At 52.6% G+C, this 114,090-nt stretch carries 110 protein-coding genes (2 of these 110 cut by a window edge); 51 read left to right on the top strand and 59 right to left on the bottom strand.

The genetic code is table 11. From position 1 onward, the window contains the following. The 4 genes from AAC599_RS13605 to AAC599_RS13590 all read left to right on the top strand — a co-directional run. Positions 1 to 824: the 3' portion of a deoxyguanosinetriphosphate triphosphohydrolase gene (locus AAC599_RS13605; RefSeq protein WP_340150948.1), read on the top strand. The gene continues 511 nt to the left of window position 1, outside the view; the window shows 824 of its 1,335 coding nt (coding positions 512-1,335); the start codon falls outside the window, past its left edge; the stop codon is at positions 822 to 824. A gap of 80 nt (positions 825 to 904) precedes the next feature. Further along, positions 905 to 2,017, top strand: coding sequence for a DUF2336 domain-containing protein (locus AAC599_RS13600; protein ID WP_340150947.1), 1,113 nt, complete (start codon positions 905 to 907; stop codon positions 2,015 to 2,017). Between the two features lie 45 nt (positions 2,018 to 2,062). Continuing rightward, positions 2,063 to 2,659, top strand: a complete 597-nt coding sequence (locus tag AAC599_RS13595) for a 2-hydroxychromene-2-carboxylate isomerase (RefSeq protein ID WP_340150946.1) — start codon at positions 2,063 to 2,065, stop codon at positions 2,657 to 2,659. Between the two features lie 18 nt (positions 2,660 to 2,677). Next, entirely contained in the window at positions 2,678 to 3,616 is a 939-nt protein-coding gene (locus AAC599_RS13590; protein WP_340150945.1) for an alpha/beta hydrolase, read from the top strand. A 54-nt stretch (positions 3,617 to 3,670) separates the two neighbouring features. Here AAC599_RS13590 and AAC599_RS13585 read toward each other — a convergent pair whose 3' ends face one another. Both AAC599_RS13585 and AAC599_RS13580 read right to left on the bottom strand, forming a co-directional pair. Next, a complete protein-coding gene (locus tag AAC599_RS13585; RefSeq protein ID WP_340150944.1) occupies positions 3,671 to 4,696 on the bottom strand; it encodes a Fe(3+) ABC transporter substrate-binding protein in 1,026 nt (341 codons plus the stop codon). Between the two features lie 202 nt (positions 4,697 to 4,898). Continuing rightward, complete coding sequence (locus AAC599_RS13580; protein ID WP_340150943.1) at positions 4,899 to 6,227, bottom strand: aspartate aminotransferase family protein; 1,329 nt, start codon at positions 6,225 to 6,227, stop codon at positions 4,899 to 4,901. Positions 6,228 to 6,387: 160 nt separating this feature from the next. Here AAC599_RS13580 and AAC599_RS13575 point away from each other — a divergent pair, with 160 nt between their 5' ends. Then, on the top strand, positions 6,388 to 6,936 hold the full coding sequence (locus AAC599_RS13575; RefSeq protein WP_340150942.1) for a cupin domain-containing protein: 549 nt from the start codon (positions 6,388 to 6,390) through the stop codon (positions 6,934 to 6,936). A 1-nt stretch (position 6,937) separates the two neighbouring features. Here the strand turns inward: AAC599_RS13575 and AAC599_RS13570 are convergent, their stop codons facing one another. Together AAC599_RS13570 and AAC599_RS13565 are read right to left on the bottom strand one after the other, a co-directional pair. Further along, positions 6,938 to 8,005 (bottom strand): quinone-dependent dihydroorotate dehydrogenase, encoded by a 1,068-nt coding sequence (locus AAC599_RS13570; RefSeq protein WP_340150941.1) that lies wholly within the window; start codon positions 8,003 to 8,005, stop codon positions 6,938 to 6,940. A 4-nt stretch (positions 8,006 to 8,009) separates the two neighbouring features. Continuing rightward, positions 8,010 to 8,351 carry a DUF952 domain-containing protein gene (locus AAC599_RS13565; protein ID WP_340150940.1) on the bottom strand — a complete coding sequence of 114 codons (342 nt, stop codon included), beginning with the start codon at positions 8,349 to 8,351 and terminating at the stop codon, positions 8,010 to 8,012. 164 nt (positions 8,352 to 8,515) lie between these two features. On the opposite strand from AAC599_RS13565, the gene AAC599_RS13560 reads away from it, so the two are divergent. After that, the gene (locus AAC599_RS13560; RefSeq protein WP_340150939.1) at positions 8,516 to 9,361 is read left to right on the top strand and encodes a branched-chain amino acid aminotransferase; all 846 of its coding nucleotides are present in this window, start codon (positions 8,516 to 8,518) and stop codon (positions 9,359 to 9,361) included. A 4-nt stretch (positions 9,362 to 9,365) separates the two neighbouring features. On the opposite strand, the gene AAC599_RS13555 is transcribed toward AAC599_RS13560, so the two are convergent. Continuing rightward, positions 9,366 to 10,967 carry a lysine--tRNA ligase gene (locus tag AAC599_RS13555; RefSeq protein WP_340150938.1) on the bottom strand — a complete coding sequence of 534 codons (1,602 nt, stop codon included), beginning with the start codon at positions 10,965 to 10,967 and terminating at the stop codon, positions 9,366 to 9,368. Between the two features lie 105 nt (positions 10,968 to 11,072). Here AAC599_RS13555 and AAC599_RS13550 point away from each other — a divergent pair, with 105 nt between their 5' ends. From AAC599_RS13550 to AAC599_RS13535, 4 genes are all read left to right on the top strand, one after another. Continuing rightward, entirely contained in the window at positions 11,073 to 13,856 is a 2,784-nt protein-coding gene (locus AAC599_RS13550) for an ATP-dependent DNA helicase (RefSeq protein WP_340150937.1), read from the top strand. Positions 13,857 to 13,907: 51 nt separating this feature from the next. Next, on the top strand, positions 13,908 to 14,318 hold the full coding sequence (locus tag AAC599_RS13545; RefSeq protein WP_293962393.1) for a tellurite resistance TerB family protein: 411 nt from the start codon (positions 13,908 to 13,910) through the stop codon (positions 14,316 to 14,318). Positions 14,319 to 14,390: 72 nt separating this feature from the next. Next, positions 14,391 to 14,936: an NAD(P)-binding domain-containing protein gene (locus AAC599_RS13540; RefSeq protein WP_340150936.1), complete on the top strand. Its 546-nt coding sequence runs from the start codon at positions 14,391 to 14,393 to the stop codon at positions 14,934 to 14,936. Between the two features lie 130 nt (positions 14,937 to 15,066). After that, positions 15,067 to 15,879 (top strand): sterol desaturase family protein, encoded by an 813-nt coding sequence (locus AAC599_RS13535; RefSeq protein ID WP_340150935.1) that lies wholly within the window; start codon positions 15,067 to 15,069, stop codon positions 15,877 to 15,879. Here AAC599_RS13535 and AAC599_RS13530 read toward each other — a convergent pair. Then, a complete protein-coding gene (locus tag AAC599_RS13530) occupies positions 15,876 to 16,832 on the bottom strand; it encodes a CHAD domain-containing protein (RefSeq protein ID WP_340150934.1) in 957 nt (318 codons plus the stop codon). The two genes, AAC599_RS13535 and AAC599_RS13530, sit on opposite strands and share 4 nt — an antisense overlap. A gap of 91 nt (positions 16,833 to 16,923) precedes the next feature. Here AAC599_RS13530 and AAC599_RS13525 point away from each other — a divergent pair, with 91 nt between their 5' ends. Then, positions 16,924 to 17,754 carry a MaoC family dehydratase N-terminal domain-containing protein gene (locus AAC599_RS13525; RefSeq protein ID WP_340150933.1) on the top strand — a complete coding sequence of 277 codons (831 nt, stop codon included), beginning with the start codon at positions 16,924 to 16,926 and terminating at the stop codon, positions 17,752 to 17,754. A gap of 58 nt (positions 17,755 to 17,812) precedes the next feature. On the opposite strand, the gene AAC599_RS13520 is transcribed toward AAC599_RS13525, so the two are convergent. Together AAC599_RS13520 and AAC599_RS13515 are read right to left on the bottom strand one after the other, a co-directional pair. Beyond that, positions 17,813 to 18,298, bottom strand: coding sequence for a copper chaperone PCu(A)C (locus tag AAC599_RS13520; RefSeq protein ID WP_340150932.1), 486 nt, complete (start codon positions 18,296 to 18,298; stop codon positions 17,813 to 17,815). 18 nt (positions 18,299 to 18,316) lie between these two features. Further along, a complete protein-coding gene (locus tag AAC599_RS13515) occupies positions 18,317 to 18,931 on the bottom strand; it encodes an SCO family protein (RefSeq protein WP_340150931.1) in 615 nt (204 codons plus the stop codon). Positions 18,932 to 19,139: 208 nt separating this feature from the next. Between AAC599_RS13515 and AAC599_RS13510 the strand changes: the two genes are divergently transcribed. Genes AAC599_RS13510 through AAC599_RS13495 form a run of 4 tightly spaced genes read left to right on the top strand, consistent with a single transcriptional unit; the run spans position 19,140 to position 22,932 of the window. Then, entirely contained in the window at positions 19,140 to 20,090 is a 951-nt protein-coding gene (locus AAC599_RS13510; RefSeq protein ID WP_340150930.1) for an ABC transporter permease, read from the top strand. 53 nt (positions 20,091 to 20,143) lie between these two features. Next, positions 20,144 to 20,938 carry an ABC transporter permease gene (locus AAC599_RS13505; RefSeq protein WP_340150929.1) on the top strand — a complete coding sequence of 265 codons (795 nt, stop codon included), beginning with the start codon at positions 20,144 to 20,146 and terminating at the stop codon, positions 20,936 to 20,938. After that, positions 20,939 to 21,934, top strand: a complete 996-nt coding sequence (locus tag AAC599_RS13500; RefSeq protein WP_340150928.1) for an ABC transporter ATP-binding protein — start codon at positions 20,939 to 20,941, stop codon at positions 21,932 to 21,934. Further along, on the top strand, positions 21,931 to 22,932 hold the full coding sequence (locus AAC599_RS13495) for an oligopeptide/dipeptide ABC transporter ATP-binding protein (RefSeq protein ID WP_340150927.1): 1,002 nt from the start codon (positions 21,931 to 21,933) through the stop codon (positions 22,930 to 22,932). The genes AAC599_RS13500 and AAC599_RS13495 overlap by 4 nt, the downstream gene beginning before the upstream one ends. Here the strand turns inward: AAC599_RS13495 and AAC599_RS13490 are convergent. After that, complete coding sequence (locus tag AAC599_RS13490) at positions 22,929 to 23,414, bottom strand: cupin domain-containing protein (RefSeq protein WP_340150926.1); 486 nt, start codon at positions 23,412 to 23,414, stop codon at positions 22,929 to 22,931. The genes AAC599_RS13495 and AAC599_RS13490 overlap by 4 nt on opposite strands. 28 nt (positions 23,415 to 23,442) lie before the next feature. Continuing rightward, on the bottom strand, positions 23,443 to 23,841 hold the full coding sequence (gene msrB / locus AAC599_RS13485; protein WP_340150925.1) for a peptide-methionine (R)-S-oxide reductase MsrB: 399 nt from the start codon (positions 23,839 to 23,841) through the stop codon (positions 23,443 to 23,445). Positions 23,842 to 23,987: 146 nt separating this feature from the next. Between msrB and AAC599_RS13480 the strand changes: the two genes are divergently transcribed. After that, entirely contained in the window at positions 23,988 to 24,368 is a 381-nt protein-coding gene (locus AAC599_RS13480; RefSeq protein ID WP_340150924.1) for a DUF2794 domain-containing protein, read from the top strand. A gap of 9 nt (positions 24,369 to 24,377) precedes the next feature. Here AAC599_RS13480 and AAC599_RS13475 read toward each other — a convergent pair whose 3' ends face one another. The 4 genes from AAC599_RS13475 to AAC599_RS13460 all read right to left on the bottom strand — a co-directional run bounded on the left by AAC599_RS13475 (position 24,378) and on the right by AAC599_RS13460 (position 28,531). Then, positions 24,378 to 24,884, bottom strand: coding sequence for an Mpo1-like protein (locus tag AAC599_RS13475; protein WP_340150923.1), 507 nt, complete (start codon positions 24,882 to 24,884; stop codon positions 24,378 to 24,380). Between the two features lie 15 nt (positions 24,885 to 24,899). Continuing rightward, on the bottom strand, positions 24,900 to 26,213 hold the full coding sequence (locus AAC599_RS13470; RefSeq protein WP_340150922.1) for a tetratricopeptide repeat protein: 1,314 nt from the start codon (positions 26,211 to 26,213) through the stop codon (positions 24,900 to 24,902). A 4-nt stretch (positions 26,214 to 26,217) separates the two neighbouring features. Then, positions 26,218 to 27,696, bottom strand: a complete 1,479-nt coding sequence (locus AAC599_RS13465) for a M81 family metallopeptidase (RefSeq protein ID WP_340150921.1) — start codon at positions 27,694 to 27,696, stop codon at positions 26,218 to 26,220. Positions 27,697 to 27,823: 127 nt separating this feature from the next. Then, positions 27,824 to 28,531, bottom strand: a complete 708-nt coding sequence (locus AAC599_RS13460; RefSeq protein ID WP_340150920.1) for a Bax inhibitor-1/YccA family protein — start codon at positions 28,529 to 28,531, stop codon at positions 27,824 to 27,826. 358 nt (positions 28,532 to 28,889) lie between these two features. Between AAC599_RS13460 and AAC599_RS13455 the strand changes: the two genes are divergently transcribed. Next, a complete protein-coding gene (locus tag AAC599_RS13455; protein ID WP_293962375.1) occupies positions 28,890 to 29,120 on the top strand; it encodes an EF-hand domain-containing protein in 231 nt (76 codons plus the stop codon). Between the two features lie 83 nt (positions 29,121 to 29,203). Here AAC599_RS13455 and AAC599_RS13450 read toward each other — a convergent pair whose 3' ends face one another. Beyond that, a complete protein-coding gene (locus AAC599_RS13450; RefSeq protein WP_340150919.1) occupies positions 29,204 to 31,750 on the bottom strand; it encodes an FtsX-like permease family protein in 2,547 nt (848 codons plus the stop codon). After that, on the bottom strand, positions 31,743 to 32,453 hold the full coding sequence (locus AAC599_RS13445; protein WP_340150918.1) for an ABC transporter ATP-binding protein: 711 nt from the start codon (positions 32,451 to 32,453) through the stop codon (positions 31,743 to 31,745). The genes AAC599_RS13450 and AAC599_RS13445 overlap by 8 nt, the downstream gene beginning before the upstream one ends. Positions 32,454 to 32,509: 56 nt before the next feature. Between AAC599_RS13445 and AAC599_RS13440 the strand changes: the two genes are divergently transcribed. Together AAC599_RS13440 and thpR are read left to right on the top strand one after the other, a co-directional pair. Then, positions 32,510 to 33,133 carry an arylesterase gene (locus tag AAC599_RS13440; RefSeq protein ID WP_340150917.1) on the top strand — a complete coding sequence of 208 codons (624 nt, stop codon included), beginning with the start codon at positions 32,510 to 32,512 and terminating at the stop codon, positions 33,131 to 33,133. A 30-nt stretch (positions 33,134 to 33,163) separates the two neighbouring features. Then, complete coding sequence (thpR, locus tag AAC599_RS13435) at positions 33,164 to 33,712, top strand: RNA 2',3'-cyclic phosphodiesterase (RefSeq protein WP_340150916.1); 549 nt, start codon at positions 33,164 to 33,166, stop codon at positions 33,710 to 33,712. On the opposite strand, the gene AAC599_RS13430 is transcribed toward thpR, so the two are convergent. Together AAC599_RS13430 and AAC599_RS13425 are read right to left on the bottom strand one after the other, a co-directional pair. Next, entirely contained in the window at positions 33,678 to 34,295 is a 618-nt protein-coding gene (locus AAC599_RS13430) for a class I SAM-dependent methyltransferase (protein ID WP_340150915.1), read from the bottom strand. The two genes, thpR and AAC599_RS13430, sit on opposite strands and share 35 nt — an antisense overlap. A 13-nt stretch (positions 34,296 to 34,308) precedes the next feature. After that, positions 34,309 to 35,196, bottom strand: coding sequence for a hypothetical protein (locus AAC599_RS13425; protein ID WP_340150914.1), 888 nt, complete (start codon positions 35,194 to 35,196; stop codon positions 34,309 to 34,311). Positions 35,197 to 35,280: 84 nt separating this feature from the next. On the opposite strand from AAC599_RS13425, the gene AAC599_RS13420 reads away from it, so the two are divergent. After that, on the top strand, positions 35,281 to 35,571 hold the full coding sequence (locus AAC599_RS13420; RefSeq protein WP_340150913.1) for a 4a-hydroxytetrahydrobiopterin dehydratase: 291 nt from the start codon (positions 35,281 to 35,283) through the stop codon (positions 35,569 to 35,571). Between the two features lie 2 nt (positions 35,572 to 35,573). On the opposite strand, the gene AAC599_RS13415 is transcribed toward AAC599_RS13420, so the two are convergent. Further along, a complete protein-coding gene (locus AAC599_RS13415; protein WP_340150912.1) occupies positions 35,574 to 36,335 on the bottom strand; it encodes a 3-hydroxyacyl-CoA dehydrogenase in 762 nt (253 codons plus the stop codon). A 122-nt stretch (positions 36,336 to 36,457) separates the two neighbouring features. Here AAC599_RS13415 and AAC599_RS13410 point away from each other — a divergent pair, with 122 nt between their 5' ends. From AAC599_RS13410 to AAC599_RS13400, 3 genes are all read left to right on the top strand, one after another. Then, complete coding sequence (locus tag AAC599_RS13410) at positions 36,458 to 36,838, top strand: YkvA family protein (RefSeq protein WP_340150911.1); 381 nt, start codon at positions 36,458 to 36,460, stop codon at positions 36,836 to 36,838. Positions 36,839 to 36,963: 125 nt separating this feature from the next. Further along, positions 36,964 to 37,671 (top strand): CoA transferase subunit A, encoded by a 708-nt coding sequence (locus AAC599_RS13405; protein ID WP_340150910.1) that lies wholly within the window; start codon positions 36,964 to 36,966, stop codon positions 37,669 to 37,671. A gap of 29 nt (positions 37,672 to 37,700) precedes the next feature. Beyond that, positions 37,701 to 38,345, top strand: coding sequence for a CoA transferase subunit B (locus tag AAC599_RS13400; RefSeq protein ID WP_340150909.1), 645 nt, complete (start codon positions 37,701 to 37,703; stop codon positions 38,343 to 38,345). Positions 38,346 to 38,451: 106 nt separating this feature from the next. Here AAC599_RS13400 and AAC599_RS13395 read toward each other — a convergent pair whose 3' ends face one another. From AAC599_RS13395 to AAC599_RS13380, 4 genes are all read right to left on the bottom strand, one after another. Next, complete coding sequence (locus tag AAC599_RS13395; RefSeq protein WP_340151012.1) at positions 38,452 to 39,351, bottom strand: DMT family transporter; 900 nt, start codon at positions 39,349 to 39,351, stop codon at positions 38,452 to 38,454. A 132-nt stretch (positions 39,352 to 39,483) separates the two neighbouring features. Next, entirely contained in the window at positions 39,484 to 40,719 is a 1,236-nt protein-coding gene (locus AAC599_RS13390) for a methyltransferase (RefSeq protein WP_340150908.1), read from the bottom strand. A 5-nt stretch (positions 40,720 to 40,724) separates the two neighbouring features. After that, positions 40,725 to 41,705: an NADPH:quinone oxidoreductase family protein gene (locus AAC599_RS13385; protein WP_340150907.1), complete on the bottom strand. Its 981-nt coding sequence runs from the start codon at positions 41,703 to 41,705 to the stop codon at positions 40,725 to 40,727. Between the two features lie 82 nt (positions 41,706 to 41,787). Then, positions 41,788 to 42,816 carry an asparaginase gene (locus tag AAC599_RS13380; protein ID WP_340150906.1) on the bottom strand — a complete coding sequence of 343 codons (1,029 nt, stop codon included), beginning with the start codon at positions 42,814 to 42,816 and terminating at the stop codon, positions 41,788 to 41,790. A 71-nt stretch (positions 42,817 to 42,887) separates the two neighbouring features. Here AAC599_RS13380 and AAC599_RS13375 point away from each other — a divergent pair, with 71 nt between their 5' ends. The 3 genes from AAC599_RS13375 to rlmN are packed head-to-tail and all read left to right on the top strand — an operon-like array spanning position 42,888 to position 45,260. Further along, positions 42,888 to 43,427, top strand: coding sequence for an RNA methyltransferase (locus tag AAC599_RS13375; protein ID WP_340150905.1), 540 nt, complete (start codon positions 42,888 to 42,890; stop codon positions 43,425 to 43,427). Between the two features lie 31 nt (positions 43,428 to 43,458). Beyond that, positions 43,459 to 44,049 carry an invasion associated locus B family protein gene (locus AAC599_RS13370; protein ID WP_340150904.1) on the top strand — a complete coding sequence of 197 codons (591 nt, stop codon included), beginning with the start codon at positions 43,459 to 43,461 and terminating at the stop codon, positions 44,047 to 44,049. A gap of 47 nt (positions 44,050 to 44,096) precedes the next feature. Beyond that, complete coding sequence (rlmN, locus tag AAC599_RS13365) at positions 44,097 to 45,260, top strand: 23S rRNA (adenine(2503)-C(2))-methyltransferase RlmN (RefSeq protein ID WP_340150903.1); 1,164 nt, start codon at positions 44,097 to 44,099, stop codon at positions 45,258 to 45,260. Here the strand turns inward: rlmN and AAC599_RS13360 are convergent. Together AAC599_RS13360 and AAC599_RS13355 are read right to left on the bottom strand one after the other, a co-directional pair. Further along, complete coding sequence (locus AAC599_RS13360; protein WP_340150902.1) at positions 45,255 to 45,725, bottom strand: GNAT family N-acetyltransferase; 471 nt, start codon at positions 45,723 to 45,725, stop codon at positions 45,255 to 45,257. The two genes, rlmN and AAC599_RS13360, sit on opposite strands and share 6 nt — an antisense overlap. Beyond that, entirely contained in the window at positions 45,726 to 46,898 is a 1,173-nt protein-coding gene (locus AAC599_RS13355) for a benzoate/H(+) symporter BenE family transporter (RefSeq protein WP_340150901.1), read from the bottom strand. It abuts the gene before it with no gap. Between the two features lie 97 nt (positions 46,899 to 46,995). On the opposite strand from AAC599_RS13355, the gene AAC599_RS13350 reads away from it, so the two are divergent. After that, positions 46,996 to 47,562: an XRE family transcriptional regulator gene (locus AAC599_RS13350; protein ID WP_340150900.1), complete on the top strand. Its 567-nt coding sequence runs from the start codon at positions 46,996 to 46,998 to the stop codon at positions 47,560 to 47,562. A gap of 99 nt (positions 47,563 to 47,661) precedes the next feature. Further along, positions 47,662 to 48,870: an argininosuccinate synthase gene (locus tag AAC599_RS13345; protein WP_340150899.1), complete on the top strand. Its 1,209-nt coding sequence runs from the start codon at positions 47,662 to 47,664 to the stop codon at positions 48,868 to 48,870. Here AAC599_RS13345 and AAC599_RS13340 read toward each other — a convergent pair whose 3' ends face one another. From AAC599_RS13340 to AAC599_RS13315, 6 genes are all read right to left on the bottom strand, one after another. Then, positions 48,871 to 49,188, bottom strand: coding sequence for a hypothetical protein (locus AAC599_RS13340; RefSeq protein WP_340150898.1), 318 nt, complete (start codon positions 49,186 to 49,188; stop codon positions 48,871 to 48,873). Positions 49,189 to 49,198: 10 nt separating this feature from the next. Beyond that, on the bottom strand, positions 49,199 to 50,083 hold the full coding sequence (folD, locus tag AAC599_RS13335) for a bifunctional methylenetetrahydrofolate dehydrogenase/methenyltetrahydrofolate cyclohydrolase FolD (RefSeq protein ID WP_340150897.1): 885 nt from the start codon (positions 50,081 to 50,083) through the stop codon (positions 49,199 to 49,201). A gap of 31 nt (positions 50,084 to 50,114) precedes the next feature. Next, on the bottom strand, positions 50,115 to 50,426 hold the full coding sequence (locus AAC599_RS13330; protein WP_340151011.1) for a DUF167 family protein: 312 nt from the start codon (positions 50,424 to 50,426) through the stop codon (positions 50,115 to 50,117). A 2-nt stretch (positions 50,427 to 50,428) separates the two neighbouring features. Beyond that, on the bottom strand, positions 50,429 to 50,716 hold the full coding sequence (locus AAC599_RS13325; RefSeq protein WP_340150896.1) for a YggT family protein: 288 nt from the start codon (positions 50,714 to 50,716) through the stop codon (positions 50,429 to 50,431). Between the two features lie 99 nt (positions 50,717 to 50,815). Continuing rightward, positions 50,816 to 51,463, bottom strand: coding sequence for a hypothetical protein (locus AAC599_RS13320; protein ID WP_340150895.1), 648 nt, complete (start codon positions 51,461 to 51,463; stop codon positions 50,816 to 50,818). A gap of 111 nt (positions 51,464 to 51,574) precedes the next feature. Continuing rightward, complete coding sequence (locus AAC599_RS13315; protein ID WP_340150894.1) at positions 51,575 to 52,435, bottom strand: crotonase/enoyl-CoA hydratase family protein; 861 nt, start codon at positions 52,433 to 52,435, stop codon at positions 51,575 to 51,577. A 127-nt stretch (positions 52,436 to 52,562) separates the two neighbouring features. Between AAC599_RS13315 and AAC599_RS13310 the strand changes: the two genes are divergently transcribed. Beyond that, positions 52,563 to 52,913: a DOPA 4,5-dioxygenase family protein gene (locus AAC599_RS13310; protein WP_340150893.1), complete on the top strand. Its 351-nt coding sequence runs from the start codon at positions 52,563 to 52,565 to the stop codon at positions 52,911 to 52,913. Positions 52,914 to 52,918: 5 nt separating this feature from the next. Here the strand turns inward: AAC599_RS13310 and AAC599_RS13305 are convergent, their stop codons facing one another. Both AAC599_RS13305 and AAC599_RS13300 read right to left on the bottom strand, forming a co-directional pair. Continuing rightward, positions 52,919 to 53,242: a GcrA family cell cycle regulator gene (locus AAC599_RS13305; RefSeq protein WP_340150892.1), complete on the bottom strand. Its 324-nt coding sequence runs from the start codon at positions 53,240 to 53,242 to the stop codon at positions 52,919 to 52,921. 131 nt (positions 53,243 to 53,373) lie between these two features. Beyond that, positions 53,374 to 54,630 carry a PQQ-dependent sugar dehydrogenase gene (locus tag AAC599_RS13300; protein WP_340150891.1) on the bottom strand — a complete coding sequence of 419 codons (1,257 nt, stop codon included), beginning with the start codon at positions 54,628 to 54,630 and terminating at the stop codon, positions 53,374 to 53,376. A gap of 106 nt (positions 54,631 to 54,736) precedes the next feature. Between AAC599_RS13300 and AAC599_RS13295 the strand changes: the two genes are divergently transcribed. Further along, a complete protein-coding gene (locus AAC599_RS13295; protein WP_340151010.1) occupies positions 54,737 to 55,483 on the top strand; it encodes a glutamine amidotransferase in 747 nt (248 codons plus the stop codon). Positions 55,484 to 55,486: 3 nt separating this feature from the next. Here AAC599_RS13295 and AAC599_RS13290 read toward each other — a convergent pair whose 3' ends face one another. From AAC599_RS13290 to AAC599_RS13280, 3 genes are all read right to left on the bottom strand, one after another. Next, entirely contained in the window at positions 55,487 to 56,677 is a 1,191-nt protein-coding gene (locus tag AAC599_RS13290) for a CoA transferase (RefSeq protein WP_340150890.1), read from the bottom strand. 166 nt (positions 56,678 to 56,843) lie between these two features. Next, positions 56,844 to 57,377, bottom strand: coding sequence for a peroxiredoxin-like family protein (locus AAC599_RS13285; RefSeq protein WP_340150889.1), 534 nt, complete (start codon positions 57,375 to 57,377; stop codon positions 56,844 to 56,846). Between the two features lie 121 nt (positions 57,378 to 57,498). Further along, positions 57,499 to 58,020, bottom strand: a complete 522-nt coding sequence (locus tag AAC599_RS13280; protein WP_340150888.1) for a molybdopterin-dependent oxidoreductase — start codon at positions 58,018 to 58,020, stop codon at positions 57,499 to 57,501. 166 nt (positions 58,021 to 58,186) lie between these two features. Between AAC599_RS13280 and AAC599_RS13275 the strand changes: the two genes are divergently transcribed. Then, entirely contained in the window at positions 58,187 to 59,143 is a 957-nt protein-coding gene (locus AAC599_RS13275) for a glycosyltransferase family 9 protein (protein WP_340150887.1), read from the top strand. A 12-nt stretch (positions 59,144 to 59,155) separates the two neighbouring features. On the opposite strand, the gene AAC599_RS13270 is transcribed toward AAC599_RS13275, so the two are convergent. Beyond that, positions 59,156 to 60,958, bottom strand: coding sequence for an ABC transporter transmembrane domain-containing protein (locus AAC599_RS13270; RefSeq protein ID WP_340150886.1), 1,803 nt, complete (start codon positions 60,956 to 60,958; stop codon positions 59,156 to 59,158). Between the two features lie 295 nt (positions 60,959 to 61,253). On the opposite strand from AAC599_RS13270, the gene AAC599_RS13265 reads away from it, so the two are divergent. From AAC599_RS13265 to AAC599_RS13255, 3 genes are read left to right on the top strand one after another with little or no spacing between them, the layout of a single operon-like run. Then, complete coding sequence (locus tag AAC599_RS13265; RefSeq protein WP_340150885.1) at positions 61,254 to 62,297, top strand: hypothetical protein; 1,044 nt, start codon at positions 61,254 to 61,256, stop codon at positions 62,295 to 62,297. 14 nt (positions 62,298 to 62,311) lie between these two features. After that, positions 62,312 to 63,541: an imelysin family protein gene (locus AAC599_RS13260; protein ID WP_340150884.1), complete on the top strand. Its 1,230-nt coding sequence runs from the start codon at positions 62,312 to 62,314 to the stop codon at positions 63,539 to 63,541. Positions 63,542 to 63,562: 21 nt separating this feature from the next. Then, positions 63,563 to 64,960: a di-heme oxidoredictase family protein gene (locus tag AAC599_RS13255; protein ID WP_340150883.1), complete on the top strand. Its 1,398-nt coding sequence runs from the start codon at positions 63,563 to 63,565 to the stop codon at positions 64,958 to 64,960. On the opposite strand, the gene AAC599_RS13250 is transcribed toward AAC599_RS13255, so the two are convergent. Next, complete coding sequence (locus AAC599_RS13250; protein WP_340150882.1) at positions 64,957 to 66,138, bottom strand: MFS transporter; 1,182 nt, start codon at positions 66,136 to 66,138, stop codon at positions 64,957 to 64,959. The two genes, AAC599_RS13255 and AAC599_RS13250, sit on opposite strands and share 4 nt — an antisense overlap. Before the next feature lie 240 nt (positions 66,139 to 66,378). On the opposite strand from AAC599_RS13250, the gene AAC599_RS13245 reads away from it, so the two are divergent. Beyond that, on the top strand, positions 66,379 to 66,861 hold the full coding sequence (locus AAC599_RS13245) for a MarR family transcriptional regulator (RefSeq protein ID WP_340150881.1): 483 nt from the start codon (positions 66,379 to 66,381) through the stop codon (positions 66,859 to 66,861). On the opposite strand, the gene AAC599_RS13240 is transcribed toward AAC599_RS13245, so the two are convergent. Further along, positions 66,858 to 67,742 (bottom strand): DMT family transporter, encoded by an 885-nt coding sequence (locus tag AAC599_RS13240; RefSeq protein ID WP_340150880.1) that lies wholly within the window; start codon positions 67,740 to 67,742, stop codon positions 66,858 to 66,860. The genes AAC599_RS13245 and AAC599_RS13240 overlap by 4 nt on opposite strands. Positions 67,743 to 67,927: 185 nt before the next feature. Between AAC599_RS13240 and AAC599_RS13235 the strand changes: the two genes are divergently transcribed. From AAC599_RS13235 to AAC599_RS13225, 3 genes are all read left to right on the top strand, one after another. Then, on the top strand, positions 67,928 to 68,920 hold the full coding sequence (locus AAC599_RS13235; RefSeq protein WP_340150879.1) for a metal-dependent hydrolase: 993 nt from the start codon (positions 67,928 to 67,930) through the stop codon (positions 68,918 to 68,920). Between the two features lie 230 nt (positions 68,921 to 69,150). Beyond that, positions 69,151 to 70,044, top strand: a complete 894-nt coding sequence (locus AAC599_RS13230) for a DMT family transporter (protein ID WP_340150878.1) — start codon at positions 69,151 to 69,153, stop codon at positions 70,042 to 70,044. A gap of 85 nt (positions 70,045 to 70,129) precedes the next feature. Beyond that, on the top strand, positions 70,130 to 71,374 hold the full coding sequence (locus tag AAC599_RS13225; protein WP_340150877.1) for a glycerophosphodiester phosphodiesterase family protein: 1,245 nt from the start codon (positions 70,130 to 70,132) through the stop codon (positions 71,372 to 71,374). Here the strand turns inward: AAC599_RS13225 and putA are convergent. From putA to AAC599_RS13190, 7 genes are all read right to left on the bottom strand, one after another. Then, positions 71,371 to 75,072 carry a bifunctional proline dehydrogenase/L-glutamate gamma-semialdehyde dehydrogenase PutA gene (putA, locus tag AAC599_RS13220; RefSeq protein ID WP_340150876.1) on the bottom strand — a complete coding sequence of 1,234 codons (3,702 nt, stop codon included), beginning with the start codon at positions 75,070 to 75,072 and terminating at the stop codon, positions 71,371 to 71,373. The genes AAC599_RS13225 and putA overlap by 4 nt on opposite strands. Positions 75,073 to 75,255: 183 nt before the next feature. Next, positions 75,256 to 76,803, bottom strand: a complete 1,548-nt coding sequence (locus AAC599_RS13215; RefSeq protein WP_340150875.1) for a carboxyl transferase domain-containing protein — start codon at positions 76,801 to 76,803, stop codon at positions 75,256 to 75,258. Between the two features lie 138 nt (positions 76,804 to 76,941). Next, positions 76,942 to 77,814 carry a pirin family protein gene (locus tag AAC599_RS13210; RefSeq protein WP_340150874.1) on the bottom strand — a complete coding sequence of 291 codons (873 nt, stop codon included), beginning with the start codon at positions 77,812 to 77,814 and terminating at the stop codon, positions 76,942 to 76,944. Between the two features lie 18 nt (positions 77,815 to 77,832). After that, positions 77,833 to 78,615, bottom strand: a complete 783-nt coding sequence (locus AAC599_RS13205) for a 3-hydroxybutyrate dehydrogenase (RefSeq protein ID WP_340150873.1) — start codon at positions 78,613 to 78,615, stop codon at positions 77,833 to 77,835. 61 nt (positions 78,616 to 78,676) lie between these two features. Next, positions 78,677 to 80,452, bottom strand: coding sequence for an SLC13 family permease (locus AAC599_RS13200; protein WP_340150872.1), 1,776 nt, complete (start codon positions 80,450 to 80,452; stop codon positions 78,677 to 78,679). A 39-nt stretch (positions 80,453 to 80,491) separates the two neighbouring features. Beyond that, a complete protein-coding gene (locus AAC599_RS13195) occupies positions 80,492 to 80,884 on the bottom strand; it encodes a nuclear transport factor 2 family protein (protein ID WP_340150871.1) in 393 nt (130 codons plus the stop codon). Next, positions 80,881 to 82,191, bottom strand: a complete 1,311-nt coding sequence (locus AAC599_RS13190) for a mechanosensitive ion channel domain-containing protein (RefSeq protein WP_340150870.1) — start codon at positions 82,189 to 82,191, stop codon at positions 80,881 to 80,883. The genes AAC599_RS13195 and AAC599_RS13190 overlap by 4 nt, the downstream gene beginning before the upstream one ends. Positions 82,192 to 82,358: 167 nt before the next feature. Here AAC599_RS13190 and AAC599_RS13185 point away from each other — a divergent pair, with 167 nt between their 5' ends. The 6 genes from AAC599_RS13185 to pgi all read left to right on the top strand — a co-directional run bounded on the left by AAC599_RS13185 (position 82,359) and on the right by pgi (position 92,790). Continuing rightward, positions 82,359 to 83,606: an MFS transporter gene (locus AAC599_RS13185; protein ID WP_340150869.1), complete on the top strand. Its 1,248-nt coding sequence runs from the start codon at positions 82,359 to 82,361 to the stop codon at positions 83,604 to 83,606. Positions 83,607 to 83,805: 199 nt separating this feature from the next. Then, complete coding sequence (locus tag AAC599_RS13180; protein ID WP_340150868.1) at positions 83,806 to 85,140, top strand: TolC family protein; 1,335 nt, start codon at positions 83,806 to 83,808, stop codon at positions 85,138 to 85,140. Further along, entirely contained in the window at positions 85,141 to 86,271 is a 1,131-nt protein-coding gene (locus tag AAC599_RS13175; protein WP_340150867.1) for an efflux RND transporter periplasmic adaptor subunit, read from the top strand. Positions 86,272 to 86,305: 34 nt separating this feature from the next. Continuing rightward, a complete protein-coding gene (locus tag AAC599_RS13170; protein ID WP_340150866.1) occupies positions 86,306 to 89,926 on the top strand; it encodes an efflux RND transporter permease subunit in 3,621 nt (1,206 codons plus the stop codon). A 187-nt stretch (positions 89,927 to 90,113) separates the two neighbouring features. Further along, on the top strand, positions 90,114 to 91,028 hold the full coding sequence (gene dctP, locus AAC599_RS13165; protein ID WP_340150865.1) for a TRAP transporter substrate-binding protein DctP: 915 nt from the start codon (positions 90,114 to 90,116) through the stop codon (positions 91,026 to 91,028). 130 nt (positions 91,029 to 91,158) lie between these two features. Continuing rightward, positions 91,159 to 92,790, top strand: a complete 1,632-nt coding sequence (gene pgi / locus AAC599_RS13160) for a glucose-6-phosphate isomerase (RefSeq protein ID WP_340150864.1) — start codon at positions 91,159 to 91,161, stop codon at positions 92,788 to 92,790. Here pgi and AAC599_RS13155 read toward each other — a convergent pair. From AAC599_RS13155 to AAC599_RS13130, 6 genes are all read right to left on the bottom strand, one after another. Further along, entirely contained in the window at positions 92,787 to 93,755 is a 969-nt protein-coding gene (locus AAC599_RS13155) for an ABC transporter ATP-binding protein (RefSeq protein ID WP_340150863.1), read from the bottom strand. The two genes, pgi and AAC599_RS13155, sit on opposite strands and share 4 nt — an antisense overlap. Next, positions 93,752 to 94,744, bottom strand: a complete 993-nt coding sequence (locus AAC599_RS13150; RefSeq protein ID WP_340150862.1) for an ABC transporter ATP-binding protein — start codon at positions 94,742 to 94,744, stop codon at positions 93,752 to 93,754. The genes AAC599_RS13155 and AAC599_RS13150 overlap by 4 nt, the downstream gene beginning before the upstream one ends. Beyond that, positions 94,744 to 95,625, bottom strand: a complete 882-nt coding sequence (locus tag AAC599_RS13145; protein WP_340150861.1) for an ABC transporter permease — start codon at positions 95,623 to 95,625, stop codon at positions 94,744 to 94,746. Before AAC599_RS13145 ends, AAC599_RS13150 begins: the two co-directional genes overlap by 1 nt. A gap of 1 nt (position 95,626) precedes the next feature. Continuing rightward, complete coding sequence (locus AAC599_RS13140) at positions 95,627 to 96,604, bottom strand: ABC transporter permease (protein ID WP_340150860.1); 978 nt, start codon at positions 96,602 to 96,604, stop codon at positions 95,627 to 95,629. A gap of 42 nt (positions 96,605 to 96,646) precedes the next feature. After that, a complete protein-coding gene (locus AAC599_RS13135) occupies positions 96,647 to 98,227 on the bottom strand; it encodes an ABC transporter substrate-binding protein (protein WP_340150859.1) in 1,581 nt (526 codons plus the stop codon). An 88-nt stretch (positions 98,228 to 98,315) separates the two neighbouring features. Continuing rightward, a complete protein-coding gene (locus AAC599_RS13130) occupies positions 98,316 to 99,287 on the bottom strand; it encodes a LysR substrate-binding domain-containing protein (protein WP_340150858.1) in 972 nt (323 codons plus the stop codon). A 149-nt stretch (positions 99,288 to 99,436) separates the two neighbouring features. Between AAC599_RS13130 and AAC599_RS13125 the strand changes: the two genes are divergently transcribed. The 4 genes from AAC599_RS13125 to AAC599_RS13110 all read left to right on the top strand — a co-directional run bounded on the left by AAC599_RS13125 (position 99,437) and on the right by AAC599_RS13110 (position 105,107). Beyond that, complete coding sequence (locus tag AAC599_RS13125) at positions 99,437 to 101,026, top strand: amidohydrolase (protein WP_340150857.1); 1,590 nt, start codon at positions 99,437 to 99,439, stop codon at positions 101,024 to 101,026. After that, positions 101,023 to 101,964, top strand: a complete 942-nt coding sequence (locus AAC599_RS13120) for a CobW family GTP-binding protein (protein WP_340150856.1) — start codon at positions 101,023 to 101,025, stop codon at positions 101,962 to 101,964. Before AAC599_RS13125 ends, AAC599_RS13120 begins: the two co-directional genes overlap by 4 nt. A 150-nt stretch (positions 101,965 to 102,114) precedes the next feature. Then, a complete protein-coding gene (locus AAC599_RS13115) occupies positions 102,115 to 104,433 on the top strand; it encodes a heavy metal translocating P-type ATPase (RefSeq protein WP_340150855.1) in 2,319 nt (772 codons plus the stop codon). An 89-nt stretch (positions 104,434 to 104,522) separates the two neighbouring features. Then, positions 104,523 to 105,107 (top strand): HdeD family acid-resistance protein, encoded by a 585-nt coding sequence (locus tag AAC599_RS13110; RefSeq protein ID WP_340150854.1) that lies wholly within the window; start codon positions 104,523 to 104,525, stop codon positions 105,105 to 105,107. On the opposite strand, the gene AAC599_RS13105 is transcribed toward AAC599_RS13110, so the two are convergent. Continuing rightward, positions 105,104 to 106,006, bottom strand: a complete 903-nt coding sequence (locus tag AAC599_RS13105; protein ID WP_340150853.1) for an HAD-IIA family hydrolase — start codon at positions 106,004 to 106,006, stop codon at positions 105,104 to 105,106. The genes AAC599_RS13110 and AAC599_RS13105 overlap by 4 nt on opposite strands. A 103-nt stretch (positions 106,007 to 106,109) precedes the next feature. Between AAC599_RS13105 and AAC599_RS13100 the strand changes: the two genes are divergently transcribed. Next, a complete protein-coding gene (locus tag AAC599_RS13100) occupies positions 106,110 to 106,844 on the top strand; it encodes an SDR family oxidoreductase (RefSeq protein WP_340150852.1) in 735 nt (244 codons plus the stop codon). Between the two features lie 32 nt (positions 106,845 to 106,876). After that, the gene (locus tag AAC599_RS13095) at positions 106,877 to 107,656 is read left to right on the top strand and encodes an SDR family oxidoreductase (RefSeq protein WP_340150851.1); all 780 of its coding nucleotides are present in this window, start codon (positions 106,877 to 106,879) and stop codon (positions 107,654 to 107,656) included. A 35-nt stretch (positions 107,657 to 107,691) separates the two neighbouring features. Here the strand turns inward: AAC599_RS13095 and AAC599_RS13090 are convergent, their stop codons facing one another. Genes AAC599_RS13090 through AAC599_RS13075 form a run of 4 tightly spaced genes read right to left on the bottom strand, consistent with a single transcriptional unit; the run spans position 107,692 to position 111,400 of the window. Beyond that, complete coding sequence (locus AAC599_RS13090) at positions 107,692 to 109,104, bottom strand: MFS transporter (protein WP_340150850.1); 1,413 nt, start codon at positions 109,102 to 109,104, stop codon at positions 107,692 to 107,694. Between the two features lie 27 nt (positions 109,105 to 109,131). Then, positions 109,132 to 109,593, bottom strand: a complete 462-nt coding sequence (locus AAC599_RS13085; RefSeq protein ID WP_340150849.1) for a MaoC family dehydratase N-terminal domain-containing protein — start codon at positions 109,591 to 109,593, stop codon at positions 109,132 to 109,134. Between the two features lie 49 nt (positions 109,594 to 109,642). Next, positions 109,643 to 110,887 (bottom strand): MFS transporter, encoded by a 1,245-nt coding sequence (locus AAC599_RS13080; RefSeq protein WP_340150848.1) that lies wholly within the window; start codon positions 110,885 to 110,887, stop codon positions 109,643 to 109,645. Between the two features lie 3 nt (positions 110,888 to 110,890). After that, positions 110,891 to 111,400 (bottom strand): nuclear transport factor 2 family protein, encoded by a 510-nt coding sequence (locus tag AAC599_RS13075; RefSeq protein ID WP_340150847.1) that lies wholly within the window; start codon positions 111,398 to 111,400, stop codon positions 110,891 to 110,893. Between the two features lie 93 nt (positions 111,401 to 111,493). Here AAC599_RS13075 and AAC599_RS13070 point away from each other — a divergent pair, with 93 nt between their 5' ends. Further along, on the top strand, positions 111,494 to 112,276 hold the full coding sequence (locus AAC599_RS13070) for an enoyl-CoA hydratase/isomerase family protein (protein ID WP_340150846.1): 783 nt from the start codon (positions 111,494 to 111,496) through the stop codon (positions 112,274 to 112,276). Positions 112,277 to 112,318: 42 nt separating this feature from the next. On the opposite strand, the gene AAC599_RS13065 is transcribed toward AAC599_RS13070, so the two are convergent. Continuing rightward, positions 112,319 to 113,296 (bottom strand): nitronate monooxygenase family protein, encoded by a 978-nt coding sequence (locus tag AAC599_RS13065; RefSeq protein ID WP_340150845.1) that lies wholly within the window; start codon positions 113,294 to 113,296, stop codon positions 112,319 to 112,321. A 153-nt stretch (positions 113,297 to 113,449) separates the two neighbouring features. After that, positions 113,450 to 114,090, bottom strand: the final stretch of a protein-coding gene (locus AAC599_RS13060) for an acyl-CoA dehydrogenase family protein (RefSeq protein WP_340150844.1). 1,030 nt of this gene lie beyond the right edge of the window; the window shows 641 of its 1,671 coding nt (coding positions 1,031-1,671); its start codon lies off the right edge, out of view; the stop codon is at positions 113,450 to 113,452.

The following is a 114,090-nucleotide window of genomic DNA, read 5'->3' as shown; positions in this document are numbered from 1 at the left end:
ATTCAGGGGGGCTTCGGCTGACGTATGCCACCCTCGGAACCTTCATGAAATATCCGCGAACTTCCATTGTAAAAGAACCCGCCCCCGGGGACAGCGGCGGCAAGAAATTTGGCGTCATGCAGTCCGAACTGGATGCCTTTCGGGAGATCGCGAACGAACTGGAACTCCTGCAGCGGGGGACAGATGAATATTGGAGCCGCCATCCCCTCACCTATCTGGTCGAGGCTGCCGATGACATCTGCTACAGCGTTGTCGATATTGAGGATGGATATAAGCTTGGTCGGCTCAACTACACGGAAACAGAAGATCTGATGATGCGCATCCTTGGCAGTCCGCCGAAACGCTATGCCGAAGTCGATGATCCGACAGAGAGAATTTCCTATCTCAGGGCAAAATGTATTGGCAGGCTCATCGGGGAAGTTTCCGATATTTTCAAGGACTGCGAAAGCGAAATTCTCGCCGGAAATTTCAAAGGTGATCTTCTGCATCACTCCCGCAGGGCAAAAATCTTCGATGAGATTTATGCCCTCTGCAAACGTGAAATATACCGCCATCCGGAGAGGATTCAGGCGGAACTGGGCGGCGCTGAAATCCTGAACACCCTTCTTGATGCATTTTACGAAGCCAATCTTGACTGGGAAAATTATCAAACCGATGGCGCGCCAATGAATCCCCGCTCCAGCGTTCTGATGACACTTTTTCCGGATGGGGACAAGCAGAAACGCAGCCGGTATGACTGGCTTCTTGGCATCACGGATTTCGTATCCGGCATGACCGATTCATTTGCGGTACGGCAGTTTCGTGAAATCCGGGGTATAGAATAGCTACATCAACAAAACGCCAGTAACTACCTGTTAACCTGAATATCCTAAAATTATATTTTTAGTTTCAGGCAATGAAAACGATGCTGGCTGAATCTTCCATTTATGGCGATCGTATCGCCGCGATGTTTGCAAAGATGCCAACGCCGAAACGGGTCAATGCTGCCCGTACGGCCGCTATGGAGTTTGCGGCGGAAAAGCTTGCAGACGAAGACCTGGAGCTGACGTCGGCGCTAATAGACTATTTTGTCGACGACATAGATAAGGCAGTCCGCCAGACAATTGCTGAAGCTGTGAAATCCTGTGAATTTCTGTCTCATGAGTCCGCCATGAAACTGGCCATGGATTTGGAAGAAATCTCGCTTCCCGTCGTAACATATTCCCCTGTCCTGACAGATGAGGACCTTTGGGAGATTCTGCAAACGGCCAGCAACAGCAAGCAAACGGCCATTGCCGGGCGCCCACACCTCGGAATTAAATCAACCGGCTGGATTGCTCAAGACGGATGCTATTCTGCGATCAAAGTTTGCCTAAAAAATGAAACGGCGATTATCGGCGAGACCGCTTATGATAATATCCTTGGTCGCTTTGGGGAAATTGATCCGATACAGAAATTGCTGGTGCAGCGCCCCTTTCTGCCGACAGAGTTTGTCACCCGGATGTTTGACATGATTTCTATGGAATATAAACAGATTCTCATGGACCGAAATCCGGTTTCGGAATCCACGTCTGTGCGCAAGATCATGAACGCCCGGGAAAAGGCCCTTTCGAAAACACTGGAAAGGCGCATGACGGATCATGAGCAGAAAAAGAAATGTATCGCGCTTGATCGCGAGGGCCGCCTGACGGCAACATTGATGCTGCGCGTGCTGATCGCAGGGAACCACTCCTTTTTTGCGGCGGCGCTCGGTCATACTTCCGGCATCTCAAAGAAGCGGGTTGTCTCGCTTACCTCCGGCCGTGGGTATCTCGGATTTCAACGCCTGTATGACCGGGCTGAACTGCCTCCCTATCTTTACACTGCCTTCCGGACCACCATGGAAGAGCACAGAAAGGCAGACCATTATCATCCGCGCGCCGATCTCGATAATTTTCGGCAACGCCTGATTGGCCGGGTTGCCGAGACATATGGGCTGGACCATGAGATATCTTTGGAAGATTTGATGGAAAAACTGCTTCCCAAGCGCCTTCATTGACCCTTAAACTTAAGGCAATCGAAAATAATAAAATGGGATTGCCTTTTGACAAAAACAATCGACTACTATTTAACCCTCATTTCTCCATGGGCCTTTCTCGGGCACGACCGCCTTGTGAAGATGGTCGCGGAGAATAACACCGAAATCAACATCATACCCGTAAACTATGGCAAGATTTTTGCTGCAACCGGCGGATTACCCCTTGGAAAGCGCAGCCCGCAGCGACAGGCATACCGTTTGATGGAAATTGCCCGCTGGCGCGAGGAATTGGGCATTCCTATCAAAACGCATCCTAAGTTCTTCCCGGCGTCCGATCAGATGGCCGCCCAGATGGTCACATCCGTTGTACAGGAGGGCGGAGATGCCATGGAACTTACAGGACTTTTTCAGCGTCTGGTCTGGGTCAACGACGGCAATATCGCTGATGAGAGAACTGCAATTGATGTCGCCAATCGCGCCGGATTTGATGGTGAGAAGCTGCTGAAAGACAGTCAGGTACCTGAAATTGCCGCGCTTTATGAACAGAATACCGCTCGCGCAATTGAACGCGGCGTATTTGGTGCCCCGACCTACATCATTGATGATGAATTGTTCTGGGGTCAGGACAGATTGTATTTTGTCGAAAAAGCCCTCAAGAAATAACGGATAGGGAGACAGGGAATGACGCTAGATCCACAAGCAAAATGGGTACTTGATATTGCCGAAGAGAAGGGCCTTCCTTCTCTCGATGAACTATCACCGGCAGAGGCCAAAGCCGCCTATGAGGAGCGCGCGCTTACGCTCACATACAAGAACGTGGATATCGGCAAAACGATTGATCTGGATATTCCCGGCCCGCTGGGGGACGTTCCCATCCGCATTTATCATCCGATTGGCATGACGGATACTCTCCCTGTTCTCGTTTATTATCATGGCGGGGGCTGGGTTGTCGGCAGCCGCAATACCCATGACAGCTTGTGTCGTCTTATTGCAAATTCCGGCCTTTTTGTCGTTGTCTCTGTTGATTATCGCATGGGGCCGGAACATCCCTTCCCTGCCGCCGTTCTCGATTCCGTTGCCGCCCTTAACTGGACGGCGGAGCATATTGGCGAATATAACGGCGATGCTGAGAATATAGCTGTTGGCGGGGACAGCGCCGGCGGAAATCTGTCAGCCGTCGTGTCTTTGATTGCCCGTGATGAAAAAACCTATTTACCGAAATTACAATGGCTTATCTATCCGGCCACGCAGATGAACATGTCTCATCCTTCCCATACAAAATACGCAGAAGGATACTTCCTGACCCGTCCCTTGATGAATTACTTTCAGGGGCACTATCTAAAAAACAAGGAAGACAGAAAGGACTGGCGTGCCTCCCCATTACTGGCTTCCAGCCTCGCGGGGCTCCCCCCTGCCCTTATCCAGACCGCCGGGTTTGATCCGCTGCAGGACGAGGCAATCGCCTACGCCAAACGAATGAACGAGGAAGGCAGCCAGGCCACCCATACCCATTACGAAGGGATGATCCATGGCTTCATCAATCTTGGCGGCGCCATTGACAAGGCAACGGACTGCGTGAATGAAGGCGTTGCCGCTCTTCGTGAAGCGTTTTCAAAATAAAAGACGCATAAAAAAGGGGCCCCAAGGCCCCTTTTCATTTCTTCGCAATAACGCTTACCGCCATCCGACACGGTCGAATATCATGACGGCTTCCGCCTGAGCATTCGCAACCTTGTCGAGGCCGATTTCATCCGCCTTGAACTCACCCCAGCTCGCAACGGTTTCATCCAGCTCAACGCCCGGCTTGACCGGGAATTCATAGTTTGAGGACGCATAGAATTCCTGCGCCTTGGTGTCGGACAGATATTCGATCAGTTTGATCGCAGCTTCCTTATTCTTCGCCGATTTGGTAACACCGGCGCCAGAGATGTTGAAATGCGCACCGCGCCCGTCCTGATTCGGCCAGAACAAAGCAACTTTTTTCGTTGCCTCTACCTGTTCCGGATCGTCTGAATTCATCATACCGCCGTAATAATAGGTATTCGCAATCGCGATATCACATTCACCGGCGGCAACCGCCTTGATCTGATCACGATCACCACCTTGTGGCTTGCGTGCCAGGTTATCCTTGATCCCTTGGGCCCATTTCTCCGCGGCTTCTGCCCCATCATGTGCGATGATCGACGCCAGCAGGGACTGGTTATAGGCATTGCTCGAAGAGCGTACGCATATACGTCCTTTCCATTTCGGATCGGCAAGATCTTCATAGGTCGAAAGCTCTGACGGCTCAACCCGCTCCTTTGAATAGAAAATCACACGACTGCGCGCGGAGAGACCATACCATTCCCCTTCCGGATCCCGGAAATGCGCTGGGATATTCTCTTCGAGCGTTTCAGACTGGATTGACTGAAGAACGCCCGCTTCCTTATGGGCGGCGATACGGCTGATATCAACCGTGAGAACCGCATCGGCCGGGCTGTTCGCGCCCTCGGATTTCAGCCGCTCCAGCATGCCGGATTTTGCAAAAACGACATTTACCGTGATTCCGGTATCTTTCTCGAAGTCGTCAAGTATGGGGCGGATGAGACTTTCCTGTCGTGAGGAATATAAATTGACCTCATCAGACAGTGCAGGAGTGGCTGTGGCGATTGTCGCGAATGCCACAACTGCCAGCGGCACAGATGAAAATGATAGGCGCATAATGGATCCTTAGTTAGAAATGCAAACGATTATCAATTTTAACAGGAGTTTTAAACTGGAAATCCTGCCTATGCAAGTCATTATCAATTTCATTTTTAACAATCGCCATATGCAAAAAAGCGGCGACCGTCGGGCCGCCGCTCACTATTTGCGCTACGTTCGAATAATATTCTTTTCGAAACAACTGCTCGATCAGAAGTGTTTAGGCTATTTCCTTCAATACACTCCGAATCGTGTCGAATATCTGGTCAATATGGCTCTTCTCGACAATCAGTGGCGGGGACAGAGCGATAATATCTCCTGTCGTCCGGATCATCACACCTTTCTCGTAACATTTAAGAAATGCGTCAAACGCCCGGGCTGTCGGCTTGCCGGGGATGGAATCAAGCTCAATCGCTCCGATAAGGCCCATATTTCGCAAGTCAATGACATGCGGCTCACCCTTTAATGAATGCAGGGCGTCTTCCCAGTAAGGGGCAATCTCATTCGCCCGCTCAAACAATCCCTCTTCCTTGTAGCAATCAAGGGTCGCAAGGGCCGCCGCCGCCGCGACAGGATGGCCGGAATAGGTATAGCCATGGAACAGCTCGATCATATTCTCGGGGCCATTCATAAAGGCATCATAAATTTCCTTGGAGCATACAACCCCGCCCATCGGTATGGTTCCGCTCGTCAGCCCTTTGGCCAGGGTCACAAGGTCAGGCTTCACGCCGAAGAAATCAGTCGCGAAGGCGCTGCCAAGGCGCCCAAATCCGGTAATAACCTCGTCAAAGATCAGCAGGATACCGTGTTTATCGCAAATCGCCCGGAGCCGTTCAAGATAGCCTTTTGGCGGCAGGATAACTCCAGTCGATCCTGCGACAGGTTCAACAATTACAGCGGCAATTGTGGAGGCATCGTGAAGCGCGACGATGCGCTCGAGCTCATCGGCAAGTTCCGCACCATGTTCCGGTTGGCCCCGGCTGTACGCATTTTTCTCAGGAAGATGGGTATGCGGTAAATGATCGACTCCCGTTAGCATTGTGCCAAACGTCCGCCGGTTGGCGACAATGCCCCCAACCGAGATGCCGCCGAAACCCGTACCATGGTATCCCCTCTCCCGCCCGATGAGACGGGTACGGGCGCTGTCTCCCCGCGCCCGGTGATAAGCCAGCGCAATTTTAAGGGCCGTATCGACGGATTCGGAACCGGAATTCGTGAAGAACATATGGTCCAGCCCGCTTGGAAACATGCCTGTGACCCTTGCCGCAAGCTCAAATATCTTTGGATGGCCCATCTGGAATGCGGGCGCATAGTCCATTTCCCCGATCTGTTTGCTAACCGCGTTCACGATGCGAGGCTCCCCATGCCCGGCGTTGCAACACCAAAGCCCCGCGGTTCCGTCCAGAATCTGCTTACCTTCCGCATTCTGGTAAAACATGCCCTTCGCACTGACGAGCATGCGCGGGCTCGACTTGAACTGGCGGTTCGCCGTGAACGGCATCCAAAAAGCGTCAAGATTGTTCGTGCTTGAAACGGCTGAATCGGGCATGACTAAAACTCCGGAGTTTGTTTTTCTTTACCTTATGTAGATCATTTATTTGCACAAGCAAAAATGATTCCCTTTGTTTTCTGAGGGGTTTTGACTATTTTTGTGATGTTGGTGTTTAGAAAATTAAACGACCATTCGAATCAAGCGAAAGGAAACGGGCATGGATTTTGATCTTGGCGCCAGACTGCGCGGTCTAAGGGAACAGCATGGATTATCCCAACGTGAGCTTGCCAAACGGGCGGGCGTCACAAACGGAACCATCTCGATGATAGAGCAGAACCGGACGAGCCCGGCGGTGGGTTCCCTGAAGAAGGTTCTGGATGGCTTTCCAATCGGTCTGGCCGACTTTTTCGCCAATGATTTTACCTCACGTCACAAGATATTTTATGATCACGAGGAACTAACCCAGATATCTGAGGGGAAGATATCCTATCGGCAGGTCGGTCGTGACCTGACGGGCAAAGCGCTACAGGTCTTGCACGAAATATATAAGCCGGGTGCAGATACGGGCCGAAATATGCTCTCCCATCAGGGGGAAGAAGCCGGGGTTATCGTAAAGGGCAAGCTGGAGGTTACAGTCGGCGCAGACAGGAAGATCCTCGGCGCCGGTGACGCTTATTACTTTGAAAGCCATAGGCCGCACCGATTCCGTGCCATCGGGGACGAAGAAACCATGGTTGTCACCGCCTGTACCCCGCCAAGCTTTTAAATCAGATCGGTGTATCGATGCCTATGGCATCAGTGATATTTTCAAATCCGTCCGCGCGCAACAACTCTGCAAGTCCGCGCGCGATGTCTGCCGCTACATAGGGGCCATGATAAACCATCGCTGAATAAAGCTGGATGAGGGAGGCGCCAGCCCTGATCCTCTCGTATGCGTCCGCCGCCGTTTCTATGCCCCCGACGCCAACAATCAATATTTTGCCTCCTGTTGCCTGATACATTTCCTTTAAAATGCCGAGGGAAATATGTTTAAGCGGGCGGCCGCTCAACCCACCGGCTTCTGCTTTTTGTGAATCGGTAAGAGAAGCCGGGCGTGTAATCGTTGTATTGCTGATGATAAGACCCTCTATTTCCATCGCCAGAACAGACACGGCAATATCCGCCTTATCATCGTCCGTCAGGTCGGGTGCGATTTTCAACAGAATGGGGAAATGCTCCACTCCCTCCTTTTTAAGGGTATTTCGCGCATCGCAGAGACGTCCAAGCAAATTATCGAGTTCCGCCTTGCCCTGCAAGGCCCGAAGCCCTGGTGTATTCGGCGACGAGATATTGACCGTAATATAGCTGGCAAGCGGTGCGAGCCGTTTCATGCCGCGAACATAATCGTCAATGCGGTCCCCGCTGTCCTTGTTTGCCCCGAGGTTGGCCCCAACAATCGCGTTGTCCGCATATGCCTTAAAGTTACGCTCGGCTTCATCCAGGCCCCTGTTGTTGAACCCAAGACGGTTGATGACAGCGGCATCCTCGGCAAGTCTGAACAGGCGCGGCTTTGGATTTCCGGGCTGCGCCCTCGGTGTGATGCTGCCCGCTTCAACAAATCCGAAACCAAGACCCGATATCGCGGGGATCACTTCCGCGTTCTTGTCATATCCCGCCGCCAGCCCGACAGGGTTTGGAAAGCGAATACCAAAATGCTCGGAGGCGAGAACTGGATCAAACTCATTGCTGATACGCGGCAATAGGCCATTCTTCAGGGTCCGGATGGAGAGATTATGCGCCTTTTCCGCCTCAAGTCGGAAAAGAATTGGCTTCGCTATGGAATAAAGGGACGGCATTTCTTTATTTCAGTTCCGGGAAAATATGAAGTTTGTCAGGGCCCAACGGCAAGCTCACCGCGCTCTCTACAAGCAGCGGGTCCAGCGGTCCATAAAGATGAGGAAATAATACACCACCGCGCGCCGGTTCCCATTTCAGCTTGCCCCCAAGAGCTTCGGACTCAACGGACAGAAGGAGCAAATTTTCAACACCCGCCCTGTGCTTCGCAGCACTCTCTACAACTGTTTCCGCGGTTGAAAAATGGATAAAACCGTCTGTCTTGTCATTCGCAGTGCCGTAATAGGCGCCTGCTTCCTGGGCCGCCTGCCACTCATCTACGTCGGCCATATGATAAATTATCGTCATAGGTCATGCCTCTTTATCGATATGCCGCATATCTACAGGATGCCCTGTTCTTTGGACAGAAAAATCAACTTAATTTGACTTCAAACAATTGACCAGCGCTTGCCTGTCCCAATATTTATCTGGTAGAGATTTCAGATGACAAATTAAGAAAGGAATATCCAGCTATGGCAGGTGTCTATTTTTACGACGGCAACTGGTATGATGAATGTCCGCATGTTATGGGACCAATGGATCATTCCTTCTGGATGGCTTCCACAGTTTTTGACGGCGCCCGCTCTTTTCGGGGAATGGCGCCGGACCTGGACAAGCATTGCGCCAGGCTGGCCCGATCCGCCCGAGCACTCGGGTATAACCCAACATTGGAGACGGGCGAGGTTTTCGAGCTGTGCAAGCAGGCGGTCAGAAAACTTCCCAAGGAATCCGAACTCTATATCAGGCCCATGTATTTCGCACGCGGAGGCTTCATCGATCCGGAGCCGGATAGCGCAGAGTTTATTCTGGCCGTCTATGATAGTCCGATGCCCGAAGCAACCGGCTTTTCTGCTCATTTTGCCAAAGAAAGACGTCCTGCACGGGATATGGCTCCGACGGATGCGAAAGCTTCCTGTCTCTATCCAAACTCCGGCCGGGCGATCGCCGCCGCGCGCCAGGCCGGATTTGACAATGCTATACTTATGGATGCGAACGACAATGTCGCGGAATTCGCAACATCCAACATCTGGACAGTGAAAGACGGTGTGGCCTTCACCCCCGCAGCAACAGGGTGTTTCCTGGCTGGTATTACCCGCGAGCGGGTAAAAATACTCGCCGAAGCCGCCGGCATCGAAGTCTGCGAAACCGCCATGACGAAAGAAGACATCATGAGCGCCGATGAAATTTTCAACAGCGGGAATTTTGGCAAGGTCATGCCTTTGACCCGAATTGAAGACCGGGAGCTGCAGCCGGGCCCGACGGCCACTAAGCTTCGCGAGATGTATATGGAGTTTTCCCGCGAGAGCCAGCTTTTCTAGGGCCTCAGGCGGCGGGTTGTTCCGCCGCCAGGTCTTCCCCCGCCAGCACCCGCTCGATCAGCCGGATGGTCTCATCAATTCCATACAGCGCAATAAAGGATCCCATGCGCGGACCTTGTGACTGCCCGAGCAGGGTTTCATACAACGCCTTGAACCAGTCCCTCAGGTTTTCAAAGTCATTCTCGTTACCCACCTTAAAAACCTGGTTCTGGATTTCCGTCGCATCCGCATCTTTCGGCAGTTCTTTTAGCAGCCCTACCAGTTGTTCCAGCGCCCGCCGTTCTTTGTCTGTCGGCAGCCGATACTGCTTCGAGGGTTTCACGAAATCGTGGTAATAGGAAATCGCATAGCCAACGAGCTTATCGAGTTCCGGGTTTGCCTCCGGTGTTGCGCCTTGCGCATAGCGCGTAATAAAGCCCCAGAGCACGGAGGGCTCATGCGCATTGACTACGGCCGCAAGATTAAGAAGGATACCAAACGTGATCGGCAGCCCCTCACTTGGCGGCTTCCCGCCGTGAATATGCCAAACCGGATTGGCATAACGCTGCTTGTCGTCCTGTTCCGGGAATTTGCCGAGGAAGGTAAAATACTCATCCACCGCCTTTGGAATGACATCGAAATGGAGTCGTTTTGCCTTCTTCGGATTTTGGTACATGTAGAGGGAAAGGCTCTCTGGTGACGCATATTTCAGCCACTCCTCGATCGTGATGCCATTTCCCTTGGATTTCGAGATTTTCTTTCCCTCCTGATCGAGGAAAAGCTCATAGTTGAATCCCTCCGGCGGCTGCTTTCCTAAAATCCGGACAATTTTGCTGGAAAGCGTAACGCTGTCGATCAGGTCCTTACCGGCCATCTCATAATCAACATCCAGCGCATGCCAGCGCATCGCCCAGTCAACCTTCCACTGCAATTTGCAATGCCCACCCGTGACGAGAACAGAGATTTCTTCATTTGTTTCCGGATCCCGATAGGTCACGGTCCCCTTCTCCTCGTCTCGCGAAATAATTGGCACCTGCAAAACAGCACCGGTGCGCGGACAAATGGGAAGGAAAGGAGAATAGGTCGCCTTCCTCTCCGGACCGAGTGTAGGCAGAATTACATTGATAATGGCGTCATAATGTTTGAGCACGAGCAGCAGGCTCTCATCAAACAGCCCGGACTTATAGCATTCCGTAGAGGAGCGGAACTCATAATCAAAACCAAACTGGTCCAGAAACGCCTGAAGACGGGCGTTGTTATGTTCCCCAAAACTGTTATGGGTCCCGAATGGGTCAGGAACCTGCGTCAGGGGTTTGTTCAGGTTGGCTTGTAACAGCTCCTGATTGGGAACATTGTCAGGAACCTTGCGAAGACCATCCATATCGTCGGAGAAGGCGATCAGGCGGGTCGGGATGTCACTCAGGATTTCAAAAGCATGGCGGACCATTGTTGTGCGCGCCACTTCCCCAAAAGTACCGATATGCGGCAGTCCGGATGGACCGTATCCGGTCTCGAACAGGACATACCCTTTTTCCGGCGCAGCTTTCGCATAGCGATCAACAAGCTTTTTTGCCTCGACAAATGCCCAGGAGTTGCTCGATAGTGCAATTTCTGCGTCGGACGACATCTTAACCCTCATTGGAAGAATGGATCGTTAGAAAGCGCGGAATGTAAGCGCACAAGGGGATTGCGTCAACGACCGCAAAGCGAATTTCACTCAGTTGAAGGAAAAATGAGCGAAAATCCGGACAAAACAGACACAAACAGAGAAATACGTCTTCCAGATGTTCAGGCTATTGTGCTTGGAGGCGATGGCGGATACCGTCTCTCGTCCGATGGTGAAATCACGAAATCAAGCCTAGAAGAGACTGCTGTCTATGTCGTTAATAACCCGCCACTACTTGTTCACCGGCTGAACATCGCCCGTCGTCTCGGTATTCATCCCTTCCCCGCCTTTGACTTGCTGGAACTCTATGCCTTCACCTATCCGGCGAGGCACTGCCTTCCCACTGTCAGGGGCGTGGCGCATGCTTTAGGACTGGCCGTCACATCGGATACCGAAGAGCAGACCTTGCTTCTGTTTGACGCCACATCTTCTATTTTAACTTATTTAACCGGTTTAAATGGAAAAGAAAGAAAATCTGCGGCTGCCGTTGCCATGACGATGGGTCAGGCCGGATGGAACTGGGCGCCTGCAGTGCTCGCCGCGCTTGGTCATCCGGAAGAACGCGATCGTTTTGGCGGGTTTGATGTCTGGCGCACTCTTGCTGAATGGCCGGATTTGGCACCGGAGCCACCGGCGGATGATATCGCGGTCAGTGAGATCGAAGCCCGGGAACGACTGAAGGACATGCTCGGCGACAACTCGGAATCGCGACCGCAGCAATCGGATTTCAGCGCCCTCACGTCCCATGCGTTTTTGCCCCGCGCACAGGTCGACGCACCGAATATTGTCCTCGCGGAAGCCGGGACCGGCACCGGGAAAACCCTTGGCTATATCGCCCCCGCCAGTGTCTGGGCGGAAAAGAATGGTGCTGCGGTCTGGATATCGACTTTTACCAAGAATCTGCAACGGCAAATCGACGACGAGTTAAACCGGCTTTATCCTGATCCGGCTGAAAAAGCGGAGAAGGCCGTCATCCGCAAGGGGCGCGAGAATTATCTGTGTCTGCTGAATTTTGAAGAAGCGCTGCAGGGCGGTGTTGCCGCAAAGCAGGACCAGATTGTTCTTGGCTTGGTCGCCAGATGGATTGAGGCAACCCGAGACGGGGATATGGTTGGTGGCGATTTCCCAAGTTGGCTGCTGGAACTTGAGGGACGTTCCCGCATCACCCGGCTGGCCGATCGCCGCGGGGAATGCATTTTCTCCGCCTGTCCGCACTACCGTAAATGTTTTATCGAAAAATCAGGCCGAAAAGCGAGAAAAGCCGATATCGTAATCGCCAATCATGCCCTCGTCATGATCAACGGTGCGACGCGCCCCGATGATCCCTATTTGCCGAAACGCTATGTTTTCGATGAAGGCCATCATTTGTTTGATGCGGCTGACAGCGCATTTGCCGCGCACCTTACCGGGTTGGAGACTGCGGAACTCAGGCGATGGATCGCGGGTAGCGATACCGGCCGCAAAAGCCGGATGCGGGGCCTGGAAAACCGTATCTCGGATTTGCTGGGAGATGATGAAGCCGGTCTTGACGCGCTTCAAAAAGCGATCCGCGCGGCACGCAAGCTACCGGGGGATGGCTGGCTTGCCAGGGTTAGGGAAGCAGCGCCGAGCGGCCCGATGGAGGAGTTCCTTACCCATATTCGTGAGCAGGTGTTTGCCCGTTGTGGCCAGCCCGACAGTGCCTATTCCGTCGAATGTACCCTTGGGGAGATTTCTTCTGAACTCAAGAATGCCGCAGAGAAGCTGGAAAAAGCACTTTCAGCGCTTGCTACTCCAATGGCGAAACTCGCCAAACTCTTGCTCTCCAAGCTCGATGAAGAGGCGGAAGAGCTTGATACGGCGACCCGGCATCGCATCGAAGCCGCCGTGCAAGGTATATCGCGACGGGTAAACCTCTCCATTACGCCCTGGCGCGCCATGCTAAAAAACATTACAGCCGAGACACCAGAAGGTTTTGTGGACTGGTTCGCGATCGAACGCATTGCCGGGAGAGAATTGGATCTTGGATATTACCGCAGCTATATCGACCCAACCGGTCCGTTCGCGGAGGCCATATTGAAGCCGGCCCATGGTGCGGTGATAACTTCGGCGACATTGCGTGACAGCTTTGAGGAAGAAGAAAGCTGGCAAGCCGCCGATATGCGAACCGGAACTCATCATCTGGTATTGCCCCCCAAACGTGCACATCTTGCCTCCCCTTTTGATTTTGCACGGCAAACACGGGTGATCGTTGTAACGGATGTGCGACGCGATCATATGAAAGAAGTTTCTGCAGCATATCGAGAATTGTTCCTGGCGAGCGGTGGTGGCGCGCTCGGGCTATTTACGGCGATATGGCGACTGCGCGCCGTGCATGAGAATATCAGAAAACCTCTGGCGGCAGCGGGGTATGACCTCTATGCACAACATCAGGATGCCCTCGATACATCTACCTTGGTTGATATATTCCGTGAGGAGGAAAACTCGATATTACTGGGCACGGATGCGGTGCGGGATGGAGTGGATGTACCGGGCCGCTCCCTCCGGCTGCTTGTTTTTGATCGCATTCCCTGGCCTCGCCCCGATATCAAGCACAAGGCCCGTAAAAAGGCCTTTGGCGGCGCAAAATATGACGACAAGCTGACCCGTCTGAAGCTCAAGCAGGCTTATGGCCGTTTGCTCAGGCGGGAAGATGACTTTGGTGTTTTCGTCATGCTTGACAGTATGCTGCCCTCGCGTCTTGCGTCCGCCTTTCCGCCGGAAGTCGAAATTCATCGTCTTGGCCTGAAAGACGCCATTTCCCTGACGCGCAACTTCATTGCGGAAAAGAACAGGCACTTAGAAAAAATATCATTGGATAATCGGGGTTGAACCTCATATCCTGAGGGTAATAGTTTAAATCAAGACCGGAGACACTGTCGTATGACGACCCTCAACCTGCATACCGCCCTAATTTCGACCATGGTTATTGTATCCGCGGCAGATCGCGAAATGACGGATCGGGAGCTATTCACCATTGGCGAGATTGTCCGTACCCTGCCCGTATTCGCCGACTATGAGGAAGATCATCTGCCGGACGATGCCGCGACTTGCGTTGACATGTTGAACGGTGATCAGAAACTGGATGAGATCATTCGGAAAATCCGGGCAGTTCTGCCTAAGAAAATATATGATACGGCCTACGCTTTGGCATGTGATGTTGCCGTTTCCGACGGACAGCTCAGCCAGGAAGAGCTACGCATGCTTGAAATGCTGCGTCACGGCCTCGACGTAGATCGTCTAACAGCTGCCGCGATTGAACGGGGTTCCGCCGTCCGCTACGCACGCCCCTGATCCAACAAATATTTGCCAAAACCCCTTCATCCGATAATAATCTCCTTTAACTAAAAAAGAGGGAGCTAATTTATGGGTAGTTTAACAGGGGTATCCGTTGGATTTTTGGGCTTGGGAGAAGTAGGGCGGCCCGTGCTGCGCCGTTTGAAGGCGTGTGGCGCAAGCGTGCATGCAACCAGCCGGTCCCCCGCTTTGCGTTACAAGATGGCCCGCGATGCCGTGGATTTATATAAAACACCCGGAGAAGTTAATGATCGTGTGAAGGACGGTATTATATTCCTGATGCTTTCCAAGCAGTCCCTCATCGATGCCTTTCTGAATGGCGAGGATGGCCTGCTTGCCAACCTGAGCCCGGGAGCTCTGGTTATCGATCTGGGTCAGACTTCGCCGGAGGCCACCCAGCGATATGCAGCACTGGTGGAAGAAAAAGGCGGTCACTGGATGGACGCACCCGCCTTGGGAAGTGAGCAGGATTCACTTGAAGGGCGCCTCAGCATCCGCGCAGGCGGTCGATCAGAGGATTTTGAACGTGCCCGGCCTCTACTGGAAGAAATCGCACGTGATATAAAACATGTGGGAGAAGTAGGGAGCGGGCAGGCAGCCGTGCCTACTTTATAAGGAAAAAAGAGATAGCCCGGCATTTGCCGGATCACCACGCTTCACATTTCCGCCATGTCGCTGAATATATTGGTTATTCACTCTCTCCCGCCTTATCTTGAGGGAAGGACCTGAAGAGTGTGGGACGAAGATGCTAGAGTATATCGCCAATCATGAGCCGACAATCCGTCTGAGCTTTTTTCTTGGAACGCTTGGTGTTGTGGGAATCTGGCAATCTTTTGCGCCTAAACGTCCGCCGAGCGTCTCAACCATATGGCGCTGGCTGAATAATTTTGGTGTCACGTTCTTCAACACCCTGCTGCTTCGGCTGCTGTTTCCGTTTCTTGCCGTCGGCCTTGCCGCCGTAGCCGCGGAAAATGGATGGGGCCTCCTCAACCTGATTGACCTGCCGATTGCGTTTTCCATCCTGATAGCCGTAATCATACAGGATCTGGTGATCTATTGGCAGCATGTGATCTTTCACCGCGTCGGCTTTCTCTGGCGGTTTCATAAGATGCATCACGCCGATATCGACTATGATGTTTCCACCGGGGCGCGGTTTCATCCGGTTGAGATAATTCTTTCCATGCTGCTTAAGCTGGGTGTTGTTGTGGTCCTAGGACCACCTGTCGTTGCGGTCATAATTTTCGAGATTCTTTTAAGCTCAATCGCCATGTTCAACCACGCCAACGCTGGCCTTCCCGCCAGCCTTGATAAAATCGCGCGAAAATTTATCGTCACACCGGATATGCACCGGGTTCATCACTCGGTTATCCGCAGTGAACATAACTGTAATTACGGATTTAATATGCCATGGTGGGACTATATTTTCCGCACCTATCAGGCCCAGCCATCGGCAGGACATGAAAAGATGACAATCGGGCTGGAGGAATATCAGGAGGACCGCAAACAAAGCATATTCTGGATGCTCGCGCTTCCCTTCAGGCGGAGTAAGAAGGCCTAGTTAGCCGATTTCAGGTCTTTCTTATCAAGCGTAAAGTCCTCATACTCTCGCCAAAGTAATAGAAATTCCTTCAGGTTATCTTCAACCTCTTCGCTGGCATCCTCATAAAGCCTGGCATTAAACCGGAGGGTATCGGAAAAATAGTCTGCACGGACGGACGCACTCAATCTTCCTAGTATGATCATGCCTTCCTTGACGTCATTTATAAGCCCAAGATAGTCCTGCATCTTCACCAGAAGAGCGAAACCCTCGTCTATCTTCTCCTGTCGAAAGAGCGCCGAGAAGAATCGCAAATGATAGCGGGAGCGCTTAATATATTTCCTAAGGTCATGAAGTTCGCTGGCGGAAAGAATTTCAACATCTGCCCCATGATTGAGGAGCTCAATATTTCCTTCCTCAATCGCGGACAGCGCAAAAGGAGCGATCGGAGCCGCCATGACCTTGCGCGCGGTCCTGCCAAGCTTTGACGACCAGTTTCCTTGCAGCCACTTATCGAATGATTTCGACAAACGCTCGAAATGCCCTCCGGATATTTCATGAATGATTATATCATATTCTTCCGCGCGGGTTTCCTCCCCAAGCCGCAACAACTCTTTCGAAACGGATTTAAAATCCTTTGTCTTGATATCCGGTCGAAGCGTTCCGTCCAGAAACACATCCATATTTCTGGCATCACCGAGAAGGTTTCCGAAATAACGGTATTCGCGATTGAAATTAACGCGCACCTCCTTGGGAATAATCGGCCGGAAGACATAAAGTGCAACGCGCATCCGGCGCACCCCGATACGTATCTGCATCAGGGCCAGCGGATCGCCCTCTTCCTTGAACTGCCGGAAGTTTTCTGTCAGATGATGGGCGCACTCCTGAAATATTGACTTTGCCGCCTCTCCAACATTCATACTTCCCTTAAGTTCAATATCGGAAAGTTTAAATACTTTAGATTTGGCTGGCATGATGCCTCTCTGTTGTGAAATATTGCCCGGCGCAATAATGCACATATGCTATTCAAATCGATACAGGAAAAGCAACAATGAGAAAAAACTTATGAAAAACCTGCAAGATTGGGTCGGCAATCAGATATCCGGCAAGGAAATCATTCATCAGCAATCACTGGACGGTTTCGCGGCACTAATGGATGAGCCGGGTCTGACATCTGATATCGTGCCGCCCGGAGGGCACTGGATGTATTTTTTACCAACAGACCGGCAATCTCGTATCGACAAGGACGGCCATGGTATGAAAGGCGACTTCCTGCCACCCGTTAAATTGCCACGGCGGATGTGGGCTGGTGGTCGGCTCACTTTCCATGCGCCGCTCCGGGCTGGGGATCTGGCAGAAAAAACCTCCACAATCAAAAGCGTAACCTCAAAAAGAGGAAGAACTGGAGAGCTCATCTTCGTGACCGTAGAGCATGAAGTCCGGAATGAGGCCGGACCATGTCTTACAGAAGAGCACGATATCGTCTATCGGGAAGCCGCAAGCGCCTCAAGCAGCATTAAGAAAGAACCACAGGCTGCACCAGAGGACGGCGATTGGGAGGTCTCAATTACGCCTGATCCGGTATTGCTGTTTCGTTATTCAGCGCTGACCTTTAATGGACATCGCATTCACTACGATCGGGATTACTGTCTCAATGAGGAAGGATATCCGGGCTTGGTGGTCCATGGCCCGCTCCTTGGGACATTTTTAATGCGGCTGGCGATCGAAAAGATGGCTGGACGCTCCCTCAAGAAATTCCACTTCCGGAATTTCAACCCGATTTTTGATACGACGCCCTTCACATTGAGTGGCAAGAAGGAAACCAAGGATCAATGTCAAGTTTGGGTAAGGGGCCCAAGCGGTGAGCTAGCCGTCAAGGCAACTGCCGATTTCTAAAAAGGAAAGGGGCTGCATTTGCAGCCCCTCCTGTTCGTTTGATACCAGCTAGCGCATGTCAGTCATGCTTATGCATGCCCATATTACCCGCATCTTTCACATGAACCGTCACGGTAATTTCACCGGCCCGCGCAAAATTCAGTGTCAGGGGAAATTCTGTTCCCTTAATGAGCGGTTTCTTCAGCCCCATCAGCATAACATGAAATCCGCCAGGCTTCAGCATGACGGTCTCATCCGGCTCGATCACCAGTTCTTCAACACGCATCATGCTCATAACGCCGTCCTTCATAACGCTGTCATGAATTTCAACCTTGTCAGCAACAGGGCTTGAGGCCGCGACAAGACGATCTGCCTCGCCTTCAGAGTTTTTCAATGTCAGGAAAGCTCCGCCCATCATGGCGTTCGCAGGCCGTTCGCGGGCCCAGGGTTCCGTAACTTCCATCCCGTTGACTTCGGTCGCATGGGACATAAACTTATCGGATTCCGCATTAAGGATCATCACGATGGCAAGCAGGACCAAAGGCAAAGCCTTTACGTATTTCATCACTTCTTCCTCACTAAACTATAATTCTTCGCGTACTTTCGCTGCAATTTCCTCTGCGGGAACGCCGAAGGAGAATACAGTAATCAGTTCGCCGTCTCTTCCCATCAAATAGGTAAAAGAAGTGTGGTCGACAAGGTAGTAATCCGGATCGCCGCCTTCCTGTTTCTGCCCATAAACACGGTACTTCTTCTTAACGTCTTCGATCTCTTCCTCACTGCCTGTAAGACCAACCAGAGACGGATGGAAAGCCGCAACAAAATCCCCCATCGCCTCCGGTGTATCCCGCTCAGGATCAACCGTGATAAAGAGGGAGACGACTTCACTCGCCTGCTCACCAAGCTCGTTCATCGCGACAGAGATAGTCTGCATTTCAGTCGGACAGACATCGGGACAATTGACAAAACCGAAAAAGATGAGAAGCAGTTTTCCCCTATAGTCCTCATCCGTCACACGCTCCCCTTTATGATTCACGAGCGAGAACGGGCCACCGATTTGTGGCGCCCCGACAAGAGTCGAAGACGACTGGCCCTTATTCTGACCAAGGCCCGGCAATCCCCCTGTAAACCAGAGGCCGATAACCATGGCGCTGACAATCAGGAAAAATGCGATCAGCAAAGGAAACAACTTGTTCATGTCGATTTATCCGTGTTCCTCTCTCGTCGGCAGTTCGGAATGATTGTCATGCTTAGTTCAGCAAAAACAGAATAACAAGGAGAATTACCCGGCTGCGGCATTCCACCGCATGGGAGATTGACCGTTTATTCATCTGCGGATACGCTATTTATCGGGCTAAATCATCTATCGCAAAACCAGTAACAACGGATAGGCACCACAGAAAAGTATGAGCGTTTTTATTGCGAAGCGAGTCCTGACCCTGATTGCGACCCTGATCGGCGCCTCCATGGTTATTTTTCTCGTGATGGAAATCCTGCCGGGAGATCCTGCCTTGGTGATTCTCGGCGTCGATGCGTCGGAGTCTGCTGTCCAGACACTCACGAAGGAGCTGGGTCTCGACCGACCTCCGCTCGAACGATACTTAAGCTGGATTGCCGGGCTGATGCAGGGCGAACTTGGCAACAGTTATGCTTACAAAGTCCCGGTTTGGGAGCTGGTTCAAGGCGCCCTCCTTATAACTCTGCCACTTGCCATAATGTCCATTATCCTGAGTATTGCTCTTGCGCTGGTTATCGGCCTTTATGCCGCGGCAAACCACAACAAAGCGGGCGATGTGACGCTCATGGGCATAAGTCAGCTTGGTATCTCCATCCCGAATTTCTGGCTTGCCATTTTGCTGATTATCCTCTTTGCCATCGAGCTTAGATGGCTGCCCGCAGGTGGCTTTCCCGGATGGGAAGAGGGTGTCCTGAAATGCCTTACGGCACTATTGTTGCCGTCATTGGCGCTGGCAACCGTGGTCGGCGCCATTCTCGCGCGAATTACCCGTTCCTCCGTGCTGGAGGTATTTCGTGAAGACTATGTCCGTACTGCCCGCGCAAAGGGCCTAAGCCAGCGGGCAACGCTCTGGCGGCATGTGTTGCGCAATGCCTTGATTCCTGTCTTGACCGTTACCGGCATTCAGTTTGCAGCTCTCCTGACAGGCACAGTCGTCGTGGAGAATGTATTTCATATCCCGGGGCTTGGATCGCTTGTGCTGAAGGCGATCAATAATCGCGACACAATTGTTGTTGAGAATGTTGTCCTGTTGCTGGCCACCATGGTCATCATGGTGAATTTCCTCGTCGACATTCTCTATGCTGTGATCGATCCGCGTCTGAAAGCGCATGATATATGAGTGATAAGCGATCCCTCTCCTTTTTAAATCGGTCTCGGAGGAGTCGCAGCTTCATGGTTGGTGGGACAATGACCCTGTTTCTGCTGATTTGTGCCGCCATTTCACTCTTCTGGACACCAGGGTCTGCCTACGACATCGTAATCGCGAACCGCTTCCTGCCGCCTTCCACCGATCATTGGCTGGGAACGGATCAGTTCGGCCGGGATATTGCGTCAATGCTGATGACCGGCACACAGAATTCGATTGTTGTTGCCGTCGTCGCGGTATCCATAGGACTTTTTATCGGCGTCAGTCTAGGCCTGCTTGCGGCGGCGCGCCGGGGCTGGACCGAAGAGATCATTATGCGGCTTTCGGATTTCTCTTTTGCCTTTCCGGCCATTCTTTCCGCGATCATGCTTACGGCGATCCTCGGCCCGGGCGGCGTAAACTCCATCCTTGCCATCGGGCTTTACAATATTCCGGTGTTTGCCCGCCTTACCCGCGGCTCGGCCAATGCCATCTGGACCCGGGAATATGTCATGGCCGCCCGAGCCTCCGGCAAGGGGCGCCTGCGCATCACGTTTGAACATATCCTGCCCAATATTCTTTCTATCATTATTGTTCAGGCGACCATCCTCTTCGCCATTGCCATACTTGCGGAAGCCGCCCTTTCCTATCTGGGTCTCGGAACGCAGCCACCGGAGCCTTCCTGGGGTCGAATGCTCAATGAAGCCCAAACCCTGATGTTCCTTGATCCGATGCAGGCGATTTATCCCGGCCTTGCCATTGCCATCGCTGTTTTTGGCCTCAATCTGCTAGGCGACGGCCTCCGGGACGTCCTTGATCCAAGACTATCGAGGAAACGTTGAATGACATTGCTTTCCGTAGAAGATCTGACTGTTACGCTGGCGACAAATGACGGGTCGGCCCGTGCCGTACGGGATTTGAGCTTTACGCTCGAAAAAGGGGAAACCCTCGGCATCGTGGGGGAAAGCGGCTGTGGAAAATCCATGGCGGCGCTCGCCTTGATGGGCCTGCTACCGTCTATGAGCGAAACAACCGGACGTATCAACCTCGACGGCAAGAACCTTCTTGAAAAAACGGAAGCCGAGATGTGCCGCATTCGCGGCAATCGAATGGCGATGATCTTTCAGGAACCCATGACGTCCCTCAATCCCGTACATACCATCGGACATCAGATCATGGAGCCCCTGCGTCTTCACAAAGGCTTATCCGATGATGACGCGCATAAAGAAACAATCCGCCTTTTAGACCGGGTCGGCATCCCAAATCCAAAATCCCGGGTAGACAACTATCCGCATCAGCTATCCGGCGGGCAGCGGCAGCGTGTCATGATCGCAATTGCGCTGTCCTGCAAACCCCACATCCTAATCGCAGACGAGCCAACGACCGCACTTGATGTGACAATCCAGGATCAGATACTGGACTTGATCCAGACTCTGGTGCGCGAAGATGGCATGGCCTTAATCCTCATCTCCCATGACCTTGGCGTCATTTCGGAGAATACGGGAAAAATTCTTGTGATGTACGGCGGCGCGGCGGTGGAAACAGGACGTACGGACAGGATTTTTGAAGAGCTGGTCCATCCCTATACTCAAGGACTGTTTGCCGCTATGCCAAGACTGGGCCGCGCCCGGACGAAACGTCTGGTGACCATTCCAGGCACTGTTCCCGACCTGATTTCCCTGCCCGCAGGATGTACCTTTACAGATCGCTGCCCCCTCGCCACGGAAATCTGCCGGAAAACGCCCCCGCCGGTTATCGAGGTAAAAGGACAGCATTTTGTTACCTGTCATCACGTGGAAGAAGCCCGTGCGCGAAAGACGGAGGAACTCTTTTCATGACAGAAGGAACTCTTCCAGTCCCGGTTCTTGAGGTGCGAGATCTCGTGCGGCACTATCGCCTGCCACGCGAGAGTCTTTTTGCCGAATCCGGCTATGTCTATGCGCTGAACGGCGTCAGTTTTGAAATCCAGAAAGGAAAAAGCTTTGGCATCGTCGGGGAAAGTGGATGCGGGAAATCAACACTCGCCCGCAACGTCATGGCGCTTGAGAATACGGATTCCGGATCGGTCAAAATACTGGGCAAAGAGGTCGTAGGCCTGAATTTCGACCAGCTTCGCCCGCATCGGCGGCATTTCCAGATGGTGTTTCAGGATCCATATGGCTCGCTTGATCCGCATCATACCGTCGGGCGAATTGTTGCGGAGCCGCTGGCCGCTCTCGGATCTATCTCGAAAGCCGAGAAACAGCGACGAGTGGCCGAGGTTCTGCAATCTGTCGGACTGAAAGAACATGATGTCGAGAAATATCCTCATGAATTCTCCGGCGGACAACGGCAACGAATAGCCATTGCCCGCGCTCTTATCACCCATCCGGAACTTATTGTTGCGGACGAGCCGGTGTCCGCCCTTGATGTCTCGGTGCAGGCACAGGTCCTCAATCTCCTGAAAGACCTGCAGGAGGAATTTGGCGTCACCTATATGTTCATCAGCCATGATCTTGCAGTCGTCGAGTACCTTTGTGACGAAGTCGCCGTCATGTATCTTGGGGAGATTGTCGAAAAAGGCCACACGGAAGATCTGTTTCGGACGCCGGCGCATCCCTATACGAAGATCCTGCTCGATGCCGTCCCGAAACCTGGAGCGGGTATCCGTCGGGACAGGATCAAACTCAAAGGCAATGTAACCGGACAGACGGAGCAGCGCGTTGGTTGTGCTTTTCAGGACCGATGTCCCATGGTCGAAGATGTCTGCCGGAAAACAAAGCCTCCGCTTGAGCCGGTGAGTGACGCCCATCTTGCCGCATGTCACTTCTCCGCCAGACTGCTTGAAAAGGCTTAGTACGGCTGGCCGTCCTTATGGGTAAACCGCCATTTTCCGTCCGGCCCGAGTGAGGCCTTCAAATCATCCTTCGGATAGCTTCCCTCGTCTCCCGGCGTACGGTCGCCTACCTCCAAGTAGACAACGTGATCCTTAGTCCGGTTAATCAGATGATGGGCTTCTCCCTTCGCTGGGAACCCTGAGCAAAATCCTGGTTCCAGAACAACCTCCGCTGTCTCGGTAATCAGGGTTGGCGATCCCTCAAGGATATAGATAAACTCATCCTGTCGGCTATGGCGATGCAACAGCGCGGACTCCCCGCCCGGAGAGAGACGGGTCAGGTTCACGCCGAAATTATTGAGACCGAATACATCGCCAAGCTGACGTTTTTCTCGGCCTTTCATACGGCTGAAAAAGGGTTCCGGATAGTTTGAGGACTTGCTCCGAGGGGCAACGTCAGCCGCCCGGACGGCAATCATGCCGGATTCGTTTTTCTCTGTCATGAAACAGACCTTCATATAATGGGATTGATCAGTCTTTCTTTTTAAAATCCAGTGCAGCGGAATTCAGGCAATAGCGCAATCCGGTGGGCTTCGGGCCGTCCGGAAAGACATGACCTAGGTGGCCATCACATTTATTGCAGACAACCTCGGTCCGACGCATGAAAAAGCTGCGATCCGTGACTTCCCCGATTTTCGCAGATTCAATCGGCTCCCAGAAACTCGGCCAACCGGTCCCGGAATCAAACTTTGTTTTTGATGAGAAGAGCGGCTCACCACAGCAGATGCAATGATAGACCCCACTCTCCTTATGATCATGATACTGGCCGGTGAAGGCTCTTTCTGTGCCTTTTTTCCGGGCGACGTGGTACTGTTCCTGTGTCAGCTGCGTCCGCCATTCCTCGTCCGACTTCTTAATCTTTTCACTCATGGTAATCCTTTCTGAAACTCGGCTTCTATTGAACCCGGCGCCCGCTATCCCAAATAGAAGATATGGCGTCGGACATCATTTCTCAATACTTGACGAAGTCGTCCGGTTGATTGAAAATAAGACACACGGGACAAATGGGAGTTAAAATGAGTGAGGTTGTAAGCTTCGACGATCACTATTTAACCCGATCTGCCAAGAAGGGGAGGTCGGGACCGCAACAACCAGACGTGTTCTTTAACCGCAACGAACTCAGCCAGATATTACAGGTATATGGACGCATGGTCGCCAAGGCGGAATGGCGCGATTATGCCATCGGAGAGACGAAAAACGCCTGTATCTTTGCCATTTTCCACCGGACCGCAGATCGCCCGCTTTTCAAGATTTACAAGGAACCACGCCTTGCCTCGAAACAGGGCGCCTATTCCGTGCTCAGCCAAAACGGCCGGATATTGAAGCGCGGAAAGTCATTGGCCCAGGTCCTTAAAGTCTTCGACCGCAAGCGGTTCCACACGGTCGATGCGGAATAATCTACAGCCCTATATCGGAATACCAAGCTTTCGGTAGATAAAGCTCATCAGCCAGGCCGGACCTATCAAAAGGAACTGAACATCCTTGAAGAAGGAAGGCTTCTTTCCCTCAATCTTATGGCCGATAAACTGGAATATCCAGGCAATGACAAAAGCGATGATAGCGAATTGCCAAAGAGAAAGCCCAGGTGCCGGAAGTGATTCATAGGCACTCACAAAGCCTATGCAGATTACAGCAAACAACACCATACCAATCGCCAGTGTCCAGGACAGAGCTGCGTAATATATCACCGTCAGAAAAAGGGCCATCGTTGCCCAATTGAGATAGGGAACTGAACTGAACGCTTCCGGAACCGGGATAGCCCAGAACAAGGCTACGATCGTCCACGCAATGATCGGAACCGCGACCCAGTGAATAAGCTTGTTTTGCCGGTTCTGATGGCTCGCTCCATACTCGCTCAGCAGCGCAAATATTTTCCTGTTGCTTCCTTTTTCTGCAATCTCCGGTCTTGCCATAACAATCCTCCCCGATCAGTTACGTTGCCGTGCCCTCGTCAGCAGCCGCGCATCCATGACGACATCATGCCGAAACGCCACCCGTGCCTCAAGATGCGGAAGTGCCGCATCATACTCCCCTGCATTCAATAAACTGGTAAGCCAGGCGAGCTCAAACAAGTCCCTTTGCGCATGGCTGCCACCTATTTCCTGAAACCGCGGACGTACCGTCGAAAGCAATCCCGCTGCCTCTTTATAATTCCCATCAGCTATCGCAATGAAGCCGCGAGTAGCCGGCAAAGCCACTTCCGCCCATGCTTTTCGCGTGACATCCGGGGCATCGGTCGCCATTTTTTCCATGCCTGTGGTCAATTTTTCCAGCGCTTCCTGATGATGCCCGCGCGCCAATGCATATCCATAATGCATGTCGAAAAAAGGCTGGTCATTGATGAGGTGTCTATTGGCGACATAGTCGCTTACATCCACCCAGCGATCCCCGACATCAACGCCAAGCTGCTCCAGACGCCAAAGCAACGAAATCGCATTCACCTGATCCAGACTGTAGGTTTTATCTACACCCCACACTCTCTCATCATAGATTTCAAGCGGCGTCCTGAAATCTTCCTGCTCCAGGAAAAACAGGGATTGATGCCACCAGTTATGAGTGAGCATGAAGCTATTGCGATCATCCCACTCATTGGACAGCCCCTGCATCCATTTGATCCCTTCATCATGCCGCCCCTGGGTGAGCATGACATGAGCAACCGCGTGATGCGCCCAGGGCTCTTTTCGCTTCATTTCTGTCGCCCAGCGGCCATCTTCCTCCGCGAGATCCAGCTGGCTCGTTTGTTCACGCCCAAAGGCCCGCATACCATAAGCATAGGCGCAATCCTTATGACGCTCGATCACCTGATCGGCGATCCAGAGCATGGTGTGATCATCACCGATATTGAAATAGGAGTTCTGGGCGAGTTTGGCGGCGAACAGGTCACCCGAGAAATCTGTCACTAACTGACGAAGTTTTACAAGCTGATCGCCTATCCTGTTGTTCAGCAGATCACCGACGGAGGCGACGAACAACCGCTCGCGTTCCGTTCCCTTATTCAAGCCAGTTTCAGCCTGCGCTTGGTATTTGCGGGCAATCTCAAGCCGATCCGGTGTTTCCAGCATAAGCCCCAGCAACGCCGCGTACCCTGCAGCAAGGGTGCATTCCGGATCGTTGTCTGCCGCCTCGAATATCGGGGCAAAATCTGTTCCGAAACCGATGTAGCTGTCCATAAAGCGGTTGATCGCATCAAGCGTCTGGTCGGACTGCGTACTCACCGGATTTCCGAACATATCTTCACGCATGACGTTATGCCTCATTCAAAAGATCAAGCGGATAAATCGGTCGGCGAACTTTTTCGTACTGCAAGAGATTATTATCGGATGTTGTCACGCCCTTACCATCGAGCGTCAGGGTCGCTTTGCCAATCGGCGCAAAGCCCGCACGATAATGAATCCGGCTTTTCAGAATAAGATAGCGTTTGTATTCCGGCTGGATCCCGACCGATGTGAAGACGCCCGTATCCCATGGCTCGTGATGGTTGGAGACAATGACAATCTCCATATTTCCGGTATCGAGAACCGCCGTCGGGCCCATAAACACCTTGACGCCGGTATACATGGGACCACGGACAATCCATTCACCGTTCGTCAGGGTCTTTACCGTCCCCGTCAGGGTGAGCGGCTCCCCCGCCTCGCCGATGGAGGGCATATCGGTCTTGCCCCCAAGCTTTAGCGTTATTTCATTGCCGATGCCGGCCTTTTGCATCTCCTGAACCGCAGCCGGGTCCCAGACGGCGGCAACGGCCACATCTTCAAGTCCCTGCCGCAGGACTTCCTCAATTACGGTCATTACATCCTGCGTCGCACCCGAACCGCAATTGTCGGCATGATCCAGCAAGAGGATCGGTCCGTCCGTCATGGTTTTGGCTTTTGCCACCTGCTCTTCAAGCGGGGTATGCCTGTAAACGAAATCCTCTTTCAATTCCCAGGCTCTGGCAAGAATACGATCCCGTATTTCATCCGCCTTTGCCTTATCACCATCCGTCACCACAATCACCGAGTTTCCCGCGTCCCGCATATCGGCGAGGGCAAACCCCCCGAAAGCGGTCGCTGCCAATACGCCGGGCTCCTTCTCGGCTTCCCGGCACATCCTGATGAGAGTAGCCATGGGCTCGTCATCCGTTCCCTGACACAAAGTCTGGCTTAACAGGTGTGTATTGCCCCAGGACATCACCGGATTTACTTTACCGGCCATGGAGTCCAGCAGAACCCGGCCAATCTGCGACCCTACCTCATACATATCCACATGCGGGTAAGTCTTATAGCCAATCAGGGCGGTACAGTTATTCATGATCTTGTCTGTAAGATTGCAATGCAGGTCGAGGGTAACCGCTATCGGCAGGTTCGGGTCAATCTCGCGTATCTTCTCAAGCAGTGTTCCCTCGCCATCGTCGGTATGCTCGGCCACCATTGCGCCATGCAGATCCAGCATCGCCGCATCGACACCGCTGCGCACAGCCTCCAGTATAGGTTCTGCCATGCGGCTATAGGCATCTTCCGTCACCGGGCCGGACGGCATGGCTTCCGCTGCAACGGGAGTGACAATTTCCGCTCCGGCTTCACGGGCCAGCGCGACATATGCCCCAAACGGCATCGCCGTTCCCTCATAGGCTTTTAGGGCGTCCTCACCCAGATAAGCCCCCCAGTCCTGAAATCTTTTCCAATCAGCAATGATGGGCGAAAATGTATTGGTTTCATGTTTCATCATCGCAATGAGAATGCGCATCGGACGATCCTTTTCCCGTTATTATCAAGGGTTGTTTGCAGGCAAACAAGTTTATCATCTTGATATGGGCGCACAACAAAAAACCCGGCACAAGGCCGGGTTTTCGTTTCACGGCTTTTTTACCGTCTTAATTTCTATTGCCGAGCAGGCTCAGCATAAACATGAACAGGTTTAGGAAGTTGAGGTACATGGAAACAGCGCCCATGATAGCACCCTTCTCCATCACTTCCTGACTGTGACCATGATAGTATTCTGACTTGATCCGCTGCGTATCGAAAGCTGTCAGGCCGGTGAAAATCAAGACACCGATCACGGAAACCACGAAATGCAGCATGGAAGAAGCAAGGAAGATATTCACCACAGACGCGATGATAATTCCGATCAACCCCATGAAAAGGAAGCTACCCATGCCCGTCAGATCACGTTTCGTCACATAGCCATAGAGGCTGGCTGCACCGAAAGTCGCGGACGTGATAAAGAAGACGCGGACAACACTCTCGGCGGTGTATACCTGAAAGATATAGGAAATGGAAACACCGAACGTTGCCACCATGATCCAGTAAAGAATTTTTGTCGTACTGGCACTTGTCCGCATCATCGCAAACAGCAGGCCGAGCGGCGCAAGCATTACAACCCATTGCAGGGGTGTACCAAACACCGCGTTATATAGCGCTGGCGTCGAAGCCGTCAGCGCTGCGGTAATACCGCTGAGCGCGAGGCCGGACGCCATATAGTTGTAGACCTTCAGCATATAGCTGCGCAGGCCTTCATCAAGAACGGCCTGATCATGTGCGCCGGTTCTTGCAGTATTAAAGTTTGAAAAGTCTGATGCCATCTATAGTTCCTCTGAAGGATTTTATTTCTAGATTGATATTGTAGTTTCTTCGTTATTTTTCAAGGGAAATCGACGTTAAAAAAAGATAACGAGAGTAAAATTCCCTGATAGCAAACAATAACAATAAAGCGGGCCGGTTAATAGCCGTTTAAATTCCATAAAAAGTGACGTGCATTATTTTGCCTCTGTTTTTCCTTCAACTGGTCTAATTCACGGCATTATGCCGCCACAATGAAAGACCAGATTAACTTCCAGAGCGACACGGAATGGTTCTGAAAATCGGTCCGGATGATCGTTCAAAGACAAGCATCGGAAATCCTTTGTTTGTCTGTCTAACAACTAAAATGGAGCTTTAATCATGAAAAAATTTCTTATTTCGACTGCTGCCGTTACAGTTCTTGCCGCAGCGCCGGCTTTGGCAGCTGCCCCTGACTTCCAGTCAATCGACACAGACGGCAATGGCGCAGTTTCGTTTGAAGAGCTCGTTGTTGTAATGCCTGACACAAGCAAGGACCAGTTCGCATCTGCGGATCTTGACCAGAACGGCGAACTGTCCAAGGAAGAATATGACGAAGCTGTGAAGGGATAACCTTCACAACGACGGCAGGATTACTCCTTCCCACAAAAGGCTCTCAGAGGATGCTTCGGCTCCCTCTGGGGGTCTTTTTATGCCTAGTCAGATCGGAGGGCAGGCGCAACTTTTTCCCCCAAGGCACGCCATGAGCCCAACAGGCCAAACAGCAAGGTTACCAGAACGCTTATCAGGATCGTTGCGATAATTGTAAACGGCAGGTTGATCCATTTGGCTTCCAGAATTTCCGTGATGATCATATAGGCGGCAGACCAGCCTGTCGCCGCCGCAATGACGGACGTCACCAAGCCGAGCAATGCATACTCGAGCAGGAACGTCACGAAAATATCCTTGCGGGTCGCCCCGAGTACTTTCAGGATCACCGCATCATAGACCCGCTTTCTGTGCCCTGCCGCAAACGCGCCCGCCAGCACAAGAACGCCGGTGACCAGTGTAATGGAAGAGATGGCAGAGACTGCGGACGACAACTGCTCCAGTATTCGGCTTACTGTCTGCAACGCCTCCTTCATCCGGATGACCGAGATATTGGCGAAATTATCCGTAACAGCCCGAAAGAGATTGTCTTCGGCCTCTCCATTAGCCCGTGCTGTGGCCAGATGAGAATGGGGGGCGCCCTGCAAGCTGTGATGATCGAACACCAGCACAAAGTTGATTGCCATAGTAGTCCAGTCGATTTCCCGGAAATTAGCAATCTTCGCCGTAATTTCCCGTCCCATGACATTGACAGTCAGTTCATCTCCGATCGCGAGGTTCATCCCTTCGGCAATCTCGCGGTCTATGCTGACCAGAGGTGGGCCGGTGTAATCTTCAGGCCACCAGCTTCCCTCAACGACCATGGCGCCATCGGGCGGGGTTGCGGAATAGGTGATGCCACGGTCCCCGCGAAGCGCCCATCGGGCCTCTGGTGCAACTTCCACTTTATCCGCCGGGACACCGGCAACATTCGTTATCCGACCTCGCATATTCGGAACCTGCGTAACATCGCTTACATTTTCAACTGCTTCCGCTGTAGTGATAAAATCATCAAGCTGGTTGGACTGAATATCGATAAAAAAGAACGCTGGCGCTTTTTCAGGCAGCTGTTCCTGCACCTGCCGAGTCAGGTTTCCTTCGATCAAGGCGACAGTAACGAATAATGTGAGCCCAAGCCCCATAGAGAGAATGACGCTGTTTGTGGCCGCTCCCGGCCGGTATAGATTAGCAACAGCAAGTCGCAATGACGGAATTTTCGGACGCGGCGTCTTTCGCGCGAGATACTGCACCCCATAGCCCACAAGGATAAGCACGGCAAATATTCCGATTATCGATCCGACGAACATGAAGGCAAACCAGATTTCCTCGCTGGTCAGAACCGCAAGCGCCACGAGAACGGAAAAGCAGAAACCGAGCGCCACCAGATAAACCGGTCGTGGCCGTCGATGTGATGACACCACATCCCGAAACAGGGCAGCGGCCGGTGTTTCGCGCGCCCGCGCCAGAGGCCATATTGTAAACAGGGTAGCTGTCAGAAGGCCGTAGGCTGTAGCCAGCAGCAACGGCCCGGCTTTAATGGTAATCTCCGGTGGGACCGGCAGACTACTCGCCAGAAACTGTGCGGCGAAAACCGATCCGCCAACGCCAATAGCAAGGCCGATAAGGGATCCTCCAATAGCGAGGAACAGCACCTGAAGATAATGAACCCTGAAAATAAAGCTACTGCTCGCACCCAGACATTTCAGCGTGGCAATCGTCTCGATCTTTCCATCCAGATAGGCGCGAACGGCATTTCCTACGCCCACACCGCCAACAACCAGCGCCGTAAGCCCGACCAATGTCAGGAAGAGTGCAACACGATCAACAAACCGTTTGATCCCCGGCGCACCGTTAGACGCGTCCCGTATCCGCCATCCGGCGTCCGGAAAGGCGGTTTTTGCATTCTCATAAAATTCTGGGACGGTAGTGGAAGGATTGAGGGCAATGCGGTAGTGATATCTGATCAGGCTGCCTGGCTGTATGAGGCCGGTTTCCTGAAGGGCGGCGGTGGAGACAATCGTCCGTGGACCCAGCGCCATACCCTGCGCCGCCTTGTCCGGTTCTGTCAGGATGATCCCGCGCACCTCTATGTTGATCTCGCCAAGGCGAATCTGGCTGCCAAGGGAGAGATCAAGCCGTTCACCCAGGCTTCGCTCTACCAAAGCGCCGTAAACACCATTCTTCTTTGCCAGCAATTCCGCTGTGGTTTCAGTTCCCGATTCAGGGGAAAGCGTCAGAGCGCCGAATAATGGATAGGCATCATCAATCGCCTTGAGTTCGGAAAGTGTCCGTTTACCGCCGTCGATGGCCCGGACCATGGCCCGTAAGGTTTGCACTTCGGCAACCCGTCCTTGCTCTCCTATCCAGCGCCGCTCATCTTCCTCCGCGGCTCGATGCGTCAGGCGGATATCAATATCTCCGCCCAAAATGACCTGACCATTTGCCTTCAGACCGGCAGTAATGGAGCTGGAAAGCGTTCCCACCCCTGCAATCGCCGCAACGCCAAGAATGAGGCAGGCGAGAAAAATGCGAAAGCCCTTCAAACTCCCGCGCAGGTCACGCCGGGCAAGTTTCATCGCAAGTGAAATTGATTCAGGATTTTTAGATTTACTCACCAGCCAGAGCCTCTTCCCGCGAGGTCGTCGCCGACACAACACGTCCGTCTTCAAGGCGTATCTGATGATTGCATTTCTGTGCCAGCGCATCATCATGGGTGATGAGGATCATCGTTGTTCCCTCCTGCTCATGCAGGCGAAACATCAGATCGATGATGATTTCCCCGGTTCTTCCGTCAAGATTTCCCGTGGGCTCATCCGCAAGCAGGATTTTAGGGTTGGTGGACAATGCTCGTGCGAGCGCGACACGCTGTTGCTCGCCGCCGGAAAGCTGTGCCGGATAGTGCGTCGCCCGATCCGCCAGTCCAACGGCCTTCAACCGGGCTTCAGCCAACGAGAAGGCCTCACTCTCGCCTGCAAGTTCTAAAGGAATGGCCACATTCTCAAGCGCCGTCATCGTCGGAATCAGGTGGAAGGACTGAAAAACAATTCCGATGTTTTCACGCCGGAACCGCGCCAACGCATCCTCCCCCATCTCTTCCAGCCTTTTACCAATGATACATACCGACCCTGATGTCGGAACCTCAAGACCCGCCATAATCGACATTAAAGTGGACTTGCCTGATCCGGACGGACCGACGATTCCAACCGTTTCCCCTTGCTGTACAGTCAAGTCTACACCACGTAGGATATTGACGGGGCCGGCATCCGACTTAAGTGTGAGATGTATATCTTGTAGGCTGATGATTGATTCTTGAGGCAAGGCGGTTCCTATGCAAAAAGCGTCTGGACGTAAGACTTGGATATGGCAGGTTTAGGATGAAATTCAATATTGTAGCGCTGTTTTTTGCGGCTTTTTGCCTTGTTTCCACAGCACAATCTGAAGAAACGCGGCGAATTGTTGCAATTGGGGACAGTTTGACGGCGGGCTATGGGCTCCCGACCGGAGAGGATTTCGTCACACAGCTTGAAATTGCCCTGCAGGCCGAGGGATATGATGTCGAGATCGAAAATGCGGGTGTCTCAGGCGACACGTCGGCGGGAGGTCTGCAACGACTGGACTGGGCGATCGGAAACGGAGCGGATTTCGTTATTCTGGAACTCGGCGCCAATGATGCACTAAGAGGAATCGACCCTGAGGAAACCCGCAAAAACCTGAGCCAAATTATCGAGGTTATACAGGAGAAAGGCATTCCCATCCTTCTCGCGGGAATGCGTGCGCCGCCCAGCATGGGGTCAGAATATACCGAAGCATTCGACGGGATATTTCCAGAACTTGCCAGCGAATATAAAACCGGTTATTACCCTTTTTTCCTGGAAGGCGTCGCAGCGGATCCGACATTGAACCAGGACGACTATATTCATCCAAACGCCGAGGGCGTGAAAGTTATTGTAAGCAACATGCTGCCATATGTGACGGCATTTATTGATAAAAAAGACTAATTTAACTTCGCTGCAAAAAAGGACAGTTTTATGCGTCTCTTTGTTGCCATCGATCTTCCTCCTGAAATCAAGGCAAGCATCGGATATCTGCGCGGAGGCATTCCGGATGCGCGGTGGATCGCAGCGGAGAATTTCCACGTCACACTTGCGTTCATCGGTGAGGTGCAGAGCCCGATGATGATGGATATTTCCCTGGCATTGGGACGGATCAGATATCCCGCGTTTGACCTTGATATCGAAGGTGTCGGTGTTTTTGGCAGCAACAAACGCCCGCGCATTCTCTGGGCCGGCGTGCGTCCCACATCGGCTATCAATCTGCTGCATCAGAAAATCGTTACGGCCATTGAATCGGTCGGCGCCCAGGTGGATGACCGCCGGTTCCGCCCGCATATCACACTCGCGCGCGTTCATAACTCACCTTATGAAAAAGTAAGACATTTCCTGACTGACCATGCCCTTTTCCGAACGAATACAATCGGTGTCGAGAGCTTCACGCTGTTCTCAAGTCACCTCGCCTCTTCCGGCGCAATATATCATGAAGAAGTCAGCTTTGACTTGCTGTCGCCGGTCCCGTCATAAACACATCATAGCGGGTTGATTTGCCGATTATCTGATGGGAGGGCGCCCTCAACCCTTCGAGGGATGAACCGCGGCGCGGCCATTTCAGGACAACGCGCTTTTTGGTCACAGAGAGAGCAATCTCAATCAACTCCAGACTGTCCGGATCCGATCCGACAAGTGCCCGAAGCTGCCTCATTTCATTTTTTACAAGCGCCGATTTATCCCGTGGCGGATGCATGGGATCAATCAACACAGTTTCCGGCTGCAACTTCGGCAGCAGCTTTCGAGCATCGCCTTTCACCAGAGTCATCCGCGCAATGATCTCTGCATGATCGTCACTCTCTTTCGCCGCCCGGCGCATTGCTGTGTCCAGAAGCCCCTGCACTGTCTCATTTCGCTCAATCATCGTCACGTTCGCACCGAGAGCGGCCAGAAGAAAGGCATCGCGTCCGAGACCTGCTGTTGCATCCACGATCGATGGTGTCACTCCGGAGCGGAAACCCAAGGCTTTTGGCAGAGACTGTCGCCTCCCCCCGCCAAAACGACGACGGTAATCCACCGCACCCGTTATAAAATCAATGTTAAGAGGGTTTTCCGTCATTTACAGAGCGTTCTCAAAAGCCAAGATTTTCCCGCCACCATGTCGGCAAAGCAAAAGCCGCCTTATGCAATTCCGTATTATAATGACGTCCCGTCCATGTTTCGACAGGCTTGGAATAGTCATGGCCGTCATAGCTATAGAGGAAGAAGCCGAACTCCGCCGCAGGATAAAGCTGCACGATAGAACGATATCCGGCGACATGAGGTAGCAGCTTCTCCCGCTGCATGATGGAAACCAGGTTCTGGTCTTTGTCACCGCACAGTTCCTGCAGAAAATAGGCCCGGTCTTTGCCAACAAAAATACTGTCGCTGTCCAGCACCACGCCGTCCGGCTTGATGCATTTCGCAAAATCTTCGCAAAAGCTCTGGGTGAACACACTGGAAGACGGACCAACCGGTTCACTGAGATCCAGGATAATCAAATCAAACATATCGCCCTTGCGTCGGGCGTCGCGCATGTACTGAGCGGCGTCGCCGATGATCAGTTCAACACGCGGGTCGGAGTAGTCGCCGTTGATCCCAAGATATTCTTTCGAGACTTCGATGACCCGTTCATCAATTTCGACCATGACCACACGGGTGACGAATTCATGTCGTAGGGCCTCACGCAAGATTCCGCCATCTCCGCCCCCGACAATCAGCACGTCCGCTTTTTCTCGCTTGCGCCCCAGCAGCGGCACATGCACCGCCATCTCGTGATACATGAATTCATCCGCATGGGAGGCCTGCACCAGGTCATCCAGAGTCAGGACACGTCCGAAAACATCATGTTCGAACACTTCAATTTTCTGGAACGGACTTTGCTCGGAATGCAGCAATTTCATGTCCAGTGCATGAGTGAAGGCGACTCCCTCGGTTTCCTCATGCCACCAGTTTCGGCTCAATTCACTCGTCTTTGTCATTGGGTTGATGCTCCCCTACTGGACATTCGCAGGTCATATAACGATAGTTATCTAGGGTCATAACCTTAGAGCGGGAGAATATCCATGACTGATAGATTAAGCGCGGAAGAAATTGTGTCTGCGTTGCGCAATCTCGACGGATGGGAAGCAATGCAGGAACGCGAAGCCATTCAGAAAACCTTCAAGTTCAAAAGTTTTAACAAGGCTTTCGCGTTTATGACCCGGGTGGCGCTTAAAGCCGAGAAAATGGATCACCACCCGGAATGGTTCAATGTCTATAACCGTGTCGATGTCACTCTTGCCACTCATGACGTCGATGGGTTGAGCCACAAGGATATCGAGCTTGCCGGCTTTATGAACAAAATTTCCGCTTAAGTCTATTTCGGAGCCATGCGAATGGCGCCATCGAGTCTGATAACCTCACCGTTCAGCATCTGATTCTCCACGATCTGCCGCGCAAGTGCGGCATACTCCTCGGGTTTACCCAGACGGCTCGGGAATGGCACGCTGGCGCCCAGCGCCGCCTGAACATCATCCGGAAGGCTTTTCAGGAGAGGAGTCTCGAACAAACCAGGCGCAATCGTCACGATCCGGACTCCAACGGATGCCAAATCCCGCGCAATCGGCAGCGTCATGCCGACAATCCCACCCTTGGAGGCAGAATAGGCCGCCTGTCCAATCTGACCGTCATAGGCCGCAACAGACGCCGTATTAATGCAGATGCCCCGCTCCCCGCTCTCCATAGGATCCATTTCCGCCATATCCGCCGCAGCACGGCGAATGCAGTTGAACGTTCCGACAAGATTAACTGCGATAACCTGCTCGAACTTGTCCAAAGGATGCATGCCTTTGCTGGAAACTGTCTTGGCTGCCGGGCCGATACCGGCGCAATTCACGAGAATGCGCGCCGGTCCATGTTCTGCACGTGCTTTCTCAAAAGCAGCCTCAACCGAACTATCATCGGCCACATTGGTTGTGCAGGCAATCCCTCCTATTTCGGCGGCCGCTTTTTCTGCAAGTTCCGTGTTCATGTCCAGAATGGCAACTTTGGCGCCTGCTGCAGCCAGCATTTTTGCTGTCGCGTTGCCGAGGCCGGACGCCCCGCCTGTTACGATGGCCGATTTACCCGAAATATCCATATTTTTATCTCCATTTCTTATGAGGACGAGTTTGATTTTCTGGCCTCTGCTTATACTGGTAATTGATAAATGTGAAGCGTCTCCTTCTTGCAATACTACCGGTGCAGATACATATTTGTGCTATGACGAAGGAAAATGACGAAGATATATCTGCCTTTGATGAGGCCAAGCTTCAAAGCGATAAGCATGTTGTCATGCGTGAGTTTGCACATAAGCTTCGAAAAAATATCGGCAGGATTCCTTTTTCAGAAGACGTAACCGCCAGCTTTTATTGCGCCGTCGATGGCAAAAGTCCGGCGTTCGTAAAAGCGGTCCTCTTTGGTGCCCTCGCCTATTTCATCATGCCCGCTGATGTCATTCCCGATTTCCTGGCCGGCGTCGGCTTTACCGACGATGCCAGTGTCCTCATGGCGGCAATGGGGACCGTCCAAAAATATATTAATGACGAACATCGGGAGAAAGCGCGCGCATTCCTGGAAAAAGAGCCGGTAGCGACCGATTAACCACCAGTGACCCTGCGTTTTCCACACTGCAGAATAGCTTTTTTAAATTTGTGCAGCACAGCAATTTATTGTTATAAAGCTGCGACAATCCCCGGAGCACGAGCTTACTGAATAAGGATTTTAGAATGAGCGACAGGAAAATATACGCAGACGCCAAGACCGCGTTGGAGGGAATATTAAAGGATGATATGACATTGATGTCAGGCGGATTCGGCCTTTGCGGCATTCCAGAAACGCTGATCGAAGCTGTAAAAGACTCCGGCGTAAAGGGCCTGACAGTGATTTCCAACAACGCGGGCGTCGATGGCATCGGCCTTGGAGTCCTTTTGGAAAGCAAGCAGATATCAACGATGGTCTCGTCTTATGTCGGGGAGAACAAAATGTTCGCCGAGCAATATCTGAACGGTGATCTGGAAGTCGTTTTCACTCCTCAGGGAACCTTGTCTGAACAGATCCGTGCTGGCGGCGCAGGCATCCCGGCCTTCTTCACCAAGACCGGCGTAGGGACCTTAGTCGCCGAAGGGAAAGAGGTTCGTAATTTCGATGGTGAGGACTATGTGATGGAGATGGGCCTGACCGCCGACGTCGCGCTTGTCCATGCCTATATGGCAGATAAGGAAGGTAACTTGGTCTTCCGTAAGACGGCGCGCAACTTCAACCCCATGATGGCGACGGCGGGCAAAATTACGGTCGTGGAAGTCGAGCATTTGGTTGAACCTGGCGAAATCGATCCGGATCATATCGTCGTACCGGGTGTCTATGTGCAACGTATCGTGCATGTGCCGAACCCTGTAAAACACATTGAACAACGCACAACCCGCCCCCGCAATTAATCCGCCTGACCGAGATAGAGGATAATAAAATGGCTTGGACCAGAGAACAGATGGCGCAACGCGCCGCACAGGAACTTGAAGACGGCTTCTACGTTAATCTCGGGATCGGTATCCCGACACTTGTCTCGAATTATATTCCTGAAGGAATGGAAATTCAGCTCCAGAGCGAGAATGGCATGCTTGGCATGGGCCCCTTTCCATACGAAGGCGAGGAAGATGCAGATCTGATTAACGCAGGCAAGCAGACCGTTACAGAATTACCGACGACGAGTTATTTCTCCAATGCAGACAGCTTTGCGATGATCCGCGGCGGACACATCAACCTCTCCATTCTTGGCGCCATGCAGGTTGCAGAAAATGCCGATCTTGCCAACTGGATGATCCCCGGCAAGATGGTCAAGGGTATGGGGGGCGCCATGGATCTTGTCGCTGGCGTCAAGAAAGTGATCGTCGTTATGGAGCATACGGCCAAGGGAACACCGAAGCTGCTTAAAACCTGTAATCTGCCCTTGACCGGGCAAGGTGTCGTCGACATGGTTATTACAGATATGGCTGTCTTCACGTTTGACAAACAAGGCGAAGAGACCACCATGAAGCTGATTGAATTGGCGGATGGTGTCACTCTGGAAGACGTGGAGGCAGCGACAGAGGCTGAATTTGTCGTCGCTTTATAGATGATGAGTTCGTCTAGCTTCACGGAAACGACCCATCGGAGACGATGGGCTTTTTCTTGCCGGTCACGGCTTCCTGCAGAACGATATAAAGATTGAGTCTTCGGCCTTATCTTGTGGGACCAGAGCGGGTTTCTGCAGCAGTCTGTGCTAAAATCTCTTTCTCCTTTTCACGGGCCTGCGCCGCGCTGACCCTTGATTCCCTGATGGCAATATAAATGGACGAGGCAAAAATGACGGCGGCACCGACATATGTCAGAAAGTCTGGTTCCTGCATGAAGAAAATAAATCCGATCAGTGCAGAAAAAATAAGGCGGAAGAAATCGAACGGCATAACCACGGACGCATCCGCGAGTGAGTAGGCTTTGGTAAATGCCAGATGCCCTATTGTTGCCAGGAAGCCAATGAACAGGATGATCAGTAGTTGTTCCACTGTCGGTGTCTCCCAGACGAAAAGCGCTGGAATAAGCGACATTGGCAAGATCAGAAGCTGGTTCAATGCAACCATTGCCGTCGTGCTCTCTGTTCGGGACAAGAGTTTTACCATGATCATTGAAGACGCCATGGTAATTGCGGAAAAAACCGCAGAATAGGCGCCAATACTGAGCTCCGTAAATCCGGGCCGCAATATAATCATCGCGCCGAGGAAGCCGACAACCATGGCCGTTCCACGGCGAATACCCACAATCTCTTTGAGGAAAATAATTGCCAGAATGGTGCCAAAGATAGGCGCAGTAAAATTCAGCGCCACGGCATCCGCGAGCGGCAAGACACTCACCGCATAGAACCAGCTCAGCATGGAGGCGAACCCAAATAGGCTGCGCAGACCAAATGCACCCATACGTTCCGTCTTGAGCGCGCCAAATCCAACCCGCGCAAACCACGGCAGAAAAAACATCAACCCGGCAACATTACGCAAAAACACGACTTGAAAAATCGGCATTCCGGTATCTGCCACATACCGAATTTCACCTGCCATAACCGACAGCACAAAACAGGCAAAGAGCATCAGGCCTACGGCCCTAAGCACTGGCGATTTTTGCAGTATGGTTTTGAACGGGAGTCGAAAAGCGGCCATTCTAATCAGAATAAATAGTTGGCCAATAAAGGCAAAGACTAATTCTGCAATACAGCCCTGCGTTCAAAATTTCAGCCAAAGTAGATTAAGTCCATACAGAAATTTATAAGTTGGGGCAAACTGGGCGCGAAATACAGGCCAATCCATGGAAAGGTCATTTTGAATATCGCGAAGGCTTTTTACGCCATTTATTTTTTGCACAAATTCGCCAGCCCTGTCCGGAACCGGAATAGAAACAGGCTCCTGATCAAAACGTGCCGTCAAGTAAGAATGAGCCGTCAGCGTACGGGCCAGTGCGTCCTGATTTCCGTCTTTCAGGAACGGAATCATTTCGGGTTCAAATTTTGCCAAACCCGGCGTACTGCCATCAGCTTTACGAACGTAGAAACTATGGGTCTTCATATTTCCGGCAAGGTTTTCGGCAAGCGCGGCCTGCGCGCCGGTTTCCAGCTTTCGCGCTTTCTTTCGCAAATCCTGATCTTTTAGGTACAGTGTCGGATCGTAACGTATCGGCATAATAAAACTGACAAGTTCCAAACCCGACGTTGCCAGCAGGTTCAGGATTTCCGGCACCAGATAACTCCGGTCCCGAGGATGCAACAGTAAATCGTAAAGTGCCGCGTCTTCCCCCAATTTGTGATCTCCGACAGCGGCGTTCTTATTCAGCCAGTTGCTCGGTGGGAGATCATTCAGGAGGCTTTTCGCATATTTGATCTGATTACTGACAGAATCCCCGGCGGTCAGGCTTTTAAGAGCATTCTGCACATGATAAACGCCCGTCCTGCCGAGGGTAGCATATAACAGCAACCCCATCCCGCCGTCATCAGCGAGGCATTCATTAAGCGCCGCAAGACCTGCTTCCGGCTCTTCAAGGTGGTGCAGGACACCGCAGCAGTCGATATAGTCGAAAAGTGGCAAGTCCATTTTCGGCAAGTCAAGGAGAGAGCCCGTCAGGAATGTAATGTTCTTGAGGCCTCGTGCCTTTGCTCGCGCTTCAGCTATTTTCCGGCTTGCCGCAGACAGATCAAGATATGTGACTTTACCCGCCTCTCCCCGATTAGCGAGATGCTGCGCCAGCATGATCGCGGCATCCCCAGTCCCGCCTCCGGCAACGAGCGCGTGAAAGGGCTTTGTAAAATCACGTCTGCCGGTGAAAAGAAAGTGATTGACTTCGTCCAGATGGCTCGGGCTGCCTTCGATCAGGCGTTTTGCCTCATCTTTCGGATCGCGGGGCGGATAGGGAAGCACTTCATACTGACGTTTGACGGCCTGGTCGCGCTTCCCCCTTCCTTTAGACACCAATACTATTCCTTGACGGTAATGATAATCTTGCCCGTTGATTTACGCGAGAGCAGCGCCTTCATTGCGTCCGCCCCCTGTTCAAGTGGAAAATGCATGGAGACATGCGGCTTGATCTTGCCTTCTTCCACCATATCCAGCATTGCCTGGAAATTAGCCCGGTTCTTTTCAGGCGTCCGCCGGGCAAAATCACCCCAGAACACACCGATGACCGAGCAGCCTTTCAGAAGCACCAGATTGGTCTTGAGCTCCGCAATCCGGCCGGACGCAAATCCGATAACCAGCAGGCGTCCATCCCAGTTTATGCACCGCATGGACTGATCAAACGCATCTCCCCCAACCGGATCATAGATGACGTCGGCGCCTTTTCCATCGGTAAGTTCCTTAACCCGGTCGCGAATGCTCTCTTTCGAGTAATTGATGACATGCTCCGCGCCATACTGCTTGACGATATCAATTTTTTCGTCGGATCCGACAGTTCCAATGACAGTCGCCCCCAGCGCCTTGCCAAGCTCGACCGCGTTGAGGCCGACACCGCCCGCAGCGCCGTGAACCAGCAACACTTCGCCCGGCTTCAGATTGCCGCGGTCAACCAGCGCATGATAGGTCGTACCGTAGGTGACGGGAAAACCCGCTGCCTGATCAAAAGGCATATTATCCGGGATTTTATAGGTGCTGTCTTCCGGCGCCAGAACATATTCCGCAAAACCACCGACACCATGGTTAGCCATGACACGGTCACCGACGGCAACATTGGTAACCCCCTTGCCAATTGCAGTTACGACGCCCGAAGACTCCATTCCCGGTGAAAAGGGAAAAGGCGGCTTGAACTGGTATTTCCCGGCGATCATCAGTGTATCGGGGAAGTTGAGCCCCACCGAATGCACCTCGATCTTGACCATACCCTCTTTAACTTCAGGTTCAGCTATATCCTCCATAACGAGAATATCCGGATCACCAAATTCCTTACAAACAAGTGCTTTCATGATTCTTCCCACATGTCATTTTTATTTTTGCAATGCACAAACTTACAACTGACGGGAAGCTAAGGTCAATCGAAGAGACAGCTCAATTATTCAAAACCACGTTGATGTCTCCAATCGCCATGTCATTCCTGTTCCGCAGGACCGGGCGTATATAGGGATCGACAGCCTGATGTATCGCGTCATCGAGAACGCCCAGATCCTCCAGTATCGCGCCAAGCGCCGCCTCCGCGGCGCGGGTTGTCCCATCAAGTGCCTTGATGGCAATGCCGATGCCTGCCTCGGGAAGTGCCGCGAGGTAAACCGCCTCTGCGCCGAATTTGGCGATTATCCTGCCCTTGGCCGCACCATCCAATGCCGTGCAGAGCCGATCGGATCCCGCAATCATTTCCGGATATTTTACGATGGCCTGCTGCAATCGCCGACATGCCGACGCACGATCCGCAGACATTTTAGAAGGATCAGCAAATCGGGCAAAAGCCAACGCCGCACTCTGCAAAGGAATGCCGATGGTCGGAATGGAACAACCATCAATACCAACAGGGGCGTCGCTGAGATCCAGATCCGTAAATTCCTCCAGCACCGCCACGATCCGCTTCTGAACCGGATGGTCGCGATTGATATATCCTTTCAACGGCTCCTTCAGATGTAATGCCGTTGATAAAAAGCCCGAATGCTTACCCGAACAGTTGTTATGGGCGGCCGTTGGTTCCTGCCCGGCGGCGGCAAGTGCCCGGGCAGCCGGATCATAGGTCGGCCATTGACGACCGCATTCGAGATCCGAGATATCAAGGCCGATACGACCTAGCCAGCCTTTAACGGCCTCTACATGGATTGGCTCGCCGGTATGGGAGGCGCAGGCGAGCGAAAGTTCCTTCTCGCTTACATTCAGGGCATCCGCCGCACCGCTTTCAATCAAGGGCAATGCCTGTAACGGCTTGATCGCGGAACGCAAATAAACCGGGCTGTCTACCTGGCCCCAGCTTTTTATCAGTTTCCCGCTGGAATCTGAAATAGCGGCGACAACCTGGTGTCGGCTTTCCACCATGTCACCACGGGACACATTTACCGTAAAAGGAGGTCTTGCGAATTTCTCGGAGGAATGCTTAATCATTTCATTCAGTCACATCGTGTTTTTGGGGAAATGACTTTTTAACAGGAAACAACCGAGGAGAATAGGAAGTTATGGGAATTTCCCGAGGATATTTTGGTATAGGCGTTGAAGGGATCAGCAAGCCGATGAACGCGGGTAACCTGTTTCGGACAGCCCATGCTTTCGGTGCAAGTTTCGTTTTCACCATCGGCGCAGACTATTCTGTCCGCAAAGCCCGCTCTGACACGTCCGTCGCTCCCAAAAACATCCCCTGGTATGATTACGAGAACCTCACTGAGATGCAGCTTCCCAAGGGATGCAAGGTAGTTGGAGTCGAATTGCTGGATGAAGCAACGGAACTGCCCAGCTTTTTTCATCCCGTTAGCGCCGCCTATGTCCTCGGCCGGGAACACGGCTCACTCTCTCCCGCGATGCAGGAAAAATGCGATTATTTCATCAAAATTCCGACAAATTTCTGTCTCAATGTTGCAACTGCTGGCGCAATTGTTATGTATGACAGAATTGTCACCCATGGACGGTTCGCCCAGCGACCAACCAGTGAGCTTGGCAAGCCCGAGCCTTTGAAAGCACACGTCCAGGGGGCACCCATCAAGCGGCGTGTAACCGAGTAACACGACGCAAACAGCAAGGCAGGGTTTGTTGATGATCGAGTATAAAGAAAATTTGAAGGCCGCAACTCTGGAAAAAATGGTTGCGGACCGGTATTCTCTCCTCATGCGCAGATTAACAAATACAATGTTCCTGATGGCGCTCAGCCTGATCTTCATGATTGGTACGGCGAGCGCGCAACAAACAGACCCCCGTGCACTCGGTACCTTCAATGACTGGCTCGCCTATAGCTGGAGCGAGAATGGTAACAAGGTCTGCTATATGCTGTCGCGTCCTTTGAAATCTACTCCGCAAGGGGTTAATCGCGGCGATATATATGTCATGGTCACCTATCGCCCAAAATCCAAATCCGCAGAAGAAGTCAGCCATGTTGCCGGCTATCCGTATAAGGATAAATCGACGGTCGATGCCTTGATTGGCAATAACAAATTCGTCCTTGCAACGAACAACGAAGTTGCCTGGGTTCCCGAAGGTGGCAGTGATGAGAAACTGATTGGCGCCATGCGTGCAGGATCGAAGATGATTATCAAAGGAACCTCCAGCCGCGGAACGCTTACCGTAGACACCTATTCCCTTCAGGGATTTACTGCGGCCTACCAACAGGTTAGAAAAAGCTGTACTTGACCGGCCCGACAAGAGTATAAGCCGCCTTTTAAATAAGTTTGGACGCTATGGCCCATTTGATTCCAGATGTAAATGCCGTTGACCGGCATTCTGAATTATTCGCCATCCGTATGAGCCTGATCGGGCTTGACCGGAGCGAAATGGCCGCTGCGCTCGTCGCCGAAGGCATAGACGAGAAGGCCGCGAAAATGCGCGCGCGCCAGCTTTTCCACTGGCTGTATTATCGCGGCGCCAGCAATTTCGATGAGATGACCTCCATCTCTAAGGAGATGCGTGCCTGGCTTCCTGAAAAATTTACGGCGGACCGCCCGGAGATCACCTCTCTTCTTGAATCGACCGACGGTACCCGGAAATGGCTGGTGAAATTCCCCGACGGTCAGGAAGTGGAATCGGTCCATATCCCCGAAGAGGATCGTGGCGCCCTCTGCGTGTCGAGTCAGGTCGGCTGCACCCTCACCTGCAGTTTCTGCCATACTGGCACGATGACACTCGTACGAAATCTGACAGCGGGCGAGATCATCTCGCAGATGCTGGTCGCCCGGGATACAATCAATGAATGGCCGAGCCCCAAAGGCGAACGCATGATTTCAAATATCGTCATGATGGGCATGGGGGAACCGCTCCTAAATTATGATAATGTCGCCAAGGCGCTGAAAATCATCATGGACGGAGAAGGGATTTCTCTCTCAAAACGCAGGATTACCCTGTCAACGTCCGGGGTGGTTCCGAAGATTCATCAATGCGGAGAGGAGCTTGGAGTTAATCTCGCCATATCACTTCATGCCGTGACGGATGATATCCGCGACATTCTGGTTCCGATCAACAAACGTTATCCGATCAAGGAACTTCTGCAAGCCTGCAAGGAATATCCCGGCAGCAACAATGCCCGGCGGATCACTTTTGAGTATGTCATGCTGGATGGTATCAATGACAGTCCAGCCGATGCGCGTGAACTTGTCAGATTGCTGAAGGATATCCCGGCCAAGGTCAATCTGATCCCCTTCAACCCCTGGCCCGGCACTCAGTATCAATGCTCCAGCAATAACGCAATGCATCGCTTTGCGAAGATCGTCAATGACGCAGGCTACTCTTCTCCCATTCGTGTCCCCCGCGGCCGCGATATCATGGCCGCCTGCGGTCAACTCAAGTCCGAGAGCAAGAAAGTTTCGGCGTCACAGATCAAGAAAAACGAAGCTTCCGCTGCTTTATAATTCAAGTTGCATTGTGATACTTGTCGGGCGATCATAACCCTTGTGGGCGGTGGTGCCGGTTTGACGGAAACCATGGCGTCTAAAGAACTCATGCACCTCTGTCAGTTCGACACGGGACTGAAGCTCGATTATTTTCCTGTTCCGGGATTTCGTGACTGTTTTGGCAAACTCAACGAGCAGCCCTCCAACGCCGGATTTCTGTGTTTGAGGATCAATAGCGAGTTTACCAAGATAGATTTTTCCATCCATATCTTTGAGAAAGCAGCAACCGACTAGCCGGCTGCCTTCCCAAGCGAGAAGAAGGGTCTCCTCCCTCGCTTTGTCGATGATCGTCTTTGTATTTAGCAGGCGAAGAGAGGACGGCGGATCAATGCGCGCCTCCATATAGGCGAAAGCATCTTGCAGCAGGCTCAGCAGCGCCTGCCAGTCTTCAAACTCTTCATCCGCCATAACAATGTCGACCATCTAAATATTCCGGGAGGAGGTTACATATTCCTTGAAAAGATAAGCACACATCCCGATGACCAGTCCCCAAAAAGGAGCGCCGACGGACAGAAGTGTCATGCCCGATGCCGTCACGGCAAAAGTCAGGATGGCGGCATCTCGTTCCGACTCAGTCTTAAGCGCGCTTTCAAGACTGTTGGCGATGGTTGACAACAGAGCAAGCCCGGCAATCGCCATGACGAGTGGAGCAGGAAACGCAATAAACAGAGCCGTAATCGCAGCGCCAAAAAGCCCGGCAAGGGCATAGAAAAAGGATGCCCAAAGCACCGTCGGATAACGTTTCGCAGGATCGGGATGGACATCCGGGCTCATACACAGGGCCGCCGTGATCGCGGCCAGATTAAAGGCAAAACCGCCAAATGGTGCCAGCAAAATTCCGGTAAAGCCGGACCAGCCGATCAGCGGAGACGCCGGAGCAGTATATCCATGGGCACGTAGCGCGGCAATTCCCGGCACATTCTGGGAGGCCATGGTCACGACAAAAAGCGGAATGCCGACACCGATCAATGTGGGAATGTCAAAACTTGGCATAACAAAAACCGGCCAGGTAAGCATAAAATCGGCCTCAATCGATGAAATCTGGCCGCCAGAAAAGGCAATGACAACACCGGTCAGCAGGGTGAGCGGGATGACGTAACGGGGCATAAACTGCTTGGCAACGAGAAAAACAACCACCATGGCGCCAACCATCACCACATCTGCTTCAAGAGCGACAAAGGCATCCAGACCAAAGCGCAAAAGGACTGCCGCCAGCAAGGCCGATGCGAGCGATTGGGGCACGAATGCCATGATTTTTTCAAAAAGACCGGTCACGCCGCAAAGCGTCAGAAGGACTGAGCTAAAGATAAAGGCGCCGATTGCATCCCCCATCGGGACTCCCGGCAGGCTGGTCGCGAGGAGCGCGGCTCCGGGCGTTGACCATGCAATCAGGATAGGCTGGCGATAAAAGAGAGTGAGGCCGACACTGCTGACGCCCATGCCAATCCCGACGGCCCAGAGCCAGGAACTGATCTGATCCGGCGTCGCTCCGGCGGCGTTAGCTGCCTGAAATACAATTGCCCCGGCACCGGCGTAGCCGACCAGAACGGCGACAAAGCCAGTGGCAATATAGCCAGGAGAAAAAAACCTTAGCATTTGCTCTATGCCTCTTATATTGAAATACGTTATAACGCACGTTCGTGCAATAACTAGCAGATGTGCGCTATAACGCTCAAGCAAAATCGGATCCTTTATGCAGAATCTGAAGGAACATCTTTCCAACACCCTTAAATCCCTGCGCAAGGAGCGTAGCTGGAGTCTGGATACTGCCGCTGCGCAGACGGGGGTGAGCAAAGCCATGCTCGGCCAGATAGAGCGAGGCGAATCGAGCCCGACAACGGCTGTCCTCTGGAAGCTGGCAACAGGTTTTAAGGTGTCCGTCTCCTCCCTGATGGAGCCTCTGCCGGAGATCGCACTGGATACAGTCATCCGGGATGCGGAAGTCATTCGTAATATTCCAGGCGACAAGGGCATGGCCGTCGCACCACTTTTCCCTTTCGAGCCGCGTTTCGGGTTTGATCTTATGGAACTGACATTCCTGCCGGGTTATGAGCGTATTTCGGAGCCGCATGAGCCGGGCGTTATCGAACATATCACTGTCATGTCCGGAAAGATGGAAGTACTGACCGATGATTTCTGGCATCCAATTGAAAAAGGCCAGACAATTCGCTTTCGCGGAGATCGGCCCCATGGCTATCGGAACCGCGGCGGTGAAAAGGCCGTCACGTTGTCGGTGATCCACTATCCGCATCGCGCCTGAATGTGGCCGGAAACTCCCCTTGCGAAGCTGTCGCTTTTCCCCTAGTTTGCGCGCTGAAAAATTGACCATATAACAGATTCCCTACCGAGGTTCCCTGTCATGTCCCAAGAAATCAAAAAAGTCGTTCTCGCCTATTCCGGCGGTCTCGATACTTCCGTCATCCTGAAATGGCTTCAGACGACCTATAATTGCGAAGTGGTAACTTTTACCGCCGATCTGGGACAGGGAGAAGAGCTGGAACCGGCGCGCGCCAAGGCGGAAATGCTGGGCATCAAGGAAATCTATATCGATGATCTGCGGGAAGAATTCGTCCGTGACTTCGTTTTCCCGATGTTCCGGGCCAATGCGGTCTATGAGGGCCAGTATCTCTTGGGCACATCCATTGCGCGACCGCTGATTTCAAAACGGCAGATCGAGATTGCAAAGGAAGTCGGAGCCGATGCGGTCGCACATGGCGCGACGGGCAAAGGAAACGACCAGGTTCGCTTCGAGCTTGGCTACTATGCACTGGATCCGGATATCAAGGTGATTGCACCCTGGCGGGAATGGGATCTTAATTCCCGGACCAAGCTGATCGACTTTGCGGAGAAGAACCAGATTCCGATTCCGAAGGATAAGCGCGGCGAAGCCCCCTTCTCTGTCGATGCCAACCTGCTGCATATTTCTGCTGAAGGAAAGGCGCTGGAGGATCCCTGGGAAGAGGCCGGTGAATATGTCTATTCACGGACCGTTGCGCCAGAGGATGCCCCTGACACACCGACCTACATCGAAATCGACTACGAAAAGGGCGACCCTGTTGCCATTAATGGACAAAAAATGTCTCCTGCGGAATTGCTGACGGCACTGAACAAATATGCAGGCGACAATGGTATCGGACGCCTCGACCTGGTTGAAGGGCGGTTCGTCGGCATGAAATCCCGCGGTATTTATGAAACGCCTGGCGGCACGATCATGCTTGAGGCCCATCGGGGGATCGAGCAGATTACACTCGATCGCGGGGCAATGCATCTCAAAGACGATATCATGCCCCGGTATGCAGAGTTGATCTACAACGGTCTCTGGTTCTCGCCGGAACGCGAAATGCTTCAGGCCCTGATTGACAAGAGCCAGGAGAAGGTGACCGGAACGGTGCGCCTCAAGCTCTATAAAGGACGGGCAAGCGTTGTCGGACGGAAGAGCCCTTATTCGCTCTATTCCATGGAGCATGTGACCTTTGAGGAAGACACGGTTTACGACCAGCGGGACGCAGAAGGCTTTATCAAGCTGAATGCACTCCGTCTGCGGCTGCTTCACCGGCAGAAATCCTGATTATTCCCTGTCGTAGGGGTCGGCTCCCGGTTCCTCGGCATCTGCTTCAAAATCAGGGACTTCCTCCACATAGGGGATGTAACGATCCTTGATAAAGAGGACGGCGGAAAAAACTCCGCCGCCGATTGCCCCTAGCGTCATCAGAACCGGCGCGGAAGGGATCCATTGCAGGTTCCAGCCAACATCAAGCGTGTTCAACAGAAACAGCAGCGCCGCCGCCGGCAGAACGACGAATATGATGCTGAAAACAATACCCACAAGCGCGCCAATGGCGACAAACTTGAGAAATTTTTCGCTTGTCTGACGGCTGTATCTCAATGGCGGCGCTTCAGACCTCCGGCTCCTCAACACCGGCCTGTCGACAGGCGGCAGTCACCGTATTGGCAAGCAGGCAGGCAATTGTCATCGGCCCGACACCTCCCGGAACCGGCGTGATCGCACCTGCGACCTCTACTGCTTCCTCATAGCAAACATCACCGACAAGCCGCGTTTTGCCATCTTCCTTGGGTATGCGGTTAATGCCGACGTCAATGACCGTGGCACCCGGCTTGATCCAGTCACCCCGTATCATTTCTGGGCGCCCAACGGCCGCCACCAGAATATCCGCCCGTCGGCACACGTCGGGCAAATCCTTGGTTCGGGAATGGGCAATCGTCACTGTGCAGCTCTCTGCGAGCAGCAAGCTGGCCATAGGTTTGCCGACAATATTCGACCGTCCGACAACAACCGCATTCAGTCCCGAAAGATTACCCAGCGTATCCTTCAGCATCATTATGCAGCCAAGTGGCGTGCAGGGCACCATCGCAGGCAGCCCCACAGCCTGCCGCCCCGTATTGATCACATGAAAGCCATCCACATCCTTCATGGGATCGATCGCATCCAGCACCGCCATTTCATCAACCTGTTTGGGAAGCGGAAGCTGGACCAAAATGCCATGGATTGTCGGATCAGCATTAAGCCGGTGGACAACGTCGAGAACCTCAGCCTCAGTGGCCGTGTCTTCAAGGCGGATTTCCTCGGACTTCATCCCGGCTTCCTGCGTTGCCTTGCCCTTATTGCGGACGTAGACCTGACTTGCCGGATCCTCGCCAACCAGCACGACCGCAAGGCCCGGCGTCAATCCATGCTGACGTTTCAGGATCTCCACCTGTTTTCCCGCCTTTTCCCGCACCCGGGCCGAAAAGGCCTTGCCGTCAATTACTGTCGCTGTCATTTCTATATCCCCTCGCCTGCGGCATTTCCGGTCACTTGCTTTCAAGCCATTTTTTCATCTCAGCTTCAACCGCAACAGGATCACCCTTGATGAGTAACGTCTTATTGCGATCAAGCTTGCCGGAGATAATTTCAAAAACGCCCTTGCCGCGCTTTGTTGATTTCGACATTAATTTGACCAATGCGCTGTTGGCTTTCCCATTTTCCGGAATTGCGGTAACTTTTACTTTCAGGCGCGGGCGGCCCTCACCATCAACAATAATTCCTTCAATGCGGTTATACGCCGCATTGGGAGTAAGTCTGACATCAAGCAGAACACCTTCATCACCTCGCCTCAACGGCATTCTCACATCGAAAGCGGCATATATTCAAACAGCAGATTCCTGAGGAAAATCAATAGCAGAATCAGAATAACCGGCGACACATCCAGCCCGCCCATCGTCGGGACCACCCGCCGAATGGGTCTCAGCGGTGGCTCGGTAATTCTGTAGAGGAAGTTCCCGACCGTTGAGACAAACTGGTTGTTCGTATTAATCACGTTGAACGCCACCAGCCAGCTCAGAATGGCATTTGCGATCAGTAACCAGATAAAAATAGTGATAATCGTGCTGATCAGAAGGAGTAAGGATGTCATGTATATACCTGCTCGATTTAACCCAACCTACATTTAGGCTGTACGCCCGTAAAAGGCAACCATTCTACGGGCGAAGAAATTGAAAAGCGGCGTTTATTGTCAGTGTTTCAATGCGGCGGTCGTCGACTGATTTACAACCTGGGTCAAAAGGGCTTTGACAAAATCCGCCTGGGTCATGCCATCACTTCCGCCCATATCACTCATCCTGATATCTGGCAATGTCGTCGAATATGTCGTTGTGAGAGGATATATTTTCCCCGACAACTTGCCGCCAGTGATGGTCAGGCTATCCACACGAAGTTTATCGCTCTTATCGCCGGAACTGTCCGCCGTCGCAGCGTAAGCCGCCGCCGCGGCGAGAATGATTGCGAGGTTGGAACTGGTAGCACTGGTTTCTAGATCAACGGCCGGATTTGTAATGTCAATCGATTTGATATGGAGCGGGCCCCATAAAATGCTCCAGGGGGTAATCCGGATTTCGGCTTTATCGACAACAAAGCTTGTCTTTGAACTGCCAATGCTGGAGTTCGGGACCGTCAATCCCGTAATGCTTCCCCGGCCGGTGAGAATATTCACATCAAAAGCGTCGAGAGTTACTTTTTCACCAGTGGCATAGCTGCCGACTGTCACAATCGCATCCTTGGCGGTGGAGTTAACATGTTTCTCAGCCGCATACACACCGGCGACAATTGCCACAATAACGACGATAGTGATGCCGCCGTTGATAAACAGGGATTTTAAATGCATGAAGATTTCTCCGGTTCCTGCAGGTTGAAGCACAAGAACCGGATATAATCTATAATTGCTTTAATTCAATGTTAAATACACTTTAAAAGTGCATATTCTATGTATAACGTCCTATTTGAACTCCGGCTCCTCCCACCAGGGATAAAACTCCGGCATGTCGGTTGACGGCCGCATGGAGAATTTCGCAGGACGCTTTTCCAGGAAAGAGGTGACGCCTTCGGCAACATCCGGGCTTTGTCCCATCATGGAAATACCGCGGCTGTCCACCTTATGGGCTTCCATCGGATGATCTGCACCCAGCATCCGCCACATCATCTGCCGACAGAGCGCCACCGAAACGGGCGCGGAATCGGCAATGAGTTCATTTGCAAGGCTCCGGGCCGCCGGGATCAGTTCATCATGCGGATAGACGGCTTTGACCAGACCGCCTTCCTTCGCCTCATCTGCCGGGAATATCCGTCCAGAATAAACCCATTCAGCCGCCTGGGATATTCCGACCAGTCGCGGTAGAAACCAGCTGCTGCAGGCTTCCATCACGATTCCCCGCCGGGAAAAGACAAAGCCCATCCGCGCCTTGTCAGAAGCAAGACGGATATCCATCGGCAGGGTCATTGTTGCGCCGATGCCAACCGCCGGACCATTGATCGCACCAATGATCGGCTTTTTTGACTGATACATCCGTAAGGTGACGCGCCCGCCCCCATCGCGGTGAACCTCACCCTCTTTCTGAAGACCGCGTGCCTTGTAGTTAAATGTATCCTTGCCTGCCCCAAGATCCGCACCGGCACAAAATGCCCGTCCCGCGCCCGTCATGATAATGGCCCGAACATTATCGTCCTCATCCGCCTTGTCGAATGCATCTATAAGCTCGTCACGCATTGTCGCCGTAAAAGCATTCAGATTGTCGGGGCGGTTGAGAGTGATCGTCAGAATCTGGTCTTCAACGTCATACAGGATATGTTCATAGGACACGGGATTACCTCCGGCTTCTTGATTATTATGGGGTTGATACCGTCTTGTCATGACAAGATGATTTAAAGAATTTATGCTAGCAAGGAACGGTCCGATAAGGCCAGAGAATTCTCAAAGGATACATCAAATGCCCCAAAATGCGAAACAAGCGATAAGAGGCTATCACGCCCATGTTTATTATAATCCGGGGAACAAAGACGTTGCCGCAGTAGTCCGCGAGCAGCTGGATGAACATTTCGACGTAATCCTGGGGCGCTGGCATGACAATGCTGTTGGCCCTCATCCGATTTCCATGTATCAGGTAATATTCTCTACCGAAGATTTTTCTGAAATAGTCCCTTGGCTGATGCTCAATCGTCAGGGACTGGATATACTGATCCATCCGGAAACCGGCGATGATCTTGCCGACCATCGCGATAATGCCTTATGGCTTGGTGAGAAACTCGAGCTTAATCTTGGAATGTTTGAGCGGACCTAGAGACCTTAGCTGTTGTCCTTGTTCTGATAGGCCATATTGCAATGTTTGAGGCAATAAGGCTTGCTGGGAACGGCTTCATCCCCGCAGAAATGGAAATTGTCTTCCCCCGGATGCCCGATCGGCCATTGGCAGGCCCGATGCGCCGGGATAACTTTCTTTTTCGGTTTGGCAACAGTAGGTGTTGATTTCGCAGAGAGTCCAAGGCGATTTGCCTTGCCGATAACGGCATTGCGGGTAACGTCCCCAAGCGCCTCGGCAATTTCCGCGGCTGTTTTTCCCGAGCCCCAGAGCTTTTTCAGCTTTTCAATACGTTCGTCAGTCCAACTCATACCCAGATCTCTTGTTGCAGTTGCCTTGTATACACCGGCTGGCAATAGGATATGCTAAAATCCGTCCGCCGCCAAAGACCTTGATATATCCTTCGGCGACGGCAGAGTCTATAGATATCCTTTAGCCGTCTCTACTGAGCGTAAGAGATACGCCAAACCGTTTGGCTGACCGCATCGGCGACGAGCAGCGAACCATCCGCAGCCACAGCAAGCCCGACGGGCCGCCCCCATACTTTTGCGGCGCCTGGCTCCTCTGCTTCAATGCGAAAGCCGGTCGCGAAATTCTGATACGACCCTGTCGGGCGCCCATTCTCGAACGGAACCCGGACAATTTTGTAGCCTGTGGGTTTCGATGCGTTCCATGATCCTTGAAAAGCAACAAAAGCATCATTCACATATTCATCCGGAAAGGAGCCTCCGCGATAAAATGTAAGACCGAGGGGAGCGGAATGTGACTGGAACAGCACATCAGGCAGGATCGATTTCTCCACCATTTCTGGCGCTTCCTCTGCATAATCAGGATCGGGGAAAGTCCCTGTATAGGCATAAGGCCAGCCATAAAAACCGCCTTGCTTAACCTCTGTCAGATAGTCCGGCACCAATCCGTCACCATATCCATCCCGCTCATTCACGACGGTGTAAAGTGCCCCGGTTTGCGGGTTGAAATCCATCCCAACAGGATTCCTGAGGCCTGTCGCCACCGTCTCCATTCTGTTGTCATCGAGATAGTATTTCTGGATGCTGGCCCTTGGAAGCGGTTCAATCCCAACATTTGAAGCGCTGCCGACGGCGATATACAAAGCATTATCCTTCGCATCATAGAGAAGGATACGGGTCCAATGTCCGCCACCATCGCCAAGAGATCCCGGCTCAGTGACCTCTTCGATTGGTCCGCTTACTTCCAGATCACCAACCTTGAACGGGACCCGTCGAAGCTGAGTTTCCTCACCGATATAAAGCCAGTCCCCAATAATCGCCATGCCATGAGGGGTGTCAAGGTCGCTGACAAGAACGCTTGCCATTTCTGCATCTCCGTCCCTGTCTGCATCACGCAGGAGCGTAATCTTGCCGCCGCGCGGCTCCGCCAACAGAACGTCCCCATTTTCGAGACTGTAGAGCCATCGCGCATGCGTCAGGTCTTTGCGAAAAGCGTTGACCTTGAAGCCCGGAGGAACGTTCAGCTCGCCCTCTTTGTTGCTGCTTACCCGACGAGGACTCAACGCCTCTACCGGTGTTTCGTATGGTTTGGGAAGATCCTCGGCCCGGATCGTGATCGTCGCACCGACTTCATCGCTATCCTCCGCATGAACGACAGCAAATGGCATGACGGCCAATATTATGAGGATCATGACCGATAGATCTTTTATGCGCGCAGCTATTTGTTTCATATCTTCCCTTCGGTAACAGATTACCAACTATTTTCCCATATTATCTGGATATGGTCTTGTCACCGCCCGAAGGAAAGTTAAACTAGGTGGCAGGCCGGTTTAATGCATAAATCAGGAAGCCCGTATCTCAAGAATGCCACAAAAAGTCCTCCTTGTTCTCCATCAGGCCACGTCCGATCCCGGTCGTGTCGGTGAAGCCATCAGAACACGCGGTTTCGAGTTGGACATGCGAATTCCCGCCATCGGTGATCCCTTACCGAAGACGATGGATGAACATGACGCAGCCGTTATCTTTGGTGGGCCGATGAGTGCGAATGATGATCACGAAGCCTTTATTCGTGACGAGACCAAACTGATCGATGTCATCCTGAAAAGTGAAACACCCTACCTCGGCATCTGTCTTGGCGCCCAGATCATGGCCCGCGCCCTGGGTGCGCGCGTCGCAGAACATGAAGACGGCTTTCGTGAGATCGGCTATTACCAACTCACCCCGACCGAGAATGGCAGCCCCCTCTTTCATCAGCCGATGCAGGCCTATCAATGGCATCGAGAGGGCTTTGATCTGCCACAAGGTGCAACTCTGCTCGCAAGCGGAGACCTATTCCCGAACCAGGCTTATCAGGTCGGAAAAAATGCCTTTGGCATTCAGTTCCATCCGGAAGTCACCGAAGCGATGAACCGCCGCTGGGCAAAAAAGGCAGCCCATATGCTGTCGGATCCGGGGGCCCAGTCCGCCGAAGTACAGCTGGAAGGTCGCCGTCAATATGACGAAGAGGTCAGAAACTGGCTCGATCGCTTTCTGGACCACTGGCTGCCGCCTTTAGCACAGCAACAGGCGGCCTTTGGCAGTTAGACTCTAGATCACGCGTTTGGACCGCAAATCCGCGAGCTCTTCTTCGGAATAACCAAGCCCTTTCATGATCTCGTCTGTATGCTCACCCAGCGTCGGCGCCCGTGTTTTCATTTTGGTGTCCGTTTTGGACATCTTGATCGGCAATTCCGTAAGCGGGATTTTCCTGTCGAAGCCCGGATATTCCATTTCCTTCATAAGTCCCATTGCCGCGAGATGCGGATCATCCAGCACTTCCTGTGGCGACATGACGGGACCACAGGGGAGCCGAACTTCATCCATGGCCGCAATCGCCTCTTTTGTCGTGCGTTCGGCACACCATTTCGCCATACGTTCGGAAATAATCTCATTATGATCACCGCGGCTCTGGTCTGTCTTGAAGCGCGGGTCCGTCAGCCAGTGATCCTCACCGATAAGCTTGGTCCAGCGCTCAAACAACGGCCAGCCGAGAGACTGCACCAGAACCCAGCCGTCCTTTGTCTTGAATGTGTCTCCCGGTCCAGCACCTTGTGCGCGGTTTGCCGTTCCAACCCGATTAAGCTTTAACATCGCCTGTTCCATCAGCGTGACACTTGAAATGAGTACGGACGAGCCAAACAAAGATGTATTGATGGCTTGCCCCTCACCCGTCATATCACGATGTCGCAGCGCGGCCATCGTCCCGATGGCGCCCATTAACGCTGTCGTGAAGTCGACATAAGGGCCATAGAGCTTACGGGGCTCACCTTCGCTTCCGGACATATGCATGACACCGGACATTGCCTGCCCAAGGCCGTCAAAGCCAACACGGTTTTTATAGGGCCCCTCATCCCCGAAGGCGGACCCGTGCGTGAGGATAATGTCTTCCTTGACAGCCTTCAGGCTCTCATAATCGAGACCCATCGTCTGCAGTGTTTCAATCGGCAGGTTGGCAACCACGACATCCGCGGTCTTCACCAGACGTTTGACCACTTCCCGCCCTTCGGGCTTCATCGGGTTCAGGGTCATCCCTTTTTTGTTCTGTGCCATCTGCATGATCATGCCGCCATCACCAGTCTGATCCTCTGTCAGCGGTGTGATATAGCGATCCTCACTACCGGTGAGTTTTTCAATCCGGATAACTTCCGCCCCAAAACTGGACAACACCGTCGCACAATAGGGCCCGGCAATATAACGGCCAAAATCCAGAACCCGAATTCCCGATAAGATATTCGACATTTTTCATGCTCTCCTGATCATTCTTGTTATTTTTTCCAGGAATATTCATATCCCGCTTTCCGTGCAAGAATGCCTTTGATGGAAAGCTTTGGCAATGACTTAAGCTCACAGGTTGCTGAAAACTTCGCGGACCTGTCTTCCGGCGGTTCTGAATGCCTGCGCAATTCTAGGCGGCGTGTGTTCCCCGGATCGGATAGTCATTTTCCCGGATAAAACGGATTCCGCGGAGTATCGCCCCAAGTTCCGGTCGGGAAAAGGGCGCGTTTGAAATATCAATGATTTGAATTGTCCCGTCCGGACGAAGAACAAACAGCCCTGGTTCCGGAAACAGCTGATCGGTCTCCTTCGGCGATCGGGGATCAGATATATACAAGCCGAATGTCTTCATCTGATTGACTGAGAGATCATAACCAACAGGAAAAGTCAGATTATTTTCATCGGCAACCGCTGACGCTTTCTCAATACCATCTCCTGAAACCGCAACGACATCCACTCCTGCCGCCTCAAAATCGTTTTTCAGGCCTTCAAGCTGTGCCAGATAGCGCATGCAAATCGGACAATGCTTCCCGCGATAGACGATGACGAGCTGCCATCGATCCACGTTGGAATCTGACTTACCAAGGGTAACTTCGCCCCCGGCAACAAGTGAAACAATAGTTTCAGGGAATTTCTGCCCTGCTGTCAGCTTGGTGTCTGTCATCGTCAACCCTCTTCGCTTTGGCCCAAATCCAGCTAATTTATTTTAGAATGATCATTCCAATAAATTAGGTCCTATGCCGATGAATGACAAGAGGCTTTGAGATGTCAGAGAGCGGTTGCTTTCACTCAACAACAAGCTGGGTCAACTGCCAGATCGATCGGCCGTAGTATTTCTCCTGCGCGAGTTCCTCATCCATATCATATGGATAAATTATCCAGAAAGGCGCATACACATCTTCTTCCAACCATTCACCGTCCATCTTGTAGGCAATGATCACGTCATAGTCCATCGCATCGGAAATGGGGATTTCAACCGTATAGCCATCTTTGGCCATTGCTTTCAGGATAGTTCCGTCTGCTTCCACCTTGTCCAGAATATCGCGAAGGAAAACGCCGCGAAAGCGTGTCTTGCCGGTTGTCCATGGGCTGGAGGTGACAATGACAACCGGCTTGGAAGCAGCCATATCTCCCGGACTGAAATAAATTGCCCCATGTTCAGACTTGATATTCCCTGTAATCGCAAGCTTGGTTTCTTCTGCCGCCGCGACAGAGGCGCCAATCATGATCAACAGGAACAACATGGCCCAACTCAGAGTAATCCGGTAGATTACGGTTTCACTCTTCAACGCATATGACTTTGCCAATATCCTGCTCCCATAATATATTTGAGCTGCCAAATATCCATGACAGCCAACAACACCCTGTTAGAAAATACCGCCTTCCATCAGCGCAAACAGCGATAATAATGGAGGCAATCGTTATAATCGTATATGTAGCCGATACTGAAGTTTACGTTCAAAGGTTTTTTTTATGAAGCGTACATTGTTTGTCGCCTCGAACCGACTGGGCGATGCGGTTCTAACGACGGGAGTGCTTCATTACCTCCTAGAAACAGAACCGGATATTCCAGTTACCATTGTTTGCGGCGATATTCCCAAAAGCATTTTTGAGGGTGTTCCGGGAGTCGATCGTGTCATCGGAGTGAGGAAGCGCCGTTTCAGCCTGCACTGGCCGGAGGTCGCTTTATCCCTCGGCCCCGTGATCTGGCATCGTATCGTCGACTTTCGGGGCTCTCTTCTGGGGTTTCTCCCGGCACGTCATCGCCATATATGGCGCGGTGGAAAAGATGATATCCATAAGGCACAGGCCAACGCCCGGCTTATCGGTCTTGATATGCCTCTACCCCCTCGTATTTTGCCGACGCCAGGCCAGATCAATGCATCAGGAAAATGGCTCGGTCCCATTGATCAGCGCGGAAAAATCCTGGCGCTAGCTCCAACGGCCAACTTTTATCAGAAACAATGGCATCATGAGAATTATCTAAGACTAGCGAGAGAATTAACGGCAAAGGGCGGCATCATGGAGGGTGCCCGCATTGCAGTATTTGGCGCCCCCGGCGAGGAAGCCCAGGCGATGCCGGTCGTTCATGCTTTACCGGAAGAACAGGTTATCGACCTTGTTGGCAAAACAACTCCTATGGAAGCAGCGACCATCCTTTCGCAATGTGATCTATTCGTCGGGAACGATTCCGGACTGATGCATACGGCGGTGGCCGTCGATATTCTGACCGTAGCCCTGTTCGGTATCGGCAAACCAACGGTCTACCGTCCTTGGGGCGATCGCTCCCTTTGCCTTCAAAGCTCACCGCCGGGGACGCCGATTATTCGATCTGAAGGATATTCCGATCTCAATCCAGAGGAACCGCTTCCGTTTGAATTTGTCCTTCAGGAAATCGAGGGCTTTTACGCCCGCATTACCGAAAGATAACACCTCGGATGTTCAGGATTTAACCTCGCGGAACGGCGTTACGCTAGAATCAAAAGAAAACTGGTGATTATAGAGATCCGCATAGACCCCTTCTTTTTTCAGGAGCTGGTCATGTGTACCGCTCTCGACAATCTCGCCGGCAACCACGACATTGATCACATCCGCATCGAGAATTGTTGACAGTCGATGCGCGACGACAAGCGATGTCCGCCCTTTCATAAGATGTTTGAGCGCCGCCTGAATTTTCCGCTCCGATTCTGTATCCAATGCCGATGTCGCCTCATCCAGCAACAGGATCGGAGCGTCTTTCAGCATTGCCCTGGCAATTGAGATACGTTGTTTCTGTCCGCCGGACAAACGAACGCCATGGCTTCCGACAAGAGTGTCATATCCTTTTGGCAGGGCCGACACGAAATCATGAACCGCCGCTGCTTTTGCGGCTTCGACAATCTTGGCATCACTCACATCGTCCCGCCCATATGCGATATTAGCCCTCACCGTGTCGTCAAACAGGAAAACGTCCTGACTGACCAGAGCTATTTTTTGGCGAAGCGAGGCAATCGTTACGTCCCGTATGCTTTGGCCATCGACCAGAATGTCGCCGCCATTGACATCATAAAACCGTGGAATAAGGTTCAGAATAGTCGATTTGCCGCCCCCGGACGGGCCTACCAGGGCAATCCTTTTACCGGCGCCCATTTGCAGCGAAATATCCTTCAGGACCACCTCATCCGGATGATACGCAAAGTTGACATTCCTGAACTCGACTTCGCCATTGTGAAACTCAAGTGGAGCGGCATCAGGCTTATCAACTATTTTATGTTCTATATCCATCAGTGTGAATATTCGCTGCGCCGCGGCGAGGCCTGTCTGCATTCGCGGGAATAGCTTTGCCACACTTTTAATGGGCTGATAGGCGAGCATGATGGCCGTAATGAAGGCAAAAAATGTACCGGGGGTCATCGCCCCCTCAATGACATTGCTGGCGCCATAAAAAATAACACCGGCAATCAAAAAGCCGGCAAGTGTCTCGACAATCGGCCCGCTTGACGCTTCAATACGCAGCGCCTTGAACTGTATTTTAAACCGGTCTTCGATAACATTGTCGCCTTGCTGCACCGCTTGAGTTTCTCGATCATAGGCTTTGACAACACGAATCCCTTGAAAATTTTCCTCAAGAAACGAGCTGAAATCCGCTGTTTGCGCGAGCACCTTACTTGATGCCTTGCGGGATCGCTTCCCCAATTGCCGGATTGCCAGTGCACCCGGTGGCAGGACAATCATGATAAACAACGCCATCTTCCAGTCATAATAGAACAGAGACCCAATCAGGAATATCGCTGTCAGGCTGTCCTTGGTCATCACGACCAGCGTTTGCGTCGCTACTGTTTTCAGGTAATTGGTATCAAAAACGAAGCGTGAGATCAGACTGCCTGAAGCGTTATCGTGAAACCAAGCAAGATCCGCAAAAACCAGCTTATTGAAGAGGTCTTTCTGTATGTCAGCAACAACCCTAGTCCCGATCCAATCCATAACAATCGTCTGGCCATAGGTCGCAAAACCGCGGGCCGCGAAAATGAAGACAACGGCGAGAGTAGTATAGACAACGAATTCCGGATTCTTGTCGAAAAAGACTTCATCGATAATAGGTTTCATCACGAAGGCCGTTGCCGTCGCCGTCAACGCACTTATAATCATGAAGAAAATTGCCAGAAAAAGGCGGCCTTTATAATGGGCGACGTAGTCACGCACCAGCCGATCGTAAAGGACTATCGTCGCCGATTTAGGCAGTGTTTCAAAAGCTGTTTCGCTCAATCTTTTACCCGGTTTTGCTTGTCACAATTGTTCAACTCGTACCATAGCCACTACCTATCTGACAGAAAAATCACCGTTTTCCGCGCTTAGAGAAGCCAATCACAACCGAGATACAACAGTTTCAGTTTTCATTGAAACCAATCTGAAAAGAACGTCCGGTTCATTCATTTTAGTATTGATAATGATTATCAATTTCATTATCAATACTAAAATCGAGTTTGAAAATGAAATTCACGTTCAGAAAGTTATAAGTCCATGCCTAAGTACCGATTACAATCGGCGAATCTATCCTTAATTGATAGCCATTACTGCGCCGCTTTCCTTGTACGGATTCTCCGTCGCTGCCGAAGAATCCTCCTATCCCGTGATTAGTGGAGAGCTCTCCATCGAGATTGAGGATGACTGGACATATCGATCCGATGATCCGGATGCGGAGTTTAATGATCTTTATCCAACGGTAATTCTGGGAACGAATGTTGCGTTTACGGAAACAATATCCCTCAATTTCGAGGCGACGATGGAACCGGTCGAGGACCCCACAGGCGATCGGGCATTCCAGGACCTGGGTGGATATCTGAATATCGCCACAATAAATTATGACGGCGAGGTGATCTCCGCCTATGCAGGTAAATTTACGCCTAACTTCGGGATTGCCTGGGACATTGCTCCCGGCATTTTTGGAACCAATCTCAATGAAGACTATGAACTGGCAGAGATGATTGGTGTTGGAGGCGGTTTTCATTTTGAAGCGGCAGGTGAACATACTTTAACCGCCAGCACATTTTTCCAGGACACGACCTTCCTCAGCAACTCAGTTGGCAACAAACGCGGACCGGTAAGACTGTCCGACGGCGGCCCTGGTAATACCGAGGATTTCTCCTCCTTCGCTGTGGCTCTTGACGGTGGCTTCGAAAATCTGGCCGGATTTCGCTATCATACCGGTTTCTCATCCCTCGCCTCGGGACAAGGCGGAGATGCCCGGCAGCTGGGATATGCCATTGGCGGCGAATATGCCTTTCTTGTTGGTGAAGATGTCACCATTTCACCCATGGCTGAGTTTGTCTATTTTGACAATTATGGCGGCATTGATAACGACACCGCCAAATATCTGACGACCGGTGTTGCTGTAAATTATGCAAACTGGGTGGCCTCCACAACATATCAACGCCGAGATACAAAAGCCGCTGGAGTCTCCACGGATGACTACGTCCTGGATGTCACCCTTGGATATCTCTTTGACATGGGCCTTGGTGTCGCCGCCGCATGGCGTGACGCTGAAGAAGGCGGCGTTGACTCCGAGGGACTCGGTTTTCTCGTCTCTTATGCAATCGAATTCTAAAAATGAGATATTCAATGAAAAACTTCACTCTTTTCGCAGGCATTTCCTGCGTCGCCCTTGCCTTGGCTTTCCCGGGTCAGGCATCACAAACTGATCCGGTTCGTAATATTTCAAGCTACGCCCTTGATAAGGAGGCCGCAGGATATGTTCCGGACTATGATGCCTATCCGGTTATTGCAAATTATGCTTCTCTGGTTGCTGCGACTTACGAACAAGCGTTAATAGATGCAAAAGACCTGCAGTCCGCAATACAGGTACTTCTGGATAATCCCACTAATGACACATTGAATGCGGCAAGGAACAGTTGGATCAATGCCCGGACGAGCTATCTTCAAACTGAAGCATTTCGTTTCTATGAAGGTCCGATTGATTTTGTCGATGACAAGGCCGGGACTGAAGGACCGGAAGGACGTCTCAATGCATGGCCGATGAACGAAGGTTTTATTGATTATGTGGAGGGGAACCCCGACGCCGGAATTATCAATGATCTCTCTATCGAGATAACCGCAGAAAGTATCCGCGAGTATGATCAGGTTGAAGACGAAAGTGATGTCACGACGGGATATCATGCCATCGAGTTTCTTCTATGGGGACAGGATTTAAACGGCGCCTCTGCGGGCAATCGCCCTGTATCTGACTATATCGCAGGCAGCGAGAAAACCGACCGGCGTCGGCTCTATCTCAAGACCGTCACAGAAATGCTCGTCAAAGATCTCGATGGCTTGGTCACAGCCTGGAATACCAGCTACCCTGACAGCTATGCCGCGAAGTTCAAGAGCTTCTCTGATCGCGAAGCTCTTGGCCGAATTCTCACATCACTTGCGACATTAAGCGAATTCGAACTGGCTTTAGAGCGTATTGCTACCGGCCTAGATAGCGGCGATCAGGAAGATGAGCAATCCTGCTTCTCGGACAACACCCGCAATGACATGATTTATGATCAACGCGGTATCCGAAATGTCTACTTCGGCGCTTATGGGGACGTTGCCGGCCCCGGCCTGGACAGCCTCGTTGCCCGTCTCGCACCGGATCTGAACACAAAAATGATTGCAGCGCTCAATCGGACAGATGGGGCGATGGCCAAGCTCGACCATCCCTACGATACGATTCTTGCATCTGAAGCGGATAGCCGCGCCCGGCAGGAAGCGGAAGCCGTCATTACCGCTTTACAGGCCCAATCAGACGTGATCAAAGACATCGGAAAACTGCTTGGTGTTCGGGTTGTTGTGCCGACGGGCGGGTGACGGCTAAAGCGAGGTAACTCAATGAAACCGGCGCTGTGGATTTATACAACACTGTTGTTTGCGCTCGTTTTACCAATTCACGCGGTGGAAACGCCGCGTGATGTACTTGTTCGCATCACAGATGCACCGGGCGGTGAGACAACCCAGCCCACACGCGGAAAAAACTCCTTTGCGCTTCCGGCCGCCAACATAAACCGGGATCAGCTCCGGATCTTTTTCTTTGGCAACAAACTATTTAATACAAACTGGGTGATCGCACCTGCGTCCGTAAAAACGCTGGATGGACTCGGGCCAACATTCAATCGTGTTTCCTGCTCCGGTTGCCATCTGCGCGACGGGCGCGGCCAACCGCCGGAGAAAAGGGGAGACGAGTTTTTATCCATGCTTTTCCGGCTGAGCATTCCTGGCAAAAATCAGCATGGCGGCCCCAACCCACATCCGGTTTATGGTGATCAGCTGAACGACCGCGCCAATCCGTCTATTCCGGCGGAGGGGAAAGTGATTATCGACATTCTGGAGCACCCTGGCGAATTTTCCGACGGCACACCCTATTCTCTCGCCGAACCAACATACCATTTCACTGATCTTGCCTTTGGACCGCTTGGACCCGATATCATGGTTTCCCCCCGCGTAGCGCCTGCTGTTTTCGGGCTGGGTCTGCTGGAAGCTATCCCTGAGGCCGATTTACAAGCCTTGGCCGATCCAGATGATGCGAATAACGACGGAATATCCGGTCGCCTCAATCATGTCTGGGACGAAACGGATAAATCCATCCATATTGGCCGATTTGGCTGGAAGTCTAATGCGGCAAGCCTTCGTCACCAGAACGCGGCAGCCGCGCTCGGCGATATCGGTATTACAACGAACTTTTTCCCTGAGCAAAATTGCCCTCCCGCGCAAAATGAATGTCAGGAAGTGCCGTTGGGAGAAGAGCCGGAGCTGAGTGATACATTCCTTGATAAACTGACCCTCTACACCCAGACGCTCGCCGTTCCGGCGCGCCGTGACGTGACAGATGAAAACGTTCTTGCCGGTGAAGAACTGTTTCATGAAGCGGGCTGTGCCACATGCCATGTTCCGACATTCGTTACCGGCACTCATCCCGATCTCAACCTACTATCTAACCAGAAGATTCATCCTTTCACCGACCTTCTGCTTCATGACATGGGTGATGAGTTGGCGGACGGACGCCCGGATTTCAAGGCAACCGGTCGCGAATGGCGAACCGCGCCCCTCTGGGGTATCGGGCTGGTGCAGTCAGTCAACAAGCATAGCCGATTCCTCCATGACGGCCGCGCCCGATCAATTGAAGAGGCAATCCTCTGGCATGGCGGGGAAGCAGAAAACGCGAAGGAATCTTTCCGCAACATGGAAATTTCAAAACGAATGCAGCTGCTGGCGTTTCTTAACTCGCTCTAGGGGCTGGAAGCAATTTGCAGACGGTCATGTCGCCGCACACGCATCCACAATATTCCGGCGAGCAGCAAGCCGATTGCCGATAGTACGGCCATGAAAAAGAAGCTGTAGGAGCCATCGTGCTGATGCAGCCAGCCGGCAACTATGGTGAAAATCCCGAAGAAAATGCCCATGGACAAGCTGTCATATAACCCTTGTGCCGAGGCGGCAATTGCAGCAGGCACGCGTTTGCCGATATAGGCAATGAAAGACATATACAAAAGAGCAAAAGTCAACGCGTGAAGGGTTTGCGCAAAAGCGAGCAGAATTGGTGATGTCCCGATCGCAATAAGTATCCATCGCAACATTCCCCCGGCAGCGCAGACTGCAATCAAAGGTGTCGCACCGAAACGACGGATTAACCGACCCGAAATTGCAAACATGCCGATCTCGGCAACGACACCGATGACCCAGAACAATGTAATTTCGGCGTTCGAATACCCGATGTCCGCCCAGTGAATTGCACTAAACCCGTATAGTCCGGCATGTGTGGACAGCAGCAAGGCAACAGTGACAACAAACAAAGGAAAATTTGGAAGAGAGAGCGGCTTAAAAAAAGGGGCCTTTCCGGCTTCCGGCTCTGTCCGAATTCCAGGAAGTAAAAACGAAGCGGAGAGCAGGAAGGCGGTTACCAATATCATCGCCACATAGATCGCATCCTCCCCATAGTAGTCCGCGGCGGCGCCAACAAGGACGGAAAAAATGATAAAGCTGATGGAACCCCAAAGCCGGGCTTTGCCGAAATCAACGCCAACCGTTTGCTGTGCCCTTAACGTCAGGCCGTCCGAAAGAGGAACAGTGGAAGAAAGTGCGGCCCCCGCGGCCCCCCAAATAATCGCATAGAACAGCCAACCTTCCACATAAGGCAATATGAGAAGCGCGGAAAGAACAAGAATGGCAAGAAGCGTCAGAATAGGCTTTCTGTTCCCGGTCACATCCGCAATCCATGAGGTGAGGGGAACAAAGAGCAGTTTCCCCCAATAAGCCGCCCCAAGAACAACCCCGACATACTCGATTGAGACATAATGCTCAAGCCAGCGGGGCCAAAGCGGAATGGCAATTCCGTAAACCGAGAAAAAAGCGATATAATAAAGCGACATACGAAGATGTGCGGACCGCTTTGTATACTCAGCCTCAGCCATTGCTGCAATCTCACAAGAAGGGAAATATCTTTTTAGCGGATAAGCTCGAACCCGTAAAACAGGAAATCCAGATATCTGTACCTTGCAGATTTAAAAGCACAATAAATAGGAGTATTTTGTAAATTAAAAACTCAAATAAAGAGTACATCATGCAATTTATAGAAGGATATTTCTCATATTAAGCTAACAAACGGGTGTTTCCCCCTCCCCACATCTTTAAATGCCTGATATACTATTGGAATGAGCGCACCCGAAGAAAAAGAAAAGTATGATCGTAAGGAAGAGTTATCCTCTTCCGATTTTCGTATCATCAGCTGGATCGGGATAATCAGTCAGCAGACTGATACCAAAATGCGTCAGTTGCTTGATGGCACCGATGTGCCGCCGCCGCAGTTCATGCTCCTCAACCATTTCATACATCAGCCCGAAGAAGGCAAGACCGTCTCGAAAATTGCCTGGGCGTTGCAGCAACCGCAACCAGGTATTACCAAAACGATCGCAAAAATGTTGAAAAAGGGCTTTTTGCGGACGGAGGAGAATCCTGAAGACGGTCGCTCCAAATTCCTCTATCTCACAGATAGTGGAAGAAAGGCCCATGAACAGGCGCAAGCCCTGCTCGAGACTGAAATGGCTGATATCTTCTCAGGATGGCGGGAATGGGAAAAGAAGGATTTCTTCGGCTTCCTGGATAAGCTCAAAACTTATATTGACGATAACCGTTAAACCTCGGGTTCCGGAGCCGCCTTCGGGTTCTTTTGTGCAGTCCGCATATTAATGATACCAACCCCGACAAGCGTGATCGTCCCACCGATAAGAAAACGCAGGGTGATCGGCTCTGAAAACAGCACGACACCAAAGATCACCCCGAATATAGGCGCGAGAAGTCCAAAGGGCGTCAGCACTGAAATCGGATAGCGCTGTATCAGAAAGTACCATCCACCATGAGCAATAATTGTTGTCACAATGACGACGAAAGCAAGCGCACCCGCCGCTTCCCAATCCATTGACATGACAGCATCAAATTGCCCGGTTTCGGTAGCGAAAGAAATAAGCATCAGTGGCAGGACAGATATGGCTCCGATCCAGGCCTGCATGGACATTGTGCCGACATTTTGTATCTGCCGCATCAGAATGAGGCCAACCGCCATGAATAGTCCCGCAAAGGCCACAAGCCCTACTCCTTCGAGCTGGTCAAATATGACAGGATCAAATCCGAGGAACATGACGCCGCCGAATGCCATGACGATTCCCAGAATCCTGCGCCAGCCAATCGTTTCCTTCAGGACGATAACCGCCAGAATTACGGAAAAAGGGGCAATAAGCTGGCTTGTAATGGCTACCGCCGTCACACCGCCTGCGGCATAAATTCCGAGATAAAGAAAGGTGAAGTGAAAGATACCGACCATCACGGCAATCCAGAAAATTGCCTTCATCCGCCCCTTGACGATTTTCAGGAAGGGAGACAACAAGATCGCCACAAGACCAAACCGCAGGGCGGTGAAAAAAAGGGGCGGGAAGTGGTCAAGTCCGACTTTTGATGCGACGAAGGAAAACCCCCATATGGCACTTATCACCAAGGCCATTGCGATATGTGGTAGTGACATGACGGATACTTCCAGCTTTTCTTGAGAAGCAAAGTGGGCTTATGGATAAATAACATGCACGAGCGGCGACATTGCCCTGCCGCAGGAGAACACCATATATTTCAGGTTTGGTTGCCAATTACAATTCAGAAGTTGAAAACAGCCCTTAATCGACCTATTCATCTGGACAACGATATGGAGATTTAATGGATTCTGTAACCCAGTTTGTTTTAGGGGCGAGCATATCCGGCGCGCTTCTTGGTCCGCGCATCGGCGCCAAGTCATTGCTGATTGGCGGCATTGTCGGGACGCTGCCGGATCTTGACAGCCTAATTCCCATCGATGATGCCATCGACAGCATGACGTATCATCGGGGGTTCAGCCATTCAGTTTTCATTCAGACTGCGCTTACCCCGGTCATTGCGCTGGCCATCGGTAAAATTGTTCCATCAAGCTGGGCACATAAAAAGATACTGTTCCTGACCGTATGGCTGGTGCTGATCACCCATAGTTTGCTTGACTCGCTGACAACATATGGAACGCAGATTTTCTGGCCGTTTGATTTCGGCCCGCCCGTCGCTTTTCCTTCCGTTTTTATCATTGACCCCGTATATACCCTCCTGTTGATAACCGGCGTCTTTGCTGTCTTCTTCATGCGGAAAAAATCCGGTGGATTTCGAACCAACCAGATTGTTCTCGCGCTCAGCTCCGCATACCTCCTGGCCGGGCTTGCCAGTAATCTGATCATTTCAGACCGGGTAAAGGCGGATCCGGATTTCAAGGACATGCGCATTCACGTCCAACCCACCGCCTTTAATTTGTTGGTGTGGCAAGTCACCGGCGTGTCTGATGATCGCATTGCAACCGGATTGATGAGCCTGACGAATGAATGCGGTGTCCGCCATCTCGTAACCGCTGATCGAAGAAATGCGCCGCGCGATCTCGAAGATATTCCCGCCTCGGTCAAGCGACTTGAATGGTTCACAGATGGCTTTTACACTTATGGGGAAAAAAACGGGCGTCAGACAATCTCGGACCTTAGAATGGGCTTTTATCCGAACTACGCCTTTTCCTTCAATATTGCCGAAGATAGCGACGAGGGCGTTGTCGTTATTCCGCCGGAACGCATTTCTCTCACCTATGAAGAACGGGCTGGAGACATGTTTCGCTATATGGCTGATACCCTGGATAGCTGCTAAGCAGGACAATAGAAACTTAAATCCACCAATCAATCGTAATAAAAATTACTGGCGAACTGCTTTTTCGCGGGGTAGTCTTTTTAACAACGAGCCGACCTCAATGAACAAACAATATTCTTCCGGCGGAATCATGATGCATTCAATTTATACAGCCGGGGACCTGAGCGGCATACATCAAATAATGTGCAGTCTTCACCTTGCCTGATACAGGAATAGAATCCAATCAAGCGATGCGGCCAGCGACCCTTCTGCTCCCGCATATGGCACTTCTGCTTGCCGTTATACTTCTCGGTCTCTCCTTTGTAGGCATCAGGGCCATCATGATGGATCAGGAGGCTCCCGCGTCTCTTGGTTTTTTACGCTACGGGATAGCAACGCTGGTGTTACTCCCGTTCCTGTTGCATCGTCGTTTTATCATGCCGCCGCTTCATATCGTCATTGTCATCGCGGCCCTCGGCGTCCTGCAGTTCGGCTTGTTTCACCTTTTCGTCAATACGGCGCTTGAAGAAATACCTGCCTCCCGCGGCGCCGTGATTTTTGCCCTGATACCAATTTTGACCATGTTGATCGCTGCCATGGCCGGACGCGATACGCTGAATACCATCAAGCTTTTCGCGGCAATACTGTCGTTCATTGGTGTCGCCGTCGCCATCGGAGAAAAGGCTTTTACGGAGGGCAGCGCCTCCACAGGCTGGACGGGAGAGCTCCTGTTTTTCATGGCGGTGTGCTGCGGTGCAACCTACAACGCCTTCGCCAGCCGACTTATGCAAAACCGCTCTGTCGTTCTGATGACGATCATCGGAATGAGCGCCGGGACGATGGCAATTTTCCCATTTGCCTTTGGCGAGGGACTTGGCGGTGTCATCCGGGGATACAATACAGAAGACTGGCTCTGGATACTTTATCTGGCAGGTCCCGCTGCCGCATTCAGTCTCTTCCTCTTTAATTGGGGATTGCAGCAACTTTCTCCATCCCAGGCCGCCATCTATGTTCCGATCGCACCGATTATGGCGGCGGCTTTCGGCGCACTGATACTGGACGAGCATCTTTCAAGCCTGTTCCTTCTGGGGCTAGCTTGTGCGGTTAGCGGACCGATTATCCTCAACTGGCGACGAGCAGTGTAACACCCCCGGATTGACTGTCATAAAAGTGAATACACTTGGTTTCTATAAACCGGTAGACTGAAAGCCTGACAATTAAGGGAAAAGAATGATCAAAAATCGGCTGCAAAACCTCCTCATCCAATTAATCCTTGTCATGACGCTTACCGGAATCAATAGCCCTGCTATGGCGATTGACACTGTCTCACTCGGACCACGTCCTCTGTTCCTGATCGATGACATGGAAGCAGGTGAGTTGAAGGAAAAGCTTCAGCAATGCCAGGCCGGACCATTCTCCACATCGGATTTTTCCATAGGACATCGTGGCGCCGCCTTGCAATTTCCGGAACACACGAAGGAGAGCTACCTCGCTGCGGCCCGTATGGGCGCAGGGATTATCGAGTGCGATGCGACCTTTACCAAGGACAGGGAGCTGGTTTGCCGCCACTCCCAATGCGACCTGCATTTGACAACGGATATCCTGACCCGACCGGAACTTGCCGCCAAATGCTCGGTTCCCTTTAGTCCGTCGGACGGCAGCGGAAGCAAGGCAGCCGCCAAATGCTGCGCATCCGATCTTACGTTGGCGGAGTTCAAAACACTGCGCGGCAAGATGGATGGCGCCAACACGGCTGCCGAGACCGTGGCCGAATTTGTCGCGGGCACACCGGGATGGCGAACCGATCTTTATGCTGCTACCGGAACATTGATGACCCATAAGGAAAGCATCGATCTCATCGACAGTCTTGGCCTTAAATTTACCCCGGAACTTAAATCGGCCGATGTTCCGATGCCATATGAAGGTGACTATGGCCAGCAGGACTATGCAAAGGCGCTGATTGCCGACTACAAGGCCGCCGGGGTCGCCCCTGAGCGCGTTTTCCCACAGTCATTTAATCTGGATGATGTGCTTTACTGGATCAGGAATGAGCCGAAATTTGGGGCACAGGCTGTTTATCTGGATGATCGCTATCGCGGCAATGGTATAAATCCCGATAACCCGGCCAGCTTCTCACCAACCATGCAGGAACTGAGTGACCTGGGCCTCAAATATATCGCACCGCCGATCTGGATGCTTCTCACGCTTGATGAAACCGGAAAAATCATTCCATCCGCCTACGCAGAGGAAGCGAAGAAGGCTGGCCTTAATATCATCACCTGGACGCTGGAACGCTCCGGCTCTCTTGCCAACGGAGGAGGCTGGTACTATCGCAGCGTCAAGGATGCCATCGATAAAGAGGGCGATATGATGACTGTCCTTGACGTACTGGCAAAGGATGTCGGAGTTAAAGGTGTCTTCTCCGACTGGCCGGCCACAACAACATATTATGCAAACTGCATGGGGCTTGATTAAGCCTCATTCGCCGCGAGCAGTTTGGCATTCCCGCCGGAAGCCGTTGTATCAATGCTGAGCGCCCGTTCCGCGACCATATAATCCCAGTTTTGGGTACTCGTGATGAGCGGAATGATAGCCCCTTCCCGCGCGGCCACCGCCTTACGATAACGGACAAAGTCATATTCACCGACAGTAAGGGCAACACCGCCGAGAGACGGGAGACTGCTGACGAGCAAGGACGACAGCGGGACGGGCAGAGATGAGATCAACCCTTTTGGAAGTTTTGATTTTTCGAACGCGGCAATCACCTCGTCGGCTTCCAAAGGCGCATCTGCCAGAAGGATTGTATTCCCGGTTAGCAATGCCCGCGTCGCCAGGGGCAGCGCTGACTTTCCGGCGCAGATCATAACGCCTCGTCCATGCAGGCTCAGACGGTTGCTCTCTCCTGTCGGACCGATAAGATCCTTCGGCCGCGGATCATAACCAGCCGCGCTCTCCAGAGCTGTAGTCATCTCCCGAGCCGCGTTTTCACCAAGTCCGCCGACAATATCTCGCAACAGGGAAAGACGGTCATCCTGTCGATCCCATTTTAACTGAGCCTTTCGCGCCTCAATTGCCAAAGCGAGCACTTCTTTTGAAACTGCCGCATCTTCTGTGTCGTCGGAAGATGCCACATGTAACGGCTTCTCACTTTCGGGCTTTTTCATAAATCGTCGCAAGTACAACGGCCCACCCGCCTTCGGGCCCGTACCAGACAGCCCCTCTCCGCCAAAAGGCTGCACCCCAACGACCGCCCCGATCTGGTTGCGATTGACATAGAGATTTCCAACATGAGCCAGATCGCAAACATCCTGAACCCGAGTATCGACACGCGTATGCAGCCCCAAGGTCAGGCCATAGCCGGTGGCATTGATTTTTTCCACGACCTTGCTGACGTCTTGTGCCTTGAAGGTTGCGATATGGAGCACGGGGCCGAAAATCTCCCGCTCCAGTTCGTTAATATCGCCGATACGATAGGCCGCCGGCCCAACGTAGCAGCCCTTGCCTCCTTCCTTCGGTACCGGAATTTTCCGGATCAACTTGCCTTCAGATTCGAGTTTATCGCAATGGGTTTCAATCATTGCTTTTGCCTCTGCGTCGATCACCGGACCAACATCCACCGAAATATCCCAGGGATTCCCGACCCGGAGTTCCGCCATCGCTCCATCCAACATTTTTGTCACCTTCTCCGCGACATCTTCCTGCACATACAGAACCCGCAAGGCTGAGCAACGCTGCCCGGCGGATTGGAACGCCGATGCCACAATATCGCGCACCGCCTGTTCGGGAAGAGCACTGGAGTCAACGATCATCGCATTGAGCCCGCCTGTCTCCGCAATCAATGGTGCCTCCGGATCTGCATTCTCCGCCATTCCACGGGAAATCCGCTGCGCGGTGTCTGTTGATCCAGTGAAGCAGACGCCCTTTACTTGCGGATCGGAGACAAGTGCGGCGCCGACGACCGCCCCGTCACCCGGCAGGAATTGTAGTACATCGCCGGGGATCCCCGCTTCTAGCATCAACTCAATAGCCCGCGCGGCGATGAGAGGCGTTTGCTCCGCCGGTTTTGCAATCACGCTGTTACCCGCGACCAGCGCCGCCACGATCTGGCCCGTAAAAATCGCAAGGGGAAAATTCCAGGGCGAGATACAAATGAAAAGACCTCGCCCGACCATATCGCCATTTGCGGCATCTTCACGCGCCCGCAGCGCATAGTAGCGGCAGAAGTCTGCCGCTTCCCGCACTTCGGCGATACCGTCCATCAGTGACTTTCCCGCTTCACGGCTGAGGAGGGCCATTAACTCGACACGATGTGATTCGTAAAGATCAGCGATGCGTTCCAGAATGGCGGCCCGTTCCTCTGCCGGGACTTGCCGCCAGCCTGGCGCCCCGGACACAGCAACAGTGATGGCCTTTGCCACATCCTGTTCTGTCGCATCAGAGCATTCTCCCACGATATCCGAGAAAAGCGACGGGTTCTTGACTTTATGCAATTTCCCCTCAACCTCTTTGCCGTCAATCCGGGGAACCGCCCGCCATTTATATGCCTTGAACTCATTCCGCGCCTTGTCAAAATCAGCAAGAGTTGCCGGGTTCGGAAAATTGATACCGGATGAGTTTGCACGCGCCTTTCCGTAAATAGCGCTTGGAAGCGGTATTTTATCGTTCGCAATTGAAGGGTACTCAAGAATTGCCGTGACCGGATCGCGCACCACCTTTTCCGGCGGCACTTTCTCATCCAGCACCTGATTAACGAAAGAGCTGTTCGCGCCATTCTCCAGCAACCGCCGCACCAGATAGGCAAGCAGATCTTCATGCACGCCGACTGGCGCATATATCCGGCACCGGTTCTTGTTTTGCTTCATGACCAGATCATGCAGCCCTTCCCCCATCCCGTGGAGGCGTTGAAATTCGAAATCGTCATTCCCCTCCGCCATTTCCAGTATGGCGGCAACCGAATGGGCATTATGGGTCGCGAACTGCGGATAGATATGATCCGTCATCGAAAGAAGCTTTTTCGCGCAGGCGAGGTAACTCACATCGGTCGCGGCTTTTCGAGTGAAAACCGGGTATCCTTCATATCCCATGACCTGGGCGAGCTTGATCTCCGTATCCCAATACGCGCCTTTGACAAGACGCACCATGATCTTGCGGTTCAGCTTTTTGGAGAGCGCATAGAGCCAGTCGATCACATAGGCGGCACGCGGGCCATATGCCTGTACAACCACCCCAAAGCCATCCCAACCCTTCAAATCAGGATTTGAAAGAACAGCCTCGATGATATCCAGGGAAAGATCGAGGCGATCCGCTTCCTCAGCGTCAATATTAAACCCCATGCCGGCATTCTTCGCCTGAAAGACCAGAGACGACAGGCGGGGCACCATTTCATCCAGAACGCGCCTCTTTTGTGTATATTCATAACGCGGATGCAGCGCCGACAGCTTAACCGAAATTCCGGGGTTGCTGCGAATATCATGATTCCGGATACGTTCGGAAATACTGGAGATCGCCTTGGAATAGGCCATGAAATAGCGCTGTGCATCCTCTGCCGTGCGGGCGGCTTCACCCAGCATGTCATAGGAATAGCTGCAGCCTTTTTTCTCCATGCCGCGGGCACGGTCCATCGCCTCCTGGATATTCCGGCCCAGAACGAACTGATGCCCCAGAACCTTCATGGACTGGCTGACGGCGGTGCGGATGACCGGCTCGCCTACCCGCTTCACCAGCTTGCGAAGCTGCCCCACGACATCAAGCGCCCCATCACCAAGCGGATGCACGACCTTTCCCGTCAACATCAGTCCCCATGTGGAGGCATTCACCAGCGGCGAGGAGGAATGGCCGAGGTGCTTGCTCCAGTCTGCGGGCGCGATCTTGTCGCTAATCAGCGCATCCATGGTGATCTCGTCTGGCACCCGCAACAATGCTTCGGCAAGACACATCAACGCGACGCCTTCTTCCGTGGTCAGGCCATATTCACTGAGAAAGGTCTCCATGACGCCGGGATCATCGGCGCGGCGAAGATCTGCGACAAGATGCGCAGCCTTATCGACAATCTCTTTCCGGGCAGCCTCGGATAAATCGAGATCACCGATCAGCTTCCTCACGGCCGCCGCTTCATCCGTAATATAGTGGTTGCGGATATCAGCACGCAGGATCGGTAATTTCTTTTCTGGCATGACGCACCTCGTAAACAGGATTTGACCGGAGTTTTAACTAACCACCCCATACTACCCATTTTAACACAGGCTTTCAGACCAAAATACCAACCTGAATATTACTCTTTGATGGAAAAAGGAAATTAGAATTTACTTTTTTCCTATCGTGAGAGCATTTTGAAGGGTATTAGACCATGAAAATTTTTATGGACGGACTTTAAAGCTGGACACACCGGTTGTCCTTAATGGTGCTGCCATATCCGCGAAATCACACAGGATTTTGCGGGTATCACGGGGATCGATAATTTCCTCAATCAGGAACCGCTCCGCTGACCTGAATGGCGACCGGAGACGATTCAATCTCTCCTCAATTTCTTCCAGCTTTGCCTTTGGATCATCCGACGCTTCAAGTTCGGATTTATAGGCCGCTTCCAACCCGCCCGCAATCGGTAGAGAACCCCAGTCACCGGATGGCCAGGCATAGCGAAGATTGAAACGGCCTGAATTCATATGGGCGGCACCTGCAACGCCGTAGGTTTTACGCACCAAAATGGCGCACCAGGGAACGGTTGCCTGAGCTATTGCCGCCATTGCCCGCACGCCATGCCGGATCGTGGCTTCATCTTCGGCTTTCCGACCGACAAGGAAGCCCGGTATATCGACAAGATGCGCGACCGGCAAATGGAAGGTCTGCGCCAGATCGACAAAACGCAATACTTTTTGCGCGGCACTTGCCGTCCATGCACCACCGTAATGATAAGGATCGCTTGCCATGATCGCGACAGGCCATCCATCCAGGCGGGCAAAGCCGGTAATAACCGAGCGTCCCCACTTCTTGCCAATTTCAAAGAAGCTGTCCTTATCGACAGTCGCTTCGATAATTTTGCGCATTTTATATACTTTGCGGGCGTCTCGTGGAATCGCGTCGATCAGCCATTCTTCCCGCCGGTTCGGATCATCTCCTGTCTCCACCCGCTCGGGCAATTCAAAGACCGACGGCGGCAGGTAGGACAGGAAACGCCGCACCTTTTCGAATGCCTCTTCTTCCGAATTTGCTTCGTCATCAACCGCCCCGTTGCGCGTATGTATATCGGAGCCACCCAATTCATTCTTGGTCAGGATTTCGCCTGTGCGCGCAACAACCGGCGGCCCGGCAACGAACATCTGAGAGGTTTCCTTGACCATGACGGAATAGTGACTTGCCGCGACGCGGGCAGCACCAAGGCCTGCCGTCGATCCAAGTGCCATGGCAACAACCGGCACCTTCGAAAGATTATCGATAACGACATCCCATCCGCGAACCTCAGGCACATAGGTACGCCCCTCAGTTTCAATGGTTTTAACAGAACCACCACCACCTGTGCCATCGACAAGCCGGACCAACGGCAATTGCAAGGAGCTTGCCATGTTTTCCACATGAATCAACTTTTCCCGAATACCGGCGTCGTTGGCCCCGCCACGTACGGTAAAATCATCTCCGGCGACGACCACTCGCCTGCCATTGACGCGCCCGCGCCCAGTGATCAGGTTTGCCGGTTGCACATCCAGAAGATTGCCGTCTGCATCATACTCCCCGCGGCCAGTAGTCGAACCGACTTCTTCAAAAGTGCCGTCATCCAGAAATTTATCGATCCGGTCGCGCACCGTCAGCTTTCCCGCATTTACATGACGCGCAACTTTCTCTTTCCCGCCCATTTGCTGCACAAACTTCTGGCGAAGTTTTAGTTCTTCTATTTCTTTTTCCCAACTCATCCGGATGTCCCCTTTTTTATTGTTATTTTATGGGTTCGGGCCGTAGCGCGAACGCCCCCTGCAGCGTGCTTTTTTTTGAACATCAAAGCCATGTATCGGCCTGCTGTCAACTGCTTCAATCTTGAAGTGACCTATTAACTAGTCGGGCAAAGGGGTATAGCTGTCGTCGCCCGGCACACTATCAAAGCGGTTTTCTTTCCAGCCTTCTTTCGCTTGATCTATTCTATCGCGACTGCTTGAAACGAAGTTCCAGTACATAAAACGAGGCTCCGGCAGTGCATCCCCACCCAAAACGGCAATGACAGTATCCTTCATCGCCGTCAGCGTCACCATTGGATTATTGTCAAGGACCGCGAGCGTTCCTGCCTCCACTGAGGCGCCATCAACATCTACTTCACCCTCGATTACATACACCGCCGCTTCTTCATATTCCGGCGCAAAGGGAATAGATACGCCCGCCTCCAGCTGGATATCAGCAAAGAACAGACGGCTGAGAGTCACAACAGGAGATGTTTCACCAAACAGACTTCCCGCGACCAGACGTCCCCACCATCCCTCACCTCGCAGCTCGGGTAATTCAGACTTGGGCGTATGTTCGAACGACGGATCCGTTTCCTCATGCTCCTTCGGAAGTGCAACCCACATCTGCAATCCATGAACAGACTGTTCAATGCCGCGCATGGCATCGCTAGTGCGCTCAGAATGGACGATACCGCGCCCCGCCGTCATCCAGTTCACATCCCCCGGGCAGATTTCCTGGACCGAGCCGAGACTGTCGCGATGAAGGATGGAGCCCTCGTATAAATAAGTGACTGTCGCCAGTCCGATATGAGGATGCGGCCGAACATCCATGCCCTGACCAGCTTTCAATACTGCGGGCCCCATATGGTCGAGAAACACAAATGACCCGACAGAACGGCGTTTGGCGACGGGCAATAACCGGCGCACCTCAAACCCACCAATATCCGCAATTTTGCCCGTGATACTTAAGGCGATGCTATCCGCTGTCATCTGGTCACCTCTCCGTCATTATTGTGCCGTCCAGCCACCATCGATTGATTGCAAGCTGCCAGTGATATTTTCCGCAGCGTCGCCGCAGAGAAACAGGGCAAGAGCAGCCACCTGTTCAATGGTTGTGAACTTCTTCGTTGCCGCGGCAGCAAGCAGGACATCATTTATTACTTCTTCTTCAGTTATGCCGCGGGTTTTTGCCGTATCCGGAATTTGCTTTTCAACAAGAGGCGTCCAGACATATCCGGGGCAAATCGCATTTACCGTGATGTTGTCCTTTGCCACCTCAAGAGCGGCCGTCTTGGTGAGGCCGGCGATACCGTGCTTGGCCGCCACGTAAGCACTCTTATTGGGAGAAGCGACAAGCGCATGAGCAGAGGCAGTGTTGATGATCCGCCCCCACCCGCGTTTTGTCATCAGGGGAATGGCGTGGTGCATCGTATGAAACGCGGACGTGAGATTGATGGCTATGATCGCGTCCCATTTTTCAACCGGAAATTCCGCGATCGGCGCGACATACTGGATTCCTGCATTGTTTATCAGGATGTCAACGCCACCGAATTCGGCGACGGTTAGGTCAAACATCGCCGCAATTTCATCCGGTTTTGTCATATCCGCCGGGCTATACAGACATTTAACGCCATACTCGCTTTCAAAGGAACTGCGTAGCGCATCAATTTCCGCCGCATCGCCAAAACCATTGATGACAAGATTGCATCCTTCTTTGGCAAGCGCCCTTGCGCATCCCTCACCGATCCCGGAGGTTGAACCTGTAATTACCGCAACCTTATCTTTTAACATTGAAATTCCTTTTCATGCATCCCGTGATGACAGGTTAAGTAATAATCCCGCATCAGATTAATTACAACGGCCAGAAGAATAGAATGGATGGTATTGAAACCGCAATAATAAGAATTTCTAGGGGCAGGCCCATTCGCCAATAATCACCAAACTTATAACCGCCCGGCCCCATGATCAGAGTATTGTTCTTGTGGCCGATCGGCGTCAAGAAAGCGCAGGACGCGGCAACCGCGACGACCATCAGGAATGTATCAGGGTTCACATTCAGCCGGTTTGCGATGTCGAGCGCGATCGGCGCCCCGATGACGGCCGTTGCCGTATTGTTAAGAACGTCCGACAAGGTCATAATCACCACCATCAGCACGGTCAGAACCACCACGACAGGCATCCCTTCCGTCAAATTGACGATACTCCCGGCGATTAAACCCGTTCCGCCCGACTCTTCCAGAGCAACTCCAAGCGGGATCATCGAGCCCAACAGCACAATCACCGGCCATTCAATGTGATTATACACTTCCTGTATCGGAACGATATCGAGAGCGACATATGCTGCCACCACAATCGCCAGAGCAACAGCAAGATAAATCCAGCCGAAACTTGCCGCCGCAATCCCTGCCGCGAAAATGCCCGTCGCTAGTCCGGCGCGGCGATACTGGGTCACAGAAAGCCCGCGCTCGGCCAGCGGCAAAACCCCCAGCCACTGGGCAACTTCAGGCACACGGTCAACAGGCCCCAGCAAAATCAGAATATCGCCCGCCTGTATATCAAGTTTTCGAACTCTCTCGCGAAACTTCTCTCCCTGACGCGAAACGCCGAGCAGGGTGACACCATGACGTGTCAGCAAACGAAGGGACATCGCCGAGCGCCCTTCAATTCGTGCATATCGAGGCACTACGAATTCCATCAGCCCCATACCGCCGGAGGCCGCCTTTTCATGCCGCTTTTCACCGTCAAATTCCAGCTTCATTGCGCCGCGGAACTGATCAATGCTTTTTGCAACCGCATCCACGACAAGGACATCTCCAGCCCGGATCTCCGCATTTCGTGCCTGTCCGGCAAGACGCTTGTTATTTCGAACCAGACCGACCACTGCAGCATCATTCTCGTCCGCGATATCGTCCAGCTCCCTCACCAGCATCCCGATCGCCGGTGACTCTTCAGGAACCAGCAGCTCCGCGAGATACCCTTCCTGATCAAGCAAATCGACAGTTGGCGCCTTGCTGTCCCGTGATCCCGGAATAAGTCTCCAACCGACAACGGTAATAAAGACGATACCGACGATCGCACAGACAAGACCGACAGGCGCAAAATCGAACATGCCAAAAGGAGCGCCCAGAGCCGCCTCCCGATAGGAAGCGATGATGATGTTGGGTGGCGTACCGATCAAGGTAATCAATCCGCCAAGGATGGTTGCGAACGCAAGCGGCATAAGGGTAATACGCGGAGATCGCTTGGCCTTGTTGGAGGCCTGTAAGTCGACCGGCATCAACATGGCCAGCGCTGCAACGTTATTCATAAATGCGGAGAATACCGCGCTCAATCCGCCCATGGCCGCAATATGACTCGAAAGCTTTAAATCAAGCGCGGCCAGTTTTCGGGTAATCAGATCAATCGCGCCGGAGTTCACCAGACCGCGTGAAACGACCAGCACCAGCGCAATGATAATCGTTGCCGGATGACCAAAACCGGAAAACGCCAGTTCTGTCGGAACCAGCCCCAACACCAACGCGATAACAAGTGCAACAAAGGCCACCAGATCATAACGCCAGCGTCCCCAGATCAGCAGCGCGAAGACGACACCGAACAGCGAGAATAAAAGAATTTGGTCAATCGTCATTTGTCATTATCCGAAGCAACGCAGAAAAAAGGGCAGATATCAGGCAGATTTGGCAAGCATTGCGGCCATCATCTGATGGAGGAGGTTGACGGCTTTCAATGGTCGCACCATCACTTTGAAATCCGTGATCCGCCCATCTTGCGCCCAATGGATGATATCAACGCCATTTATGACGACCCCGTCAATAGTGGTTGTGAATTCCAGCATCGCGTCCGCTTCGCCGATGATTTCACGTACATAAGTAAAATCATCCCCGTTCAGAACCTGAAATGCCGCCAGCAAATATTTGCTTGTAATGGCTTTGCCGCGCTGAGGTGTAAAGACGACAGGGCTATGGAACATGGCGTCTTCGTGAAGAAGCGCCGCAAGTTTTTCCGGATCTCCTGTTTTTACGCACTCATGCCAGGCGGCGATGGTATTCTCGATCATCATTCAGCCTTTTCTTCCAACGGATTTGATGAAGAAGGATTAACCATTTCAACACGAATGTCACGCTGTGGAAAGGGAACATTAATGCCTTCATCCTTGAACATCCGCCAAACGCTGACAAGCACCTCGCTCGTGACATTCCGGCATCCGTCCTCCGGGTCGGCAATCCAGAAACGCAGTTCAAGGTCAATGGCGCTATCCCCGAATCCCCGCATCAAACACCGGGGGGCTGGATTGCTCAACACCCGCGGCACATCTGCCGCCGCTGCCTCTATCAATTTTTGCGCTTTCGGGATATCCGTATCATAAGCCACCCCGATCGGAGCACGAAGCCGCACATTTTTCGAACTGTAGGACCAGTTGATTACCTGCTGGGTTATCAGATCCTCGTTCGGGATCAGATACTCCATAGCGTCACGCGTAATGATGGACGCATACCGTGCACCCATCGCATTAACCCGGCCATAGGTCTGCCCGACTTCGATGACGTCCCCCGGCTTGATGCTCCTATCAAGAAGCAGAATAATGCCACTAATCAGATTAGATACGATCTTCTGAAGACCAAAACCGATACCGACACCGAGCGCGCCACTGAAGACAGCGAAAGCCGTAATATTTATACCGGAGTTGGAAAGGATAATCAGTATTGCCGCCGCAATCAGCCCGACCCGCACGAGTTTCGCCGTCAACACTTGAACAGATGGAGTTAAGGCGCGCGATTTATAAATTCTTCCTTCAAGAAACCGCGATAGCCCGAATGTGAACCAGAAGACAATGATACCGGCTACCAGCGCCTTGGCGACGCCCAGCATGGAAATCCGTGTCTCTCCCAGATTGAAGGCAAGGTCTTCGAGAAAGACAAGGGTTGGGTTTAGCAACCCGAGAATATTGAGGGCTGCGACAGTCCAGGCGCAGAAGGCAACGATGCGCGCCCAGATCTTGTTTTGGGCGAGACTGGTGACGATGTTGATAACGATCCAGGCAACCAGTAGTGAACATATTGCGCTGATGATATGAGACGGTGGCCCTACACCTTGGAATATCGCTAGGATCGTGAATTCGATCCCGAGCCAGATGAGCGGCATTGCCAGTGCCGACAGTATCTCGAACGCTCGTGCAAACATGGCACGTTCAGGCATATGATTCTGGAGATTGGCGAGCCCGTGTTGAAACTGTCGGCGTGTGAGGATGGCCACGATCAAACCACCGACAACGGCCAGAACCTGTGAAATAATATTCACATCGGACCCGAGAGCCACAACCTGCTCAAGTCCTTGGCTTAAAAACTCGCGTATGTCATCTGCGTTCATCAGGCCTGAGCTTACCCTGATCAGAGCGGAAATCAAACAACTATCCAGCGTGGATAGGATCCGCAATCAATATTTGATCAAAAAGGATGCGTTGGATTAAATCTATGTGATAAGGTGATCCACAACGAGAAAAACACTAGCCTTTCACCAATGAGAAAGGGCGTCCTTTGTCCTTTTTTAGCTCTCAGAATATCGCAGGCAAACCGCATATTGACAGTGATTATTCGTGGTTTCGTCTCTGCATTTCCGTCCTGATCTCGCTTGTTGGCAGCGCCGGCATGTGGGCCGTCGTTATCGTTTTGCCTGCCGTTCAGGAGGAGTTCGGCATTGACCGCTCGGCCGCCTCCTTGCCTTATACCACCACCATGATCGGCTTTGCCCTTGGCAACTTCCTGCTGGGCAGAATGGTAGATCGTTTCGGTATAGCCTTTCCCATGATGGCGGCAGCCCTGATGCTGACGGCAGGATTTGCGCTTGGCTCACTTTCCGGAAATGTCTGGCTGTTTGCGAGCGCCCAGGGCATCCTTATCGGTATCGGATCCTCAATCACTTTTGGACCGCTGATCGCGGACATTTCTCACTGGTTTGAGCGGCACCGCGGTGTTGCTGTCGCCGCCGCTGCGAGCGGCAATTATTTGGCTGGCACCTTCTGGCCCCTCATTCTGAAAGATGTAATCGCCACGGATGGCTGGCGGGATGCGTATCTGCTTGTCGCAATAGCCTCCTTCGTCATCATGACTCCGATGGCGTTGCTGCTGCGTCGGCGTTTGCCGGCGCAGGTTGTTGACCTTTCAACAGGCACCGTGGTGCCGCCGGTTGTGAAACGGCGCATTGATATTTCACCGCGCGCCCTCCAAATCCTGCTGTGCACCGCAGGAATAAGCTGTTGCGTCGCCATGTCGATGCCGCAGGTCCATATCGTGGCCTATTGTGCCGATCTGGGCTTCGGTGTAACGACCGGAGCGGAAATGCTCTCGATCATGCTTGCGGGAGGGATTGTCAGTCGCCTGCTTTCCGGCTTTCTTGCCGATCATATTGGTGGGGTGCGGACTATTCTCCTTGGCTCTTTCCTGCAATGCGTCGCCCTCTTCCTTTACTTGCCCTTTAACGGTTTGGCTTCTCTCTATATTGTGTCACTTATTTTCGGACTATCGCAAGGTGGCATTGTCCCGAGTTATGCAATTGTCGTTCGGGAATATCTCCCTGCAAAAGAGGCCGGTGAACGTGTCGGTTTGGTTATTATGATGACGGTGATCGGCATGGCATTGGGCGGCTGGATGTCCGGACTTGTCTATGATCTAACCGGTTCCTACCAAGCTGCATTTATAAACGGCATAGCCTGGAACATGCTGAATATGGGTATTATGGCGCTGTTGCTCTGGAGAACTCGTGAAAGAAGCGCTGCGCCCGTCTGACTTGCAACTGGAATGTTCGTGGCGAGAAACCATGTCGAATGCGGCACAGGTCACCATGGCTATAAGCAGAAAGCTCATTCACTAACTTCAGAATTAAACCGAAACGTGTTCATATATGTAGATGCTATCACTTTGACATAAACGGGAGGAGCCGTTATGTTTTTGGTGAAAACGGGGATCAGCCGAAAGATTAGTTGCAATGATGAATTTGCGTCCTGCCTTGATCGCAATTCTATTCAGCATGGGGCTCACTGCAACGTCAGTGGCGGATGATGCGCCGCTTCTCATCCTTGATGATGCATTAAGCCTTGCCAAAGCCCAGAACCTGCAACTCAAGAACGCCGATCTGCAGATCAACGTGGTCGAAGAACAGAAAAAGGCCGTCGAATCCAAACAGTTTCCTCAGCTTTCCGCCCATGTTCGTGGCCTGCAGAATTTCGTTGATAACGAATATACCTTTGAGCAAGGATCACTGGGAACCGTTGGCGGCTTGCCCGTGCCGTCCAGCAATGTGTCCATTGATACGACAAACGGCTTTACAACGCATTATTCACTGACAGCGACACAGCCGCTTGTAGGGCTCTATGAGATAGGCCTGAATGTCGATAAGCTTAAGACGGAACAGGAGATCGCACGCCAGCAATCCCGCCAGACGGAGCAGTCCGTTACCTTGCAGGTCAAACAGCTTTACTATCAGATACTGAGTGACGAAAGCGCTATTGAAGCAACCAAATCCTCGATCCGGTTCAATGAAGAGCTCGTCAAAATCCTGAAGGACAATGTCGCCCAGAAAACCGAACTGGAGTATCAGCTTTTAAATGGAGAAGCGCAGCTGGCCTCCACCCGCCACCAGTTATTCGTGCAGCAGAACGATATCCTGACAGCAAAGCAACAACTCAATGTTCTGCTGGGGCGTGAGATTTCAACCCCCTTCCGCGTCAGTCCCGCGAAAGCCAGTCCGTCTGTCGCCTTTAATCCGGATGACGCCGCCGATCAGGCGATTGCCCGCAGACCGGAGACAATGCAGGCGCGCCTTCAGGTGGAAGCTGCCGAAACCGGGATCGAAATCGAGAAAAGCGCCTACCTGCCGGAAGTCAATCTGATGGCGAGCTATGGCCGCTCGGAAAATACCACCTTGTTGCCGGACGAAAGCATGTATGTCGGCCTGATCGCAAAATGGGATTTTTTCACCTGGGGCGGTAACGCAAGTAATGTTGCCGGCTCTCGCCTCGCACTGAAACAGGCGCTCAACTCCCTGCGCGACAATGAGGACCAGATTCGTGCGGAGGTGAGCCAGAACATCCGTGCGCTGGAAGTCGCAAGAACGCTGGTGCCGGTTACGGAAATGGCAAAGAAGGCAGCCGAGGAGCAATTGAGGGTGAGCTTTAATCAATACAAGGCACAAACCATCCTCCTCAGTGATCTGCTGAATGCACAGGCCCAGCTGGAAGAGGCAAATGACAATTATCATCAGGCGCTGCTCGGGGTTTGGAATGCCAGCGCCGAGCTTGAGCAGGCACTGGGAGAAGAGTAGATGCCATCGCGTTTTATTGCCGCAGTTGGCGTCACGCTTGGACTGTCCTTTCTGACAGCCTGCGATTCGGAAGAGACCCAGCAGGTCGCTCCGCTACAACCGGTGCGAACCGAGGTGCTTACTCAGGGTGCTCTCAGTAACGACATTCGCTATAGCGCCAATATCGAGGCCAACACGCAGGTCAATGTCACCTTCAAAGTGACAGGCTATGTCACGGAACTCATGCAGATAAAAGGAAGTGACGGGACCGATCGTGCAATTCAGGCCGGTGACGTGGTGACCAAAGGCGATACGCTGGCCACGTTGGACTCCAAGGATATTCGCGATAGTCTGGTTCAGGCAAACAGTCAAGTATCTGCTGCGCAGGCCAATTTAAACAAGGGCAAACAGGACTTTGACCGCGCAACCTCCCTGTTCAACTCCGGCAGTATGACCGCGCCAGATTATGACAGTGCGAAGCAGGAGTATGAGAACGCCCTGGCGCAGATGGAAAATGCCAAGGCCGCCCAAAAAATCGCGGAGAACAACGTCAATGATTTTGACCTGACCGCCCCGCTCGACGGCGTGGTCCTGCAGCGCAATATCGATGTCGGGACACTTGCAAACCCACAAACAGTTGCTTTTGTCATCGCCGATACGAGTACCGTCAAGGCGGTTTTCGGCGTCCCTGACAGCCGGGTGCAATCCCTGGAAATAGGTAATGCGCAAACATTGACAACCCAGTCCTATCCGGAACGGGTCTTTACCGGGAAAATATCCGAGATTGCCCCCTCCGCCGATACCAATAGCCGGGTTTTCGACGTTAAGATAAATCTGGATAACGAGGACGAGCTTCTGAAGGTCGGGATGATTGCCTCGCTCAACCTGCCGAAAGAGACAGCTGACGCTCACCAGGGATCCCTTGTCCCGCTTGCGGCAATTGTCCGTTCCAAGAATGACGCCAAGGGGTATGCGGTTTTCGTACTGAAAACCGAAGACTCCAAAACAATTGCGAGCCTCACAGATGTCAAACTTGGTGACGTACATGGCAACCGGATTACGGTTCTTTCCGGATTGGCCCCGGACGACCAAGTTGTCGTCAATGGTACGGCCTTTTTGAGGGATGGCCAGCAGGTCGCGGTCATTCCGTGAGGAATTCGGCTGAGGGGATGGGGGAATACTACCGGTGAAAGATATTACGGAAACCCACAATACCGCCCGCTATTTCACCGAGAACCGACACATCGCCTGGGTGCTGTTGATTGCCGTATTCATGTGGGGGATTTACGGGTATCTCTCAATGCCCAAGGCCAAGGATCCGGCAATCCAGGTACGTGTCGCCTCTGTTATCACGAGCTGGCCCGGCGCCGATGCCACCAAGATCGAGCAGCTCCTCACCCGCCCCATTGAAGAGCAGATCGCCCTAAGTTCAACGCTTCACCCGGTCAGCCCGACAAAGTTTGCAGTAAAATCACTTACGCTGCCCAATCTCTCCATTGTTCAGATCCAGCTTGAAGAGACACTGACTGACACCAAGGCTGCCTTTAATGAAATAGACCTCAACCTGAAGGCGCTTGACCTGCCGGACGGGGCGGGACCGATCCAGTTTAATGACGGATTTGGCGATACAGCGGCAATCCTGATGACGGTCGCAAGTCCCACTGAAAACCCGGTAGAAATCTCGCTCCGGGCCCGTGATATTAGGGCCGCGATCGAGGCAGCTCGCGCACAACAACCGGCAAATTCCGCCGCCCGCCGCTCCCTTATAGTTGTGATGCCGCGGGATATTGCCCTAACCACACCGGCGCAGGATATGGATCTCTTCAAGGACTATTTAGTCAATAAGAATGACGTCACGGATGCCATTTCATTAACTGGCGCGGGGTTCATCGGCCTGGATGTCTCCACAGCCCTTACCGACAACGAGTTGTCGGCGGAGCTCAATGCGTTCCTGAAGGAAAAGCTTGCGCAGGTCAGCTTCCATGAGGATGCCTGGCCCGCGATCATTATCGATGACCCGGCGCAGACAGAAACCAAACTGCTTGCCTCCCCCGGCGGCAAGTACAGCTATCGGGAACTTGATAATTTTACCAACCTGATTATCCGCAACCTGCAAACCATTCCGCTTGTTACCGTAGTCAACAGTTCCGGTGTCGTTGATGAACGGATTTACATGGAGTATTCGCAGGATCTTCTTGCGTCCTATGGCCTAACGCCAAGCGATGTCAGCGGCGCGATTGCTGCGCGTAACAGCGATATTTCCGGCGGTGAATTTTATGCCAGCGGATCAAATGTGCTGGTCGAGCCGGTCGGAAAATATACTAGCCCGAACCAGATAGGCGATACGGCGTTTACAAAATCCCCCTCCGGCGCGCCGGTTTATCTTCGCGATATCGGGGAGGTCGTGCCCGGCTATGAGTCTCCCCCGTCATTTCTGAACTACTACAACTGGCGGGATGAGAACGGCAACTGGCAACGTGGAAAGGCAATCTCTCTCGCTATCCAGATGCGGGACGGCGGCCAGATTGGCAAGTTTGGCGAGGCGGTCGATGCTGTTCTGAAGCAGGTGCAGCCACATTTACCCGATGATCTGGTAATCAAGCGAATTTCGAACCAGCCATCGCAGGTCGCGGAAAACATCGATCTGTTTATGACCGCCCTGATAGAAGCCATCGTGCTTGTCGTCTTTATCTCCCTGATCGGTTTCTGGGAGTGGCGCTCGGCCTTGCTCATGATGGTGTCGATCCCGATCACATTGGCCATGACCTTCGGCATCATTGATACGCTGGGAATTCAGTTGCAGCAGGTTTCCATCGCTACATTGATTATCGCCTTGGGCCTTTTGGTGGATGATCCCGTTGTCGCGGGTGACGCCATCAAACGAGGTCTTGCCGCAAAGGAGCCACGCATCCTGGCGGCGTGGCTGGGTCCGACAAAACTAGCCCATGCGATCATGTTTGCAACCATCACAAATGTGGTCGCTTATCTGCCATTCCTGCTGTTAACCGGCAATACAGGTGAGTTCCTTTATAGCCTGCCGATTGTGATGACAACGGCACTTGTCTGTTCCCGGCTTGTGTCAATGAGCTTTCTGCCATTCCTAGGTTATTATCTCCTTCGAGCGCCGACAAAACCCGAACGAACGATTGAGGAACGTCGAAGCAAAGGATTTACCGGACTTTATTTTCGCGTCGGAAGTTTCCTGATAAATCACCGGAAAAAAGCGTTGTTGGCTTCTTTTGCCTTTCTTGCCCTTATCATTCCACTCAGCAAGACATTGAAAACCTCCTTTTTCCCCGATGATGTGCAGTATCTGTTTTATGCGGACATTTTCCTCAGGAACAACGCGACGATTCACGAAACTCAGCGGGTTGTAGAGGATTCCGTAAAAATCATCGAAGAGGTCGCCGCGAAGTTTGGTGCCGATCTTGGCTCGGATGAAGGTGGTGATCCGCTACAATCCATCACCAGCTTTCTTGGTGGTGGCGCGCCACGCTTCTGGTTTTCCGTCACGCCGCAATTGCATCAACGCAATTATGCGCAGCTGGTCATGCGACTGGATAATAAGGATCTGACAGCCGAGCTGATTCCCCCGCTCCAGGAAGCCTTAAGCTCCAGGATTCCCGATGCCGTTATCGATGTACGCCAACTCCAGACCAACCCTGTTCCCTATCCGGTGGAGATCAGACTGGCGGCAAAGTCCGCTGTTCAGTCTGAAGGACCGGAATCGGAGGCGGAAATCGCCACACTTCGTCGGCTTGCCGGAGAGGTTGTTGAGATTCTCAGCAAGGCGCCCAATGCAGCGCGGCCGAGAGACGACTGGGGCGGTGAATCTCTCCGGCTCCGGATAAATATCGATGCGGACCGGGCATTCCTTGCCGGCGTTACAAACCAGAATATTGCCGCCTCTTCTTCCGCAGGCCTGAACGGTAATCAGGTCACCACCCTACAACGCGGCGACAAGAATATTCCCGTTGTCTCAATCCTGAAACCATCTGAACGGGCGCAGCTTTCCGACCTTGAAAATATCTACGTGTTTGCCTCAACCAGCAACGAGAAAATTCCGCTCGGGCAGATTGCCACGGTGGAATATCAACTCCATACAGAGAGAATTCAGCGTGAAGAGCATTTTCGGACGGTGAATGTCCGCGCCTTTCCTCTGGCAGGCGTTCTTCCGTCCGAAGTTATGGCGGCTATCAAGGATGACCTTGCCGTGTTTGAAGAAAAACTGCCACCTGGATTTTCCATGGAAGTTACCGGCGAACAGGCGAATGCGCAGCAAGGATTCAAGCAACTATCCAAAGTCATGGCAATTTCCATCGGCCTGATCTTTGTCGCCCTCGTGTTTCAGTTCAAAAACGCGATCAAGCCGCTCATTGTTCTTGCCGCTGTTCCCTATGGTGTGATCGGCGCCCTTATTGCCCTGGCGATCGCTGGCAGTCCATTCGGTTTCATGGCATTTCTGGGTATCGTTGCGCTGATCGGCGTGATTGTCAGCCATATCATCGTCCTCTTCGACTTTATCGAGGAAATGCACGAGAAGGGCGAGCCGTTGCGCGAGGCCTTGCTGGATGCCGGTATCGTCCGATTGCGACCGGTTCTGATAACCGTCGGTGCAACCGTCTTTGGTCTTGGGCCCCTGGCATTGCATGGCGGACCGTTATGGCAGCCGCTTTGCTACGCCCAGATCGGAGGGTTGACCATTGCGACCTTTACGACGCTGCTGCTTGTTCCCATAATCTACTCAATCTTCGTTCTCGACCTGAAGGCCGTCAAATGGGAAGAACGTGAAACGGCGATTGCCTGAAGCAAAGGAATGACAAAGCCGCAACATTGTCGGTATACTCATTCGCAGTAAAAGCTGCGGCACCAAGAGCGTGTCCGTGCGTATGGTTCTTACCAAAGGAAGAGTGAAGTTGAGAAGAATTTCAGGCGCCGCTATCGGCCTGTTGCTAATAAGTATTATTATATCCCCTGCTCAATCCGCAGAAATCATGCGATGCAGTCATGAGCTTCCGCCCGATAATCATATAGCCAAGGTCATTGATCAATGGGCCGTCGAGATTGAGACCCTCACGGAAAATGCCATAGATGTGCAGATTAATGGCGCCGGAAGCCTGGTTCAGGCGTCCAGAAATGCCGCCGCGGTAAAAGCCGGAGAAATTGAATGCGCTTTTTCAATGAACAGCGAATGGACGAGCACCCTGCCACTGATGGATGTTACGTTAGAACCATTTGCCCTTCGCAACGTTGAAATTCTCGAAAAATGGGATGAATCCGATGCGGCACATCTGCTAGAGGAGAAAATCAAGGAAACCGGCCTCACCAATATTGCATGGCTATTCACTACATGGCGAACGGCGATAACGTCCAAAGGCAAGTTTCTGGTAAAGCCCGGGGACTTTGACGGCATCCGGATACAGGGACTAGGCCCAATCTCCAATTCCTCTTTTACGGCAATGGGGGCGGCAGCCGTCGATATGTCCGATATTGAGGCCGTTGAAGCGCTGAAGCAGGGTGAGCTGGATGCAGGGCTCACCAATGTTTCATCTGCCCTGTCTGCACGTTATTTCGATGTTCAGAACCATGTTACGATCCTGCCGTTACTAACCATCTTTTATAACGGCTATCTTAATTCGGAATGGTACAACGGTCTGTCAGAAGCGAACCGACAGGCGATACAGGAGGCGAGCGATAAGGCGGCCCTCTGGGCAATAGAAGCAAGTGAAATCTCGGCGGCCGCGGCCCCTCGGCTCCTTGAGGAGGAAGGAATGCGTGTGCATATTGCGACACCTGCAGAAGTGGAGGCCTTGAAAAACATCATGCGCCCTGCCTTCACGGATGCTTTTCTCAAAGCAACGGGGATCGAAGGTGCTGAGCTGATCGAGCTTGTCGAGAATATTATGTGACCAGCGTCCAGGCTATCCTTCCATTTGTAAAAGAAAATATGTGCCTTGAGAGAACTTTAATGCCTGCCAATATAGTACTACGCAAAATCAACCGTCTATTATTCAAGGCAGTTGTTTCAGGAGAAGCTTAATGGTTGAAGATATTTGGCTTCGTCTCGCCAAACACTATGATGACATCAAAAGCATTCCCCTCGTAAAACAATTCGAGCGGAACCCGGCGCGGTTTGAAGAGTTTTCCCTGCTCCTTGATGACATGCTGCTGGATTATTCAAAGACCAGCATTGATGCAACTGCCCGTGACCTGTTGCTGGAGCTCGCAAAAAGCACCCATCTGGAACAAAAGCGCGACGGCATGTTCGGCGGCGCCCCTATCAATAAAACAGAAGGACGCGCCGCCCTTCATACCGCACTTCGGAACCTCGAAAATAAACCGGTCTATGTCGACGGCAAAGATGTGATGCCGGATATTACGGCGACACGGGAAAGAATGGCTGCATTTGCCGACGGAATTCGATCAGGCGCCATCACAACATATGAGGGCGATCCTTTCACGGATGTCGTCAATATCGGAATTGGCGGCTCCGATCTGGGCCCTGCCATGGCCACACGGGCCCTCGCCCCCTATCATGACGGCCCGCGCCTTCACTTTGTCTCCAATATCGACGGGGCGGATATCGCGGATACTCTTAAAACACTCGATCCGAAGAAAACACTTTTCATCATCGCATCCAAAACATTTACAACAATCGAAACCATGACAAATGCCCATACGGCAAAGGCGTGGGTTTCAGCGGCACTTGGCTATGCCGCGACAAGGCATTTCGCGGCAATCTCATCTGCAGTTGAAAAAGCGGCAGATTTCGGCATTGACCCGGATCGTGTTTTCGGGTTTGAGGACTGGGTAGGCGGACGCTATTCCGTCTGGGGCCCGATCGGTCTCTCTCTGATGATCGCCATTGGAAAAAGCCACTTCGCCGATTTCCTGCGAGGGGCCTATGAAATGGATTGCCATTTTCAATCCGCCCCGCTTGAAAGCAATATGCCAGTGATGCTCGGCTTGATCGGCATATGGCACAACAACATCTGCGGATATAACAGCCGCGCCGTCCTGCCCTACGACCAACGGCTCGGTCGTCTGCCTGCTTATCTGCAACAATTGGATATGGAAAGTAACGGCAAGAGCTTTACTTTAAGCAGTGATCCTGTCAGCCGGATGACCGGCCCCATCGTCTGGGGGGAACCCGGCACGGACGGACAGCATGCATTTTATCAACTTCTCCACCAGGGAAGTCATGTGATACCATGTGAATTTCTTGTTGCCGCGCAATCTCATGAAGCTGATTTGCAGCACCACCACGATCTGCTCCTTGCCAATTGCCTGGCCCAGTCTGAAGCCCTGATGCATGGGCGCACCCTTGCCCAGACAACCGATGTGCTCAAGAAAAAGGGCGCTTCTGATGACCGGATAAACCAGGCGATCCATCAGACGTTCCCTGGAAATCGCCCTTCTACCACCTTGCTCTATCGCAAGCTCGATCCCCCGACACTTGGCCGGATCATTGCGCTCTATGAACATCGGGTCTTTGTTGAAGGCGCTATCTGGGGCGTCAACAGCTTTGATCAATGGGGCGTTGAACTTGGCAAGGAATTGGCTGCCCGCCTGCTCCCCGTTATCGAGAACGAGCAACCCACGGAGAGCAACGATGGATCAACAGCGGGCCTGCTGGAAACGCTTTTCCGCCTTCGTCGGGACGAGTTCTAATCGAGTAAGTGGCAGGAAGCCAAATGGCCATTCCCGCGATCTTTCAGTTCGGGAACCACGCTATGACATTTCTCCATTGCAACCGGGCAACGCCCTGCAAATCGGCAGCCTTTTGGCAAATTAATCGGGCTTGGCGGATCCCCGATGAGCGGAACACGCTTTTCACTGCCATCGCGCGCCCGCGCTTTCGGCACCGCCGCAAGAAGAGCCTGGGTATACGGATGCTGCGGATTTGAGAAGAGCGAAATACGATCCGCCTGCTCGACGATCTGCCCCAGATACATAACCGCAACATGATCGCAAAGGTGCTGGACTACACCAAGGTCATGGCTGATGAACAGATAGGTTACGCCAAGTTCCTCCTGCAATTTACGCATCAAATTGAGAATTTGCGCCTGAACAGCAACGTCCAGCGCCGAAACTGGCTCATCGCAGACAATCAGTTCCGGTCGGGTGGCTAGCGCCCGGGCGAGCCCGACACGCTGACGCTGGCCGCCGGAAAACTGGTGCGGGAACAGCTTTGCAAGTTCGGGGCGCAATCCAACCTGGACGAAGAGATCATGGACCATCTGATCGCGATCCGCCTCGGCCCCTATTTCCATAAGATCAAGCGGTTCTCTGACGATATCGCCCACCCGACGGCGTGGATCCAATGACGAATAGGGGTCCTGAAACACCATCTGGACCTTACGCCGCGCCGCGCGAAGCTCTTCCTTTTCAAGCGCACTTATTTCAGCATCGCCAATGCGAATAGTACCATCGGTAATCGGCACCAGCCGCAAGACAGCAAGAGCGGTAGTCGTTTTTCCTGATCCGCTCTCTCCCACTATTCCAAGTGTCTTTCCTCTGGGAACAGAAAAACTCACGCCATCCACCGCATGAACAACAACGGATTTCCGGAACAGCTTCTTGCTGCCGAAATGAACTTTCAGATCGCGGACTTCCAGAAGCGGGTCTTCACTCATACCGCCACCACATATTTGATGTTGTAACAAGCAACGGCATGGACGCCATCAACCAGCTCGATAGGCGGCCGCTCTTCCTCGCAGACGTCAGTCTTATAGGGGCATCTCGGTGCAAAGGCACAGCCCTTGCCCAACTCGGTCAAGGAAGGGACAACCCCTTTAATCTCACTCAGATAAGGCCTGATCTCCGACGGATTTTCCTCCAGATGCGGAACACAGGCGATCAGGCCCCTCGTATAGGGATGCTGCGGATTGGAAAGAATATCCTCCGTCTTGCCGGTCTCGATGATATGCCCGGCATACATGACAGCCACCCTGTCCGCCAGTTCGGCAATTGCCCCCATATCATGCGTAATCATGATAATAGCCGTGCCGGTTTCCCGTTGCAGGTCTTTTAAAAGATCAAAAATCTGGGCCTGTACTGTGACGTCGAGTGCCGTCGTCGGTTCGTCCGCGATCAGGATGCGCGGACGGCAGGAAAGCGCCATGGCGATCATAACCCGTTGTCTCATTCCGCCGGACAGTTCGTGCGGATAGGCCCGCGCGCGGATTTCCGGCTCCGGAATACCGACCTTCGTCAGCATTTCAACGGCTCTGTTCCAGGCGTTCTCCTTCGTTATTTCCTCATGCAGCAAAACACATTCGGCAATCTGGTCGCCAACACGGAAAACTGGGTTAAGCGACGTCATGGGCTCCTGGAAAATCATGGAGATAATACCTCCGCGTACCTGGCGCATACGAGATGTCGGAGCCTTCACCAGGTCCTCTTCCTCCAGCAGGATGGAGCCGCTGGAGATCTTTCCGGGCGGACTCGGAACCAGGCCCATGATTGACAACGCCGTCATACTTTTGCCGCAACCAGACTCACCGACAATTCCGAGGATTTCACCGCTTTGCAACTCAATTGAGATCTCATTCAGCACCCTAGCGTTTCCCGCCCGCGTCTTGAAATCAACAATCAGGTCATTGATGGAGAGGATAGCCGACATTACCGCTCCCTCAGTTTCGGGTTGAAAGCATCGTTGAGACCATCCCCGACAAGGCTGAACCCCAGCACAGTCAGAAAAATCATAAAGCCGGGCAAGGTCACGACCCACCAGCCATCAAGAATATATTCCCGCCCGGCGCCAATCATCAGCCCCCAGCTAAACACATTCGGATCGCCAAGCCCCAAAAAGCTGAGGCCTGCCTCAAAAAGGATCGCGATGCCCACGGTCAAGGTCGCCGCAACGATCAGCGGCGCAAGCGCATTTGGCAGGATCACCCGCCATATGATCCGCTGGTTCCGCGCACCAATCGAACGGGCCGCATTCACATATTCCAGGCCGCGAATACGGAGAAATTCCGCCCGCGTGAGCCGGGCCGTCGTTGGCCAGCTTACAATACCAATTGCGAGTGCAATGACGTAAATTGTCGGGGAAAACAAGGTCACCAGAACCATTGCGAAAAGCAGCGCTGGTAAAACCTGAAAAAACTCCGTGACCCGCATCAGAAATTCATCGACGAAGCCGCGATAAAAACCGGCGAACGCTCCTACCAGAATACCGATTGTTATTGTAATCAAGCCGGCGACCAGCCCAACATAAAGTGTCGCTGATCCTCCATGGACAAGTCCCGCAAGTATGTCCCGGCCAAGATAATCCGTACCAAGCGGAGCCTGTTCCGCCACGCCCGGTGGCGTCAATGGCGCCCAGACAATCTCGAACGGGTCGACCGGATAGAAAACGGGCCCGACGAATGTGAACAGTATGACAAGGATCAAAATCAGAATGCCAAGCATCCCCGCCCAGCTTTGCCGGAAAGCATGCACGGCCTCCCGCAGCGGGCTCTGGCTTTGAACAATCTGGATACTGTTGTCCACCGCTGCCATCCTACCCTTCCTTTCGAATTCGCGGATCGACCAGCCGATAGACGAAATCCGTGATCAGGTTCGCAATAATTACCAGCACCGAAGAGAAAAACAGGATTCCGAGGATAGTCGGATAGTCTCGGGCGAGAATCGCATCAAACGCGAGGGTCCCCAGTCCTGGCCAGCTGAATACGGTTTCCACCAGAACCGCACCGGAAATGATACTGCCGAACTGGAGGCCTGCAATCGTGACAACCGGCAAAATTGCATTCCTCAGGGCATGATGCCCATAGACCTTGATCTCCGCCACACCCTTAGCCCGGGCTGTGCGGATATAGTCGGATCCCAATATCTCCAGCATGCTCGCGCGTGTGAGGCGCGCATACTGCGCCAGATACACAATGCCGAGCGTGACGGCCGGCAATACCAAATGATAGAGAATATCGATCATACGGCTGAAAATGCCGCCACCTTTTGTAATGTCATACATGTTCGCAATAGGGAAAATCGGATAGACCCAGGCGAAGAGAATAACCAGCATCATGCCGGTCCAGAAGATGGGCGCCGAATAGCCGATCACCGAAATCAGTGTCACCAGCCCGCTAACGATACCTTTTGGTTTATGGGATGCAAGGACGCCGAGAAACGTTCCAACCAGGATCGCGAACAGAAGGGCCGTCGTGACAAGCAGGATCGTCGCGCCCGCGCGCCCCGCCACCAGATCAAGCACCGGCGCGTTATAGAAAAAAGACTGGCCAAGATCTCCTTGCAATGCTCGCCCCAAATAAAGGCCAAGCTGCACATACACGGGCTTGTCGAGACCATAGTTCTTACGGATATCGGCAAGCATTTCCTCCGTCGCGCCCCCCATCTCCCCGGCAATTACATCTGCCGGATCGCCCGGCGCAAGATGGATCAGGAGGAAGTTAAGAACCAGAACCGCCAGAATCAGGAGAAAGGCGTGCAATAAGCGACGGACGACCATAAATGTCATTGTCATGACCGGACCGTCCGCTGCGGTTTGTTCATACGCAGATGCATATTACTTAATATATACCTCATCAAGCGGCGACATAGCGCCCCAGATCGTCAGCGGCGGATTGCCGATTTGCTTGTTATATGCGGTATGATAGGGAAGCACGTTGATATATACGAGAGGCGCATCATCAACGATGATTTCCTGCGCCTTTTTATAAAGTGCAATGCGTTTCTCCTGACCAAGTTCCGACCCTGCTTCGTTCAGCAGTTTATCCACTTCTTCATTGCAGTAACTCTGGGTATTTGACCAGATCACACCTTTCTTGATGTTGTCACACAGATAGGTGCGGTGCACACCGATAACCGGATCGCCCCAGTTAAAGACAATGTCCATGCTCATATCGAAATCATGTCCGCCGACACGCTTGGCCCAGGTTGGAAAGTCCGGGGAAGCGCGGAGTTCAACATCAATCCCCACTTTCTTGAGCTGGGATTTCAGATATTCGGCAACCCCCTTCTGAAGCTCGGCTGATCCCGGGATATAATCGATTGTGAGCTTGAAGCGCATATCGCCATCTCCGCGGGCAAACCCGGCATCATCAAGCATGGCATTCGCCTTGTCGAGATCAACATCATATTTTTCCGCATTGTCCGCATAAAACGGGCTTCCCGGAACGATGGGGCCCGTCGCTGCCTTGGACTGACCGGCCAACAACGCATTTATGATGAAATCACGGTCCATGGCATAGGCAATTGCCTGACGTACCTTCTTGTCTTTCAGATACTCATTTTGCGTATTGAATGCCAGCCAGTTAATCGGGCCCACGGCTTCATAGCCCCTGTCCGTAACGACAAGCTTATCGTTCTTTTTCAGCCGGGCAATGTCCTTGGTTGGCGCTAGGAACGGATACATATTGATTTCCTCCGTATCCATGGCCAGGGCAACACTTGTTGGATCTTTGTAGTTTTTGATAATGATCCTGTCGAGATACGGACGCCCTTCAATGAAATAGTCCGGATTTTTCTCCAGAATGATGTATTCACCCGGCTTGAACTCCACAAACTTGAACGGGCCTGAACCGACCGGCGCGTTGTTTGCCGGATGGCTTTTCGGATCCTGTCCGTCGCCATAGACATGCTTTGGAATAATCGGCAGAAGCGCGCTCGACATCGCGAGGAAGGCCGCCGGATGCGGTTTATCGAAATTGATGACAGCGGTAAGAGGGTCGGGCGTATCTACGCCGGTCACCGGGGCGAACATCGATTTGAAGGGATGGTTCTCCTTCACGGTTTGCAGGGAAAAGGCAACGTCTTCAGAGGTGATCGGCTTCCCGTCATGAAACTTCGCATTTTCCCGAAGTTTCAAGGTAATGCTTTTCCCGTCATCGGAAACGCTCCAGCTTTCCGCCAGATATGGCTGTGCTTCCCATTTGTCATTAAAGCGCAGCGGCGTAGCAAAAATCTGGGTGCCCGGCATGGCCGTCGCAATGCCCGATTGTACGGCCGGGTTGAGATGCCGCGCTTTTTGCGTTGTGCCCATAACTAGCGTCCCACCATTTTTCGGCTCATCCGCCTGTCCTATTGTGGCCGTGCCAACGGTCATGAGCATCGCCGTCGCAGCCGCCATAAATCCTAATTTTCTCATCCTGCCTCCTGAGATTTTCAATAATTTTTTTAACTATAATTGACTGTAATCAGGCTAATTCAGGGACCTTCATTCGTAAAATATATTTTTATGCTGTTATTAATACATTTTTCCGATCATCAGCAGGAACGCGCCCTTCGGGTAAAACTGCCCGATTGAACGCCCCGCTATCGCGCAACCGGATGCATGTGTTGATCACAACATGATCGACCTTGCTCAAATGAGCATCGTCGCGATGTATAATGCCATATTCGACCGCCCGGTAGCCGGGCGTCAGCGGTATCCGCACAAGATCGCCAACCGTATATTGCTGTTTCTGCAATGATCTGAGATTGAAGATCGAATAACCGAGCCCCGCCGCAACCATACTGCGGACCATTTCCGCGGATTGTGAGGAGTAGGCAACGCGAGGCGTCAGGTCATCCTGATTGAACAGTCCGAACATATAGTCACGGGTCTCATCCAGATCGAGCAATACCATCGGTTCATGGCAGATATCCTTCAGTGACAACATGCTTCGATCCGCCAGCGGATGATCATGCGGCAAGACGATATGTGGGGGTGCAACGAATAACGGCACAAAGGCAATGTTCATGGCAAGATGTGCGCTGACCCCAATCGCCAGGTCAATTTTACCATCAACCACCTGCCGCATATTCTGAGCTATATCGCCTTCTGTCAGATGTATGGAAATCCCGGGATGATTATCCGCAACGGACTTGGTGATGAGCGGCAGGATGATTGGTGCCGCTGGCGTAAAGCAGCCCATCCGAACGGCCCCCTTGATCGCCTTTGCCTGTTCATCCACCGCCTCTTCAAATGTGAGATGCGCTTTCAGGAGTTGCCGGGAGTTGGACAGGAAAACATGGCCAAACTGCGTTACGCTGATGCCTTTGGAAGGTAATCGTGTGAAGAGCTTCTTGTTTGTCTGAATTTCAATGGCATCAATCGCCGACGAAATGGAGGAAGCCGATATATTGAGGGCCTTGGCAGCTCCGGTGATAGATTTATGCCGGGCCGCAACATCAATATATGTCAGCTGCTTTAAGGTATAGCGCATCAATTCCTCTGGTTTTTATTAGAATAACCCCGGAATAAACTATTTTTCAGAGGTTAAAGAGAGGCTTAAACTCTGTCTACCAAAAACGAATTCAAGAGGGACATATTTTGTCGGCTATCACCGTATTCAGCGCAAAAAAGATCATCACTATGAATCCAGCGCGCCCGACCGTCACCCATGTTGCGGTGCGTGACGGCAAGATTATCGCCACCGGCACGATTGACGATATTCAGGGCTGGGGCGATTACACTATCGATAACAGCTTTAAAGACAAGGTGATCATGCCTGGCCTCGTCGAAGGGCATTGCCATTTGATGGCGGGAGGAATCTGGAAGTTCGTATATGTAGGGTACCAGGACAGGATAGATCCGGATGGCAATGACTGGCCCGGCGTCAAAACACTGGAGGATGTGCAAGCGCGGCTGGCGGATGCCGAAGCAAAACTCGGCCCGGACGAACCACTTGTGGCCTGGGGCTTTGATCCGATCTTCCTTATGGACAGGCGGCTTGACAAAACAGACCTGGATGCCGTCAGCAGTTCACGCCCTATCGCTGTTATGCATTCCAACTTTCACTTGATGACCGTGAATTCCACCTCCCTAAGCCTCGCGAATTATGTTGCTGACATGGATATCGAGGGCATAGCAATCGGACCTGATGGCACCCCTAACGGTGAGTTACAGGAGATGGCCGCCATGTTCCCCATCATGCGGCGTCTTGGCATAAATTTCAGGGAAGTCGGCCGATCCAGAGAAAGCGTCATTGATTTTGGAAAAGTCTGCAACCGGGTCGGCGTGACGACAGCTGCCGATCTGATCAACGATCTGCCGGACGAGGACGTTGCCGAAATGACGGATATTACGAATGGATCGGATTATCCTATTCGCCTCATGTCGCTGCTCAACGGCCTTGCTCAACCGGCGGAGGAAACCAGCGCACGGGCGCTGGAGCTTAAGAAAAAATGCACGGACAAGCTCCGTCTCGGGGCTGTGAAGATTGTCACCGATGGCTCTATTCAGGGATTTACGGCGCGGCTTCGATGGCCCTATCATTATAATGGCGCGCCAAACGGAATATGGAATATCGCGCCTGAGCAACTTAATGAACTGGTCGCCATATTAAATGAGGCCGGTGTCCAGATGCATATTCACACAAATGGTGATGAAGCGATCGAGGTTGCGCTGGACGCGCTGGAAATGGCAAAAATACAGAAAAACAGACCCGATCTAATTCATGTTCTGCAGCATTGTCAGATGGCAGACCGGGCTCAGTTCCGCAAGATGAAGCGACTGGGTGTCGCCGCCAATCTGTTCGCAAATCATCTCTATTATTTCGGTGACAAGCACTATGAACTGACGATGGGGCCAGACCGGGCGCTGCGTATGGACGCTTGTCAGTCCGCGATAGATTACGGCGTGACCTTCACTATCCATTCCGATGCACCAGTGACGCCCATGGCGCCGCTTTTCACAGCCTGGTGTGCCGTCAATCGGCTAACCGAGAGCGGTAGGACACTTGGTGAGTATGAGAAAATAACAGTGGCCGAAGCGCTGGAAGCGATTACCCTCGGCGCCGCGGCCACGTTGCACATGGACCATGAAATTGGCTCGATCGAGGTCGGCAAATGGGCCGATTTTGCAATCCTCGAAGATGATCCGGAGACGATCGGCGCGGAGAAGCTCAAGGATGTCGGTATTTGGGGAACGGTGCTGGCCGGAGAGAAGCACAAGATTCCATGACGATCCGCGAAAAGCCGCTTCCGATGACCGTGCTCGCCGGCTTTCTAGGGGCGGGCAAAACAACAGTTGTCAATCACCTGCTCCGGCATGCGGGTGGACGGAGAATCATGGTGCTGGTTAACGATTTCGGTGAACTTCCCATAGATGAGGAATTGATCGCCACCAGAGAGGAGAATATCCTGACCCTTGCCAACGGTTGCGCCTGCTGCTCCATGGGCGGAGATCTATTTGCCGCCTTTTCTACGGCACTCGACTTTATGCCCCCGCCGGATCACCTGCTGATTGAGGCAAGTGGTGTCGCCGAACCGAAGCGGATTGCCAACTTTGCCCGGGCGGAGCCGGACCTTGCCCTGAACGGTATCGTGACCGTCGTTGATGCCCTTAATTATGAGATCACCCGGTCAGATGCAAGGCTCTCAGAAATACTGAAAAACCAAATACAAACCGCCCATATGCTCCTTTTGAGTAAATGTGATCTGGTTGGCTCGCAGGATATTGAACGGCACAAGGAAGCCCTGCGCGAACTGAACAAGTCGGCGCCTGTTCTGGCAATTTCAAATGGCGTTCTTGCAACGGATATATTTTTTGGGATCGAGAATCCCACGCTTGGCATCGGCCCGACGGAAGAGGATGAACATCATCACAGTCACGAGTCGGATTTTTCCCGCTGGTCCTTCAAAGCTGAGGGTGCGGTCGACAAAACAGGATTACTTGAGATACTGGAAATGCTCCCCTCCTCCGTCTTGCGGCTCAAAGGCATATTCAAATCATCGGAAGACGACCAACTTTGGACAGTTCATAAAGTCGGCTCATATGTTGACTTCAGCCGCCTGACGACGCCTGAAAATTTCTCCGGGAAAGCCGGATTTGTCGCTATCGGGCTCAGCAGTTCAAATCTCACGGAAATCATGGACAAGGCGTTTGCCACCCTCGATTAGTGATGTTGTCATGCAGGTCATTATCGCCAACTATTCGACGGGCGAATAGTCGCACCCGCTTGTAGTCGCCTGACACTTCAGTACATAATGTATCAGAAAAGGCGCCAACTGCAGTCGGGATAGCCGGTTGAGTAACAGCGGGAAAATATGATGACCTCCAGCGATGAACAAAAGGCAACCGATCCGGTTTGTGGCATGTCCGTCAATCAAAATGCAGGTAAGCCAAGCTATACATATAATGGTGAAACCTATCATTTCTGCTCACAAAAATGCCACGACAAGTTCGAGCAGGACCCGTATTTCTACCTCAGCGGTAATCACAAGAAACGACAGAAATCTGCCTCCAAAGACACACAATACACCTGCCCCATGCACCCGGAAATCGTTCAGGACCATCCTGGCGATTGCCCGAAATGCGGCATGGCGCTCGAACCCATGGGCATACCCACTGGAAACGAAGGGCCTAATGAAGAACTGGTAGATTTCACCCACCGCTTCTGGGTGAGCACAGCCCTTGCGCTACCGATCTTGATCCTGACCATGGGGGAAATGGTTGGCTTACCTTTCGAAAGCTGGATTGGCGCTCAGCTTTTTACCTGGATACAGCTGGTTCTGGCGACTCCTGTTGTTCTATGGGCCGCATTTCCGTTCTTTAAGCGCGGATGGACCTCGATCGTTAATCGCAGCCCGAATATGTGGACGCTGATCTCACTGGGTGTTCTGGCGGCCTATGGCTTCAGTGTCGTCGCAACATTATTTCCGGGAAGTTTTCCGCCGTCTTTCCAGACTGATGCAGGAACGGTTCCCGTCTATTATGAGGCCGCCGCCGTCATTATTGCCCTCGTCTTTCTTGGACAGGTCCTTGAACTGCGCGCCCGCGAACAGACCGGCTCCGCGATCAAGGCATTGCTTGATCTTGCGCCGAAAGCCGCCCGGAGGATTAACCCGGACGGAACGGAAAAGGACGTGCCGCTAGAAAATATCCTCGAAGGCGACAAACTCCGCGTACGCCCCGGTGACAGCATCCCGGTCGATGGCGTGGTCCTTGAAGGACATTCTTCTGTTGATGAAAGCATGATCAGTGGAGAGCCAGTTCCGGTCGAGAAAACTGACGGGGACAAGCTGACTGGTGGAACGTTAAACCGCAACGGTTCTCTGATTATGCGGGCAGAACTTGTTGGTGCCGACACGACACTCTCCAAAATAGTCGAGATGGTGGCCTCTGCCCAGCGGTCCCGCGCACCCATCCAGGGATTGGCCGATCAGGTGGCCGCTTGGTTTGTGCCTACCGTCGTGGTTATCGCAATCTTGGCGTTTGGCCTCTGGGCCGTATTTGGCCCATCTCCGGCGATGGTGCATGCGATCGTCGCGGCAGTGTCCGTCTTGATTATTGCGTGCCCTTGCGCCCTCGGGCTGGCAACCCCAATGTCTATCATGACCGCAACGGGCCGCGGGGCCATGGCAGGTGTCCTCATACGGAATGCGGAAGCGCTCGAACGGTTCGCCGCTGTCGATATTCTCGTCGTGGATAAAACCGGCACCCTGACAGAAGGGCAACCAAAGCTTACCGATGTCATTGCGCTGTCCGATGGTGGGGAAGATGAACTGCTTACGCTGGCGGCTGCCCTCGAAAAGGGGTCCGAGCACCCACTTGCCGAAGCAATAATTGCCGGCGCCGAAGCGCAGGAACTGGAAATTCCGGACGCTTCTAATTTTAATGCCGTTACCGGCAAGGGGGTGGAGGGACAGGTCAACAATAAGACCGTCGCCCTTGGCAACCGGGCAATGATGGCGCATCTAAATATCGATATTTCACAACTGGAATCCTGTGCGGCAGACCTGCAGAATGACGGGAAAACGGTTATGTATATCGCTCATGGAGACGCTCTTGCCGGGATCGTTGCGGTGGCGGACCCGATCAAGGAAACAACGCAAGAAGCGATCAAGGCCCTGCACAAGCTAGGCATTAAGATTATTATGGCCACTGGCGACAACGAGCGCACGGCGAAAGCGGTAGCCAAGCGCCTTGGCATTGATGAGGTGAAAGCCGATGTCCTGCCAGAAGACAAGAAAACCCTGATTGAAAAGCTGCGGGAAGATGGACATCTCATTGCCATGGCCGGAGATGGCGTCAATGACGCACCCGCCCTTGCGGCGGCGGATGTCGGCATTGCCATGGGAACGGGCGCAGACGTTGCCGTTGAAAGTGCAGGCGTTACGCTGGTCAAAGGTGACCTTAACGGTATCGTCCGGGCAAGAAAGCTTGCAACGGGAACCCTCAGCAATATCAAGCAGAACCTGTTTTTTGCCTTTGCCTATAACGGCGCGGGTATTCCTATCGCAGCAGGCATTCTCTACCCATTTACCGGAACTCTTCTCTCGCCGATGATAGCGGCGGCGGCTATGAGCCTGTCGTCCGTTTCAGTCATCTCGAATGCCCTCAGATTGCGCACTATAAAGTTGGGTTAGGAACGACCAGAGCGCGAATTACTTACTTGATTTGCCCCCTCAAGCCCCTATAGTGCATGCAGGAAAACACGTTGGGAACGAGGGAAGCCATGAGTGAAAATGTTCCACCGAAGCTGGAAGAATTGCAGCATATGATGGCGGCGGAGCTCGCCAAGCATTGGAAGTTGTTCCTGTTTCAGGGACTAATTCTTAGCCTTTTGGGTGTGGGGGCAATTGTACTTCCACAGATCGCGACATTGGCGATAGACATTTTCATCGGCTGGATCCTGATCATGGGAGGCGTTGTTCGGGGAATTACCCTGTTTCGCTCCCGCAGTCTTCCAGGGACAGTCCTATCACTTCTCGGAGCTTTTCTCGCGATTGTCCTTGGTGTCCTGTTGATTGCAAAACCCGCCGAGGGCATCCTGACTCTGACGATGGTTCTTGTAGCCCTCTTCATTTTTCAGGGTGTTTTCTCCATTATTGTTGCCCTGCAATTTCGAAATCATATCAGGAGTTGGGGCTGGACGATGGTCAGTGGCATAGTTGACCTATTCCTTGCTTATTTCATCATGCGCGGATGGCCTGATACGGCAAGCTGGGCCATCGGCTTGCTCGTTGGAATCAATTTTCTCTTTGTCGGCATGGCATTGATCTCCAATGCAATTGCCGCCAGACCCAATACGGATGTCTAGGTCGTTGTTGCAATAAAGTCCGGTACGATCCCAGAGCGTTTTATCAGGCCTGACGTATCTATCCCTTTGAACAGCCCATGATCCGTCACAAGAACCGTCCGCAACCCTGCGGCGGCACCGCCAAGGATGTCGGTATGCAGAGTGTCGCCAACCATAGCGATCCGGCGGCGGTCAATGCCCGATAGATCCGCTGCCTCGAGCGCAAGATTAAACACATCTTCAAACGGCTTGCCGTAAAAAGCCGGCACACTCCCCGTTTCATCTGCAATCGCATGGGCAAAATAGCCCGGCTCCAAGGACAATCCCTCCTCACGCGGAGCAACCAGATCTGGGTTGCCTATAATAAAGGGACGTGGGCGACGCCGAAGCGCTTCCGTCAGTAATCGCTGCCGATAATCTGTCCAGTCAGCGGAACTTAAGAAGAGGAAGCCATCGACGTCTTCATACGAACGCCGATCATCAGTCAATAATCTGGTTTGGTACGGCAACTCTTCAATGCCTGAATAATCCGTCGCGGCGACGCCCCAGTTAAATCGATCGGGGAAATTTTTCAGTGCCGATACGGCTACATCGCGGCTGGAAATCACCTGATACGGTCTCAGATTAAAACCGAACTTACGATACTTCTGATATGCCTGCCCGCTGTCGTATGTCGCGCCGTTCGTTAGAACAAATATCTGCTTTCCAAGATCAGCAAGCATTTCAAGTCTATGGACAGCGCCCGGAATGACCCTCTCTCCCACATTCAAGACGCCGAACGCATCCAGAAGAAAGACATCTATTTCGTCTGAAATGGTGCTGAGGTTGTCAATCGAGTGACTACGGCTTGGAAATTTTGCCGCGGGAAGCCGCGGTCGGATTTCCTCATAGCGTTCGAATATCTCAACGGGCGTGACCATGTCTTGCAATTTCCCTGGCAAACCTGAAAGCTTGGAGGTTATGCTTTACTCCGTTGCATCTTACGCCGTAAAGTTTGAAAAAAATAAAAAGAGGGAGGAGCCGGTGGGTGATCTTGATTTTTCAGGGAAAACAGCGCTCGTAGTGGGCGGCTCAAGCGGAATTGGAAATGGTATCGCCCATGCGCTCAAGGACCGTGGGGCGGAAGTTCATGTCTGGGGTACACGCAAGACCGCAGAAGATTACGACGATGTCGAAGGCTCAGACTTGAGCGGCCTTAAGTATGGGCAGATGGATGTCAGTGATTTTGATGCCATCAACAACTATGCCCCGGCATTCGATAAGCTGGATATCCTAGTCCTGTCACAAGGAACGGTCGTCTACAGCCGCGGTGAGTTTGAGATGCCGGGCTGGATGAAAGTTATCGATACTAACTTGAACAGCCTGATGGCCTGCGCGGCAAAATTTCATGATATGCTGGCGCAATCGCATGGATCTATGGTCATTATCAGCTCGACTGCTGGATACCATGCGACCAAAGGAAACCCTGCCTATAACGCGTCTAAGACCGGAGCGCTCGGCCTGACCAGAACACTCGGCCAGGCATGGGCCGGGGAAGGTATCCGGGTTAATGGGGTCGCACCCGGCCTTGTCGACACCAAGTTGACCAAGGTGACAACGGAAAACCCGAAACGACGGGAGGCGACAATCGCGACTATTCCACAAGGGCGGCTTGGCACTCCGGGCGATATCGCCGGGGCAGTGCTTTATTTGGTCTCTCCGCTGGCGAGTTATGTTGTCGGACAGACGATTGTCGTCGATGGCGGGCTCATTTTATAAGTCCCATACAGCAGATATAAAAAGGAAAGCAGATGACAAAACTGTCAAAGCTAAGTCGCTCAATCGCCGGCAAGACCGCCTTGATCACAGGCGCGGCAAGCGGAATGGGACGGGCCACCGCCCATCTTTTTGCGGATGAGGGGGCAAATGTAGCTGTCACCGATCTGACGCAGGAAGGGGTGGATAAGGTCGTAGCGGAAATCCGTTCTGCAGGCGGCTCTGCTGAAGGCTGGGTTCTGGACGTGACCGACAAATCGCAAATTCAGTCCATTGTTACGAAAATTGGCGATCATTTTGGTGGGCTGGATATCCTGATCAACAACGCCGGTTTCTCCGGTCACATGTCGGTCGAAGACGATGCCTTTGAAGAAAACTGGCAACGACATCTCGACGGCTTGCTGACGGCACATGTCCGGCTTATCCGCGCGGCACTGCCCCTTTTGAAGGTTTCCGGCGAAGGGAGAATTGTGAATATCTCCTCCACAGAAGGGCTTGGCGCAACACCTGAAGTGGCGCCCTATACCTCCGCCAAGCATGGCGTTATCGGATTGACTCGCTCTCTGGCGGTGGAACTCCCTAAATACGGGATCACAGTGAACTGCATCTGTCCGGGAGCGATCCATACAGGCATAACCTCACGGATCAAGGACGAGCATAAAGAGATTTTTGCCAAGCGACGCATTCCACTGAAACGTTATGGCGTGCCGGAAGAGGTCGCTCATGCGACGTTAAGCCTCGTTCTGCCGGCCTCTTCCTACATCAATGGGGTGGCGCTGCCCGTTGATGCGGGCCTTACGATCAAGAACGCCTGAACGGCCTAATTTCTTTTGATGGAAGAGAACAAAAACTAATCTTCCTCTTCAGTTTTGCGAGTCGGAAAAAGATTCTCAAGCGTCAAAGGACCCGCGACGAAAAATAGAATTACCGCGACTGCAAGAAGTGCCAATATCGCATTGACCGTAAAGGCCCGCTCAATGCCTTGCGCTAAAGATGGCGCCGTCACGACGATGGCAGTGGTCAGCCCAAGACCGACGGCCCCACCCGCATTCTGCACCATGAAGATGATACCGCTTGCAAGACTGCTTCGCGCCTGACCCACCGAGGTTATCCCGGCTGTGGTGAGCGAGGAATAGAAGAGACCGGTTCCCAATCCGACAATCATCATGCCGGGCACCAACCCTGAGAATCTGGTTGAGGCATCAAGCCAGGATAACAGATAAATCCCTCCAGCAAGGCACAAGGCGCCCAGACTGTTCACCAACTTCGGACCGAGCCTGTCGTAAAGCGGCGCCGCAATGAAAGACGAAACCGCGAACATACCAAGGAGCGGCAAGAGGCCAGCCCCTGCCTGTGCCGCAGAATAGCCAAGCTCCTTCATCATGAATTGTGGAAGATACATAAGCCCGCCAAAATAGATAGCCGAAACCATGAGCGCAGCCAAATTGATCATCACAAACTCCCGGTTTGCAATAACTTCCTCGGGCACCAGTGCACCTTGTCCTGCGCGGCGTTCTACCATGACAAAGAAAACAAGAAAAATAACGGACACGCCGAAAAGAGCGATAGTTACAGGACTGAACCAACCAATATCTGCACCAATATCCAGCAGAAGCATCAAACCGAACAGACCGAACGATAGTGTCAGGATTCCAGGATAATCGATCTCCTCCTTCACCTGTTCATCACTGTCGGCAGGGACGGCCCAATAGATGGTGAGAGCCGCGATGATTGACACCGGGACGTTAATGTAAAATATCCACTGCCAGCTCAGATATTCCGTAAAGACGCCGCCCAGCATGGGCCCCATACCATTCCCGATACCGGCAACCCCCATAAGAAGACCACCCGCGAGCGCCGCTTTCTCTTCCGGTAAAAGGCCATACATCATGCCAATCAGGGCGGGCCACATCATTGATCCGCCAATGCCCATTATGGCTCTTGCGCCAAGCAGAGCCCAGGCATTCTCTGAAAGGCCACCAATAAGCGAAAAAAGGCAAAAGATTGCAGTTCCAATAAGGAAAATACGTCGCCTCCCGAACATGTCAGCAAGGCGACCGGCTGTTACGATAAACACCCCGAACACCAGCACATATCCGCTAATTACCCATTGCGCCGTCGTGACATCGACGCGGAAAGCTCTCTCAATGGCAGGGATGGCGATATTGAGGGCCGTAAAGTCATTGGTAATGACTAGCGTTCCGATGAGCAAGGCGGCAAGGCCACTCACTTGCGCAGCCGTAAGTTTCTCCTTCGCTGCCATCGCCCCTCCCCAAAAAGTTAGCCGCCCTCAGTCAATATCACGGCATTTAACCATACGAAGTGGCGTATACTCAATAACAACTTGCCCGTTTTGATTGATTATCTTGTTTCTTGTGCGAACCAGCCCCCGTGTTCCCTTGGATGTCAGCCGTGATTCGATTACCTCGCATTCGACATGGATCGTATCCCCCGCAAATACCGGCGCCCGCACATCCAGCTCCATATTCAAAAATGCGAGCCCTGTATGCTGCATTGTCGACTGTACGAGAAGTCCTTCCGCAATTGTATAGCCAAGCGCTCCCGGTGCGACCCGCCCCCGAATATCCGAGTGGTGTTCCAAATATTCAAGATCTATGAACAATACCTCTGTCATTCCAGTACAATTGATGAAATTGACGATATCGGACTCAGTTATCGTGCGCCCGATCGTTTTAAATTGCTTGCCCATGGGCAATTCTTCAAAATGTAGCCCCAGTCCAACGATTTCCATTTACCTCTCCTTTTCTTTTTATTGACATCATTCTTATCCGAACCGACTTTCAGTCCGAGGTTACTTCAGTCGGCACCTTTGCCATCATCAGCCAGGCCCCGCTTGCCGCCGCAATCAGCGCCATCACGCCATATGCCTGCCAATATTGGGCTGCATCACCGACGATAAGGCCGAAGACCGTTGGCATGATCAGCACCCCGGCAAACATAGCGCCTGACCCCAGCGCCGTTGCTTCCGTTCTGTATTTTCCGCCGAAAGCGGCAAATGCCCCATACGCAATGCCGGTATAACCGCTTGCCGTTGCACCGGCCACAACAGCTACCAGCAGGACAAACCAGATCGACCAGCTATCGGAAAACTGTCCGGCGGCTATGGCAGCAATACCCATCACCAGCCCGAGCACGCCCAGCAGGCGTATCGATGTTATATATCTGTCGGCAATCCACCCCCAGAGTGGACGGCTGGCAACACCCGAGATCTGATACAGCGCAAGAACCTGCCCTGCGGCAATCAGGCTGAGGCCAGTCATTTCCGTCAGATGCAGCGCCATAAAACCAATAAAACAGAGCTGGATACCTGCATAGGCAAAGCTGGCAATTGCCAGCAGTCGCATCAAACGGTTATCGCGAAGAAGATAGAGCGGTCGCCAAAGTTCTCCTTTAAAGAGCATATGCGCTCGGTTCCTATCCGCATCCCAGCTGTTACGGTAATTCTGAAACCACAAAAGCAGAAGTACCGCCGGAAATAGCTGTGCCCAGAAGGCAATGCGCCACCCGAACTCCACTGCCAGAAACGGTAATATCAATGCCCCCAGCACGCCCCCAAGCGGGACTCCGATCTGACGTATGGAAAAGACCAGATTGAGAACATTGGGTTTTGTTCTTGGAATAAGCAGATGTGTCGAAACCGGTGCCGTCGCACCATATCCGAGCCCCAGAACTACTGCGCAGAATGCCAGGGCGGACAATCCACCGGACCCGGCAATCGCAAGCATGGCAATCACGCCGAGCATGACAAACTGTCCGACGCGAACCGCCCCGAACTTCTGGATAAAATCGGGGGAGAGAAGCGCAGAGAAGATACCTATGCCGTAAACAGTCGAGACAAAAAAGCCGATAAGATGGCCGTCCACGCCAAGATCTTCGGCAATCTTCGGCGCAAGGGTCGGCGCGGAAAAGGCGGCCATCGTCGCCAGGGTTTGCATCGCCAACGTCAGAATGAGCGGTCCATAGGGAATGCCCGCTGCCAAACTTCCGCCCTCCGGCGTGCTGTCCCTACCGCCTGATGAGGTCATCTTTTACTGTCCGTCTTTCCGGGACCCTTTTGACCGGGCGAGATATTCCTGAGTTTCCGGTTGCTCGATCAGCATGCGTGCCCATTTGGCGCATACTTTGGCCATCCGCTCGGGCTGAACGCCGAGCTGCACCATGGCAACCCCGCCATTGACCGATTCCCTGTAGTCCGCAATCAGCCCATCCCGGAGCTCAAATCGGCTCATACCGTCAATGACGACTTTTTGCCCCGCAAACTCCGGGACTGTAGACGTGAAGCTCGACAGAGACCATGCATAGGCGATGTTGCCCTCACAGATCGGATCGAACATTTCCCAGCGGTAGTCCTCTCCGGCATCACGATGAAACTGATTTTCCATCATATCGGCGATTTCCGCCTGCCCTTGGTGATCTCCGTAGACATAATCATGATAAATGCCGTCTTCGGTGAAACAGGCGGCGAAGGCCTCCCCATCGCCGGATTCTGCGGCATTTGAAAACCGTTTCAGGAATTCTCGAAATTCGGGCGTCTTCATCTTAGCCTCTTTTTATTGATTTTCTTCCGCTAGCATGCGTTATGATTTACTTTCAATCCAGAAAATATGTAAAAAAATAATGCGAGTTAGAAAATGACCACCTTCTCCCTGCTCCACTATTCCGTGGAAAGCGGGATTGCCGATATTGTTCTCGACAACCCTCCCGCCAATGTCATCAATCCGGAAATGACAACCGAGTATTTCGCCGCGCTTGATCAGGCGAATGCAGATCCGGACGTAAAAATTATAATTCTCTCCGGCAAGGGCAAAGGATTGTCAGGGGGCGTCGATTTGAAGCTGCTGGATACATATGGCCCGACTGACATGAAAGCCTTTCTGTCCCGCTTTTACGTCGAAATGATTGACAAGGTTCGCGCATTGTCAAAACCCATCATGGCGTCCGTGCATGGATATGCAATGGAAGGCGCCTGCACGCTCGCCTTCGCCTGCGATATGGTGATCGCATCTTCTGATGCGAAGTTCGGCTATCCCGGCGTTCCAAATCTCGCAGCCCCTCCCGGCATGCATGTCTGGTTCCTGCAGCGTTTGATTGGCCGAATGAAAGCGGCGGAACTGATTTACACGGGCGATCCTATATCCGCCATAGAAGCCGAGCGCCTCGGTATGATTACACGCGTCGTCGCGCCAGAGGACCTCGCCTTTGAAAGCCGCAAGCTGGCGGCGAAAGTGGCCAGCATGTCACCGGTTGGCCTGAGAGCCGCCCGCGAACTTATCTACCGAATGGAAAATATGGATTTCAAGACCGTTCCCGGAACGGCGCTCGATGCTCTATCGCTTGCATTTGCATCAGAGGACAGCAAGGAAGCCCGCAGAGCTTTTGTCGAGAAACGCAAACCTGTCTGGACGGGCAAGTAGGGCTGAAAGCTACAATACCTTCAGCCCAGACGGTAGCTACTATTAAGCTGCGGCGAACTTGCTAAGGCGACTATTAATGATTTCCTCCGCCTCACTCATAATTCTGTCGATAAGCTCCTTGCAGGTCGGGTTATCATGGATGAGGCCGGCAACCATGCCGCAGCTCCAGGCGCCAACACCGACGTTCCCCTCTTGCATGACCTTCGGATAGACACCACCGACGAGATCGACAATATCTTCGATCTTCGTGTTCGCACCTTTTTCCCGCTCGATCTCGAGAACCTTCTCAACCGCATCGTTATTCAACACACGCTCCGTATTCCTAAGTGGCCGCATGATGAGCTTCGTGTCCAACTCGCTTGCCGCAATGATCGCATCCTTGACATTCTGATGGACGGGAGCTTCCTTGGTCACCATGAAACGGGTGCCCATGTTGATCCCGTCGGCCCCCAGCGCCAAGGATGCAACAAGCTGTTGGGCATTGCCCATTCCGCCGGACGCAACGAACGGAACCTCAAGCTCCTCTGCCGCGCGGGGCAGCAGGATCATGTTCGGGATATCGTCTTCCCCCGGATGTCCACCGCATTCGAAACCGTCCACACTGACCGCGTCACAGCCAATCTTCTGCGCTTTCAGGGAATGGCGAACAGAGGTGCATTTATGAATAACCTTGATACCTGCATCTTTCAGCGCCGGCATATAGGCTTCGGGGCTGCGACCCGCCGTTTCAACAATCTTGACACCGCCTTTAACGATCGCCTCGATATATTCCGGATAGGGTGGCGCTGTGAAGCTCGGCAGGAAAGTCAAATTCACGCCGAAGGGTTTGTCGGTCATATCCTTGCAGCGGGCTATTTCATTGGCAAGATCCGCCGGCGTTTTCTGGGTCAGCCCCGTGATGATACCAAGCCCACCCGCGTTGGAGACCGCTGACGCCAATTCAGCATATCCGACATAATGCATGCCCCCCTGAATGATGGGATGCTCAATACCGAAAAGTTCCGTTATTCTTGTTTTCATGGATGCCTCCGACTGGTTGTTATTCTTCTTGATTTATAGGAAGTGATCACCCATACCGCAACAATCCGCCGCAAGAGGTAATCTCTGATACCGAATATTTAACGGATAGAACAACCCAAAGGCAATTCCCAATTACCGACATAGCGATATTAATCACAGCGAAGCGCCAGCCCGTTTCAGTATGGCGGTAAAATCGGTTCCTTCCGGCAAAGTGCCATAGGCCCCGGACCAGTAATCGCCAAGCCGTGAGGCACAAAAGGCATCGGATACCGCTGACGGCGCATGTTGCACCAAGAGTGCCGCCTGCCAGGCAAGCGCCATCATTTCGGTGATACGGCGAGCCCGCGCCTCGAAGTTGCCCTGCTCATCGACTTCAGCTTTCAGCCGTGTGATATGAAGATCAAGGTTTCTATTGCCGCCCTTTGCGCGCTCCACTTCCGCAAAGAATGCAGGAAGAGCACCGGGATCCTTGTAAAGCGCGCGCAGGACATCAAGGCAGATCACGTTGCCCGACCCTTCCCAGATACTGTTCACCGGCGCCTCCCGATAAAGACGGGGGAGGATGCTTTCTTCGATATATCCGGGTCCGCCGTGACACTCCATGGCTTCGTAAACATGGCCCGGCGTGCGTTTGCAGATCCAGTATTTCCCGATGGCCGTCCCGATACGCGCCAGCGCCGCCTCTGCAGGGGCCTTTTCCGCATCACTTATCGCACGGCCAAGACGCAGGAACAAAGTCGTCGCAGCCTCTGATTCCAGCGCCAGATCCGCGAGGACATTCTGCATCAAGGGTT

The organism is uncultured Sneathiella sp., from assembly GCF_963976355.1.
Taxonomy (GTDB): domain Bacteria; phylum Pseudomonadota; class Alphaproteobacteria; order Sneathiellales; family Sneathiellaceae; genus Sneathiella.
The sequence above is the reverse complement of the archived record's forward strand: the minus strand, read 5'-3'. Positions and strand labels throughout refer to the sequence as shown.

What these genes read in the sequence shown, in the direction of transcription:
- AAC599_RS13600 (WP_340150947.1), top strand. Translation starts at nt 905, where the DNA reads ATGCTGGCTGAATCTTCCATTTATGGCGATCGTATCGCCGCGATGTTT.
- AAC599_RS13590 (WP_340150945.1), top strand. Translation starts at nt 2,678, where the DNA reads ATGACGCTAGATCCACAAGCAAAATGGGTACTTGATATTGCCGAAGAG.
- AAC599_RS13585 (WP_340150944.1), bottom strand. Translation starts at nt 4,696, where the DNA reads ATGCGCCTATCATTTTCATCTGTGCCGCTGGCAGTTGTGGCATTCGCG.
- AAC599_RS13580 (WP_340150943.1), bottom strand. Translation starts at nt 6,227, where the DNA reads ATGCCCGATTCAGCCGTTTCAAGCACGAACAATCTTGACGCTTTTTGG.
- AAC599_RS13575 (WP_340150942.1), top strand. Translation starts at nt 6,388, where the DNA reads ATGGATTTTGATCTTGGCGCCAGACTGCGCGGTCTAAGGGAACAGCAT.
- AAC599_RS13570 (WP_340150941.1), bottom strand. Translation starts at nt 8,005, where the DNA reads ATGCCGTCCCTTTATTCCATAGCGAAGCCAATTCTTTTCCGACTTGAG.
- AAC599_RS13565 (WP_340150940.1), bottom strand. Translation starts at nt 8,351, where the DNA reads ATGACGATAATTTATCATATGGCCGACGTAGATGAGTGGCAGGCGGCC.
- AAC599_RS13560 (WP_340150939.1), top strand. Translation starts at nt 8,516, where the DNA reads ATGGCAGGTGTCTATTTTTACGACGGCAACTGGTATGATGAATGTCCG.
- AAC599_RS13555 (WP_340150938.1), bottom strand. Translation starts at nt 10,967, where the DNA reads ATGTCGTCCGACGCAGAAATTGCACTATCGAGCAACTCCTGGGCATTT.
- AAC599_RS13550 (WP_340150937.1), top strand. Translation starts at nt 11,073, where the DNA reads ATGAGCGAAAATCCGGACAAAACAGACACAAACAGAGAAATACGTCTT.
- AAC599_RS13545 (WP_293962393.1), top strand. Translation starts at nt 13,908, where the DNA reads ATGACGACCCTCAACCTGCATACCGCCCTAATTTCGACCATGGTTATT.
- AAC599_RS13540 (WP_340150936.1), top strand. Translation starts at nt 14,391, where the DNA reads ATGGGTAGTTTAACAGGGGTATCCGTTGGATTTTTGGGCTTGGGAGAA.
- AAC599_RS13535 (WP_340150935.1), top strand. Translation starts at nt 15,067, where the DNA reads ATGCTAGAGTATATCGCCAATCATGAGCCGACAATCCGTCTGAGCTTT.
- AAC599_RS13530 (WP_340150934.1), bottom strand. Translation starts at nt 16,832, where the DNA reads ATGCCAGCCAAATCTAAAGTATTTAAACTTTCCGATATTGAACTTAAG.
- AAC599_RS13525 (WP_340150933.1), top strand. Translation starts at nt 16,924, where the DNA reads ATGAAAAACCTGCAAGATTGGGTCGGCAATCAGATATCCGGCAAGGAA.
- AAC599_RS13520 (WP_340150932.1), bottom strand. Translation starts at nt 18,298, where the DNA reads ATGAAATACGTAAAGGCTTTGCCTTTGGTCCTGCTTGCCATCGTGATG.
- AAC599_RS13515 (WP_340150931.1), bottom strand. Translation starts at nt 18,931, where the DNA reads ATGAACAAGTTGTTTCCTTTGCTGATCGCATTTTTCCTGATTGTCAGC.
- AAC599_RS13510 (WP_340150930.1), top strand. Translation starts at nt 19,140, where the DNA reads ATGAGCGTTTTTATTGCGAAGCGAGTCCTGACCCTGATTGCGACCCTG.
- AAC599_RS13505 (WP_340150929.1), top strand. Translation starts at nt 20,144, where the DNA reads ATGGTTGGTGGGACAATGACCCTGTTTCTGCTGATTTGTGCCGCCATT.
- AAC599_RS13500 (WP_340150928.1), top strand. Translation starts at nt 20,939, where the DNA reads ATGACATTGCTTTCCGTAGAAGATCTGACTGTTACGCTGGCGACAAAT.
- AAC599_RS13495 (WP_340150927.1), top strand. Translation starts at nt 21,931, where the DNA reads ATGACAGAAGGAACTCTTCCAGTCCCGGTTCTTGAGGTGCGAGATCTC.
- AAC599_RS13490 (WP_340150926.1), bottom strand. Translation starts at nt 23,414, where the DNA reads ATGACAGAGAAAAACGAATCCGGCATGATTGCCGTCCGGGCGGCTGAC.
- msrB (WP_340150925.1), bottom strand. Translation starts at nt 23,841, where the DNA reads ATGAGTGAAAAGATTAAGAAGTCGGACGAGGAATGGCGGACGCAGCTG.
- AAC599_RS13480 (WP_340150924.1), top strand. Translation starts at nt 23,988, where the DNA reads ATGAGTGAGGTTGTAAGCTTCGACGATCACTATTTAACCCGATCTGCC.
- AAC599_RS13475 (WP_340150923.1), bottom strand. Translation starts at nt 24,884, where the DNA reads ATGGCAAGACCGGAGATTGCAGAAAAAGGAAGCAACAGGAAAATATTT.
- AAC599_RS13470 (WP_340150922.1), bottom strand. Translation starts at nt 26,213, where the DNA reads ATGCGTGAAGATATGTTCGGAAATCCGGTGAGTACGCAGTCCGACCAG.
- AAC599_RS13465 (WP_340150921.1), bottom strand. Translation starts at nt 27,696, where the DNA reads ATGCGCATTCTCATTGCGATGATGAAACATGAAACCAATACATTTTCG.
- AAC599_RS13460 (WP_340150920.1), bottom strand. Translation starts at nt 28,531, where the DNA reads ATGGCATCAGACTTTTCAAACTTTAATACTGCAAGAACCGGCGCACAT.
- AAC599_RS13455 (WP_293962375.1), top strand. Translation starts at nt 28,890, where the DNA reads ATGAAAAAATTTCTTATTTCGACTGCTGCCGTTACAGTTCTTGCCGCA.
- AAC599_RS13440 (WP_340150917.1), top strand. Translation starts at nt 32,510, where the DNA reads ATGAAATTCAATATTGTAGCGCTGTTTTTTGCGGCTTTTTGCCTTGTT.
- thpR (WP_340150916.1), top strand. Translation starts at nt 33,164, where the DNA reads ATGCGTCTCTTTGTTGCCATCGATCTTCCTCCTGAAATCAAGGCAAGC.
- AAC599_RS13430 (WP_340150915.1), bottom strand. Translation starts at nt 34,295, where the DNA reads ATGACGGAAAACCCTCTTAACATTGATTTTATAACGGGTGCGGTGGAT.
- AAC599_RS13425 (WP_340150914.1), bottom strand. Translation starts at nt 35,196, where the DNA reads ATGACAAAGACGAGTGAATTGAGCCGAAACTGGTGGCATGAGGAAACC.
- AAC599_RS13420 (WP_340150913.1), top strand. Translation starts at nt 35,281, where the DNA reads ATGACTGATAGATTAAGCGCGGAAGAAATTGTGTCTGCGTTGCGCAAT.
- AAC599_RS13415 (WP_340150912.1), bottom strand. Translation starts at nt 36,335, where the DNA reads ATGGATATTTCGGGTAAATCGGCCATCGTAACAGGCGGGGCGTCCGGC.
- AAC599_RS13410 (WP_340150911.1), top strand. Translation starts at nt 36,458, where the DNA reads ATGACGAAGGAAAATGACGAAGATATATCTGCCTTTGATGAGGCCAAG.
- AAC599_RS13405 (WP_340150910.1), top strand. Translation starts at nt 36,964, where the DNA reads ATGAGCGACAGGAAAATATACGCAGACGCCAAGACCGCGTTGGAGGGA.
- AAC599_RS13400 (WP_340150909.1), top strand. Translation starts at nt 37,701, where the DNA reads ATGGCTTGGACCAGAGAACAGATGGCGCAACGCGCCGCACAGGAACTT.
- AAC599_RS13395 (WP_340151012.1), bottom strand. Translation starts at nt 39,351, where the DNA reads ATGCTCTTTGCCTGTTTTGTGCTGTCGGTTATGGCAGGTGAAATTCGG.
- AAC599_RS13385 (WP_340150907.1), bottom strand. Translation starts at nt 41,705, where the DNA reads ATGAAAGCACTTGTTTGTAAGGAATTTGGTGATCCGGATATTCTCGTT.
- AAC599_RS13380 (WP_340150906.1), bottom strand. Translation starts at nt 42,816, where the DNA reads ATGATTAAGCATTCCTCCGAGAAATTCGCAAGACCTCCTTTTACGGTA.
- AAC599_RS13375 (WP_340150905.1), top strand. Translation starts at nt 42,888, where the DNA reads ATGGGAATTTCCCGAGGATATTTTGGTATAGGCGTTGAAGGGATCAGC.
- AAC599_RS13370 (WP_340150904.1), top strand. Translation starts at nt 43,459, where the DNA reads ATGATCGAGTATAAAGAAAATTTGAAGGCCGCAACTCTGGAAAAAATG.
- rlmN (WP_340150903.1), top strand. Translation starts at nt 44,097, where the DNA reads ATGGCCCATTTGATTCCAGATGTAAATGCCGTTGACCGGCATTCTGAA.
- AAC599_RS13360 (WP_340150902.1), bottom strand. Translation starts at nt 45,725, where the DNA reads ATGGTCGACATTGTTATGGCGGATGAAGAGTTTGAAGACTGGCAGGCG.
- AAC599_RS13355 (WP_340150901.1), bottom strand. Translation starts at nt 46,898, where the DNA reads ATGCTAAGGTTTTTTTCTCCTGGCTATATTGCCACTGGCTTTGTCGCC.
- AAC599_RS13350 (WP_340150900.1), top strand. Translation starts at nt 46,996, where the DNA reads ATGCAGAATCTGAAGGAACATCTTTCCAACACCCTTAAATCCCTGCGC.
- AAC599_RS13345 (WP_340150899.1), top strand. Translation starts at nt 47,662, where the DNA reads ATGTCCCAAGAAATCAAAAAAGTCGTTCTCGCCTATTCCGGCGGTCTC.
- folD (WP_340150897.1), bottom strand. Translation starts at nt 50,083, where the DNA reads ATGACAGCGACAGTAATTGACGGCAAGGCCTTTTCGGCCCGGGTGCGG.
- AAC599_RS13330 (WP_340151011.1), bottom strand. Translation starts at nt 50,426, where the DNA reads ATGCCGTTGAGGCGAGGTGATGAAGGTGTTCTGCTTGATGTCAGACTT.
- AAC599_RS13325 (WP_340150896.1), bottom strand. Translation starts at nt 50,716, where the DNA reads ATGACATCCTTACTCCTTCTGATCAGCACGATTATCACTATTTTTATC.
- AAC599_RS13320 (WP_340150895.1), bottom strand. Translation starts at nt 51,463, where the DNA reads ATGCATTTAAAATCCCTGTTTATCAACGGCGGCATCACTATCGTCGTT.
- AAC599_RS13310 (WP_340150893.1), top strand. Translation starts at nt 52,563, where the DNA reads ATGCCCCAAAATGCGAAACAAGCGATAAGAGGCTATCACGCCCATGTT.
- AAC599_RS13305 (WP_340150892.1), bottom strand. Translation starts at nt 53,242, where the DNA reads ATGAGTTGGACTGACGAACGTATTGAAAAGCTGAAAAAGCTCTGGGGC.
- AAC599_RS13300 (WP_340150891.1), bottom strand. Translation starts at nt 54,630, where the DNA reads ATGAAACAAATAGCTGCGCGCATAAAAGATCTATCGGTCATGATCCTC.
- AAC599_RS13290 (WP_340150890.1), bottom strand. Translation starts at nt 56,677, where the DNA reads ATGTCGAATATCTTATCGGGAATTCGGGTTCTGGATTTTGGCCGTTAT.
- AAC599_RS13285 (WP_340150889.1), bottom strand. Translation starts at nt 57,377, where the DNA reads ATGACAGACACCAAGCTGACAGCAGGGCAGAAATTCCCTGAAACTATT.
- AAC599_RS13275 (WP_340150887.1), top strand. Translation starts at nt 58,187, where the DNA reads ATGAAGCGTACATTGTTTGTCGCCTCGAACCGACTGGGCGATGCGGTT.
- AAC599_RS13260 (WP_340150884.1), top strand. Translation starts at nt 62,312, where the DNA reads ATGAAAAACTTCACTCTTTTCGCAGGCATTTCCTGCGTCGCCCTTGCC.
- AAC599_RS13255 (WP_340150883.1), top strand. Translation starts at nt 63,563, where the DNA reads ATGAAACCGGCGCTGTGGATTTATACAACACTGTTGTTTGCGCTCGTT.
- AAC599_RS13250 (WP_340150882.1), bottom strand. Translation starts at nt 66,138, where the DNA reads ATGGCTGAGGCTGAGTATACAAAGCGGTCCGCACATCTTCGTATGTCG.
- AAC599_RS13245 (WP_340150881.1), top strand. Translation starts at nt 66,379, where the DNA reads ATGAGCGCACCCGAAGAAAAAGAAAAGTATGATCGTAAGGAAGAGTTA.
- AAC599_RS13240 (WP_340150880.1), bottom strand. Translation starts at nt 67,742, where the DNA reads ATGTCACTACCACATATCGCAATGGCCTTGGTGATAAGTGCCATATGG.
- AAC599_RS13235 (WP_340150879.1), top strand. Translation starts at nt 67,928, where the DNA reads ATGGATTCTGTAACCCAGTTTGTTTTAGGGGCGAGCATATCCGGCGCG.
- AAC599_RS13230 (WP_340150878.1), top strand. Translation starts at nt 69,151, where the DNA reads ATGCGGCCAGCGACCCTTCTGCTCCCGCATATGGCACTTCTGCTTGCC.
- AAC599_RS13225 (WP_340150877.1), top strand. Translation starts at nt 70,130, where the DNA reads ATGATCAAAAATCGGCTGCAAAACCTCCTCATCCAATTAATCCTTGTC.
- putA (WP_340150876.1), bottom strand. Translation starts at nt 75,072, where the DNA reads ATGCCAGAAAAGAAATTACCGATCCTGCGTGCTGATATCCGCAACCAC.
- AAC599_RS13215 (WP_340150875.1), bottom strand. Translation starts at nt 76,803, where the DNA reads ATGAGTTGGGAAAAAGAAATAGAAGAACTAAAACTTCGCCAGAAGTTT.
- AAC599_RS13210 (WP_340150874.1), bottom strand. Translation starts at nt 77,814, where the DNA reads ATGACAGCGGATAGCATCGCCTTAAGTATCACGGGCAAAATTGCGGAT.
- AAC599_RS13205 (WP_340150873.1), bottom strand. Translation starts at nt 78,615, where the DNA reads ATGTTAAAAGATAAGGTTGCGGTAATTACAGGTTCAACCTCCGGGATC.
- AAC599_RS13200 (WP_340150872.1), bottom strand. Translation starts at nt 80,452, where the DNA reads ATGACGATTGACCAAATTCTTTTATTCTCGCTGTTCGGTGTCGTCTTC.
- AAC599_RS13195 (WP_340150871.1), bottom strand. Translation starts at nt 80,884, where the DNA reads ATGATGATCGAGAATACCATCGCCGCCTGGCATGAGTGCGTAAAAACA.
- AAC599_RS13190 (WP_340150870.1), bottom strand. Translation starts at nt 82,191, where the DNA reads ATGAACGCAGATGACATACGCGAGTTTTTAAGCCAAGGACTTGAGCAG.
- AAC599_RS13180 (WP_340150868.1), top strand. Translation starts at nt 83,806, where the DNA reads ATGATGAATTTGCGTCCTGCCTTGATCGCAATTCTATTCAGCATGGGG.
- AAC599_RS13175 (WP_340150867.1), top strand. Translation starts at nt 85,141, where the DNA reads ATGCCATCGCGTTTTATTGCCGCAGTTGGCGTCACGCTTGGACTGTCC.
- dctP (WP_340150865.1), top strand. Translation starts at nt 90,114, where the DNA reads ATGCGATGCAGTCATGAGCTTCCGCCCGATAATCATATAGCCAAGGTC.
- pgi (WP_340150864.1), top strand. Translation starts at nt 91,159, where the DNA reads ATGGTTGAAGATATTTGGCTTCGTCTCGCCAAACACTATGATGACATC.
- AAC599_RS13155 (WP_340150863.1), bottom strand. Translation starts at nt 93,755, where the DNA reads ATGAGTGAAGACCCGCTTCTGGAAGTCCGCGATCTGAAAGTTCATTTC.
- AAC599_RS13150 (WP_340150862.1), bottom strand. Translation starts at nt 94,744, where the DNA reads ATGTCGGCTATCCTCTCCATCAATGACCTGATTGTTGATTTCAAGACG.
- AAC599_RS13145 (WP_340150861.1), bottom strand. Translation starts at nt 95,625, where the DNA reads ATGGCAGCGGTGGACAACAGTATCCAGATTGTTCAAAGCCAGAGCCCG.
- AAC599_RS13140 (WP_340150860.1), bottom strand. Translation starts at nt 96,604, where the DNA reads ATGACAATGACATTTATGGTCGTCCGTCGCTTATTGCACGCCTTTCTC.
- AAC599_RS13135 (WP_340150859.1), bottom strand. Translation starts at nt 98,227, where the DNA reads ATGAGAAAATTAGGATTTATGGCGGCTGCGACGGCGATGCTCATGACC.
- AAC599_RS13130 (WP_340150858.1), bottom strand. Translation starts at nt 99,287, where the DNA reads ATGCGCTATACCTTAAAGCAGCTGACATATATTGATGTTGCGGCCCGG.
- AAC599_RS13125 (WP_340150857.1), top strand. Translation starts at nt 99,437, where the DNA reads ATGAATCCAGCGCGCCCGACCGTCACCCATGTTGCGGTGCGTGACGGC.
- AAC599_RS13120 (WP_340150856.1), top strand. Translation starts at nt 101,023, where the DNA reads ATGACGATCCGCGAAAAGCCGCTTCCGATGACCGTGCTCGCCGGCTTT.
- AAC599_RS13115 (WP_340150855.1), top strand. Translation starts at nt 102,115, where the DNA reads ATGACCTCCAGCGATGAACAAAAGGCAACCGATCCGGTTTGTGGCATG.
- AAC599_RS13110 (WP_340150854.1), top strand. Translation starts at nt 104,523, where the DNA reads ATGAGTGAAAATGTTCCACCGAAGCTGGAAGAATTGCAGCATATGATG.
- AAC599_RS13105 (WP_340150853.1), bottom strand. Translation starts at nt 106,006, where the DNA reads ATGGTCACGCCCGTTGAGATATTCGAACGCTATGAGGAAATCCGACCG.
- AAC599_RS13095 (WP_340150851.1), top strand. Translation starts at nt 106,877, where the DNA reads ATGACAAAACTGTCAAAGCTAAGTCGCTCAATCGCCGGCAAGACCGCC.
- AAC599_RS13090 (WP_340150850.1), bottom strand. Translation starts at nt 109,104, where the DNA reads ATGGCAGCGAAGGAGAAACTTACGGCTGCGCAAGTGAGTGGCCTTGCC.
- AAC599_RS13085 (WP_340150849.1), bottom strand. Translation starts at nt 109,593, where the DNA reads ATGGAAATCGTTGGACTGGGGCTACATTTTGAAGAATTGCCCATGGGC.
- AAC599_RS13080 (WP_340150848.1), bottom strand. Translation starts at nt 110,887, where the DNA reads ATGACCTCATCAGGCGGTAGGGACAGCACGCCGGAGGGCGGAAGTTTG.
- AAC599_RS13075 (WP_340150847.1), bottom strand. Translation starts at nt 111,400, where the DNA reads ATGAAGACGCCCGAATTTCGAGAATTCCTGAAACGGTTTTCAAATGCC.
- AAC599_RS13070 (WP_340150846.1), top strand. Translation starts at nt 111,494, where the DNA reads ATGACCACCTTCTCCCTGCTCCACTATTCCGTGGAAAGCGGGATTGCC.
- AAC599_RS13065 (WP_340150845.1), bottom strand. Translation starts at nt 113,296, where the DNA reads ATGAAAACAAGAATAACGGAACTTTTCGGTATTGAGCATCCCATCATT.